This is a genomic window from Microbacterium sp. X-17 (assembly GCF_039615055.1).
The window spans coordinates 221,318-332,677 of record NZ_JBDHNI010000007.1 but is presented as its reverse complement, the minus strand read 5'-3'; the positions used below and the strand labels follow the sequence as shown (position 1 = coordinate 332,677).

Here is a 111,360-nt window from a genome sequence, read left to right as displayed (position 1 = left end):
CGCGTTGGCTTGGTCGGTGTAGGTGCGAACCCGTGCCTGGTTGTACTGAGCGCCCGTGTTAACCCCATACCAGGTTCCGTTGGCGCTGTTGGCGGAACTCGACCGCCACGTCCACCAATTCGCGGCTTCAGCGGGAGTCACCACCGAAAGCGCGACCGTCACGGCCACTGTCAGCACCGCCCCCAACCCGAACGATGTTCTCCGTCCTCCGCGGAATCGGTGATTCGCCTTGCAATTGCTCACCTTGCCTCCTTCTCGGTGGCGCCAATGCCACCGATATGCGCGGGCTGCTCGCCGCCGGTGCGCCCCTTCAGTAGATGTGCTGAGACCCGTGCGGCGATATGCCAACTGGGCAAATCGCGTACGCCACGGGGCTACATTGCGTGCTGAGGTGCCGGATTGCGTGACCAGAATGGCGATCTTGCGTGCCTTACCTGGTGCTGGCGCTGGTCCACGGCATCGTGGACGGTCGTCGTGGTGTTCGGCGCCCTGGTGGTGGCGCGCCTCTCGCCGTACGTCGCCGACGGGCACGCGGTGCTCGCCGTGCTCTCAGCGCTGCTCGTCGTGCCCACCTGCGTCCTGGCGTCGCGGATCTCGACCGCCGTCGCCTCATGTGGACCCCGGGCCGCGACCCGGAGAAGTTTCCGGTCTGCCCCCACCTGCAAGGAGATCTACGAGAAGCTGGGGACGAGTGAAGCTGGACGAGTAGGGCGCTCAGCCGAAGATCGTCGGCAGCACCGGGTCGCCCCTGCCCAGCCGGAACGCCTCGTCCGGCAGCTCCCGCATGGCGCTCGCGCGGTGCTCGCGCGCCCGGGCCGTGCCATCCGGGCCGAGGTGCTCGCGGTGCGGCTCGCCGTCCGTGACCAGCGGGACGAGGAGGTCGCGGCCGGTGTCGTCGGGGACGTCGCCGGCCTCCACGATGTGGACGACCTCCGCGACCGCGTGCCCCGACGCGTCCAGCCGGCGCACCGGGTGCTTGCGGCCGGGGATGCTCGGCTTGCCGTCCGACTTCTTGGCCACCGGCACCCAGTCGCCGTCGTCGCCGCGGTGCGCGACGAGCTTGTAGACCATCCCGGAGGCCGGCGACCCCGACCCGGTGACGACCGACGTCCCGACACCGTAGGAGTCGACGGGCGACGACGACAGCGCCGCGATGGTGAACTCGTCCAGGTCGTTCGTCACCGTGATGCGCGTGCGGGTCGCGCCGAGCCGGTCGAGCTGCTCGCGCACCTGGCGGACGAGCTTCGGGAGGTCGCCCGAGTCGAGGCGGACGGCGCCCAGCTCCGGGCCGGCGACCTTCACCGCCGTCTCGATCGCGCGCTCCACGTCGAAGGTGTCGACCAGCAGCGTCGTGCCGGGCCCCATCGCCGCGACCTGCGCGCGGAAGGCGTCCTCCTCGCTGTCGTGCAGCAGGGTGAACGCGTGCGCCGCCGTGCCCATCGTCGGCACGCCCCAGGTGCGGCCGGCCTCCAGGTTGGAGGTCGCGCCGAAGCCCGCGATGTACGCGGCCCGCGCCGCCGCGACGGCGCTGCGCTCGTTGGCGCGGCGCGAGCCCATCTCGGCGAGCGGGCGCCCGGCGGCGGCGGTGACCATCCGGGCCGCGGCGGACGCGACGGCGGAGTCGTAGTTGAAGACGCTGAGGATGAGCGTCTCCAGGATCACCCCCTCCGCGAACGGCGCGTCCACGATCAGGAACGGCGAGCCGGGGAAGTACACCTCGCCCTCGCGGTAGCCCCGGATCGTGCCGGAGAACCGGAAGTCCGCGAGCCAGTCGAGGGTCTCCTGGCGCACCACCTCGTTGTCGCGCAGGTACTCCAGCTCGGCGTCGCCGAAGCGGAAGCGCTCGATCAGCTCCAGCAGCCGCCCGGTGCCCGCGATGACGCCATAGCGGCGGCCGGCGGGCAGATGGCGGGTGAACGCCTCGAACACGCTCTCGCGGTCGTGCGTGCCCCTGAGCAGCGCGGCGTCGAGCATCGTGAGCTCGTAGCGGTCGGTCAGGAGCGCGGAGGACTCGGTCACGGCTCCACCTTAGCCACGGCGCGGACGGGTAGGCTGGACTGCTGTGACGGATGCGCCGATTGGGATCTTCGACTCGGGGGTCGGCGGGCTCACCGTCGCCCGGGCCATCCGCGACCAGCTCCCGAACGAGTCGCTGCTCTACGTCGGCGACACTGCACACTCGCCCTACGGGCCGAAGTCGATCGCGGACGTGCGCCGCTACTCGCTGGAGGTCCTCGACTTCCTGGTCGACCAGGGCGTCAAGCTGATCGTGATCGCCTGCAACACCGCGTCCTCCGCGATGCTGCGGGACGCGCGCGAGCGCTACTCCGTTCCGGTGATCGAGGTCATCCAGCCCGCCGTCCGCCGTGCGGTGTCCGCGACCAGGACCGGCCGCGTCGGCGTCATCGGCACGGTGGGCACGATCTCGTCGCGCGCCTACGAGGACGCCTTCGCCGCCGCTCCGTCGCTGCAGCTCTTCACGCAGGCCTGCCCGCGCTTCGTCGAGTTCGTGGAGGCCGGCATCACAAGCGGCGAGGAGGTGCTGCGCGTCACCGCCGAGTACCTCCAGCCGCTGCGCGAGGCCGACGTGGACACGCTGGTGCTCGGCTGCACGCACTACCCGTTCCTCAAGGGAGCCATCTCGTACGTCATGGGCGAGGGCGTCTCCCTCGTCTCCAGCGACACCGAGACCGCCAAAGACGTCTACCGCACGCTCGTCAGCCGCGGCCTGGAGCGCACGGAGACCACGCCGCCCAGCATCCGCTACGAGGCGACGGGGGACGACACCGACTACTTCCTGCGCCTCGCGCACCGGTTCATCGGCCCGGAGATCTTCCGCGTCGACCTGGTGCACACCGGCGTGATCGACCTCCCGCTCTGACCCACGACCGCCGTTTCCGACCGAGGAGAGAACTGTGACCGACATCACCCGCGCCGATGGCCGCACCCCCGACGGGCTCCGGCCCGTCACGATCGAGCGCGGCTGGAGCCGGCAGGCCGAAGGCTCAGCGCTCGTCTCGTTCGGCAACACGCGCGTGCTCTGCACGGCCTCCTTCACGAACGGCGTGCCGCGCTGGATGACCGGAAAGGGCAAGGGCTGGGTGACCGCCGAGTACGCGATGCTGCCGCGCTCCACGAACGAGCGCATGGACCGCGAGTCGGTCAAGGGCCGGATCGGCGGCCGCACCCACGAGATCAGCCGCCTGATCGGCCGCAGCCTCCGCGCGGTGGTCGACATGAAGGCGCTCGGCGAGAACACGATCGTGATCGACTGCGACGTGCTCCAGGCCGACGGCGGCACCCGCACCGCCGCGATCACCGGCGCCTACGTGGCGCTCGCCGACGCGCTGGAGTGGGGCCGCGACCACCGCTTCATCGGCCAGAAGGCCACCCCGCTGATCGACTCGGTGTCCGCTGTGTCCGTCGGCATCATCGACGGCACGCCGATGCTCGACCTGGCCTACGTGGAGGATGTCCGCGCCGAGACCGACATGAACGTCGTCGTCACCGGCCGCGGCCTGTTCGTGGAGGTGCAGGGCACGGCCGAGGGCGCGCCCTTCGACCGCGGCGAGCTCAACTCGCTCCTCGACCTCGCGCTCGGCGGCACGACCGAGCTGGCCGCCGTGCAGCGCGCGGCGCTGGAGTCGTCGGCGCTCGGCATCGAGGGCTGATGGTCCGCGTCGTCCTCGCCACCCACAACCGGCACAAGGCGCGGGAGTTCCAGCAGATCCTCGGCGACGCCGTCCCGGGGCTCGAGATCGTCGGCTATGACGGACCGGAGCCGGTGGAGGACGGCGTGACCTTCGAGGCGAACGCGCTCATCAAGGCGCGCGCCGCGGCCGCACACACCGGGCTGCCCGCGCTGGCCGACGACTCCGGCATCTGCGTGGACGCGATGGGCGGTGCGCCCGGGATCTTCTCGGCGCGCTGGGCGGGGCGGCATGGCGACGCGGAGGCCAACCTCCGGCTGCTGCTCGACCAGCTCGCCGACCTCCCGGACGGCTCGCGCGCCGCGCACTTCACCGCGACGCTGGCGCTGGTGTCGCCGGACGGAGCGGAGGCCGTGGTCGAGGGGCTCTGGCCCGGCCGCATCGCGCACGAGGCGCGCGGCGAGCACGGCCACGGCTACGACCCGATCTTCGTGCCGGACGGGCACGACGCCACCGCGGCGGAGCTCGGACCGGAGGTCAAGAACGCCGAGAGCCACCGCTCGCGGGCCTTCGCCGCCATCGTCCCAGCGCTGCGGGAGCTGGTCGCGCACGCGCGCTGAGCGCCGTGCGGTGAGAATGAGAACGGCACTCATTTCTATCTAGCCGCCGCGCTGGCACACCGCGACGACTTCGACATACCGTAGAAGAACCATGAGTCACGACCACGGCCACTCCGCCAACCGCAACCGGCTCCTGATCGCCATCGGGATCGTCGCCGCGGTGCTCGTCGTCCAGGTGGTCGGCGCGTGGCTGAGCGGTTCGCTCGCGCTGCTCGCCGACGCCGGCCACATGCTGAGCGACCTGACCGGCCTGGTCGTCGCGCTCATGGCCACCATCGTGGCGGCCCGCCCGGCGACCGACCGGCAGACGTTCGGCTACCGCAGGGCTGAGGTCTTCGGCGCCCTCATCAACGGGCTGATCCTGGTCGTGGTCGCGGTGTTCGTGACCGTCGGGGCGATCGGGCGGCTCGTGTCGGGGGAGGCGCAGGTCCAGTCCGGCCCGATGCTCGTGGTCGCCGTCATCGGCCTGGTCGCGAACCTCGGCGCGCTGCTGCTGCTGCGTCCCGCCGCCGATCACTCGATCAACATGCGCGGCGCCTACCTGGAGGTGTTCGGCGACCTGATCGGCTCGCTGACCGTCATCGTTGCGGCGCTGGTGATCATGTTCACCGGCTTCGCCCCCGCCGACGCCATCGCGTCGCTGCTGATCGCCGCGTTCATCGTGCCGCGCGCGGTGCTCCTGCTGCGCGATGTGGTGCGCGTGCTGAGCGAGGCGGCGCCCGCGGACACGGACGTCGCGGAGATCCGCGACCACATCCTGGGCACCCCCGGCGTCGTCGCGGTGCACGACGTGCACGTCTGGGCGATCACCTCGGGCGCGCCGGTGTTCACCGCGCACGTCGTGGTCGACGCCGGCGTGTTCCGCTCCGGCGCCACGGGCGAGCTGCTGGACGAGCTCTCCGGCTGCCTGGCGAAGCACTTCGACGTGGAGCACTCGACGTTCCAGCTGGAGCCGGCCGAGCACGCTGCGCACGAGGACGAGTTCCACCGCTGAGCCACCGCCGAGGGGCACGTAAACGCCCCTAAACCGCGGTTTTAGGGGCGTTTACGTGCCCCTCGGCGTCAGGCGTCAGGCGTGGGGCGCGGCTCGGTGACGTCGGCCTCGGCCTCCGCCTCCAGGCGCTTCTTCTTCGCCTTGTGCAGCGACTGGAAGTAGTGGAACAGCGTCGGGATGAGCGTGATCACCACCGCGCCGATGAGGATCAGGTCGATGTAGTGCGTGACGAAGTTCGCGATCGGCGGGATGTAGCCGATGAGGAAGCCGAAGAGGGTGAGCCCCGCGCCCCAGAGCAGTGCGCCGATCGCGTTGTAGAGGGAGTACTTCTTGTAGTTCATGTGCCCGACGCCCGCGGCGACCGGCGCGAAGGTGCGCACGATCGGGACGAACCGCGCCAGGATGACCGCGAGCGCGCCGAACCGGTCGAAGAACGCGTTGGTGCGGCGCACGTTCTCCATGCTGAACAGGCCGGTCTCCTTGCGTTCGAACACGCGCGGACCGGCCTTGTGCCCGATCAGGTAGCCGACCTCGCCGCCGAGGAACGCCGCGAACGAGATGGCCAGGCACACCCACCAGATGTCGACGCCGAAGACGCGCGAGGTGTGGGTGAGCAGGCCGGAGATCACCAGCAGGGTGTCGCCGGGCAGCAGGAAGCCGACCAGGAGGCCCGTCTCGGCGAACACGATGCCGCACACCACGAGCAGCGCCCACGGGCCGGCCGCGGCGATGATCGTGTTGGGGTCGAGCCAGGGGATGAGGCCGGCGTGATGGATCACGTGTCTCCAGGGTTTCGGGTGGCGGATTCAGCCCCGAGTTTAGTGGGCGCAACCTGCGCGAACCGTGCGAATCAGGGCACTCCCGCCGAACATCACCCTGTGGACCCACTGAATGCGGCCGGTGTTCATCCCGTGGATGGACGATGAGGTGCGGGAGAAGGGACTCGAACCCTCACGCCGTGAAGCACAGGAACCTAAATCCTGCGTGTCTGCCAGTTTCACCACTCCCGCGGTCGCGCTGCGCGCGGCTACGACAATAGCTCATCCACGCGCGGCGCGACCTCGCGGCCGAGCAGGTCGATGGCCCGCAGGAGGTGGTCGTGGCCGAGGGTGCCGTTGCTGAGCTTGACGTCGAACCGGGTGAGGCCGAGGCCGCGCGCGGCGTAGGCGATCTTCTGCGCGACCGTCTCCGGCGAGCCGACGACGAGGGCGCCGTCCTCCGCCGCCTCGTGCTCGAAGCGCGCGCGGGTCGCCGGCGGCCAGCCGCGCTCACGGCCGATCCGGTTCGTCATCGCCTCCCAGTGCGGCCAGAGCAGGTCCTTGGCCTCCTGGTCGGTCTCGGCGACGAAGCCGGGGGAGTGCACGCCGATCGGGAGGTCGGTGTCCTGGCCGAACTGCTCCAGCGCGTTGCGGTAGAGCTGGGTCAGCGGCTGGAAGCGCATCGGGCCGCCGCCGATGATCGCGACCATGAGCGGGAGGCCGTAGCGCGCGGCGCGGACCACGGACTCCGGGCTGCCTCCGACGCCGATCCAGGTCTTCAGGAGGCCGTGCTCGACCGGGGGATAGACGGACTGCTCGGTGAGCGGCGGTCGCAGTGTGCCGTTCCAGGTCACCGGCTCCTGCTGCCGGACGGCGGCGAACAGGTCGAGCTTCTCGTCGAAGAGCTCCTCGTACTGGCCGAGGTCGAAGCCGAACAGGGGGAACGACTCGATGAACGAGCCGCGGCCGAGGATGACCTCCGCTCGGCCGTTCGAGACGCCGTCGAGGGTCGCGAAGCGCTGGAACACCCGGACCGGGTCGTCCGAGCTGAGCACGGTGACCGCCGAGCCGAGGTGGATGCGCTCGGTCTGGCCCGCGATCGCCGCGAGCACCACTTCGGGCGCGGCGACGGAGAAGTCCTTGCGGTGGTGCTCGCCGATCCCGATGAAGTCGAGCCCGGCCTGGTCGGCCGCCACGCCCTCCGCGACCACGTTGCGCAGCACCTGGGCGTGCGGCACCGGATTCCCGTCGCCGTCCAGCGTGATGTCGCCGAACGTGTCGATCCCGATCTCCAGCCGTGCGGCCATGTCCGTCCTCCTGCTCGATGCGTATGCATACGAATCGAACGGTACGGGACCCGGCGCTATTCCGGCAGCCCCTCCGCGGGCCCGTCCGCGACCCGGGGCCGGCGCGGGATGTAGCGCGGGATGAACCGGGCGAGCAGCCCGGCGCCGACGAGGCCGAGCACGCCCATCACCCCGCTCGCGAACGCGATCGAGACCAGCGCGGTCAGCAGCGAGACCACGAGCGGCGCCACCGCCTGGCCCGCGTCGCCGGTGAACCGCCACGCGCCGAGGAACGCCGCGGGGCTCTCCTTCGGCGCCAGGTCGGCCCCGAGCGTCATGATGATCCCGGAGCCGATGCCGTTCGCGAACGCGAGGAACAGCGAGACGCCGATGTACCAGACCACCGCGCCGGGCAGGTCGTGGCTGACCGACAGCGCGAGGAAGCCGATCCCGAGGCCCAGCATGGAGGGCACGACGCTCCACATCCGGCCGAACCGGTCCATGAGCTGGCCGCTGGCGTAGAACAGGGCGAAGTCGACGGCGCCGGCGATGCCGATGATGAGGGCGGTGTTCGCCTCGCTCAGCCCGATCGAGACGGCCCAGAGCGGCATCAGCACGGTCCGCGCCGACCGGACGGCCGCGACGAGGGAGATGCCGGAGCCCATCCTGGCGAGCACGCCGCGGAACGCCCAGATCGTCGCGAAGAGCCCGCGTGTGCGCTCGTCCGCGTCCTCCTCGCCCTCGGTCAGCGGCTCGCCGCCGTGGCCGGGAGTGGTCGGCGCCGGGCCGAACATCCGCTCGGGGTCGGGGAGCACCAGCAGGACCACGACGGAGCCCAGGCAGCTCACGATGAAGATCCAGAACACCGACTGCGTCGATCCTGTCGCCGCGATCACGACGGAGGCGACGAGCGGGCCGATGAACCAGCCCGCGCGGAAGATGCCGCCGAGCGTGGACAGGGCGCGCGCCCGGTAGCGGACGGGGACGTACGTCGTCATGAATGCGTGCCGGGCCAGGGCGAAGACCGCCGTCGCGAGCCCGACCACGAAGATGCCGGCCATGAGCACCCAGTAGTTCGGGGAGAGCAGACAGACCACCACACCCGCCACCGCGACGGCGGCGGCGCCGATCATGGCGGTGCGCTCGCCGATCCGGGAGACCACCCAGCCGCTCGGGATGTCGCCCGCCAGCTCGCCGAGCATGAGCATCGACGCGATGAAGCCCGCCATCGCCAGGGTCGCGCCGAGGTTGCCCGCGGCGATCGGGATGATCGGGATGATCGCGCCCTCGCCGATCGAGAAGAGCAGCGTCGGCAGGAAGGCGGCGAGTGCGACGGAGCGGAAGGAGAAGGGGCGCTCGTCGGAAGTCATTTGCTTAACACAGTACAACTGCTCGGTGGGCGTCCGCCCGGTCTCCGCCGGTAGGCTGGAGGACGCCATGATCGAACTAGACCTCTCCCCGCAGATCGCGGAGCTCCGCTCGACCCTCGCCGACATCGTCGCCGTCGTGAACGTCGAGAAGCTCCGCGCCGACATCGCCGACCTCAGCGAGAAGGCCGGGGCGCCCGACCTCTGGGACGACACGGCGAACGCGCAGAAGGTCACCAGCGCGCTCAGCCACCGCCAGGCCGAGCTCGGCCGCATCACTTCGGTGGAGAGCCGCCTCGACGACCTCGAAGTGCTGATCGAGCTCGCCAACGAGGGCGACGACGAGGAGTCCGCCGCCGAGGCCAGGGCCGAGCTGGAGTCCCTCCAGAAGACGCTGGGCGACCTCGAGGTGCAGACCCTGCTGAGCGGCGAGTACGACGAGCGCTCGGCGATCGTCACCATCCGCTCGGGCGCGGGCGGCGACGACGCCACCGACTTCGCCGAGATGCTCATGCGCATGTACCTGCGCTGGGCGGAGCAGCACAAGTACCCGGTGAAGGTCATGGACACCTCCTACGCGGAGGGCGCGGGCATCAAGTCGGCGACCTTCGAGGTCGAAGCCCCGTACGCGTTCGGCACGCTCTCGGTGGAGGCCGGCACGCACCGGCTCGCCCGGATCAGCCCGTTCGGGTCGGCGGACAAGCGCCAGACCTCCTTCGCGGCGGTGGAGGTCATCCCGCTGATGGAGGAGGCCACGGCGGTCGAAGTCCCGGAGGGCGACATCCGCGTCGACGTGTTCCGCTCGTCGGGCCCCGGCGGCCAGTCGGTCAACACGACCGACTCCGCGGTGCGCATCACGCACCTCCCGACCGGCATCGTCGTCTCCATGCAGAACGAGAAGTCGCAGATCCAGAACCGCGCCGCCGCGATGCGCGTCCTCCAGACCCGCCTGCTCCTGCTCCAGAAGGAGGAGGAGGCCGCCAAGAAGAAGGAGCTCGCCGGCACCATCACCGCGAGCTGGGGCGACCAGATGCGCTCCTACTTCCTCTACGGCCAGCAGCTCGTCAAGGATCTGCGCACGGGTTACGAGTCCGGCAACCCCGCGTCGGTGTTCGACGGCGACCTGGACGGCTTCATCGCCGCGGGCATCCGCTGGCGCGCGGGCTCGAAGGACGAGGACTAGCCGGGTCACAGGGCTCCCGTCGCCTGCGCTCAGCGCGTGTGCCGGGGACTGTCAGGCTTGCGGCCCGCTGGCATGTCGCTACTGTGGAACGCGGAAGTGTTGCTTAGTCTCTAACAGTCATGATCCGGTTCGAACACGTATCCAAGCAGTATCCGGGAACCGCACGCCCGGCACTCAACGGCATCAACCTGGAAGTGCTGCGCGGCGAGTTCGTCTTCCTGGTCGGCGCGTCCGGCTCGGGCAAATCGAGCTGCCTGCGGCTGATCCTCAAGGAGGAGCGGCCCACCAAGGGCGGCATCCACGTCCTGGGGCAGGACCTCGGCACGATCTCGTCGCGCAAGGTCCCGTACTTCCGCCGCAACATCGGCGTGGTCTTCCAGGACTTCCGGCTCCTGCCGAACAAGACGGTCTTCCAGAACGTCGCGTTCACACTCCAGGTGATCGGCAAGTCGCGCGGCTTCATCCAGGAGGCCGTGCCCGACGTGCTCGCCATGGTCGGCCTCGACGGCAAGGCGCAGCGCCTGCCGCACGAGCTCTCCGGCGGTGAGCAGCAGCGCGTCGCGATCGCCAGGGCCGTCGTCAATAAGCCGCAGATCCTCCTCGCCGACGAGCCGACCGGAAACCTCGACCCGGCCACCAGCGCCGGGATCATGTCCGTGCTCGCGCAGATCAACGCCGGCGGCACCACGGTGCTGATGGCCACGCACGAGGCGGCGATCGTCGACCAGATGAAGCAGCGCGTGATCGAGCTTGTCGGCGGCCAGATCGTCCGCGACGAGCGCCACGGCGGCTACGGCGTGACCTCCGCCATCCCGCTGCCGCGGCCGACTGCGGACGGGCTCGCGGCGCCGTCCGCGCCGATCCCAACCGTGCCGGTGTCCGCCGCTGCGGCCGCGCCCGCTCCGTCGGAGCCGATGACCCGTCCGCACACGCCGGTCGCGAACCCCACCGGGCCGGTCCCGGTCTACCCGCCGGCGCCGCCCGCTCCCGTGCAGCAAACGCCGGAGCAGGCCCCGGCCGTGCCCACACCGGTCCCCGTCCCGGTCGCTGTGCCCGCCTCCGCGGGCGAGGACCTCCCGGATCACCTGAACTTCACCGCCAACCTCGACCTGAGCGGGCTGCGCGACGCGTCCGACCGCGACGGCGAACAGAATGTGGGTCCCACGAAATGAGATTCGGGCTCATCTGGTCCGAGGTCGGCAACGGCCTGCGCCGCAACCTCTCGATGGTCGTCTCCGTCGTGCTGGTCACCTTCATCTCGCTGACCTTCGTCGGCACGGCCGCCCTGCTCCAGCTGCAGATCGCGCAGATGAAGACGTACTGGTACGACCGCGCCCAGGTCGCCGTCTACATGTGCACCGAGACCGACAACTGCCCGGGCGGAGCCGCGACCCCGCAGACGGTGGAGGCCGTCAAGAAGCAGCTGCAGTCCCCGGAGATCGCGCCCTACATCCAGAAGTTCTACTTCCAGGACCAGAAGCAGGGCTACGAGCAGTTCAAGCAGCAGTTCAAGGGCAACCAGATCGCCGACTACGTCACGCCGGACATGATCCCGCAGACGTTCTGGGTGAACCTCAAGGACCCGAACCGCTCCGACGTGCTGACCGAGACGCTGTCCAGCTCGCCCGGCGTGCAGAGCGTCGTGGACCAGCGCAGCTACCTCGACCAGATCTTCAACATCCTCAACGCCGCGAGCCTGACCGCGATCGGCATCGCGATCCTCATGCTGGTGGCCGCGGTGCTGCTGATCGCGACCACGATCCGGTTGTCCGCGTTCTCCCGGCGGAGGGAGATCGGGATCATGCGGCTGGTCGGCGCCTCCAACCGCTTCATCCAGACCCCGTTCATCATCGAGGGCGTGATCGCCGCGCTGATCGGGTCGATCCTGAGCTGCGTCGTGATCTGGCTGATGGTGCAGTACTTCGTGCGCGGCTTCCTCGGCCCGAAGATCCCGTCGATCAACTTCGTCGGGATGGACCAGGGCTGGCTGGTGATCCCGCTGCTGATCGTCGTCGGCGTGGTGCTGGCGGCGGCCTCCGCGAACTTCGCGATCAAACGGTACCTGCGGGTTTGATCGTTCGGAGGGTCTGACCCGATAGACTGGTCTGCTGCCCGGCGATGTGCCGGGCAGCACCATCTTGACGTCAGGAGACGCTGTGCCCAGGGAACGTGGCCAGAAGGTCGTGGCCACCAATCGCCGAGCGCGCCACGACTACACCATCGAGGACACCTACGAGGCGGGCCTCGTGCTCACCGGCACCGAGGTGAAGTCGCTGCGCGAGGGGCGGGCGTCCCTGGTCGACGGCTACGCGTTCGTGGACGGCGGGGAGGCCTGGCTCGACGCCGTGCACATCCCCGAGTACCTGGACGGCACCTGGAACAACCACGCTCCGCGGCGCAAGCGCAAGCTCCTGCTGCACAAGGCGCAGATCGTCAAGATCGAGAACAAGGTCAAGCAGGGCGGCTACACGATCGTCCCGCTGCAGATCTACTTCAGCGACGGGCGCGCGAAGGTCGAGATCGCGGTCGCCAAGGGCAAGCGCGAGTACGACAAGCGCCAGGCCCTCCGCGAGCGCCAGGACAACCGCGAAGCCGAACGGGCGATGTCCAGCAGGCGTCATCTCGGCGAGTGACAGGCGTCGCGGGGCGCCGTGTCGGCGCGCGGTGGCAGGATGAGGGCATGAGCACGAACGACGAGGTGAGGGCGGGCGTCGTCGCCGCGCGCATCCCGGTGAACGGCACCTACAACTTCCGCGACGCGGGAGGGTATCCCGTCCCGGAGGGCGTGGTGCGCCGCGGCAAGCTGTTCCGCTCGGACGGGCTGGCGCGGCTCGGCGACGAGGGGCGCCAGGCGCTGCGCGACCTCGCCGTTCGCGTCGTGATCGACCTGCGCGACGACTTCGAGGTGTCCGTGCTGCCGGACGACGTGGCCGGCCTCGGCCTCCAGCGCCTCCACCTCCCCGTGTTCGAAGGCTCCGGCGCGTCCCAGTCCACGATCGGCATCACGCTCGTCGGGCTCTACGAGAAGATCCTGCTGCAGCACGGCGACGTCGTCGTGACCGCACTGCGGGAGATCGCGGACACCGGCGAGGAGGCCGTCGTCGTGCACTGCACGGCCGGCAAGGACCGCACCGGCATCGTGGTGGCGCTCGCGCTGCTCGCCGTCGGCGTCGACCGCGACCTGGTCGTGGCCGACTACGCCGCGACGCAGGCCAACCTCCGGGGCCCCTGGCTGGACGCGATGATCGACCTGGTGCGCAGCCACGGGGTGGAGGTCACTCCGGACCTCCGCATCATCCTCGGCGGCAGCCCGCCCGAGGCGCTGGAGGAGGCGCTCGACCTGGTCGAGCGCCGGTTCGGGAGCGTGCGCGCGTACCTGCTCGCCACCGGCCTGGACGAGTTCGAACTGGCGAAGCTGCGCTCCGTGCTGGTGGAACCCGCGTGAGTTCACATCGAAGCCATAACCGGCGTTCAGCGGTATCGCGGCTCGATCAGGTGTCCTTGTGAGTATGGACGAGAACCAGCCCACCGAGCCGCTGTATCCGCAGCAGCCGGGCACGCCGCAGGGCGTGCCGCCGCAGCAGGGCGTCCCGCCGCAGCAGGCCGGGAACGCGTACGGACAGGCGCCGCAGTACGGCGCGGCCCCGCGACCGGTGGGGGAGCCGTTCTACAAGCGCCACGGGCTGGCGTTCGCCATCTCGACGCTGGTGCTCGGCGTCATCGTGCTGTTCGGCATCGCCGGCGCCGGCGCCTTCGCGGTGGGCTCCGTCGTGTTCCACGCGGGCTCGTCCGTGTCGCGGCTGCTGCACGACGGCAACCACGGCCCGGTGCCGATGAAGCCGGGCGCTCCCGGTTTCCCCGGCCAGAACGGCAAGGGCAACGGCAACGGCTCCGGCCAGGGCGGTCGCCAGGACGAGGGACCGATCGCCAAGGGCGTCGTCAGCGGGACAGTGACTAAGATCTCCGGCTCGTCCTGGACCATCACGACGCAGCGCGGCGCGACCCTGACCGTCGAGACCTCCTCGTCCACCGCGTACGGCGCGCCCGGCCAGACCCGGACGGCCTCTGATTTCGCCGTCGGCGACGAGGTGATCGTCGTCGGCACCCGGTCGGGCACCACCGTGACGGCGGTCCGCATCCTCAACGTCGCCGACCTCCCGCTGCGGCCGGGGAAGCCGACGCCGTCGCCGACGCCGAGCAGCTGAGCCGACGGATCGAGGCTCAGGAGGCCGCGAACCGCGCGTGCACCTGCACCGCGACGGTGATGTCCTCCGGCTTGAGCGCGAGCGTCGCGCCGCCGAAGTCCGCTGACATCGCGCGCGCGAGGAGCGGTTGCGGCTGACCGTTCGCCGGCCCGTCGCAGAGCATCCCCGGGTCGCTGAGCGCGAGCGGCTTCACGGACGTGAGGCCGAGGCTGGTCGCGTAGACCGTCGCCTTGGCCACCGCGTTCTCCACCGCCCGGCGCCGCGCCTCCTGCGTGATCGACTGGCGCCGCGCCTCCGTCAGGCTCCAGGTGACGCCCTGGATCGTGACGCCGTCGAGGAGCGAGACGACGCCCACCCAGTCGGAGAGCGCGGTCAGATCGCTGAAGGTGACGTCCATCCCGACCTCCGCGTGGTAGACCGGCGCGAGCCTGCGGCCGTCCTGGTTCCACGGCCGGTCTCCCCAGACGCGGAGCTGGTCGGAGGCCCACGCGGTCACCGGCCCGGCCTGCGGTTTGTGCAGCTCGCGCAGCTCGGAGGCGAGGGAGGCGTGCCGCTGGGTGGCGAGGGCGAGAGTCTCGCCGCGGTCCTCGCCCTCGTAGGCGACGCTCAGCCGCACCGCTCCCCGCTCGGCCGGATGCGTCAGCTCGTACTCGCCCTGGACGGTGATGATGGTGTCGGCCATCCACCGATCGTGGCATAGATGTGGGAGCGGTGTTGTTGTAGGATGAGAAGCTCGCCGCCAGGAGCGGCGTGAATCTGGACAACTCAACAGCGCGCGATGACGACCCGGCCTCACGGCCGTCGCACGGGGATGATCGGTTTCGACATTGTCTGCGAGAGTGTGAGAAGCGGGTCGAGGATGCATGGTTATCTCGTAAACGATCCATGCGAAAAAATAAGTGCCAATAACAAGAGCACTGTCTCGGCCAAGGCCGACTTCGCCCTCGCGGCGTAAGTTCCCCTTCGCCATTTGAAGAGACCGTCAGACCGGGAACTGTCTTCTACCCGGATCCTGGCGTCAGCTAGAAGACTTGCTTCTGCGTTGAGCATCAGGGCGCAGAGGGACTCCAACTGATACTGAGCCCGTCGGAGCAGGTGCCAGCGACAAGTTCCGGGGCTGAGAAAGCGACTTCACTGGCTACACCCGTAGAAGGCACATGACCACAGCAGTGGACGGGGGTTCGATTCCCCCCATCTCCACCGATCGGTCGTCATCGCGCGTTGTTTGAGATCCGCGTAATCACGCGGAATTCGGGGCCTTTTCCGCTTGCGGGGAAGGCCCCGATTTTGTCGCGTGCCCACACTTTGCCCACACTTTTGTGGGCGATGGGTGATCTCATTGCACTCAACGGAGCCCATTGTGATGACTGAGGGGTTGTGGCCGCAGACTCAGTTGAGCGCCCACACGTCGGCGAGGTTGGCTCGGCGTGCACCTTCGTCGAGGCGCTCAGCCACCTCGTCGAGGTCGTCTTCAAACAGGTCCGCGTATGTGTCGAGCGTCATCGCGGCCGACTTGTGGCCGAGCATCCGCTGTACCGCCTTCACGTTCGCTCCGGAGCTGACTGCGAGGCTGGCTGCAGTGTGCCGGAGGTCGTGCGGGGTGAGCCGTTCGATATCAGACGCGATGAGAGCGTCGAGGAACCATGACGACGTACCTGCGCTGGTCTTGGGCCTGCGTAGGAATTGTCCGAACCGATCGGCGAAGACGAGGTCGTCCGGCGCCTTGCCCTCGCAGAGTTGGGCGAGCGGTTCGGAAAGGACGGCGGGGAATGGCACGGCACGCTTCTCCCACGACTTTGGTGCGCCGACGAGGATCTTGCCGTCGACTTCGGTGGCTGTTCGGCTGATCTGCAGACGGCGGCGCAGCATGTTCAGGTCGCGAACTTGTAGCCCGACGGCTTCTCCCCATCGCAGCCCACAGTAGGCGAGCAGGACGATCATTGTCCGTTGCGTCGGGGTGGAGGCGGCGGAGGCGAAACGGGCGACCTCAGCGTGGCTGAGATAGCGACGTGGCTTGTTCGACACCTTGCGGGGCGCGCCCTCGGTACGCCGGGCAACGTTCTTGGGTACTCGCCCGTCTTTGAGGGCCATGTCGAGGACGCCGGCGAGGACTCCGAGGGCGCGGAGGACTACCGTCGCTGATCGCGCTCGGGCCTGTGCGGCCGGGACAGTCTTTCCGTCGCTCTTGTGAGTAATGGCCGTTCCTTGGCCGAGCTGACGGATCCACTGCTCGACGGCGCTGGCGCGGATCGCTCCGACTGGCGTCGATGCCCATCTCGGGCCAACATAGACGCGCCAGGAGACCGCGATCGAGTGATAGCTCGAGGGTTTCATCGATTGCTGCTTATTGGCCAGCCACTCGCCAGCTAGTTCGCCGACCGTGACGCGCGCCGCAGACGCGGACACGAACGCCCCGGTTGCTTTCGAGACTTCTATGTTGGCGAGGTAGAGCTCGGCGTCGCGCTTGGTGGTGAACCCGCGCTTGTCCGTCTGAACGTGCTCCGGTGTCCGGTACCGGACACGCCAGCGCCGCCCGGATGCTGTGTCGTACGGAGTGATGCTTCCCATCGCGATCTCCTTTGAACTGCTCGCGGCGCTTCGCGCTGGAAGTGCCCTCGCTTACACGTTGTGTACTTCGGTCGAAATCGGCGCGCATTTCGAGTCTTGGGCTTACGGACGGTCGAAACCCACATGGCGCATTTCCTTTGGCGGCCCCGCTCCCTGATGTTGGCGTGTTGGGAGACCGTGTCAAGGGCGCTGCGCGTCGCTTCGCGATGCAGCGGAGCTGCACCCTTGACTCGGCCTCCCAACGCGCGAGACTGTCCGCTGCGGGGCCGCCGGAGACGTGGGCGGAGTGTGAGGTTCTCGCGTTAGGCATTTGGTGTTCGCCTGCTGAGTGCTTGACGACTCAATCCCGTCAGGGCGGCGAGTGAGTTCCAGCTTTCGCCGGCATTGCGTAAACGCGCAATCAACTCGTCGCGCTCGGAGCGAGCGGAGTGTTGTTCACGCCGCAGGCGTTCTACCGTCGCCGAGACGTCACGTAGCTGTCGGAGGGCCTGAGCACGTCCGCCCCACCTGGTTTCCAGCTCTGCGAGAGCGTTGGCAGTTCGTGCTCTCTGAGCGATGCGCTGCCTCTCGGATGAGTGTTTGACGGAGGCGGCATCGTGCTCCAGTCGCTGACGCGCGTACGAATCGGCGCGTCCCTGCGCCCGCTTTGATTTCCCCCGATTTGCCATGCACCTTGGTTTACACGCGACCCCTGTCATTCCGGTCGCTGAGAAGCGCTCCACTTAAAGTGCCTACGTGCATTCGCTCTTGCTTTCGCCTGTACTCGCCTTGCGTCGCTACTACCTCTAGCTTGGGGTCCTTTGCTATTTGCCTATCGCTTTGGTCTCCTGGGTATAGAACTTGTTGCTTGATCTACTGTCTTTGTTCAGCCCGTTCCGCCCGGCCCCACCCCATCACTCGCAGCTGCCAGGACGCCAATCGTGGTCGCTGGCGGCGATCGATTGCACTGGCTGGTTAGTCCCCGCGGAATCTCCCTGAGAAAGAAACGGTGGCGGCGAATGGTGGGTTCTCGCCTCGAGCGCGGAATTGTGCGCCGGGCTCCGGGGGCGGCGCTGAGCCTCTCAGTCGAAGGTCATCTGATGGCGTCCTCACCGCTCCGCTGCTGTTCGGCGTCCGGGTGGGTTGGCAGTAGGAGTCGGCTGCTGTCAGCGTCGTACTCGAAGAGTTCTCCGTAGCGCCCCCAGTCGATGGCGGTGTCCAGTTGACGCTGGGCGTCATCGGTTCCGTAGAAGGCGCGCAGCTCGGCGAGGATGTCGTCAGTGCCGATCGCTCCGGTTCCCGTGTGACGAAGGTCGCGGACGATGCGCCGGACCAGGGGTGCGGCTTCCATCGCGAGGGTGGCGAACTGCTCTTTGGCGCGGAGGAGGTCCGCGGCGGCGTAGCGACGGCCCTGTTCGGTGATGCGCAGCTCGGTGCCCTGGGGCCGGGCAAGCTTCAGAAGTTGGGCAGCGTCTACCACCGGCAGGAGGTCGTCCAGCTCGTACCGGAGCTCGTCGGCGATCTCGGCCAGGCCCTCCTGCCCGCCCCGCTCGGCGAGCAGCTCGACGAGACCGCCGAGCTCACCGGTGCTGACGGCGGGCAGCGGGATGTCGATCCCGTCCGGGAGGATCGCCGGCCGTGCGACGTCCCCGACGCCGGACGAGCGGGGCTCGGCCTGCTGGCCGGTGAGGATGCCGTACACCTCGTCCACGAGCGCTTCGAATTCCGGGCTGCGGCGGTCGCGCGGCTGCGGGAGGTCGACGGTCAGCTCGGCCTTGATGCGGCCGGGGTTGGAGTCGAGTACCACGACGCGGTCGGCGAGCTGGATGGCCTCTTCGATGTTGTGCGTGACGATCAGTGCCGTGCGGGTGGGGAGGGTGCCGTCGCCCCACATCCGCACGAGTTCGCCGCGCAGGTTCTCGCTGGTGAGCACGTCGAGTGCGGAGAACGGTTCGTCCATCAGCAGCACGTCGGGCTCCACGACGAGCGCGCGGGCGAATCCGACGCGCTGCCGCATCCCGCCGGAGAGTTCCTTGGGGTAGGCGGACTCGAAGCCGTCCAGGCCGATCTGGTCGATCGCGCGGAGGGCGCGCTCGCGTCGCTCCTCCGGGCGCATGCCCTTGGCCTCCAGCCCGAGCTCGACGTTCTCGAGCACGGTCAGCCACGGCAGCAGCGCGAACGATTGGAAGACCAGCGCGGTGCCCGGGTTGGCGCCGTTGAGCACGCCGCCTTTGAACGACACGGTTCCGGTGGTCGGGGCGATCAGCCCGGCGATGCAGCGCAGCAGTGTGCTCTTGCCGGAGCCGGAGCGGCCGAGGAGGGCGACGATCTCGCCCTGGTGGATGGTGAGCGTGACGCCGGAGAGCACGGTCTTCTCGCCGCCGTCGGTGGCGAACGACTTGGTGACGTCGCGGACGTCGATGAGCGCGGTGTTCGTGGTGATCATGATGAAAGCCCTCCTCACAGGCTGAAGCGCTTCTCGGCGACCGCGTACAGGCGGCGCCAGAATAGACGGTTGAGTCCGACAACGAACACGGACATGACGATGACGCCGACGAGCACGCGGGCCATGTCGCCGGACTGGGTGGCGTCGGCGATGTACGCGCCGAGGCCGGTCGCGGTGTAGGTGTGGTGGTTGTAGGTGACGACCTCGGCGACGATGGACGCGTTCCACGCGCCGCCCGCCGCGGTGATGCCGCCGGTGACGTAGGCCGGGAAGATCGCCGGGAGGATCAGCCTCTGCCAGCGCTGCACGCGGCCCACGCCGAAGCTGTCCATCGCCTGCCGCAGGTCGGTCGGGATGGCGCTCGCGCCGGCGATGACGTTGAACAGGATGTACCACTGCGAGCCGAGCGCCATCAGCAGGATGCCGCCGTAGTCGAGCGGGATGCTCGTCGCGACGAAGAACGCGATCGCGAACGGGAACAGGAAGTTCGCCGGGAAGCTCGCCAGCAGCTGCACGATCGGCTGGGCCAGCCGGCTGATCCGCGGGTTCATTCCGATCCACACGCCCACCGGCACCCAGACGATGGTCGCGAACAGCAGGATGACGACGACGCGCGCCATCGTCACCGCGCCGAGCCCGAACGCCTCCAGGAACGCGCCCATCCCCAGCGAGTGCTGGATGAAGAGGTAGGAGGCGATGGCGCCGACCACGATCGCGGCGACGACGAGCACGGTCACGACCACGTCCAGCGTGCGCTTGCGCACCTCCGGCACCCGCAGCGGATGCTCGGCCAACCCGAACGGCCGGGTCGCCCTGTCAAGACCGCGCCCGATCGGGGCGAACCCGCGCTCCACGACGCGCGGCAGCCACGACCGGCTGATCACATCGAGGACGACGCTGCGCGGCCGGTCGGTGGGTGCGGTGTCCTCCTGGCGGAACCGCTCCGCCCAGGCGACCAGCGGCCGCCAGAACAGGAAGTTCACACCCAGCACCATGATCGCCATCGTCACGATCGCCCAGCCGACCCGGTCGAGCTGGCCGGCCTCCACCGCCGAGGCGACGTAGGCGCCGACGCCGGGCAGCGCGAAGCTGTGGTTGTTGACGGTGATGGCCTCGGAGGCCGCCAGGAAGAACCAGGCGCCGCCGAAGCTCATCATCCCGTTCCAGACCAGGGGGATCATGCCGGAGGGCACGTCGAGCTTCCAGAACCGCTGCCACTTCGTCAGCCGCATCAGCCGGACGGCCTCGTCGAGGTCGCGCGGCTGGCTGGTCAGCGACGCGTAGAACGCGAAGGTCATGTTCCACACCTGCGAGGTGAAGATCGCGAACACCGCGGCGGACTCCAGCCCGAGGGTGGAGCCGGGGAAGAGCGCGATGAACCCGGTCACGGTCACCGACAGGAAGCCGAGGATCGGGACGGACTGCAGGATGTCGAGCGCCGGCAGGATCACCTTCTCAGCGCGCGGCAGCCGAGCGGCGGCCGTGGCGACGACGAAGGTGAACACCAGCGACGCTGTGAGCGCCGCGAACATCCGCAGCAGGGAGCGCAGCGCGTAGTACGGCAGCAAAGCGGGATCGGTGTCGATGGACGACGGCACCTCGGCCAGCCGCACCGGCGCGGAGGCACCGGCGGTCGCCTGGATGATCAGGTAGAAGAGGACGACGATCGCGACGGCGACCAGGACATCGATCCAGCGGAAGCGGACACGGCGGAGCGTGCCGGCGCCCGGGACAGTGCGGAGAAGGGGCATGACAAGACCTCCCTGGGCCGCGACCGGCGAGGGCCGGAGGCGGCAGAGGACGACAGGGGACGTGATGAGGGCGTCACCGTGCCGCGCGCAGGTCAGGGGCGGCTGGACGCGAAACGCGGAGGGGCCGCCGTCGCCGGGGCGCAGCAGGGACGGGACGGACTATGGTCATCGCTCACGGCGGGTCACCTCCTCGCATTCCGGGGCAGGCGTGCGCCAGGCGTCACCCGCGGCGGCAGCGGCCGCGGACGAGACTCCCACGTAAGAGCTTCGGCACTGCACGACGTATCCCTGATCCGGTGGGATCGGGGGAAGCCACTTGGGATCACCCCTTAAGCCGGGGAGACCTGTCCTGATCTTGGGCGTCTCTCGACGTCGTCAGATCAGTGGCCTGTGTTCGCGCAGAAGCCTCACCTAACGAAGTTCTGCCTTCAAGAAGGTAGCAGATCGCGGGCGCGGATTCTTGATTCCTAACGGATCGCTCACGGCTCATGCGGCCACGGCGTGCCCACACTTTGCCCACACTTTTCTGAGATCACAGTGATTCGAACGCATCTCACGTGACTCAAATCCCGCGAATTTCCGCGGATCTTGCAGCGTTTGGACCGCGCAGACGGGACCAGAATAGGGTTCGATTCCCCCCATCTCCACGGATGGTCGTCGTCGCGCGTTGTTGAGGGTTCCGTCCGACCACCCCCGCGATCACCCCTAGAACCGCCCGCACCCTCTGTCGTACCCTGTGCCCGTGCGGCCAGGGCGCGGTTGGAGACGTCTCGGGGCCGCCGCCGGCGCCGTGGCGCTGGTGGCGGCGACGTTCAGCGCCGTCGTGGGAGGCGCGCCGCAGGCGCAGGCGCAGTCGCCGAACCCCCTGCAGGTCACCTACGTGGCACGGGTGTGCGACGCGTACACGGACATCATGGCCAACAAGGCCAGGAACAACATCCAGGAGTCGCTCTTCAACCTCGGCCCCGATTCGACCTACGCGCCCAACGACATCGTCGATCCGGCCGCGGAGGCCGCCGGTTCGCCGAACTGCCGCCCGCTGACCGGGTGGACGTTCTCGACCGGGCAGGGGATCGCGTCGAAGTCGCCGGCGACGCAGAACCTCTCGACCGTGACCGGGCTGTTCCGTTCCGACATCACGACGCAGGCGAGCACCCCGCTGCTCGACGCGCAGGGCAACCCCGTGATCGGTCCGGGAGGGCAAGCCCAGACGATCGAGGGCGCGGTGACGGTGCAGCTGAACGCGGCGGAGGCGTCGTTCGCACAGAGCGGCCGCAGCGTGTGGGTGCAGGGCGGCACCCCGGCGCAGGCGCTGAACGGCCGCTCCGACATCGGGTTCGGCGCGCTCCGCTGCGCGCAGGACGCCCTCAACGGCGACAACGTCGACGCGGTGACCTTCCCGCAATCCCGCACGCACGTGTTCTGCTTCTACTACGCGGTGAGCCCGCCACCGCCTCCCGGGACGATCACGGTGGTCAAGCAGGTGAACGGCGCGCTGAGCGACACCTTCGGATTCCAGGGCAACATCTCGTACAACCCGGGAGGGACATTCGCGATCGCGGCGTCGCCCGGTTCGCCCGGCTCGATGCAGTTCATCCGGGGCGCGACGCTCGGCAGCGTCACCGAGCCGCCGTGGTCGTTCACCGAGCAGAGCAGACCGGGATGGCAGGCTCCGTCGCCGGCGGCCTGCACCTCCACGAACGGGCTCAGCGTGATCACGATCTCCGGAGCGACGACCACGGTGAACCTCGCCGCGGGCGACAGCGTCACCTGCACCTACACGAACACTCCGACGCCGCTGGGCCTCGGAGCCCTCGCGAAACGCTCGTTCGGCGCGGTCGGCAGCTTCCCGTTCGCGATCACCGGGCCGAACACCACGGAGAACTTCACCGCGACGACCACGACGCAGGGCGAGCCGACGGTGTTCGCCACGCGCGTCGGGGCTCCGTCCGGAAACTACACGGCAGCGGAGACCTACCCCACCGACTTCAGCCAGACCGGACCCGGCACGTGGAGTCTGACCGGCGCCGACTGCAACGGCAGCAGCCTCCCCATCTCCAACACACCATCCGGTGCGGGCGTCAACTTCACCGCCGCGCCCGGGACGGACGTGGCGTGCCTGTTCACGAACTCGTTCGCGCCCTCTGGAGCCATCAACATCTTCAAGACGACGAACGGAGGCGTCGGCCGCTTCGAGTACACCGTGCTCGACAGCGCCGACAACCTGACGCGGGTGGGCAACCCAGTGGCGACGACCACTACTCCCGGGGTGGAGGTGCAGGCCCAGCCGTCCGTGACCGGGCTCTCCGCCGCGGCGCCGGGCACGGACTACACGATCGTCGAAGCGATGCCCGCCCCCGACTCGGAGGGCTTCTGGGTGCTCGACAGCGTCGACTGCGGTGGCAACACCGTCTCGGTCGACCAGGCGACGGCCAGCGCGGTCGTGCAGCTGCGACCGGACGCCGCGACCGCCGACTGCCATTTCGTCAACCGCTTCCAGCTGTACGGAACCTTCTCGGTGACCAAGACGACCACGCCCGACCTGGGGCTGCGGCCGGATGACGCGGTCATCGCCGTCGACTGCGGCGCCAGCGGCATCGGCGGCACGTTCACGGTTGCGGCGGGTTCCCCCGGCAACGACAGCGGCGTCGCGGTCACCGACTCCACCCTCACCTGCACGGTCTCCGAGCCGGACACCGGGGCGGCCACCGGCGTCGATGTGACGACGACGGCGTTCCTCCAGGTGGACGGCGGCCCGCAGCAGCCCTACACACTCGGTCAGCCGTTCACTGTGGAGGTCGGCCACGCCACGGAGGTCGTGATCGCCAACACGATGCAGCTCGCGCCGCCCCCGACGCCGACGCCCACCCCGACGCCGGTCCCGGCTCCGCCGACCGGGCCGTCGTCCCTTGCGAACACGGGCTCGTCGGGACCGCAACCCTGGATCCCGTTGGCGGGCGCGCTCCTCATCGCGAGTGGAGTCGTGATGGCTGTGAGTGCGCGTGTGCGCCGGACCGGCAAGCGGTGAACGAGCGCAGCGGACGCCTCGCTCTCCTCCGTTCTGCGTAGAACTGCGAATACCGTAACCGCCCCCACCGGCGCACCATGAAGGCGGAGGCGATCACCATGAACGTCCTGAGCACGCCCGCCGAGCCCGTCGCCATCGACTGCGTCATCATCGACTGGGACCAGGTCCGGCTCCCTGCGACCGGTCCGGAGCCTCATCCCGCAGACGAGCCTGCCAGGCTGTAGAGCCCCCAGGCTGTAGAGCCCGCCAGGCTGTAGAGCGCGGGGGCGGGTGAATCGGGTCACCCGTTCCCGTCCGTCGCGCGCGTACGCTCTTCTCCGTATGCCCTTCGCGCCGCGGGCCTCCCATCATGAGGTTCGGAGGTGGAGCCCATGGCTGAACCGGAAGTCGTCGGCGTCGGCCACGTCGAGGACCGCACGCGCACCGTGCGGTGGGAGGATCCCGCCCCGGCATCGGAGGCCCTCCGAGCGATGTCGGGGCTGGACTACATCCAGGCCGTGATCGAGGGCGACGTCGCCCCCGCCCCGATGGACGTCCTCCTGGGGATCCGGCTGGTCGCGGCGGCCGACGGCCGCGTCACCGCCGCTGTGACGGTCGGCGAGGTGCACACGGATCCGCTCGGGTCCATCCACGGGGGACTGGCCTGCAGCCTGCTGGAGACCGCCATCGCGTCGGCCGTGGCGACGACGCTGCCACTCGGGCAGGGCTTCACCTCGATCGACCTGTCCACCCAGTTCCTGAGGGCGGCGCGGGCGCACACCGGTGAGCTGACCTGCGAGGCGACGGTCGGGCACCGTGGCCGCCGGATCGTCTTCGCGTCGGGGGTGGTGACGGACTCCGCGGGGACGCTGGTCGCGGTCGGCTACGGCTCGCACCTCGTGGTCCCGCACGCAGCGGTCCGTCACTGAGCGATCCTCACTGAGAGTCCTCGAAGAGTCGGTGCCGCGGGTCCGGGGACGGTCGTATCCTGTCGCGCAGGTGCGTTGGGGGCGCAGCGCGGGCGCGATCATGGACGTTCGGGCGCAGGTTCTGTCGGTCAGCTACGACGTCGACGGCGTCGCCGGGAGGGACGCGCGCATCCACGCCATCGCCGAGTCGCTCGACGCGCTCCTCCCGTCGGAGCACTCCGGCTGGGCCGACATCGGCTCGCTGCCCGGTGACGTCAGCCTGATCGCCCGCTACGGGCCGGAGCGCGCCGTCATCGTCGACGCGGTGAAGCGGACGGCCGACGCGCATCCCACGATGCTGGCCTTCCGCAGCCGCCCGCGTTCGGTGGAGCCGGTCCGCCTGAGCGACCGGATCGGGCTCCGGGAGTGGCGCAGGCACGAGGTCTACACCGAGCTGTTCAGCCTGATGGGAACCACCTATCAGCTCGCGCTCCCGGTCCAGCCACTGGCCACCGGCAGACTGCGGACGTGGGTGTTCAACCGGGCGAACCGCGACTTCAACGACGACGAGGTCGAGCTCGCCCGCCGGCTGCAGCCGCTCCTGGCCGCGGTCGACCGGGTCGCCGTCGCGTCCCGGCCGTCGGTCGCAACGCCGGCGTTCGCGGCGCGGTCCGGTCTGACCGCCCGCGAGGAGGAGATCCTCGGGATGCTCGGCTCCGGGATGACCGCGAGCTCGATCGCGTACGTGACGCGCGTCAGCCCGCGCACCGTCCAGAAGCACATCGAGCACATCTACGCGAAGCTGGGCGTCCACGACCGCGTCTCGGCCGCGCTCCTCGCCGCGGACCGGCTCGGCCGTCCGTAGTTCTACGTATGGCGCGCCCTGACGCGGATCGGCGACGATCGCAGCGATCGGGGGTACGCGATGCTCATCCGGGTGGCCGTGTGCGCGGTCGTGGCTGCTGCTCTGCTGGCGATGCCGTCAGGGCCGCGGGGTCATGTCGTCGTCCCGGCCGGCCAGACCGCGGGCGTCGTCTTCGTGGACCCGTTCGAGCACGCCGGGGCGCGTCCGATCGACTACGCGCCGCCGCGATGACGCCAGGTGCGGTGCGCCACGATCGAGCAGTTCTGGAGAAGCGCCCTCCCCTCCCGCGGCCGTAGATTGTGTCTCAGCCGATCGAACGGCGAGAACTCACACGAAGGGGACGATCATGGCCGACACCACGTTCAGCAAAGAGGAGAAGGCCGCGATCCGGGCCACCGTCGCCGAGCAGAAGGCGATGAAGGCGGGCGCCGACGCCGCCGCGGCGTGCGACGAGGCGATCGCCGCGATGACCGGGACCGACAGGGAACTCGCGGAGGCTTTCCACCGGCTCGTGCAGGACAACACCGACCTCGCCGCGAAGACCTGGTACGGGATGCCCGCCTACGCCGACGCCGACGGGAGGACGGTCGTCGCGTTCAAGCCGGGCTCCAAGTTCAAGATCCGCTACGCCACGATCGAGTTCCAGCAGGCAGCAACGCTGGACGACGGCAGCCTCTGGCCGGTCGGGTTCGCGATCACCAAGCTCGACGAAGCGGACAAGGAGCGCGTCGCGCAGATCCTCCGCACGGCCGTCGGACGCTGACACGGCGCGGCCCCGCCCGACTGTACGCGCCGGGGCCGCGGACGTGATTGGATGAGCGCGTGACCCAGACTCCCGACGGCCTTCCCGCGGCCGCGCGCTCGCGCGTCGAGCGGCAGGCCGCGAGCGGGGTGCGGTCGTCGCTCTTCTCCGCGCCGGCGGCGGCCGCGGCCCGCAGCGCCGGGCTCCTCCCGGTCGGCGAGGTCTTCGGCGGGATGGTCGTCAACCTCGGCTGGACCGGGACCGGCTGCGCCTGGTGGACCCCGACCGGGCCGACGGCCGCTCTCGGCACCTGGCAGAGCCGCACCGCCTGGCGGTCTCCGGTCACGACCTCCGGCGGCAGCACCTACGCGGGTTACGCGCCCTACGTGAAGGGGTTCGAGTCCGCCTGGTACGGGGCCGTGCGGAGGATGCTCGCCGAGGCCCGCGCGCTCGGAGCGCACGGCGTGGTCGGGGTGACCGTGCAGCGCTCCCGGCTCGACGGCTCGGCGTGGGAGTTCACTGCGCTCGGCACCGCGGTGCGCTCAGACGACCCGCTGCTCGTGCCCTACCCGAAGAACCGCGGCGACGTCTGGAGCACGAACCTGACCGTCGAGGACACGGCCTCCGCCATCCTCAGTGGGTACGCTCCCGGCGAGCTGCTGCTCGGCATCTCCATCTCCACCAAGCACGAGGACTACGAGCTGCGTACCCAACGGTCGAGCTGGGTGAACGGCGAAGTGACCGGGATGACCGAGCTCGTCCAGGCGGCGCGTGCGGAGGCCCTGCACCGGCTGGAGACGCGCGCCACCGCGACCGCGGGCGCCCAGCTCGTCGTGACCGACCTCCGCCTGGGCGAGTTCGAGACGCCGTGCGGCGAGGAGAAGGACCTCCATGCCGAGGCGACCGTGGTCGGGGCCACCCTGATCCCCGTCCCGCGCTACAGCCGTCGCGCGGAGCTGTCCGCCGTCACCACCGTGATCCCGCTCAGCGACCTGCGCGCGCGAGCCTGAGACCCACCACCACCCGAGAGGAACCGCCGTGTCCGACCCGTTCTCCAGCGTCACCCTGCCCAGCGACGCGCGGGCCCGCCTCGCCGACGGGCGTGCGCGGCTGTTCACGTCCGACCTGTCGGTGAACGAGTTCCTCCTGGTCCGGCAGGCGGGATTCCGCCCTGTCGGCCTCGTGCTCGGCTCCAGCGTCTACCATGTGGGGATCCAGGCTCGTAAGTGGAGCAAGAACATGGAACTCGAGAAGCTGAGCCAGGCTATGTACCACGCCCGCGAGCTCGCGATGACCCGCATGGAGGCCGAGGCCGACGCGCTCGGCGCGGACGGGATCGTCGGCGTGCGGCTGGAGATCGAGTTCAAGGAGTACGGCAACGACCTCGCGGAGTTCGTCGCGGTCGGCACGGCCGTCGTCGCCGACGAGAAGCCGCCGACCGGCACCTGGCGCAACAACAAGCGGATGCCGTTCACCTCCGACCTGTCCGGTCAGGACTTCTGGACGCTCATCCAGTCCGGGTACGTCCCGCAGGGCCTCGTCATGGGCACCTGCGTGTACCACATCGCCCACCAGGGCATGATGGCGACCATGAACAACCTCGGGTCGAACGTGGAGATCACGGCGTTCACCGAGGCGCTCTACGACGCGCGCGAGCTGGCGATGGGCCGCATGCAGGCCGAGGCGGAGGCGCTCGACGCGGAAGGCGTCGTCGGCGTACAGCTCCTGTCGCTGCCGCACCGCTGGGGCGGCCACACCACCGAGTTCTTCGCGATCGGCACGGCCGTCCGCCCGCTGCGCGACGACCACGTGATCGCGACGCCGAACCTCGTCCTCCCGCTCACCGACGGCGGACGATGACCGAACCGGCTGAGGCGGCGGCCGACCCGCAGACGTTCCTGACCGACCTGGTCGAGAGCGTCGGTCGCGCGCTGCCGCCGGCCCTCGCCGCCCGGGTGCTGGTCGTCGAGCGCAGACGGACGCTCGCCGACCGCGTCTCCGGGAGGCCGGGCGCGATCTCCCGGGTCAGCCTGATCGGCACGGAGGAGACGCTCACGCTCGGCTACGAGCCCGGGCCGCACTGGAAGGGGGAGGCGCACCGCGTCTACGGCGGCGTGACGATCGCGCGCCGAGCCCTCGGCCTGGGGGACTGGCTGACCGCGTTCGCGGGCCGGGTCGCCGCGCTCGCCGCGGAGGCGGCCGGGGACGCCGCGACCTCCTCGCGTGCGCTGCAGACCCTGGGGCTGGAGCCCGCCGGGTCGGAGATCCAGGTGCGGGACGCCACGATCGAGGGCGACCTCCGCACGCTGCCCGCACGTCTCGGCCACCGGGTGCCGGCCGAGGCGGTCGCCCAGGTCGGGCGGATCGGGGACCTCCTCATCGACGCCCTCCCGCGGGTCGCCGGGCAGGGCGAGCCGGAGGTCGTGGTGCGGCGGACCGCGACCGTCTACCTCCCCGACACGCTGCGCGCGTACCTGTCGCTGCCGGCGGACTGGGCGGCCGACCACGTCTTCCCGGACGGGACGACCGCGGCGGCGGCGCTGGTCGGTCAGCTCTCCGAACTGGAGCGCGCGGCGAAGCGGATGCGGGACGCCGCGGTCGAGCAGGACGCGTCGGCACTGCTGGTCAACGGGCGGTTCCTGTCGGAGCGGTTCGGGGCGTCGCGGCTCGACCTGCCCTGAGCGATATCTGCCCTGAGCGCGACCCGGCCGCGTCAGCTGCTCGTGCCCGAGTGCGACCGGTCGACGTAGCTGCGCGAGCGCGAGATCTGCTGCTCCAGGGCGTCCACCGTCTTCGCCATGCTCTCGACCGCCTTCACGCGGTAGCTGTCGATGGAGTCCATCGTCGCGAACACATTGTCGAACGCGTGCTGCAGCGTCTCCAGGCTAACGCCGGTGGAGACGGCGTCCTCGTGGACGCGCGCCGTCTGCTGCCGCAGCAGCTCGCCTGTGCGGTCGATCATGGAGTTCGTCGCGTCGTTGAGCGCGCTGATCTGGTCGAGCACCAGCTCCTGGTTGCCGAGCGCTTGCGCGACGATGATCGCGGTGCGCAGTGCGGCGACGGTGGTCGTGCGCGCGCGCTCGACGCCCTTGATCAGCTCCACGTTGTTCTTGCGGATGGCGTCGAGCGCGAGGTAGCCCTGCACGGACACCGCGATCTGCGTCGTCAGGTCCTGCCGGCGCTGGCGGATCGGGAAGAGCGCGTCGGCGACCAGGGAGTCGGCCCGGGCCGGGTCGGTGGCGCGCAGCTCGGCGGCGCGCGCCTGGATCGAGTCGTCCAGGGCTTTGGCGAGCGTCGTGTACTCGCCGAGCTTGCCCATCGTCGCCCACAGGTTGGTGCGCTCCAGGTCGATGGCGGCGTTGTCCTTGAGGAGGGCGTCCTGACCGGAGATGAGGGCGGTGATGATCGCGTCGAGCTGCTTCTGGGCCGGCTGGTAGCGCTCGAAGTACCGCATCAGGGACTTGCCGCCCGGCAGCCTCCCGAGGATGCCCTTCGAGCCGGTCAGGTTGGAGTGACCCGGGTCGAGGTCGGTGATCGTGGTGCGGAGCTGCTGGAGGGTCTGGGCGACCTGGGTCTGCGGGTCGGAGGGGCCGCCGCGACCGCGGGCGGCGGCGAGCGAGGACTCCGGCCGCTGCAGCATCCGGTTGGACACCTCGGAGGACGACCGGATCTCCTGCACGCCCATCCGCGCGATCTCGTCCACGCGGCGGGTGAACTCGGGGCTCCCCGGCTCCACCCCGGCGAGCCCCGCGACGAACTCGTCGGCCTTCGCGGCGAGCTCCGCCCGCTTGTCGGCGGGCACGGCCACCATCCCGACGGCCTGGTCGCCGCCGACCTCCGGGACCGCGGCGGGAGGCGTGAGGCTCACCCCGGCCGCCGGCTGATCCGGAGGCGTCAACGGCTGGTTGAGGTCGAGCTCGGACATCGGTACTCCTCCCCGGGGTCGGGCGCGGAACGTGCGGCGCCCGACGACAAGACACTTGAGCCAACACTAGAACGAACAGTGCGGCGCGGGCGCGCGGTTCGGGTGACTCGCAGGTGAGTCGGTACAGCGCAGGGACGATCGTGGTGGCGACGAGAGACGGATGCGCTGGGCGGTGCGAAGCGGGGAGGCTGGGGCGATGCGTTTGCGTTCCGTGCTTCAGTGGACTCCGTCTCTGCTTTTCGTCCTGCTGGCGGGCGTCGGCATCCTGCTGCTGGCTCTTGAATTCGACCGCCCGACGAGGACTCTGCTTCTGGCGGAGATCGACGGCGGCCAACTGGGCCTGATCCTGCTCCTGGTGGCTGTCGCGGTCGCGGTCGTGCTGATCGGCCAGCTCATCGTGGTCGTGGAGAGGGTCCCGTGGCGGTGGGTACGGGTGCTGACGGATGTCGCCGCGGTCGCCGGCTGGATCGCTCTCATCCCTGTGGCGTTGATGTTGTTGTTCGTCCTCGGCTTCGCCCTGAGCGTGGAGTACGTCCATCTCGACGTCCCCGGGCGAGACCTCGCCGCCTATAGCTCCTCGGCGTCGGAGTCCATCGGGCTGATGGAGCGGCGCGGGCTCTTCTACGAGTCGGTTCACTGTCCGCCGCTGGAGGCCGCCCTGGCGGATGACCGAGCGATGGGTCGCCGCGGGGTCCCCGGTTTTCCGCGCTGGGACGAGCTCGACCTCCAGCAGTGCCGTTGACCGCTACTCCGTCGGCTCCCGGTCCTTCCCGACCGCGGAGGTGAACCCTGTGACCGGCTGGTTCTCGTCGAAGGCCGCGGCCCGGCGGCGGAAGCCGCGCGTGAGCACGAGCAGGTACGCGAAGCCGATCGCCGTCCAGATCAGGCCGCCGATCAGCGCGTCCGCGTGGAGGTTCGCCCACAGGATGCCCGTCAGCGCCATGCCGATCGCCGGGAGGACGATGAAGCTCACGATGTCGCGGAAGGTCTTGCGGCGGCGCTGCCGGATCGCGAACCACGCGATTACGGAGACGTTCACGAAGGTGAAGGCGATCAGCGCGCCGAAGTTGATGAAGGCCGAGATCATCTCCAGCGTGAACGACGCCGCCAGCAGGGAGATCGCTCCCACGAGCACGATGTTCAGCGTCGGCGTGTGCGTCCGGGGATGGATGTAGCCGAAGAACCGGCGGGGGAGGACGTCGTTGCGGCCCATCACCAGCAGCATCCGGGACACCGACGCGTGCGACGCCAGGCCGGAGGCGAGCGTGGCCGCGAAGCCGGCCGAGACGAAGACCGCCTGGAAGACCGGGCCGCCGACGATGAGGCCGATCTGGGGGAGCGGGTCGTCGGTGAACTCTCCGAACGGCGCGTTCGTCGGGAACCGGAGCTGCGTGAAGAACCCCGCAATGAGGAAGATCGCCCCGCCGATGACCACCGTCAGCAGGATCGCCCGCGGCATCACCTTCGGTGTCCTGGCCTCCTCCGCGTACATGGTCACCGCGTCGAATCCGATGAAGGAGAAGCAGACCACCGTCGCGCCCGTGAGCACCGCCGACAGGGTGACGCCGTCGTGGAAGAACGGCTTCACCGAGGCGACCGTGCCGTCGCCCGCGCCGTTCGCGAGCTGCGCGATCACCATGACGACGAACACGGTCATCACGACGATGGCGAAGACGAGCAGGATCATGTTGATGTTCGACGTGCCGCGCATCGTGAAGTAGATGAGCGTCGTGACAGCCGCGCAGTAGAGCACGACCCAGATCCAGCCGGGCACGCCGGGGAAGACCTGCTCCAGGTAGAGCCGGATGATCAGGCAGTTCACCATCGGCAGCAGCACATAGTCGATGAGGGAGGTCCAGCCGACCATGAAGCCGAGGTTCGGGTGGATGGACTCCCGCACGTACGTGTACGCCGACCCGGCGCTCGGGATGGCGCCCGCCATCTTGCCGTAGCTCACGGCCGTGAACATCATCACGATGAGCGCGACCAGGTAGGCGGCGGGGACCGCACCGCTGGTCTCCTCGGAGACGATGCCGAAGGTGTCGAACACGACGGTCGGCGTCATGTAGCCGAGGCCGAGGCCGACGATGGCCCACAGCCCGAGGCTGCGGCGCAGTGTGCCGGAGCGCGCCGGCGCGGGCGCGGTGGGCGTCGTCGTCATGGGCTCTCCTTCGGGTACGGAACGTCGGCGTGCCTCGCGGTGGCCCAGCCGGTCGACTTCCCGAGACCCTAGCAGGAGAAGAGCGCTTTTCTGAAAGAACCCACAGAAACGTCCGCGTGTCGTCAGCGGACGGAGGTCGCGACCACCCAGTCCAGCGCCACGGGGAGCGCGGTCAGCACCGAGACGTGGCCCTCGCGCGGCCGCAGCCAGAGCTCGCCCCGGCGGAGCCGTTCGAGCATCCAGCCGGCGTGCGTTGCTGGGATGACGCGGTCGCGGCCGCCCTGCACGAGGAGGGTCGGGGCGCTCACCGCACCCAGCTCGACGCCCCAGGGGGCGACGTAGGCGAGGTCGTCGTCCACCTCGCCGGTGTGCCCCTCGGCCGCGCCGGCCCCGGCGTCGGCTCCGAGCGCGGCCCACGGGCCCTTCAGGGTCTCGTAGTCGCGGTCGGTGAACGACTCCGGATCGAACTCGGCGGTCTCGGCGTGCGCCGCGCGGGCGTCCCGGCCGGCGAGCGCGGCGCGGAGTCCGTCGGGGTCGGCCATCCCGGCGAACCAGTCGACGTCGCCCCAGTACGGAGCGATGCCGGCGAGGGAGACCACCGCCCTGACGCGTGAGGGGGCGAGCGCCGCGCAGGCGAGCGCGTGCGGTCCGCCGCCGGAGGCGCCGAGCGTGGCGAAGCCGTCGACGCCGAGCGCGTCGAGGACGGCGAGCACATCGGCCGCGGCGTCGGCGACGGTGCGGCCGGGCAGGGCGTCGGAGCCCGGGTAGCCGGGCCGGGCGACGGAGACGACGCGGAGCCCGCGGGCGGCGGCAGCCTCCGCGACGGGCTGGATGACGGCTCCGGTCTGCGGGGTGCCGTGGTGCCAGACGACCACGGGCGTGTCGGCGTCGTCCGGGCCTCCGGTGTCGAAGAACCGCACCGAGCGGCCGTCGGGCCGGGCGATGCTCCCGACCCGGCCTCCCGTCAGCTCCGCCACGCGTCCACCTCTGCCTGCAGCTCGGCCTTCCGTGCGGCGGTCGCGAACGAGGCGTCGACGGAGGTGCGCGCGAACCGCTCGGCCTGTTCGGCGGTGACCCCGAGCGCGTCCCGGATCGCGAGGTAGTTGTCGCCGGCGTAGCCGCCGAAGTACGCCGGGTCGTCCGAGTTCACCGTGACGCGGACCCCGGCGGCGTCGAGCCGCAGCAGCGGGTGGGCGCTCAGGTCGGGGACGGTGCGCAGGCGGACGTTGGACAGCGGGCAGACCGTCAGCGGGATGCCGTCCGCGGCCAGCCGCGCCATCAGCTCAGGGTCCTCCGCGGCCCGGATGCCGTGGTCGACGCGCTCGACGCCGAGCAAGTCGAGCGCCTGGACGATGTAGGAGGGCGGACCCTCCTCGCCGGCGTGCGCCACCGCGTGCAGCCCGGCGTCCTTCGCCCGCGCGAACACGCCGGCGAACAGCTCCGGCGGGTAGCCGACCTCGGCCGAGTCGAGCCCGACGCCGAGCAGTCGCTCGGGCCGCGTGAGCGCGGCGGTGAGGACGGCGTCGGCGGACTCCACCGGCTGGTCGCGCAGGAAGCACAGGATGAGCCCGCCCGACATCCCGAGGTCGCGCTCGGCCTCCGCCAGGGCGCCGCTGATCCCGTCCACGACCGCCTCGATCGGGACGCCGCGCGACACGTGCGCCTGCGGGTCGAAGAACAGCTCGGCGTGCCGGACGCCCTGCGCGGCGGCGGTCCGGAGGTAGCGGCGGGTGAGCTCGGCGAAGTCGTCCTCGGTGCGCAGCACGGCCATCGTCGCGTAGTAGAGGTCGAGGAACGACTGCAAGTCGGAGAAGTCGTACTGCGCGGCGAGCTCCTCGACGGAGGCATACGGCAGCTGCACCCCGTTGCGTCCGGCGAGCTCGAACGCCAGATCGGGTTCGAGGGTGCCCTCGATGTGCAGGTGGAGCTCGGCTTTCGGCAGAGCGAGCAGGGCGTCGTCGGAGGGCGGCGTGGTCATGGTTCGATCCTCCCACTGAACGGGTGGCGGCGTAGCCGAGCCCACCGGATCATCCGGCCGATGGACGCCGGGTCCGTCGCCTGCCGGACGCTCCAGCGGCAGCACCTGGATAGCCTCGACCCATGTCGACCGTCGCCCTCCGCCGTGCCCTCCTGATCGTGGCCGCGATCGCCACCGTGGTCGTGGGGCTGACCGTCCACGAGACCGTCGACAGCTGGGCCGGGGCGTTCGCGGGGGATGCGCTGTACGCGGTGCTCGTCTTCCTGCTCGTCGCCGTCGTGGCAGTGCGGGCGCCGAGCGCGGTCGTGGGCGGCATCGCCTTCGCGCTCTGCGCCGCCGTGGAGGTGTTCCAGCTCACCGGTGTCCCCGCATACCTGTCGGCGACGATCCCGGGGGTGGAGCTGGTGCTCGGGTCCACGTTCCAGTGGATCGACCTGCTCGCCTACCTGTTCGGGGCGGCGCTCGCGGCCGCGGTGGACGTGGGGGTCAGGACACGCGCAGCAGGATCTTCCCGAGGTGTGCGGACGACTCCATCCTCCGGTGCGCCTGGGCGGCGTCCGCCAGCGAGAACACCGAGTCGATGACCGGGCGGACCTCGCCGGACGCCAGCAGCGGCCAGACGTGGTCGCGTACGGCGGCGATGATCGCGACCCGCTCGGCGAGCGGGCGGGCGCGCATCGTCGTGCCCTGCAGGCGGGCGCGCTTCATCATCAGGAGGCCCATGTCGACTGCGGCCGGGGTGCGGTCGCGGACGGCGATCGACATGATGCGGCCGCCGGTCGCGAGGGCGTCGAGGTCGCGGGCGATGTACGCGCCGCCGACGATGTCGAGGACGACGTCGGCGCCGCGGCCGTCGGTGAAGGCCTGGACGGCCGCCACGAAGTCGTCGGTGCGGTAGTCGACTGCGGCGTCCGCGCCGAGGCCGCGGCAGAAGGCGGCCTTCTCGGGGCTGCCGGCGGTCGCGATCACGGGCGAGCCCAGTGCGTGGGCCAGCTGGATGGCCATGCTGCCGATCCCGCTGGAGCCGCCGTGGACCAGCAGGGTCTCGCCGGGCGCCAGCGCACCGAGGTCGAACACGTTCGACCAGACCGTGGCGGCGACCTCGGGCAGGCCGGCGGCCTCCACAGGATCGACGCCGGGCGGGATCGGAAGGACGAGCCCGGCGTCCACGGTGACGTACTCGGCGTAGCCGCCGCCGGGCAGCAGCGCGCAGACGAGGTCGCCCTCGCGCCAGCGTCCCGGCTCGACCTCCGCGCCGACCGCGTCGATGACGCCGGACACTTCCAGGCCGGGCCATTCGGGCGCGCCGGGAGGCGGCGGGTAGAAGCCGCGGCGCTGGCTGAGGTCGGCGCCGTTCAGCCCGGCGGCGATCACCCGGATGCGGACCTCGCCGGGCGCGGGCTGCGGCTCGGGGACGTCGGCGACGGTCAGGACCTCCGCGTCGCCCGGCTGTGGCACGACCACCGCGCGCATCAGCGGACCGCCGATCCCGTGGCGGTCTTGCGCCCGAGCACATCCCGGATGCGCACCTTGCTGGAATACTCGATGGACCCGTAGCGGAAGAGCCGCACGGCCAGCCGGAGCACGACGTACGAGAGAGCGAAGAGCTCGACGATGATCACGATCGCCTGCCAGAGCGGCAGCGACCCGAAAGCATTGAGGATCAAGGCGGTGATCGGCGCAGTGAAGGGGAAGAACGCCAGGATCTGCACGATCGGCGCCTCCGGCGTGCTGACCGCGTAGCTGGACGCGTAGATCGGGATGACGACGGCGAAGATCACGACGGAGAAGAACGGCGCGGCGTCCTTCGCGGTCGGCATCACCGCGCCGACGGCCACGAGCGTCCCGGTGAAGAGCGCGAAGCCGCCGATCGTGATGAGCGCGCCGACGATCATCTTCTGCGGGTCGAACACCAGCGAGCTCAGGTCGAGGTTCGGGATGGCGAGCTGGTCGCGGAAGAACAGGTAGCCGATCACGACCGGCAGGGCGAACACCGCGATCTGGATGAGGCCGACCGCGAACAGCGACACCACCTTGCCGACCAGGAGGTTGGTCGGGTTGATCGTCGTGAGGATCATCTCGGTGACCCGGTTCTCCTTCTCCTCCAGGGTCGAGTTGAGCATCTGGTTGCCGAGGAACACGATCACGACGAAGAACGCGGCCAGGAAGATCAGCGGAGGCAGGATGCCCTGGAAGCCCGGCGCCACCGCGCCGTCCTTGAAGGTGGTGGTCGAGGCGTTCGTCTCGCCGCGGAGGATCGCGACATCCACCGGGCTGTTCAGCTTCTGCTCCACGCTCGTCGCCAGCAGCGACTGCGCGACGGCGGAGTACTTGCTGTTCGCGAACACGCCGGCGTCGGCCCCGTAGACCTTGATGGTCTGCTTCGACGGGTCGGCCGGGTAGTCGAAGAAGGCCGGGGTGCCGCCGATCTGGACCTCCTCGACGCCCTCCGAGCTGCTGGCGATCTCCTTGCCGCCGTAGCTGCCCGCGACGGCAGGGTCGACCAGGCCGGACGCGTCGACGTAGAGGAAGTCGAAGCGCGAGTTTTTCTGCTGGTCGGCGGTGTTGGCGCTGGAGACGTTCGCCGAGATGACGAGAGCGCCGAGGCCGAAGACCAGGATCGGCAGGATGAGGGTGACAGCCCAGAAGCTGCGCTTCTTGATCGTGCGGGTGAACTCGAACCCGATGACAGTGGAGAGGTTGTGGCGGGCCATGTCTCAGTCCTCCTGGCGGCTCTCGGCGCCGTAGACCTCGACGAAGATGTCGTCCAGGGATTTGCGGGTGGGGGCGAAGCGGGTGATGTGCAGGCCGGCGTCCACGAGGGCGCGGAGGATCGCCGCGGTGTCGGCGTCGTTCGCGACCTCCAGCTCGGCGCGCCCGTCCTCGTCCTTCGCGACGCGGTAGGCGGCGGAGGCGGGGATCGTGCCGTCGTGGTCCACGTGCACGACGGTGCCGCCGAACTGCTCCTGCACCTCGGAGACGGTGCCGTAGGCGCGGGAGACTCCGTCCTTGAGGAGGATGACGCGGTCGCAGAGCCGCTCGACCTCCTCCATCTGGTGCGTCACCATCATCACGGTGGAGCCTGCGCGCTTCTGGTCGTCGATGATGTCCATGAGCAGGCGCCGGTTGACCGGGTCGAAGCCCTTCGTCGGCTCGTCGAGGATGAGCAGCTCCGGCTGGTTCATGATCGTGACGCCGAGCTGCACCTTCTGCTGCTGGCCGCCGGAGAGCTTGTCGAGCCGGACCTTCTCCTTGTCGCCGATGCCGACGCGCTCCAGGTATTCGCTCGACCACCGCCGCGCCCTCTCGGCGCCGAGGCCCTTCAGCCGGCCGAAGTAGACCATCACGTCGATGACGGACTCCTTCTTGTAGAGGCCGCGCTCCTCCGGCAGGTAGCCGAGCCGTTCGCCCGCCTCCGGCGAGAAGTCCTTGCCGTCGATGTGCAGGACGCCGGCGGTCGGCTGGTAGATGCCGAGCAGCGCGCGGATCGTCGTGGTCTTGCCCGAGCCGTTGCTGCCGAGGAAGCCGAACGTCTCGCCGCGGACGATGTCGAAGGAGAGGTCGCGGATGACGGTGGTGCGACCGAAGTCCATGCGGAAGCCGGCGATGTGCACGAGGGGCTCGTCGGTGTGGGTGTTCACACGATCGAGCCTATTGGGTGGAGGGCGCCGCGGTCGCGGGGTCCGGGCCCTATAAAAGTGTTGTCCCGCGTTGCCTGCTGGGTGTGCGGCCCGCTACGCGAGCGCGTCGAGCAGGGCCGCGTGCAGCAGCCCGTTCGACGCGAGCGAGGAGCCGTGCGACGGCCCGGCCTCGCCCGTCACCGAGGTGAAGGCGCCGCCGGCCTCCTCCACGATCGGGATGAGCGCGGCCAGGTCGTAGGTCTTCACGTCGAACTCGCCGACCGCATCCAGGAGGCCCTCGGCCAGCAGCATGTACGCCCACATGTCGCCGTATGCGCGGTCCCGCCACACCCGCCGGGTGAGGGCGACGAGCCGGTCGAGGTAGCCGGCCTGATCCCACTGCGCGATGCTCTGGAAACTGACCGACGCGTTCGCGAGGTCCTCGACGCCCGAGACGCGGATGCTCCGCGGCTCCGCGCCTGGCGCGTCCGTCGTCCACGCCCCTCCGCCGGCCGCCGCCCACCAGCGCTTGCCGAGCGCGGGGGAGCTGACCACGCCGACGACCGGCGTGCCGTTCTCGGCGAGCGCGATGAGCGTCCCCCACACCGGCACGCCGCGGAGGTAATTGGAGGTCCCGTCGATCGGGTCGAGGATCCACTGCCGCGCGGCGTCGCCCTCGGTGCCGTACTCCTCGCCGAGGATGCCGTCACCGGGCCGCTCGACGGCGAGCGCCTCCCTGATGGCCCGCTCGACGGCCAGGTCGGCCTCCGTCACGAAGGTGCGATCGGGCTTGGTGTCGACGTGCAGGCCGCGCTCGCGGAAATGCGCGGACGAGATGCCGTCGGCGAGGTCGGCGAGCCGCAGCGCGAGCGCCAGGTCGGCGGAGCGGAGCGGGGCGGTGTCGCGTGCGTCGGTCACGCCAGGAGCCTAGCGGCCCGGCGCAGGGACACGCCCGGGGTGCAGTGTCCACCGCCGCCGATTGGCGTCGCGCCCGGAGCGGATGCTAATGTTGAGCCTCGGTCCGGGAAACCGGAGCGAATGCGCCTCTAGCTCAATCGGCAGAGCAATTGACTCTTAATCAATGGGTTCAGGGTTCAAGTCCCTGGGGGCGCACGATTCACCGCGAGGTGGCGAGAAGCCCCCGATTCTTGGAAACACTGGGATCGGGGGCTTTCTCTCTGTCCTGGGTCCGTGCGTGATGAGGCCGTTTGCCCACATCTGATGTGGCCTTCACGCCCTCCTGCGCTGACCCCGACTGCAAACGAGGCTGTCGGGCTTTCTTCACGGTTGTTGCAGACAGAGGGAGTGCGTCCGCAGTTCGGCCTGCGTTCTACTGCGCGGTGGAACGGCGAAGAGCAACCGCTGCAGTTGACGCTGGGCTCCAACGCATTCGGCGCGCTTTCCACACGTTCGGGATCGAGGGTGAGTTGCCGCAGACATAGCGCCTAGCGAGAACGAAGAGATAGGTCCCGGGTTCAGTGCACGATGTCGGCCTCAGTGCTGCGGCACGTGCGGATCCGGCAGGTTCTCCAGGTTGTGGTAGACGACACCGTTCTGGTCGCCGACGCTGGTGATCGTCGCCGGGTCGAGGTTGATCGTGTCGCCGACGTAGACCTGTGTCACGTTCTCACGCCGCACAGCGTTGATCGCCGTGAGGTACGCCGTCCCGAGGTCGAAGCGCTTGGCGATGAACTCCCAGATGTCGCCGGGCGCGACGACGTACGCGACTGGAACGCCCTTGTCGTTGAGCCTCGTGGTCCCGGTGGCGTACTGGATGGGGCCGCAGTCGACCGGCTGCTGGGCCTCGCTGTAGTACTCGCGCTCCCAGAATCCCCAGCCGACGCACCCCGCGGCAGTCGCGACCGGAGCCGGCGTTGCGGTCGGGGTGAAGGACGCCGCGGGCGTCGGTGTCGCGGGGTGGTTGGCTTTGTGGATCAGGTCCGGGGTGCGCGATGCCGCAGTGCAGCCGGTCAGAGAGATGCCGAGTACCAGCACCGCCGTGATCGCTGCGCTGACTTTCCCCGTCGTCCGTCCACGATCACGGGTCGATCGATGGAGCGCGCCCGGCCTCGTGCGTGCGACCAGCGAGGAGTCGGCCAACGTACGTCATGACCAGCGATGCGCCGATGAGAGCGACGCCTAGGGGTGCCACGAGCTGGCCGATGATCCGGACGACAACCTCAAGCACTGTGAGAATCCCTTGGTCCACATTCACATCTGATCCCGGCTGCACAATGGCCGCGATGCCGATCTGTGGTATCAGAATGGTCAACAGGGCTCCGGCCACGGTGAGCGCGATGCCCCACCACAGCACTACCTTCGGTCGCAGGTTCGACTCATTCACGAACGTCCCCCTTCGTCGCGGTTGGTCATGATGCTAGCGGGCCGCTCGGCAACTTTCAGCGCACAGCGGCGCCTCCGGCATTATCAGTCGCCGCCGAATACCACGGCTCGGATTGACACGGCGATCGAGGAGGGATCCTCGATCGCAGCCGCAGTCGGCCGGGCGCCGCATAGAGCGTCGCCCAGAATCCCGAGGCCGCGAGAAGTCGGCTGGGCGAACCGGTGCGCTCGTGCAGGAAGATCGCTGCGCCAGGCGGTGCGGTGACCCGCCACCTGGCCTCTACGGTCATGTGCGCCATCGTAGCGAGTCGGCCTCAGACGAAGAAGAACACGAGGATCACAGATGTGACCGGTTCCCGGTCACTGACTGGCCACAGACCGGTCACGTCATCGGCAAGCTCATCGAGGCCGTCGTGAGCGCGCTCATACCCTGATGGACAGCGGTCCTCGGGTGACGGCGAAGAGTGCTGCGAGGACGCTGCGATAGAGCTCGGCGGTTCGCTGGTCGTATTCCGCTTTGCGGGCCGCGTCGGAGTAGGCGAGGTCGTTCCACGATCCCATCCCGCCGAACACCCATGATTTGACCGCCGCGGCCAGGAGCTGGCGCGACTCCCGCGGGAGGCCCTCCGGGGCCAGGTCAGGGTAGTACGGGATCACCGGCTCGGATGCGTCGAGCAGACGCAGAGCCTCCGTGAACCAGGTGGCCCAGTCAGCGATGTCGTCGTCGCCTTCCGCAAACCCTCTGATCGCATCGAGCGCGGCCCGGAGGTCTTCTTGCGCCGACGACGGTGCAGGTTGTGCGAGCCAGGACTGGCCGAGTGGTGAGCCAGTGAGCTGCACGGCCCAGATCCGCTGGTCCGTGCGGTTGCGATCGTGAACTGCCCAGTGCGACTGCCAGAGATGCGGAGTGGGGGCGTCATCGACCAGAGCCCACCGGCCACCATTCGCGAACGACGCCGCCAACGGATCCGGGAGATCAGACGGCTGCGCGCTTCCGACAACCAGCGACAGACGGCGGGCTCCCGAGTCGTTCACGAATCGGAGCCAGTCGGCGACACCGTCAGCCTCCCACTTGCGGCTCCTCAGCATCCGTCGCTGCGGACACGTTACGTGCACTCGCTCGACGTACCGGAACGCCGAGTTCGCGGTATCGAGGTCGGGTGCGCGGCCGGTCCCCGTCGCGAGCCAATCGTTGCCATGCAGACAAAGCGCGATGAGAGCCGCGAGTTCGCCATTCATAGTGAGATTCTGCCGTGCAACCCGTCGTGAATGCGGTCGCGGCGTCTCTGGAATATCTGGAAAGACAACGACCGGGCGCGGTGAGGCTGGACGAGCGTGACGATCGCAAGGCCGAGGAGCACGATGGGGAAGGTCGCGTTGAGCGGCGCCGTTGCTCGCTCGATGTTTTCCGTTGTGCGATTGTGACTGGCATTCGTGCCGTGCGTCGTTAGTCTCCGATTGTGGGTCGGCGGTCGTGGCTGGTGGGGGTGTGCCTAATAGGTGCTGTCGCTGGTGCGGCAGTGGTGGCAAACACGGTGGCGGCAGCGTCTGTCGCGCCGATACCCGCCGCGTGCCCGACTACACGACCCACAGTTCCCGGATACTCGGGGATGGTCGCCTCGCAGTTCACGTTGGTACCGTTCACGCCGGAGCACGCTTTGCTCTGCCGTTACAACGGTTTGAACGCCTCTGGGCAGACGTCAGCTTGGGGCCTTGCCGGCGCGGCGAGAATCGACGGCCGCAAAGCGGCGCAGCTCGCTGCGGCTACGAATGCAACCGCTGAACTGCCTGATCTCGGCACCGTCAATTGCCCGATGGATGACAGCTCCTCAACGGATGTGTACTACTGGGAGCACGCCCACCGCATCAGAGTGCGTTACCAGACCAGCGGGTGCGAGACGGCCAACAACGGAGGAGCAATCAGCTTCTCGATCAGCCACAGCGACATCGTCTCCTTGCTGGAGCGAGCGACGTCCGCCAATGAGTCGGCCACCATCCGAGGAACACTCCTGCAGTTCGGTGGTCCTGTAGCGGCGGACGGTAGCCGACCGATGCCCCGGCCCCTCGTCGGAATTGTTGCCCTCTACCGATCTAGCGCCAGCCAATCGACATCGGAGCCCCCGGTCCGCGAGATCCGAACAACAGCTGGCGGCACGTTTTCCACCACCGCCGAACCCGGCAGGTACTTCCTTGTCGCGGACGCGCTCGACGGCTCACCGCTCACACAGCCTCAGCCGGTCACACTCGTGCCCGGCGGGACTTCGAACGTGGAATTGCGGGTCGACGTCCCGTAGCCTCGACCATCCCGCCCGCATGCCGACGGGTCTGGGCCAGTGGTGCGGACTGGTCTCCGCCCCAGGGTTGATATTGCGCCGAATGTGCACAGGGTCGAATCATCATCGCTCTAGCGTGTTCGGTATGAGTTCGCTTTTGCAGCGCAGCCGATGGTTGTTCGAGCCTGCCCTCGCGCTGATCTTCTTCGTGCTGTGGACGATGGAAGTCGTCGGCCGGCACCAGATCGGTCCCGGGGCCATTCGAAGCACGGTGCCGTTCTGGGCAGCGCTGCTAGCACTTGCCGTCGCCATCGGGCTGTCACGCCTCCAGCCGATCGCGGCCATGTCCACTGGAACCGCTGTGCTGATCGGCCAGTTGTTTTTTCCCACCGCGATCTTCGATGAGCCGCTCGTCTACCTCGGCTACGGAATCGTCATCCTCGTTGTGGCGGCGACCGTACAGGGTCGGATGCGCGTCGTCGTTCTGATCTTCGCCGGTGGAGCCGGTGTGTCGATTGCAGGATTGCTGTCCTGGTGGCTCGGTATCGGACGTGGCGACCCGGGGGCACGCACCATGTTCTTCCTGCTGTGCCTGGCAACGGGGGTCATAGCGTGGTCGGTCGGAACATTGATCGGGGTCTGGGGGCGCAAGCGGGGCAACGAGCTCGCACTGGCGCGCGCCACAAGCAGGTTGAACGCCGCCGAAGCGGACTTGTCCGTCGCTGCCGAGCGCGAACGGATTGCGCAGGATGTGCACGACATCATGGCGCACTCCTTGTCCGTGATCCTCGCCCAAGCGGACGGTGCACGACTGCTTGCCGAGGAGCGGCCGACAGCGGTGAGCCCGTCGCTCGCCACGATCGCATCCACTGCACGCTCCTCGCTGACGGAGGTCCGCGTCTTGATCGAAACCCTCCTCGGGACGCCCGAGGGACCGACTCACCCAGGGCTGGGAGACCTGGAAGGGTTGGTGAAGGGGCTCACGGCATCCGGGTTGTCCGTGACGGTCGAGCAGTTCGGAGAGATCGGTGAATTCACCGCTGCGCAACAGCTGGCCATTTACCGGATCGTTCAGGAGGGTCTGACGAACACCCTGAAACATGCCGGGCCCGGCGCTTCCGCGCGTCTCGCGCTCGACGGGCGCCAGGACGGAATCGCTCTCTCGATCGCTTCGCGCCCCGCGGACGTTCGGCAGCCGACAGCGGTCAACGAGAGCGGGCGAGGGCTCATCGGTATGCGAGAACGTGCTCGCCTCGCTGGAGGATGGCTCGACGCAGGCGCCGATGACGATGTCCCCGGCGGTTACCTCGTCACCGCCTACATTCCCGCCGTCCAACAGGAAGGGGTGATCGCGTGATCCGGGTCGCTGTCGCCGACGACCAGCCGTTGTTCTGCGCCGGGTTGCAGATGGTGATCGAGTCACAGCACGACCTCGATTTCGTAGGGACCGCGGCCGACGGTCACCAGGCGATCGAACTCGCACGAACCGCGCGACCGGACGTCATGCTGATGGATATCCGCATGCCGGGGATGGACGGGATCGCAGCGACGCACGCGATCCGGAGCACGTCTTCATCCGACTCCCCGCGCATCGTCGTGCTCACAACGTTCGACCGCGATGAGGCGGTCGCCGCAGCGCTTCGGGCTGGAGCCGACGGCTTCCTGCTCAAGGACTCCACTCCCGATTTCATCCTCGCCGCGGTCCGGACGGTCTATGAAGGGCACTCGGTCATCGCGCCGAAAGCGACGAGCGAGCTGTTCCGAGCACTCGCACGCCGACGACCGGAAGCGATCGACCCGCTGACGATGCGAGAGAAGGAAGTGTTCCTCCTGGCGGCGCGTGGCCTCAGCAACGGCGAAATCGGCACCACCGCCTTCATCTCGGAGGCCACCGTGAAGTCGCACATCCGGAGCATCCTCGCCAAGCTCGCGTTGAGCTCGCGGGTGCAGCTGGTGGCGTTCGCGTACGAGAACGGACTCGTCCGCTGAAGGTTCGAGATCGGCACGCAGCGGCTTGGGGTACCCGTCCCCTCGCTCTCGATCGCTCGCCGTTCATCATCGACACCAGAGACCTGGGTCCCGAAATGCAAGGCGGACTCATCGGGGTGGTCGGGTCTGCGCACCCGACCACCCAGGAGAAGCAGGATTGCGTGAACGCAGTCAGCTGGTATGCGATGGACGGGTGGGCGATCAGCGCGGACCATTCACGCCTATTGGATTGCTGGCCGCGTTGATAGCCGAGGCAGCGTACCGTTCCATTCGTCTCGGCCAATAGGCTCGGTATGACCGAAACGGTCGCGCGCGTACAGCGATGAGACGTGAGGGCACCCGTGTGCTGCGGCCCCCGCCTTGGGACTGCCGGTCTGCTCTAGTCGGCTGCCAGGGTTGTCTTCATGAGTTCAGGCCCGAGCTGGGGGAGCCAGCCGACGCAGTACGTTTATGTTCAGCACGCACCCAAGCCACCCACAAATGGGCTGGCTGTGGCAGGTATGGTGCTCGGCATCGTCGGCGCAGCCTTGTCGCTCATCCCGTTCGTCGGGATCTTCCTCTGCTGGCTGCCCGCACTGCTGGGGATCATCTTCGGGTTCATCGGACTCGGCACTGCCAACCGCACTGGCGGTTTCCGGCGACGCGAATCCATCACCGCGATCGTGTGCGGGTTCTTGCCGATCCCGATCATCGTGTTCGGTGTGATGATCCTCGCCGCGATCGGGTCGTCTGCCCACGCCTCTTAGGTAGCGCCCGAGTCGGCAGAGTCCGGCGATGAAGGGGACGAATGCATGACCGGCCAAGATAGCCCGAGTACTGGGTCACCGTGCGTCTGCTGCGGCTATCTCACCGCCGGCGAACTCGGATCGTCGGAGATCTGCGCCATCTGCTTCTGGGAGGACGATCTCGTGCAGTTGCGTTTCCCCGAGATGTCAGGAGGGGCGAACAAGCCGAGCCTGATCGAGGCGCAACGCAATTACGCGGAGTTCTTAGCCTGCGAGCGGCGACTCGTGCGATACGTGAGGCCCGCGGGGGCCGCCGACGCCCGGGAGCCCGAATGGCGCCCGATCGATTCTCGAGACATCGGAACCGTTGACAACTTGGGATGGCCCACGGACCTTACAGATCTGTATTGGTGGAGGCCGAACTCCCGCGGCCTCTTGCGGGAAGGCTGAGGATCCGTTCCTGGCTGGGGATCACGAGGCGAGATTGACGACGAGATGAACCAAAGACCTTCATGGTGGCGTACGACTACGGCACTGGAGGGCATTGGGGAATGCTTGCGGCGATAGTCGCAGATCGCGGTCATGCCTGACTCCGTCGGGGCCTTGTAACCGCGTTTGACCCCATGACCTGGGTTGTCATGAGCGGTGCAATAGGTCGGCATGGGATAATTCCTGCCATGATCACCGCGGTGCCAGTCGACGTGCAGGCGATTGCTCGCGCGTGTGAAGCACATGGAGTCAAACGACTTCGCATCTTTGGATCCGTGCTCAGCGACAGGTTCGACCGCGAGACAAGCGACGTCGATTTCCTCGTCGACTTCCTGCCTGGACGCGGTGGACTTCTCCACGACTACTTCGACTTGAAGGAAGAGCTGGAACGGATAGTGGGTCGTGGGGTCGATCTGGTTGATGCCGGAGCAGTGCGCAATCCGTACTTCGCGCGGTCGGCATTCGGCAGCGCCGAGGATCTTTATGCTGCCTGATTCGCCGGCGTTCCTCTGAGATGCGCGCGACGCCGCGACGAAACCGCATCCGTCGCCCAGGGCAACGAGCTGGCGGAGTATCTGGGCGATTGGGTGCTTCAAGCCGCTGTAGAACGGCAACTCGAGATCCTGGGCGAAGCCCACAAGAATCTGCGCTCGGCCGACGCCGAGACAGCGGCTCGGATCCCGAACGTTCACGCGATGATCGGGACGCGAAACATCCTGGTGCACGCGTATGCGCAGGTGGATCAGCGGCGAGTGTGGGAGATCCTGACCGATGACCTCCCGGAGTTGATGCCGGTGCTCGAAGGTTTGCTCGCCGAAGTCGATGAGGCGGAGCCGTCGCTCCAAGACCGCGATGCCGGCCCGAACGCGTAGCGCCAAATCTGGCGGCCTGTATCCGGGTTCAAGTCCCTCGGGGCGCACCCAACATCGCAAGTGGCGAGAAGCCCCCGATCCCCTGTCAACACTGGGATCGGGGGCTTTCTTCGTTTTCGTGGGTGGGTACGGGATGAGGCCGTTTCATCACACTTGCCCACATCTCATGGGAGAGTGTGTCGAGCGGCTAAGTCCCTCGGATTGGGCCAAGTCAATCTTCACGCGCCCACCGTTGCGTCCAGCGAGCCACGACCACACGGATCGGCGCTCGCTAGAGGGAGCGGACCCGTACGGTCACCAGCCGTGGTCCCTCCTCGCCCTCGGCCGGGACGACGAGGTCTGACCGCACCCCCTCCCCACCCGCCATAATGCCCGCATGCGGCGCGTCCCGCTCTCCACCGGTGTCGACCTGGCCGTTCACGAGTCCGGCCGCGGCGAGACCGTCGTGCTCCTCCACGCGTGGGGGGAGACGCATCGCTCGTTTGACCGGGTGACGCCGTTGCTTCCGCGGTCGCTGCGGCTCGTCGTCCCCGACCAGCGCGGCGTCGGTGGGAGCGCGAAGCCGGCGGGCGGGTACTCGCTGCGCGACGCCGGGGAGGACGTGGTCGCGCTCCTGGACGCGCTGGGGATCGACGCCTGCTGGCTGCTCGGGACGTCGAGCGGCGGCTACGTGGCGCAGCAGGTCGCGGTAGCGCATCCCGGACGCGTGCGGGGGCTCGTGCTCGTCGGGGCGCCGAGCGACCTGCACGGGACGGTGCCGGAGGCGCTGGCGCGCGTGCTGGCGGCGTTCCACGAGCCGGTCACGCGGGACGACCTCCGCGCGCTCAACGGTGTGCTCCCGTTGCACACTCCGGTGCCGGAGGGCTTCCTGGACGATCAGGACAGCTCGGCGTTGAGCATCCCGCGTACGGTCTGGTTCGCGGGCATCGAGGGGCTGGTCGCCGCGGTGCCTCCACTTCGGAGGGGGACGATCGCCGCGCCGACCCTGATCCTGTGGGGCGCGGACGACGACGTCCTGCCCGCGTCGCAGGCCCGCGAGCTGGCCGGGGCGATCGACGGCAGCCGGCTGGTCGTCTACGAGGGGACGGGGCACCTGGTCCTGTGGGAGCGGCCTGAGCGGGTCGCGGCGGATGTGGCGGCGTTCATCGCGGCGAACGCGGGCGACGCCCGACAGGAGAAAGGCGGCCCAGTATGACGACCTATGCCATCGGCCCGCAGCGCGAGGGGATCGTGCCTGCGTTCTGGAGTGCCTTCTTCGAGGAGTCCGGGGTGCCCGCCGCCGTCCGCGACGGCGACACCCTCCACGTCACCGGCCACACCGGCGAGGACGAGGACCTGCGGTTCTCCCCGGACGCCGCGTACCAGATCCGGCGCACGTTCCTGAACCTGGACGCGACGCTGCGTGAGGCCGGATTCGGCTGGGCGGACGTCGTGGAGCTCCGGTCCTTCCACGTCGGGCTCCGCGATCAGGCGGACGCGCTGCTGGCGACCGCCGCCGACTTCCTCCCGCGGCCGTTCCCGGCCTGGACCGCGGTCGGGGTCGCCGAGCTGTGGGACGAGGGGTCGGTGATCGAGGTGGCGTGCACGGCCGTGCGCGCGGCGCGGGAGGTCCCGTGAACCTGAGCGTACGTTCAGTACGATTTCGCGGGCACGTCGGAGCCCGGGCGGTAATGTGTGGCCCGGCGGAGAGGCCGGTGACTGATGGGGGATCAGGTGCGGACGACGACCAGGCGCGCCCGGGGGACGGCCGCGACGATCGGGCTGCTGGCCCTGCTCGCGGCGGCGGCGCTCGCCGGGTGCACCGGAGCGCGACCCGCGTCCAGCCCGGCTCCCACCGCGGACACCGCCGCGTGGCCGACCGCGCAGCTCTTCCACACAGGCCGCACCTCCACGACCCTCACCGTCCCGCGGGGTGCCCGCGGGCTGGCTCGCCGGCGCCGGCGACCATCCGGGCGGCACCCTCCACGCGCCGCCCGGCGACTACACGGCCGCGGTGTCGCTCGTCGGCCAGATCTGCGAGGCGAACGGGACCGGGATCGTCATCCACTCGAAGTACGGCGGCTGACCGGTGAACCGTCCGCCCGGCCACCTCGTGTACCTCACAGGAGGACGGACGCCGTGACGACCCCGCGGCGCGACCCATGACCATTCGCACCGAGAGCCGGATCGTCGTCGCCGGCAGCGTCCGCGACGTCTGGGACTACCTGTGCGACGTCGGTCGCTGGGCGGAGTGGGCGCCGACCGTGCTCGAGTGCCATGTCCGGGGCGGAGGACCGCTCGTCGTCGGCGGCTGGATCGACCAGCGGGCACGGGACTTCCGGCGCGAGCACCGCCGCAGCGAGCGGATCACCGCCGTCGACGAGCCGCACGCGATGGCGTTCGCGGGCACCATCGGCTCCTCGCCGGCGCGCTGGGGGATGGAGATCCTGCCGGCGGGCGAGGACAGCACCGACGCCATCATGTGGGTGGAGGTCGACCTCGCGAACGTCATGCGCCTGATCCCGCCCGGCATCCTCCGGCGCAGGATCCAGCGCACGAGCGATATCGAGATGGCCGCGATCAAGTACGCCGTGGAGGCTGACGTCCAGGCGGGCGCGGGGTCGGCGTGACCCGGCTGGACGGCGCCGAGCGCCTGATCGAGGTCTACCGGCGGAAGGCGGCGCACTACGACCTCACCTCGCGGCTGTACCCGGTGCCCGGCTACCCGCAGCGCTCGCAGCGGCTCCGCACGGTGCGGGCGCTCGGCCTCCGGGCCGGCGCGACCGTGGTGGAGGTCGCCTGCGGCACGGGACTGAACTTCCCGCTGCTGGAGGACGCGATCGGCCCGGGCGGGAGGCTCATCGGGGTCGACCTGACGGACGCGATGCTCGACCGCGCGCGGTCGCGGGTGGCGGCGCACGGCTGGCGGAATGTGGAGCTGGTGCAGGCGGAGGCGGCGGGGTTCGCCTTCCCGCGCGGGGTGGACGCCATCCTGTCCACGTACGCGCTGACGCAGGTCCCGGGCTGCGGCGCGGTCGTCGCACACGGGGCGGCGGCGCTCGTCCGCGGCGGACGCTGGGCGGTGCTCGACCTGAAGACGCCCGACCGCACGCCGGCGTGGCTGACACGGGTCGGGGTCGCGGCGGTCGGGAGGTCGGCCTCCCTGGACGAATGGATCGGAAGGCGGCCGTGGGAGGTCATCCGCGCGGCGATGCGGGAGGGCCTGGTGGACGCGGGGTGGGAGGAGCTGTGCTTCGGGACGGCGTTCCTCGCGACGGGGACGGGTGCGGGAGCGGGGGAGTCCGGCTCCCGGTGACATCGGGGGTGCGGCCGCCCCCGCTACCAGGGCAGCACGCCGTAGCCGCCCTCCCCCTCCCGCAGCCACAGGTGCCCCCAGAGCACACCGGACGGCCCGTCGTCGGGCAGCGTCGCGAGGTGGACGCTCGGCTCCGCGCCGTCCTCGACCGAGCGGATGCCGCGGTGGTCGTTGAAGTCGGTGTCGGTGAAGCCGGGGTTGGCGGCGTTCACCTTGATCGGGGTGTCCTTCAGTTCCTTCGCGTACATCGCGGTGAGCATGTTGACCGCCGCCTTGGAGGACGGGTACTGCGCGGACGCGGGCATGTCGTACAGCGGGCTGGCCGGGTCGGATTGCGACCCGATCGAGCCGACCTCGCTCGACACGTTGACGATGCGCCCGGCCTCCGAGCGACGGAGCAGCGGAAGCATCGCGTTCGTGACGGCGACCAGGCCGAAGACGTTGATGTCGTAGATCGCGCGCATGTCCGACAGCGAGGTCGCGCTGGCGAGGGCGCGCTGCCGGGAGACGGTGGCGCTGCCGGCGTTGTTGACCAGGACGTCGAGACGGCCGAACTCGCGGTCGATCCACTCGGCGGCGCGGGCGATCGAATCGGCGTCGGTCACGTCGAGCTGGAGGAAGCGCGCGTCGGCGCCGCCGTCGCGCAGTGCGGCCTCCGCGGCCAGTCCGCGCTGCTCGTCGCGGGCGCCGACCAGCACGGTCATCCCGAGCTCGCCGAGGCGCCGTGCCGTCTCGAATCCGATTCCCTTGTTTGCCCCGGTGATGAGGGCGATCGTCGTGGTCACGTCGATTCACTCTACGCTCGCTGCACGGGGAGGCCGCCTGTCCCGCGTTCGCGGGCGTGTGCGCGCTCTCAGCCGCCGATAGCCTGTATCCGGCGCCGCGGGGCGCGGTGGCGTCGAAGGGACTGTATGCGCGGGATGAAGCGTCGGACGATCGTGGCGATGACGGCCGCGGTGCTGGTGACGGCGGGAGGCGCGTTCGCGACCTCGGCGCAGGCGGCGGGGCCGCGGCCGGCCGACGTCGCGGTGAGCGGAACGGCGACGGCAGCGCTCGACTGTCCGCTGCGGTATCTGACCCCGGCAGGGGAGGGCAGCACCGGCGTCCGGCTGCAGGCCGACGTCCAGGGCCTCGTGCCGGGCCAGGCGTACACGGTGTCGATCGTGAACTCCACCGACGTGCTCGGGGCGACGGGGTCCGCCTCCGCGGCCGCAGACGGGTCGCTGCACTACCAGGCAACCGTGCAGCCGTCGGCGCTCACGACCACCGGCAGCTACACCTGGAGCGTCAAGGCGACGGGTCAGACGACGGCCGTGGTCGGCGGGACCATCCCCACCACGAATCCCTGCACGCCGATCGTGAAGGCCCCGAAGCGGGCCGCGCTCTTCCACGACTCGGACATCACCGGCGACGGCTACGGCGACCTGCTGGCGATGGACCTCAACGGTCGCCTGCTCCTCTACGCGAACGGCATCCGGTCGAACCCGGGTGGGGTGCCGTTCAGCTCGGGACGCGTCATCGGCACCGGCTGGGGCTACGGCTGGGGGATGCGGCTGGTCGCGATGGGCGACCTGTCCGGCGACGGTGTGGCCGAGGTGGTCGCCCTCCGCTCGGACGGCACGCTGGTGGCCTACTACAACAACATCGGCAGCTCGCCCGCCGGGCTTCCGTTCTCGTCGGCGACCCTGATCGGCTCGGGCTGGCAGTCGTTCACGTCGTTCTCGCTCGGCGATGTCGACGGCGACGGCTACGCCGACATCGTCGCTGACAGGTCGGACGGGACCCGCTGGTTCTACAAGAACCGCTTCGCCTCCGACCCGCTGCACCGGCCGTTCAGCACCGGGGTGCGCATCCCCACCGACGGGATGACGACCGACGCGAGCGGCAACGGCGTCGGCCTCGCAGACTTCAACGGGGACGGCTACGCCGATCTGACGCCCGCCGACGCGTCGGTCGACCTCAACCGCCTGCCCGCGGGGAACGCCAACGCGTTCCCTGCGCCGGTGCGGTTCGACGCGCCGACGCTCGTGTCGGCGCAGCTCGGCGAATGGTCGGTCGGCGACTACGAGGGGCGCGGCTCCTCCGGTTTCGTCATGGCCAACACGCGGTCGGACGGCCAGCTGATCTACGTGAAGGAGCCGTTGTCGGCCAACTGGCAGTCCCGCGTCATCGGATCGGGCTGGACCTGGGGGATGACGCTCATCCAGTGACCTGCGCCGCCCGCTAGGTCCGATCCTTCCTGGGCATCACGACCTCCTTGATGATGAGGATGATGCCGGCGGAGATCGGGATGGCGACAAGCGCTCCGGGGAGGCCGAACAGCGTCGACCCCGCGAGCGCGGAGATGAGCACGACCGAGCCGGGGACCTGCACGGCCTTGCCCATCACCTTCGGCGTCAGGATGTATGCCTCCACCTGCATATAGATCAGCATGAAGACCAGCACGACGATGGCGCTCACCGGCGAGTGGATCAGCGCCAGGATCGTCATCAGGATCGTGGTGAGCACCGTTCCGATCAGCGGGATGAGCGTGATGAAGAACGCCGCGAGCGCGATCAGGAACGCTCCGGGGACCCCGGTGACCAGCAGCAGGATGAGGCTGTAGGTCGCGTTGAAGAACGCGAGGATCACCATCCCGCTCAGGTACTTGCCGAAGTTCTGCAGGATGCGCTCGGTGTAGCCCTCGAACCGATCGCGGTGCGAGCGGCGCACCAGGTGGTACAGCGAGGCTTTGGTGGAGTCGTACGAGGCGATGAAGTAGATGGTCAGGATCGCGATGAAGAAGCCGGTGGTGAAGCCGTTCAGCACGGAGAGGCCGAAGCCGACCAGGCCGTTGCCGATGTTCGCCCACGTCTTCGGGTCCTTCACCTGGTCGGAGATCCAGGTGAGCGCCTGCCCGAGGACGCCGTTGCTGGCGTCGTTGGTGCTGTCGAACCAGCCTTCCGCCCGCAGCTTCGCGACCTCGGCGGGGATGGCCGTCGCGAGGTTCGTGATCTGCTGCACGATCAGCGGGACGACCACCCAGATGATCGCGACGAGCACGCCGACGATGAGCAGGATGACCGTGACGATCGCCCAGGCCCGCTTCATCCCGTGCCGCTGGAACCAGCGGATCAGCGGATCGAGGCCGACCGTCGCGAAGGCCGCCAGGAAGACCGAGAAGATGATGGAGCGGAGGCCGTAGAGCATATAGCCCGTGGCGACCGCGCCCAGCGCGCCGAGGGTGACGACGAAGCCGAACAGCAGCGGGCTGCGCTTCAGGAGCGGCGCGCTCCCGGCGTCGGGAGCGTGCAGTTGCCTGCGCTGCTCCGGCGACTGGATGAAACGCATGGCCCCCGCCTCTCGTCGTCGGCGTATTTCACGCCTTCCGCCGAGCGTATTGGGGCGCGGTTGGGGAGGACAAGACCGACGCGCGCCGACGGCCGGACCGGGCCGTGACAGCCGGGAATATGCAAATTGATTTGTTTGTAGAAAACTCGCTCTTGACCTTCTCCTGCGGGGCATGCTCTACTGTCCGAAAGCAATTACAAAAGCCATTTTCTTTGTAACGGATGGAGAGTCCTGCGATGGTCCCGGGCGACAACGGTGCGACGCACGACGTGCGACTGACGAACGCGAGCGGCGCTCGCGTCGCCGTCGCGCTGCGCGACGGGGGCCGCGCGACCGTCGCCCAGCTCGCCGAGCGCATCGGCCTCTCGCGTCCCACGGTGGAGGCCACCCTCCCGCTGCTGCGCGAGCGCGGCCTCGTCGGCATGATCGACGAGCACACCCACGGCGGCCGCGGAGCAGGCCGTCCCGCCCGCATCTTCGAGTTCGTCGCCGACGCCGGCTTCCTGGTCGGGGTGGACGTCGGCATCCACCGCATCCGGGTGGTCGTCGCGGACCTCACCGGCCGCGTCGTCGCCTGGCACCAGCGCGACATCGACGGCACGTTCGTCGGGGCCGGCCGCCTCGACAGCGTCAAGGAGGCCGTGCACGCCTGCTTCGAGCGGGCCGGCATCGAGCTCGGCCGGCTGTCCCGCCTCTCCGGCATGGCGGTGGCCGTCTCCGGCATGGTCGGCTCCGACGGCCGGCTCACCGTCTCGCACAACTTCCCCGACTGGGAGGGCGTCGACATCGCCGGCCGGCTGAGCGAGGAGTTCGGCTGCCCGGTCACGATCGAGAACGACATGCGGCTCGCCGCCCTGGCCGAGCACCGGATGGGCGCCGCCCGGCTGGTCGACGACGTCGCCTACTTCTTCGCCGGCCACCGCATCTCGATGGGGCTGATCATCGACGGCAGGCTGCGGCGCGGTCGCCACGGGGCCGCGGGCGAGATCGGCGGCAGCGTCTTCTCGATGCACGTGGACGACTCCGGTCAGCTCCGCTGGGAGTCCGCCGGAACGGGCGAGGAGGTCTTCCGCGCGGCGGGCGAGGGCGACCCGGCCGCGATCGCGGAGATCGAGGCGTTCGTGCGCGGGGTCGCGACCGGCATCGCGACGGTGACGATGGCGGTCGACCCGGACGTGGTGGTCGTCGGCGGCGGTCTGTCGCGCGCGGGCGAGGAGCTGCTCCGGCCGCTGCGCGCGGCGGTCATGTCCGAGATCGGCGTGCCGGTGCGGCCGTCCATCATCCAGTCCGAGCTCGGCGCCGAGTCGGTGGTGCTCGGCGCGCTCGCGCTGGCCTCCGGGCAGGCGATGGAGCGGCTGTACCTGGCTCCCGGGATGCCGGAGCCCGAGATCGACGTCGCGGGGGCGCAGGCCCTGGCGGCGCAGGAGAGCGTGGAGGGAGCGCGGAGATGACCGTTCAGGAGACGATCGGCGTGGACGCCGCCGCGAAGCGGGTGCTGCGCCTGGCCGTGATCGGCGCCGGCGCGCGCTCCGGCATCGCCCGCCATGCCGTCGAGAGCGGCGACGGCCGCATCGTCGCCGTCGTGGACCCGTCGCCGGCGGCGCGGGAGCGCGCGGCCGGATCGTTCGGCGCCGACGCGACCTACGCCGGCCACCGCGAGCTGATCGCGGGAGGCGACGCGGTCGACGCCGCGTTCGTCACCTCTCCCGACCACACGCACGCGGAGATCGCGGTCGACCTGCTGCGCGCGGGGATCGCCGTCTACCTGGAGAAGCCGCTCGCCATCGACGTGGCCGACGCCGACGCCATCCTCGCGGCCGCCGCCGAGACCGGAACCCGGCTCTACGTCGGGCACAACATGCGACACATGAGCGTGGTGCGCACCATGCGCGACATCATCCGGCGCGGCGAGATCGGCGAGGTCAAGGCGGTCTGGTGCCGGCACTTCGTGGGCAACGGTGGCGACTACTACTTCAAGGACTGGCACGCCGAGCGGGCGAAGTCCAACGGCCTGCTGCTGCAGAAGGGCGCGCACGACATCGACATCATCCACTGGCTGGCCGGCGGGTACTCCGAGCTGGTCACCGGGATGGGCGGCCTGACCGTCTACGGCGGCATCGACGACCGCAGGGACAACTCCGACCGGGCGATGCCGGACTGGTTCTCGCTCGACTCCTGGCCTCCGCTGACGCAGAGGGAGCTCAACCCGGTGATCGACGTGGAGGACATCTCCATGGTCACCATGCGGCTCGACAACGGGGTCTACGCCTCGTACCAGCAGTGCCACTACACCCCCGACTACTGGCGTAACTACACCGTGATCGGCACGGAGGGGCGCCTGGAAAACTTCGGCGACACCGAGGGCGCGGTCGTCCGCGTCTGGAACCGCCGGACCACCTACCACCCCGCCGGCGACGTCGAGTACCCCGTGCTCGGCGACGAGGGCGGGCACGGAGACGCGGATCGGCTCACCATCGCCGAGTTCGTGGGCTTCGTGCGCGACGGCACCGCGACGACGACGTCAGCGGTGGCAGCGCGCAACGCCGTGGCCACCGCTGTGGCGGCCACCGAATCGCTTCGCGACGGGTCCCGGCCTCGCGCCGTTCCCGCCGCGGACGAGAGGGTCGTCGCGCTGCTGTAGCGACGTCCCGCGCTCCGCGGACGCGGAGCACCCCGCACCGAAGGAAGAACCGGGCCGGCGAGGTCAAGTCGCCGACCCGGGAAGGCACCGACACCACATTTCGAAGGAGAAACCAATGCGAAAAGCCCTGCTCGCGGTCGCGGCCGCGGTCGCGTCCGCAGTCGTGCTCGCCGGATGCTCGTCCAACACTGGCAGCGGCTCCGATGCCCCTGCCGATCATAATCTCTCGGCCAGCATCTCCTACGCGTTCTGGGACGTGAACCAGAAGCCCGCGATGGAGGCCCTGATCAAGGACTTCAACAAGACCTATCCGAACATCAAGGTGACCCCGCAGATCACGCCGTACCAGAACTACTTCACCAAGCTGCAGACGCAGGGCTCGTCCAAGACGCTGCCCGACGTTTTCTGGATGAACGGGCCGAACTTCCAGCTCTACGCGTCCAACGGCCTGCTGGAGCCGGTCGGCTCGGCGATCGACCCGGCCAACTACCCGAAGGCGCTGGACTCGCTCTACTCGTACAGCGGCAAGCAGTACGGCGTCCCGAAGGACTTCGACACGATCGCGGTCTATTACAACAAGGCGATCTTCGACAAGGCGGGCGTGGCGTACCCGACCGCGGGCTGGACCTGGGACGACTTCCACCACAAGGCCAAGGCGATCTCCGACAAGCTCAAGGGCGAGGGGATCTACGGCGAGGCCAGCGGCCTCAGCGGCGGCCAGGAGATGTACTACAACACCATCTTGCAGGCCGGCGGCTCGATCATCTCCTCCGACGGCAAGAAGTCGGGCTACGACGACCCGAAGTCGATCAAGGGCCTCCAGTTCGTGCGCGACCTGATCGCGGACGGCTCCTCGCCCACGCTCGCGCAGCTGTCCGACACCCCGCAGGACCAGTGGTTCATCAACGGCAAGTCCGCGATGTTCTGGTCGGGCACGTGGTCGAACGCCGAGCTGCTGAGCTCGCCGATCAAGGCCCAGATCGCGGTCGCGCCGCTGCCGACCGGGGAGCGCCAGGCCACCGTCATCCACGGTCTCGCCAACGTCGTTGCGAAGGACTCCAAGAACAAGTCGGCCGCCATCGCTTTCCAGAACTACCTCGGAGGCAAGGAGGCCGCGCAGACCCAGGCGAAGATGGGCGCGGCGAACCCGGCCTACAACGGCACCCAGCAGGCGTTCGTCGACTCGGCGCCGTGGGACCTGAGCGTGTTCGAGAAGGCGGCGACGGACTACGCCTACCCGTACCCGATCTCCAAGAACACCGCGGCCTGGAACAAGGCGGAGGGCGACCTGCTGCCCGACGCGTTCAGCGGCAAGAAGCCGGTGGACGAGGTCGCCAAGGAGCTCGCCAAGCAGATGAACGCGGACCTCGCCAAAGAGTGACGATGTCCACTCAGACGATCACGAAGGGAGCGGGCGCCGCCCAGGCGGCGCCCGCCACCCCGGGCGACCGCGCACCGCGCGCCGCGAACCGGGGCAGGAGCCGCGGCCTCCGCAAAGACGGCTGGTGGGCGCTGCTGTTCGTCGGGCCGCTGCTCGTCGGCGTGCTGGTGTTCTACATCTGGCCGATCTTCCGCAACGCCTACTTCAGCTTCACGACGTGGGGCGCGTTCGGCGGCGCGACCTGGAGCGGGATCACGAACTACCAGCAGATGCTGGCGGACCCCGACTTCTGGCGCGCGATCCTCAACACGCTCATCTACGTCGTCATCCTCCTGCTCGGCATCCCGCTGGCGGTCTGGTTCGCGGCGCTGATCAACCGGCCGGGGCTGCGGTTCGCCGCCGCGTACCGCACGGCGTTCTTCCTGCCGTACGTGGCGATGCCCGCCGCCATCTCGATGGTGTGGCGGATCATCTTCAACGGCGACTTCGGCGTGATCAACTACTCGCTCTCGCTGATCGGGATCAAGGGCCCGAACTGGCTGAGCACCGAGTGGTTCGCGCTCTTCGCCGTCGGCGTCGTCGGGGTCTGGATCTCGCTCGGGTTCAACTTGATCGTGCTCTCGGCCGGCATGCGCAGCATCCCGCCGGAGATGTACGAGGCGTCCTCGATCGACGGCGCGAGCCGGGCGCGGCAGTTCTTCTCGATCACCGTGCCGCTGCTGACCCCGTCGATCTTCTTCGTCTCGGTCATCACGGTCATCACCGGGTTCCAGCTGTTCGACCTGCTCTACGCGCTGATGGGCACGCAGAACCCGGCGATCAACCAGACGCAGTCGCTCGTCTACCTGTTCTTCGCCCACCAGCAGACCGGCGACAACGGCTACGCCGCGGCGGTCGGCGTCGCGATCCTGGTGCTCGTCGGCGCGTTCACGATGCTCCAGTTCCGCATGCAGAAGAGGTGGGTGAACTATGTCTAGCTCGGTGATCGCACGGCCGCGGCCTCTTGCCGGTCGCGCTCGCGGGAACGGCCTGACCCACGCAGTGCTCATCGTGGCGTCGCTGCTGATGATCTTCCCGTTCGTCTGGCAGATCCTGATGTCGCTGGCGACCAACGCGCAGGTCACCTCGGTGCCGCCGACGGTCTGGCCGGGGACGCTGCACGTCGAGAACTTCGCGCACGTGTTCGACCAGCTCCCGTTCCTCAACCAGCTCTGGGTGTCGGTGGCCGTCACCGTCATCCGCACGGTCGGCCAGCTCCTGCTGTGCTCGATGGCCGGCTACGCCTTCGCGCGGATGGAGTTCCCGTTCCGGCGGACGATCTTCGCCCTGGTGCTCGCCATCCTGATGGTGCCGCCGCAGGTCTACCTGCTGCCGCAGTACCAGATCGTGCAGGGCCTCGGCTGGCTCAACACCATCGCGGGCATCGCGGCGCCCGGCATCTTCAGCGCGTTCGGCACCTTCCTGATGCGGCAGTTCTTCCTCGGGCTGCCCGACGAGCTGGCCGAGGCGGCGCGGCTCGACGGGGCGAACCACTTCCAGGTGTTCTGGAAGGTGATGCTGCCGCTGGCCAAGCCCGGGCTGTCCGCGCTCGCGATCATCACCGTGCTGGCCTCGTGGAACGACCTGCTCTGGCCGCTCATCGTGGCGACGGACTCCACGCAGATGCCGCTCGCGCCCGGCATCGCGACGCTCACCAGCCAGCGCTCCATCCCGGACTACCCGCTGCTGCTCGCGGCGAGCCTGCTGGCGATGGCGCCGGTCCTCATCCTCTTCCTCCTCATGCAACGACGCGTCATCGACGGCATCGCGTTCTCCGGTCTGAAATGACGCGGGCGACCGAGGCGACGACGACAGAAAGGCACACCGTGAACACCCTTCGAGTCGGCCTGATCGGGGCCGGCGGCATCTCGCGCGTCCACGCGGACGGCTGGCGGGCGCTCGGCGCCGCGGTCACCGTGTACTCGCACGAGGGCGCCGAGGCGCTCGCCGCGCAGTACGGCTTCGCCGTCGCCGGCGACCTCGACGTGCTGCTCGCCGCGAGCGACGTCGTGGACATCGTGACCCCGACCACCAGCCACGCGCCGCTTGCCCTCGCGGCGATCCGCGCCGGGAAGCACGTCATCTGCGAGAAGCCGCTCGGGGGCTCCGTCGAGGAGGCTAAGGAGGTCGTCGAAGCGGCTCGGGAGGCCGGGGTCCGGCTGTTCCCCGCGCATGTCGTGCGGTACTTCCCGGAGTACGCGGCGGTGCAGCGCGAGATCGCGGGAGGCCGCATCGGCGAGCCCGCCGTGCTGCGGTTCGTGCGCGGCGGCGAGGCGCCGAAGGCGGGCACCTGGTTCCACGACGAAGCGCGCGGCGGCGGGATCGTGCGCGACCAGATGATCCACGACCTCGACCAGGCGCTCTGGCTCGCCGGCGACGTGGACCGCGTGTACGCGGTCCAGAGCGCGCCGGGCGGTGACGCCGCCGAGCCGCACACGGTCACCGCGCACGTCGTGCTGACGCACGCGACCGGCGCGATCAGCCACCTCCAGGGCACCTGGGGAGCGCGCGGGCTGCCGTTCCGGACCAGCGCCGACTTCGCGGGGTCAGCGGGCACGCTCGCGATCGACTCCTCGCAGACGCCCAGCCGGGTCGACATCCCGTCGGCGCACGAGGCGGACGGCTACCTGCCGCCGCCGGTCCACGCCGAAAGCCCGTACACCGCGCAGCTCCGCGACTACGTGGCGGCGATCGCGGAGGACCGTGCGGCCCGGGTGACCCCGGAGGACGGCGTCCGCGCCGTCGCGCTGGCCGAGGCGGCGATGGAGTCGTTGCGCAGCGGCCTGCCGGTCGAACTGGACCCGGCGTCGGCCGAGGCGATCGCCGAGGTGGTGGGCGCATGACCGCCGCGACCGCGGGCCGACCGCTGAAGGTGGCGGTGCTGTCCTTCGCCCACACGCACGCGATCGGCTACTGCCGCGCGCTCTCGGGCCGAGCGGACATCGAGCTCGTCGTCACCGACCCGGACGGCGCGACGGCGCCGGACGCCGCCCTCCGCGGCAGCGCGCTGGCCGAGCAGCTCGGTGTGCGCTACCTGCCGACCTACGCGGACGCACTCGCCTGGGGTCCTGATGCTGTGATCATCACGGCCGAGAACGTCCGCCACCGCGCGCTCGTGGAGGCGGCCGCGGCGGCGGGGGCGCACATCCTGTGCGAGAAGCCGCTGGCCACGACGTTGGAGGATGCCGAGGCCATGCTGGCGGCGGCCGAGCGCGCCGGCGTGACCCTGATGACGGCGTACCCGGTCCGCTTCGCGCCCGCGTTCGCCGACCTCCTGCACCGGGTGCGCGGCGGGGCCCTCGGGACGCTGCTGGCGGTGAAGGGGACGAACAACGGCAAGGTGCCCTCCGACCGCGCCTGGTTCACCGATCCCGCGCTGGCGGGCGGCGGCGCGCTGGTCGACCACGTCGTGCACTGCGCCGACCTGCTGGACGAGCTCCTCGGGGAGCAGCCGGCGACGGTGCACGCGGTCGCCAACCGCATCCTCCACCCGGAGGCGTCCGTCGAGACCGGCGGCCTGGTGACCGCGGTCTACCCGAGCGGTGTGGTGGCGACGATCGACTGCTCGTGGAGTGTCCCGGACGCCGCACCGACGTGGGGCGGCCTGACCTTCCAGGTGACGGGCACGCGCGGCTCGGTGACGATCGCGCCGTTCGCGGGGCACGTCGGCGGCCAGACCGGGGACGGGGAGGTGTGGGTCCCGACCGGCGACGACCTGGACGCGGCCATGCTGGAGGAGTTCGTCAGCGCGGTGCGGGCGGGCCGGCCGGCCGTGCCGGACGGCGGTGTGGGGCTGCGGACGCTGCAGGTCGTGGACGCCGCGCGGCGGTCGGCGGCGGGCGGCGGGGTGGTGACGGCGGTCGGGTGACAGCCCCGCTCACCGATCCCGCGCGATGACCGAGAAGTCCATCCCGCCCTGTCCCGCGTCGATCGCGCGCTGCAGCTCGGCCGCGACGAGCGCGACGGCCGGCAGCGGGACGTCGGCGGTCGCGAGCATGAGGCGGGTGTCCTTGGCGAGGGCGTCGGCGGTGAACTGGGCGTCCTCGTAGTCGCCGGCGGTCACGAGCGGGCCCTTCATCGCAGCGAGCGGGGCGATCGCGGTCAGGGAGAGCGTGGCGAGCACCTCGTCGTCCGTGAGTCCCGCGGCGCGGCCGAGGCGCAGCGACTCCGACAGGGCCTCCATCGAGATGGCGAGGGCGAGGTTGGCCACCAGCTTCGCCGCGGTCGCCGCCGCGGGCGTGTCGAAGGTGCGCAGCTTCTCCTGGTCCGCCCACAGACCGACGACCCGCTTCGCCTCGCGCGCTGCGTCGTGCTCGCCGCCGACCAGCACCGCGAGCGCTCCGGCGCGGGCGGGGGCGAGCGAGCCGACGACGGGGGAGGCCACGTAGCGGATGCCGAGGGTGGCGGCGCGGGCGGCGAACTCGATCGCGTCGGCCGGGGAGACCGTCGTCACGTCGATCCAGAGCGTGCCGGGGCGCCACGGGAGGTCCGCGTCCAGCAGCGTCTCGCGCACGGCCTCCGGTCCGAACAGCACGGTCACGACCGTGTCCGCGGCGGCGACGGCGTCCGCCGCCGAGTCGGCGACGTGGGCGCCGCGGCGGCCGATGGTCTGCGCCGGCTCCGGTGAGCGGTTCCAGACGGTCACGGTGTGGCCGGCGTCGATCAGGTGGGGGACGAGCTCGCGGCCCATCCGGCCGAGCCCGAGGAATGCGATGTCCATAGCGCCACTCTCCACCGCCGGGCGCACGGGGGGAACCCGGAAGTCCGATCATGCCTCCGGCAGCAGCGCCCGCTGCCGCGCGAGGAACTCCCGCTCGCTGTCGTTCGCGCACAGCCGCACGGCCTCGTCGTACTCGGCCGCGGCCTCCCCGGGCCGTCCGGACCGGCGCAGCAGTCCGGCGCGGATGCCGTGGAGCAGGTAGAACGACGCCAGCTCCTCGCGCAGCGGCTCGATCGCCGCCAGCGCGGGCTCGGGACCGACGGCCTCCGCCACCGCGACCGCCCGGTTGAGGGCGACGACGGGGGAGGGCTGCACCCGCAGCAGCTGGTCGTAGAGGGCGACGATCTGCCGCCAGTCGGTGTCCTCGGCGCGCGCGGCGTCGTCGTGCACGGCCTGGATCGCCGCCTGCAGCTGGTACGGTCCCGGCCGCCCGGCGACGAGGCAGCGGCGCGCGATCGCGTGGCCCTCGGCGATCAGGGCGGCATCCCAGCGGCCGCGGTCCTGGTCGGGGAGGGCGACCATCGACCCGTCGCGATCCATCCGGGCCGGCCGGCGGGCGTCGACGAGCAGCAGCAGGGCGAGCAGCCCCTGCGACTCCGGTTCGTTGGGCAGCAGCGCGGTCAGGAGGCGCGCGAGCCGGATCGCCTCCCCGCACAGCTCCTCGCGCACCAGCCGGTCGCCCGCGGTCGCCGTGTAGCCTTCGCTGAAGATCAGGTAGACCACCGCCAGCACGGAGCCGAGCCGTTCCGGCAGGTCGGCGGCGGCCGGGACCCGGTAGGGGATCCTGGCGTCCCTGATCTTCGCCTTCGCGCGCGAGATGCGCTGGGCGAGCGTGGCCTCGGGGACCAGGAACGCCCGCGCGATCTCGGCGGTGCTGAGCCCGCCGAGCAGCCGCAGCGTCAGCGCGACCCGGGCGTTCGGCGCGAGCGCGGGGTGGCAGCAGGTGAAGATGAGCCGGAGGCGGTCGTCGGGGATCGCGCCGGTGTCGGCGGCCTCCACGCTGGAGGCCAGCGCGAGCAGTGCCGTCGCCTCCGCCTCCCGCTCCCGGCCGACCGCCTCCCGGCGCAGCCGGTCGATCGCGCGGCGGCGGGCGGTGGTGATGAGCCACCCGGCCGGCGCGGGCGGGAGGCCGTCGACCGGCCAGCGGGCGACGGCGACGGCGAAGGCCTCCTGCACGGCGTCCTCCGCGCGGTCGAGGTCGCCGAGGGAGCGGTAGAGCACGGAGACGGCGCGGCCGTACTCCTCGCGGAAGATCGAGTCGATCGCTCCGGAGGAGACGGCCGCGCCCTCCGTGTCGCGGCTCACGCGAACGGCCGCACCTCGATCGGCAGCGTCGTCGCGACGGCGAGACGCCGGCCCCACTCCAGGGCGGCGTCCAGGTCCGGGACGTCGACGATGGTGAAGCCGCCGAGGTGCTCCTTGCCCTCCGCGAACGGGCCGTCGGTGACCATCACCTCCGCGCCGGCAGGCCGCAGCACGGTCGCCGACTGCGGCGGCAGGAGGCCGTTGGAGAACACCCAGGCGCCGGCCGCGCGCATCTCGGTGTTGAGCGCGTCGAGGTCCTCGCCGATCGCGGCGAGGACCTCCGGCTCCGGGACGGGCCCGTCGGGCTGGTAGACGCTGAGCAGGTACTGGGACATGGTCGTGATTCCTTCCTCTCACCGTCCATACGAACGGGAGGACGTCATCTCGACATCATGTCGCGGAAGTCGCCACCCGCTCCAGCTTCGCGACGCCGATCTTGGAGTCCGCCATCCCGTAGAACACCCAGTGGGCGTCCCCGACCTGCTCGATCGCGGTGGGGAAGACGACGTTCGGCACGATGCCGCTGCGCTCCTCCTCGGTCTCGGCGCTCAGCAGCGGCTCCTCCGTCCGCCGGATCACCCGCCACGGCTCGTCGGCGTCGAGGATCATCGCGCCGGCGGCGTAGTTGACATGCTTCTGCTGGTCGACACCGCGCTCCAGGCGCCCGGTGACGCCGTGGTGGAGCAGCAGCCAGCCCTCCGGCACGCGCACCGGGGCGGGGCCCGCGCCGATCTTCAGCTCCTCGAACGGGAACTCCGGGCCGGCGAGGAAGCGGTTGTGCCGCCACCGCGCCAGCTCGCCGAGGTCCTCGCGCACGGCCGCCAGCGGGATGAACGCGATCCAGATGCTGGGACGCTTCTCCTCCAGCCCGGTCGGCGGATGCGCGCCCTCGCCGTCCCTGACCTCGCCGAGGTCCCAGACGGGCCGGTGCAGCACGGCCAGGCTCTCCACGCCGTCCGGCCCGGTGACCGGCTCGGGGAAGAACACGGTGTCCTTGTTGTGGAACAGCGCCAGGTCGACGCCGAGCTCGTCGTCGTACTCGAAGCTCACCGGGCCGAGCCGCTGCCACGACCGCAGGTCGGACGAGACGGCGACCGCGGTGCGCGGGCCGAGCGGGCCGTAGGCGACGTAGGTCATCACGTGGAGGCCGAGGGCGGGCACGAACGTCGTGCGCGGGTCCTCCACGCCGGAGTTGCGCCGGCCGCGCTCGAAGTCGCGGTCGGGCGCCAGCACGACACCCTCCCGCTCGACGCCGACCGGCACGCCGTCCTCGACGACCACGCGGGCGAGGCCCACCCGCGACACGTTGCCGTCGGCGACCAGCCGCGGAAGAAGGTACAGCTCGCCGTCGGCGTCGCGGCCGGACGCGGGGTTCAGCACGCCTTCGGACTCCAGCGGCTCGCCGGGATCGGGAGTCATCACCACGCCGGAGCGGGTGAGTGCGTACGGGAAGGGCTCAGTCACTTCGTGACCTCCTTGTAGACATAGAGTTCGCGCTCTCCGCGGGGAGCGTCCCAGCCTTGCGCGAACGACCAGCGGCCGTCCAGCTTCTGCAGGCCGCCCCAGGCGAGGGAGCCGCCGCGGTGGAGGCCGAGCTGGGTGAACGGGGCATCGACGGAGTAGTGCGCCTGGGCCGCCGCGAAGTCGCCGTTCTCGTCGGCGTAGAAGAAGTCCAGCACGAGGTCGTCCCCGCGCACGACGGCGCAGGCGACCTCGAACAGGCTGCCGGGCAGCGGCGCCAGGTCGAGGTAGGGCTGCTCGGCGAAGGTCCAGGAGACCAGGTCGTCGGAGTGGCCGACCATCGGCCGGCCTCCGCAGCCCTCGGAGAGGAACATCAGGTACTCGCCACCGATCCGCACCGCGCGGCCGTGCTCGTCGCGGGGGATCACCGCCCCCTTGGCCCAGCCCAGCGACACGTCGAGCGGGACGACCAGGCCGATCTTCTCCCACGACTCCAGGTCGTCGGAGACCATCCCCATGATGTCGACCGCGGTCTCGCCCTCGTCGGTGCGGCGGATCGCGTTGTAGAACAGCACATACCGGCCGTCCGCCTCGTAGACCTTGGGGTCCTCGCAGCCGAGCGTCTCGTTGGGCAGCGTCGGGTAGACGACAGGGTTGGCCGGGTCGTCCGTCCAGTCCCCGTCGCGGCGCACGGCGTGGCCGACGCGGCTGGCGGTCGACTCCATCCGCGGCGAGGCCCGGTAGAAGAGGTGCAGCGCCCCGTCGCGCTCGATCATCGTCGGGTTGAAGATCGCGCTGCTCGTCCAGCCGACGCCGGTGGGGTCGTCCCACTGGCCGTCGAGGCGGAAGGTCAGCGCCGGGTCCCGCTGGAACGGGCCGATCGCCCAGTCCGGCGGGTCGACGTAGTTCGCCGAGAAGTGGTCGGTCGAGATGTGGTCGGTGAGGGCGTTGGAGTGACCCAGCGCCTCCTCGTAGCTCAGGCGGAGGGCGTCGGTGTAGGCGGCGTCCACGGTTCTCCTTGCGTTCGGTGCGGTGGCTCAGCCCTTGACGGACGAGCCGATGTCGGTGGAGGTGAAGTAGCGCTGGAACACGATGAACAGCACCACGACGGGCGCGGCCAGGACGACCGCCCCGGCGAGGATCGCCCCGTACGGGTTGGCCGTGGAGGCCGCGACCGTGCTGATGTAGTTCGCCAGCGAGACGGCCAGCGGCTGCAGGCTCGCCTCCTTCGTGATCAGGAACGGCCAGAGGAACTCGTTCCACGGGCCGATGAAGGTCAGCAGCAGCACCGTGACCAGCGCAGGCCGCACCAGCGGGAGGGCGACCCGCCAGAGCAGGGTGAACTCCCCGGCGCCGTCCACCCGGGCGGCGTCGAACAGCTCGCGCGGCAACTGCAGGAAGTACTGCCGGAAGATCAGCACCGCCGCCGAGTTGATGGCGAACGGCAGGATCATCCCCAGGTAGTTGTCGCCGAGCCCGTAGTTGCGCGCGATGAGCACGTACAGCGGGATCATCAGGAGCTGGAACGGGATGGTCTGCACCAGCAGCGCCAGCGCGAAGGTCACCCCGCGCCCACGCCACTGCAGGATCGAGAGCGCGTACCCGGCGAGCACGCCGAACACGACCGTGCACAGCAGCACGCCGCCGGTGAAGATGCCCGAGTTCACGAGTCCCTGCCACAGGTCGATCCGGGAGTCGATAGCCGCGTAGTTGTGCAGCGTGAGGTTGGCCGGATTGGGGAACGCGCCGGCGACGGTCGTGTCGGGCGACGCCTGGAGCGATCCGATCAGCATGTAGTAGAAGGGGAACAGGAAGGCGACGGCGCCGATCGTCAGGACGATCCCCTGCAGGATCGCCTGCGGACGGCTCAGCCGCGTGGAGGCGGCCAGGTCGCGGCGACCACGCTTCCGCGGGGCGCGCGGAGTCTCCGGCACCGGGTCGGCGCCTGCGTTCTGGAGAGTGGTCATCAGTCGCGTCCTCCCGCGAATCGGTTCTGCAGCCAGGCGATGATCAGCACCAGGATCACGAGCACGACGCCGATCGCCGAGGCGTAGCCCGGGTGACCCTGCTGGATGCCCTGCTGGTAGATCAGGAGCACCGGGGAGGTCGAGTGGCCGTCCGGGCCGCCGCCCCCGGTCAGGAGGTACGGCTCGGTGAACATGTTGGCGCCGGTGATGGTGGCGAGCAGCAGCACGAGCACGGTCGCCGGCCGCACGCCGGGCACGGTGACGGAGAAGAACTGCCGCACCCTCCCCGCGCCGTCGGTCGCAGCCGACTCGTACAGCTCGCGCGGCACGTTCTGCAGCGCGGCGAGGTACAGCAGGATGTAGAGGCCGAGCTGCTTCCAGGTCACGTAGATCGCGATGGTCGGCATGGCCAGCACCGGGTTGATGAACCACGACGGGTTCGGGGCGAGCGGGCCGAGGATCTGGTTGACCAGCCCCGTACTGTTGAACAGGAAGAGCCAGACGCCGATGATCGCGACGCTCGCCGTGACGTAGGGCACGTAGTAGCTCACGCGCAGGAAGGTGCGGAACCGGGTGATGCTGTTGAGCCCGTTCGCCAGCACCAGTGACAGCACCACGGTCAACGGCACGTTGATGATCAGGAAGATCCCGACGTTGGCGAACGACTGCAGCACGGCCGGGTCGGTGAAGGCCTGGATGTAGTTCTGGAACCCGACGAAGGGCTGGGTGACCTGTGCTCCCGGGGCTGCGAAGAAGTAGTCGAAGAACGACATGTAGACCGCGAAGATCAGCGGGTAGGCGAAGATCACCAGGACGAAGATCAGGTACGGCGCCGCGAACAGCCAGCCCAGCGGGTTGGTGCCGAGGACGCGCTGCAGCAGCGGCTTGCGGCGACGCGGGGGCGCCCCGGCGGCGGGCGTGGTGCCCGCCGCCGGAGGTGCGGAGAGGGTGCTCATGATTACTTCTGAGCCTGGAGCTGGTCGATCTTCTGCGAGGCGGCCTTGAAGGCGTCCTCGACCGTCCCGGTCCCGTTGATCACCGACTTGGTGTAGGCGTCGCGCAGGGCCTGCAGCTGGGCGATGGTGTTGACGCCCGTCGGGTCGTCAGCGGTCCGCTCGCTCTGGGAGCCGAACTCCTTGTAGGCCGGGTGCGAGTCGAAGTAGCTCGAGTACACGCTCGACACGTTGGAGCGGATCGGCATCTGGCCGGTGACGTTCAGCAGCTTGCCGTCCTGGTCCTTCGAGGTGGCGTACTTGATGACGTCCCAGGCCGTGCCCTGGTTCTTGCAGGACGTGTACATGCCGATGTTCTTGGCGTCCGGGAAGGTGTAGGTCTGGTCGGCGGACTTGCCGTCCTTGGTCGGGACGGGGACGGAGCCCCACTGGACCTTGTTGTAGACCGCGATCGCCCACGGTCCGACGATGGCCATCGCGGACTTGCCGTCGGCGAAGGCGTCGCCCTGGTACTGCTCCTTGCCGGCGAGACCGTCGGCGTAGATGGTCTTCCAGAAGTTGGCCACGTCCATCGAGTCCTGGCTCGTGATGTTCGACTTGCCGTTCTCGATGAAGGTCTTGCCGCCGGTCTGCGCGGCCAGCAGGGGCAGGTAGTCGAAGTTCGGCTGGAAGAACTCGCTGGTCGGCGCCGGGTAGATCGCGTACGGCGCGGCTCCCGACGACTTGATCTTCTGCGCCGCGGCGATGAACTTGTCGTAGGTCGACAGGTCGGGGCTGTTCGGGTCGATGCCGGCCTTCTGGAAGATCGCCTTGTTGTAGAAGATCATCACGGGGTTCTGCTTCCAGGGCATCTGGTAGAAGTCGCCGTTCGGGGACTTGTACTGGTCGGCCGTCTTACCACTGCGGCCCTGGATGTACGAGTTGCCGTCGGAGAACTTGGACAGGTCGACCAGGCCGCCCTGCTTCTCCCACTGTCCGGTCGCGGCGGGGAGGTTGTTGAACACCAGGCACGGCGTGGTGCCGGCCGTGATGGCGGCGCCGATGACCTCCTCGGTGCTCTTCCCGGCCGGGACCTCCTGGGCCTTGATCTGCTCCTTGGGGTGCGAGGAGTTCCAGGAGGAGACCATGGCCTTACCCCACTGCACCTCCTGGGCGTTGTTGGAGTACCAGATGGTGATCGGGCCGTGCGCCTTCATGGCGTCGGTCTGACCGCCTCCGCCGCTGGAGCCGCACGCGGCCAGGGTGCCGGCGACGACGCCGGCGCTGATGACGGCGACCGCGAGTCTGCGGTAGCCGGTGATGCGTTTGCGCATGATGAGTGCTCTTTCTGTGATTTCAGTGACGCGATGGCGCGGCCGTGGAGGCGCGCACCACCAGTCGGGCAGGGGGCAGGGCGACGTCGGCAGGCTCGCCGTCCTCCACCAGCCGCAGCAGTGCGGTGGCGGCGGCGATGCCCCAGCCGGCCGGGTCGTTGTCCAGGGTCGTCAGGCTCGGATAGATGTAGGTCCCGATCTGGGAGCCGTCGAGCCCTGTGATGGACAGGTCCTGGGGGAGGCGGAGGCCGCGCTCGTGCGCGACCCCCATGCCCGCGATCGCCATCGGGTCGTTGCCGTAGACGATGGCGGTGGGCGGCTCCGCCGAGTCGAGGAGCGTCTTGGTGGCCTCCGCGCCCTGTTCGGGCGAGAAGTCGGTGGGGACGATGACGGGGTGGAGGCCGGCTTCGAGCATGGCCTGCTCGAAGCGCTCGCGGCGGCGGAGGCCGTGCAGCATCCGCTCGTCGCCGGACACGTGCGCGATGCGCGTGTGGCCGAGCCCGAGCAGGTGCGCCACGAGCTCGTCGATGCCGGAGTCGTAGTCGCGCGTGATGACCGGGAACGGGCTGCCGCCGGCCGGCTCGCCGAGCGAGACGGCCTGCGAGCCGAACTCCTGCACCAGCCCGATGCGGTGGTCGTCGGCGAGGATGTCGGTGAGCAGGAAGCCGTCGACGCGCTTGTCGAGCGCGAGCCGCTCGTAGGCGCGGGCCTCCGCTTCGTGGTCGGGGACGACCGTCAGCACGAGCACCTGGCCGCGCTCCGAGAGCACCGTCTCGACGCCCGCGATGAACGCCGCGAAGAACGGGTCCACCTCGATGGTGCGGGCGGCGCGGCGCAGGATCAGCCCGAGGGCGTAGGCGCGGCGGGTGGTGAGCCCGCGGGCGCTCGGGTTCGGGGTGAACCCGAGCTCCCGCGCGGTCGCGAGGATGCGCTCGCGGGTCTCCAGCGCCACGCCGGGCTTGCCGTTGAGGGCGAGGGAGACGAGTCCCTTGCTCACGCCCGCCGCCCGTGCGACGTCGTTGATCGTGATGTCGGCCGGCGTCACCGCGGCACCACCGTGGTGAAGCCGCCCGGTACGACCGTGACGGTGCCGTTCCCGTTCAGCGGGATCGGCGCGCCGACCTGGCGGCCGGAGGCGTCGTAGCGGGTCGCGAGCACGGGGCCGGAGGAGCCGAGGTGCTGCGTGGCCGTGCCGGAGGTGGCGTTGACGTAGACGTCGAGCCGGCTCGAGCCGGTCAGGCCGAGGTGCGAGACCTCCGGCTGCACCAGCACGGCGTCGAGCCGGGCCTGACCGCTCACCGTCGCGGTGACCGTGGTCGCGCCGACGGGGGCGGAGACCGGGAGGGTCTGCGGCAGCAGGAACACCGTGGTGGGGGCGATGCCCTGCGCTCCGGGGCGCACGTTCTGGCTGCTGCCGAGCTGCGCGGTGCGGTTGCTGGCGCTCGCCGTCCACGCCGTCGTGCCCGACCCGCTCGTGGCGGTGCCGTCCGGGCCGAGGTCCTCGATCGGGAGGATGCGCGCGGCCGGGTGGCCGGCGGGAAGCGACATCGTGACGGTCGCGCCGGTGGAGGCGGAGACGTACGCGCCGCCCGACCAGTTCGCCGAGCCGGTCCACGCGGACGGCGGGGTGACCACGGTGGCGGGGCCGGCGAGCGTTCCCTTCTCGGCCTCGACGACCTGGAGGCCGTCGGCGGCGGAGCGGTGCGTCAGGGCCAGGGCCTCGCGCTTGATCGCCGGGTGCGCGTCGAGCGCGAGCATGCTCAGCTCCGTGTGGATGACCGACTCCGCGCCGCAGTTGTGGTTGATGCCGCCGTCGCCGCCGATGCCGTCGACGCAGACTCCCGTGGCCGGGTCGTACACCGGCACGCCGGCCGGGTTCGCGCCGAAGTACCACGCGGCCTGCGCACCGGCGAGGGTGGCGAGGCCGGTCGAGCCGGTGGCGTCGGAGGCCGCGACCAGGCCCTCCACCCGGGAGTCGACGCCGTACGCGATCTGGGACTGGTCGGCCGGGGTGGGCGTCCAGCCGTTGTCCGGGCCGCCGCTGGCGAGCAGCTGCGGGGTGAAGCTCGCGAGGTCGGTGTTCGCAGCGCTCTGCAGGGCGCCGTCGTGGAGCTGTGTCGCCGCGGCGGTCAGCGCCGCCGGCTGCATGCCGCCCCAGGCGTGCCAGAACGTGGGGGAGTTGGCCTCGGGCAGCAGTGCGCCGAACGGCCACTGGCCGGTGCCGCCGGAGGACAGCCCGGCGATCCCTTTCGCGTAGCGCTGGAGGTCGGTGCGCGCCTGGGCGTCGCCGGGCGCCGCCGCGGTGTACGCGCTCAGGCCGAGCACGGCCTCCGCCGTCGGGGCCGCGCTGTTCGTGATGAGCCAGCCGGGGACGGTCACGCCGTTCGCCGTGTCCGTGGTGCCGTACTTCGCGAGCGACTGGCGCTCCAGCGAGCGCAGCCCGAGGTCCATCCGCTGCTGGAGGAAGGACGCGAACGCCGGGTCGGACTTCTGGAAGCCCGCGTAGCCCTCGCCGAGCGCCCAGACCGTGCGCGCCAGCCAGTACGACTCGCCCGAGTCGCTCGGGTTGGGGTTGTCGGCCGGGATGGCGGATGGGTTCAGTGTGCCGTCGTGCTGCTGCCAGAGCACCACGTTTCCGGCGTTCGGGCCGGAGTCGACCTGCAGGTAGGTGAGCTCGCGCAGCAGTTCGTACGCGGAGGCGCGGCTGGCGGCCGTGCCGTTCTGCTTCCAGTCGCGGAGGTAGACCACGGCCGAACGGGAGATGTCGTCGGCGTCGAAGGAGCCCTGCGCGTACCAGCCCTTGGCGGCGTTCGTGATGGGGCCGCCGCCGACGCGGGTGAAGCTGCCGTCGGCGTTGCGGTTGGCGTACACCCACGGTGCGCGCGCGGAAGGCTCCTGGCTCTGCTGGTACGTGGAGTGTCCCGCGACCCCGGGAAGCAACGGCACGTCGTCCAGGAGGAAATTCAGATGGGCGAGGTTCGTCAGAGTGGGGGCGGCCGGGGCCGCGGGAGTGGGGGAGGCGTTCGCCGGGGCGGCGATCACCGGTACGAGCGCGGCGGCGGCGAGGGCTGCGCCCGTCGCCGCGGCGAGGAGTCGATTCCGCTTCATTGCGTTTCCTGTCTCTGTGCTCTGAAAGGGGGTTGAGAGCGAGCTGCCCGGTGCCACCCCCAGAACGGGTGACGTCTAAACCGGTTTAAAGGACGGTAGCCGCGCTTTTCGGATCTGTCAACGGGATGACCCCACGGTTCACCCCCGGGGTCTTGTGCCGCTCTGCACCCGCGACGAGACTGGGGCGACCGGCCGCCGACGTCCGGCCGGGTCACGACCGAGGAGGAAAAGTGGAGTACAAGGACATTCCGACCAAGGCCGACATCGAGAGGATCGCGGCGCTGCGCGAACCGGGCTGCGTCAGCATCTACCTGCCGACCGGCACGACGCCGCCGGAGGCGGACAAAGCGCGGATCGACCTCAAGAACCACCTCGCCCTCGCGGTGAAATCGCTGGAGTCGATGGGCGTCGATCGCCACCGCATCGCCGCCGTCCGGGCCGAGGGCGAGGGCATCCTGGAGGACCGCGACTTCTGGCGCTACCAGTCGCGCTCGCTCGCCGTGTTCCTCGACGGGGAGGTCGCCGAGACCTTCCGCCTGCCCAACCGGCTGACCTCCGCGTGCGAGGTCGCCGACCGGTTCTACATCAAGCCGCTGCTGCGCGCCGTGACCTTCCCGCAGTCGGCGCTCATCCTCGCGCTCGCCCAGAACTCGGTGCGCCTGATCCGCATCGACCCCGAGCTCCCGCCGGCGCTGGTCGAGGTCGAGGGGATGCCGAAGGACGTCGCCGCCGCGGTCGGCAAGACCTCCATCAGCGGGCGCGCCGCCGAGGGCCGCATCCAGGGCTCCGAGGGCCAGAAGGTGCGCATGCTGGAGTACGTCCAGGCGATCGAACGCGCGCTGCACCCGCTGCTGGCGAGCTCCACCGAGCCGCTCATCCTGGCCGCGGCCGAGCCGCTGACCGGGATCTTCCGCGGCGCGACGGACTATCCGCGGCTCGTGGACGACGTGATCGCGGGCAACCCGGAGGAGAAGACCGAGGACGAGCTGGCGACGGCCGCGCGCGGCGTGCTCGACCGGCTCTACGCCGGGAAGATCGACGCGCTGAAGGAGGACTTCTCCACCCGCATCGCCGGCGGCACGGCCTTGGTCGACCTGAGCGACATCGCTCGTGCCGCGACCTACGGAGCGGTGGAGACGCTGGTGTTCGACATCGACCGGCGGGTGCCGGGCTCGCTGGACGACGAGACCGGCAAGATCGCGTATCTGGACGATGACACGGCGGGCAACTACGGCGTGGTGGACGAGATCATCCGCCGCTCGCTGGCCTCCAAGGCGAAGGTCTACGCGCTGCGGGCGGAGGACGTCCCCGGCGGCGGAGCCGTCGCCGCGGCCGTCCGCTTCCCGGTCTGACCTCAGCGGCGGGAGGCGCGGGGGAGGGCGAGGATCAGGAACTCCTGGACGGCGGCGAGCCAGTCGTAGACGGCCCGGCGCGTCGCCGACTCCAGGTCGTGGATGTCGCCCTCGTCCCCGTCGTGCTCGATGCCGAGGTCGGCGGCGAGCGCCAGCCGGATGTCGGTGAGCGCACGCAGCCAGGCTTGCGCCTGCGCGCCGTCCAGGCGCACCTCGACGGCCCCGTCCGGCCGCGCCTCCTTCGCCGGGCCGCTGAGCGAGTCGATCACCGCGCGCGCGTTCTGCGCCTTGGACTCCGCCAGCCGCTCGGCCGTGAATCGGCGGAACTCGGCGGACGCCTCCGGGTCGTCCGGATACGCGTCCGGGAGCAGCCGCGTCAGCGCGGGGTCGGCCGGCAGCCCGTCCCGCGTGTCCGAGCCCGCACGCTCCGCACGCTCGGCCGCAGCCGCGGCGAATCGCCGGAGCACCTCGGCCTCGCCCGCCTCGAACCGCGCGTGGACGCCGCCGCCGTGCCGGTCGGCGCGGAACGGCCTCACGCGTCCGCCTTGGTCAGGGTGGCCCACAGCCCGTACCCGTGCATGGCCTCCACGTGCCGCTCCATCTCCTCGCGCGTGCCGGTCGCGACGACCGCGCGGCCCTCGTTGTGCACGAGCAGCATCAGCCGCTTCGCCTCTGCCTTGGAGAAGCCGAAGTAGGTCTGGAAGACGTAGGTGACGTACGACATCAGGTTCACCGGGTCGTTCCAGACGATCGTCACCCACGGCACGCCGAGCTCCAGCCGCTCGCCGAGGTCGACCTCCTCCTCGGTGGCGGGCTCCGTGATCGCGGGCGTCACCCGGCCTGCACCTCGGCGATGGCGTCGGCGGCGCGCACGAGTGCCAGGTGGGTGAGGGCCTGCGGCGTGTTGCCCACCTGCGACCGGCCCTCGACGTCGTACTCCTCCGACAGCATCCCGACGTCGTTGGCCAGCGAGACGAGGCGGTCCATCAGCCGCGTCGCGTCGTCCAGCCGGTGCGAGCGCGCGTACTGCTCGACCAGCCAGAACGAGCAGGCGAGGAACGGATGCTCGCCAGGAGGCAGGCCGTCCACACCCTTCTCGGTGCGGTAGCGCAGGGCGAGGCCGTCGCGCAGCAGGTCCTCCTCGATCGCCTTCACCGTCCCGAGCATCCGCGGGTCGTCGAAGCCGCAGTAGCCGACCTGCGCGAGCAGCAGCAGCGAGGCGTCCACCTCGGTGGTGCCGAAGTACTGCACGTAGCTGCCGCGGTGCTCGTCGTAGCCGTTGGCCTCCACATCGGCGCGGATCTGGTCCCGCAGCCGGCGCCAGCGCTCCACCGGGCCGTCAAGCCCGTACTGCTCGACGCCGCGGATCGCGCAGTCGAACGCGGCCCACACCAGCGCGCGGGAGTGCGTGAACATCCGCTCCTCGCCGCGGATCTCCCAGATGCCGTGGTCCGCCTTGCGCCAGTTCTCCTCCAGGAAGCCCATCAGCGCGCGCTGCAGCGCCCACGAGAACCGCGTCTCCTGCACCCCGGCGGCGCGGCCGCGGTCGAGCGCGAGCATCACCTCGCCGATCACGTCGGCCTGGAACTGGGTGGACGCGTCGTTGCCGATCCGCACCGGATGGGCGCCCTGGTAGCCGGGGAGGCTGTCGAGCTCGCGTTCGGCGAGGTCGCGCTCGCCGGCGAGGCCGTACATGATCTGGACGTCGCCGGGGTCGCCCGCGATGGCCCGCAGCAGCCAGTCTCGCCAGTGGTCGACCGAGTCGTCGTAGCCGTGGGCGAGCAGCACGCCGATGGTCAGCGAGGCGTCGCGCAGCCACACGTAGCGGTAGTCCCAGTTGCGCTCGCCCCCGAACTGCTCGGGCAGGGAGGTCGTCGCCGCGGCCACGATGCCGCCGGTCTCCAGGTGAGTCAGGGCGCGCAAGAGGAGGAGCGAGCGCACCACCTCCTCGCGGTACGGCCCCTCGTGGTCGCAGCTCTCCGCCCACTTCGTCCACCACTGCCGAGTGTTCTGCAGGGAGGTCTCGACGTCGAGCGCGGGCGGCGCCGCGCGGTGCGACGGGAACCACGTCATCGAGAGGTCGACGGTCTGGCCGGCGTGGACCGTGAACCGTCCTTCGTGCGCGTGGTTCGACGCGTGCAGCGCCGACCCGCGGAACACGAGCCCGTCCGGGCCGGCGACGGCGACGAGCGCGGCCGGCTTCTCGTCGGTCGTCTTGCGCACCCACGGGATGGCGCTGGCGTAGCCGAAGCGGATCCGCAGCTCCTCGCGCAGCTCCACGTGCCCGCTGACCCCGCGCACGCGCCGCACCAGGTCGGCGCGGTGGTCGCCCATCGGCATCGCGTCCACGACCTCCACCTCGCCGGTCGCGGTGCGCCAGCGGGTGACCAGGATCATCGTGTCCCGCTCGTACTCGCGCGTGCTGGTGGCCTCGGGATCGGCGGGCGCGAGCAGCCAGCGGCCGTGGTCCTCGGTGCCCAGGAGGGCGCCGAAGGTGGACTGCGAGTCGTACCTCGGCAGGCACAGCCAGTCGATGCTGCCGTCTCGTCCGACGAGGGCCCCGGTGAAGCAATCACTGATCAGGGCGTAATCCTCGATGGGGAGCGACATATCCCCAGTATGGCCGTACTGTGAAGCGCATGACGCAGTCCGTGGGCACTCTGGTGATTCTCGGAGCGAGTGGCGATCTGTCGTCCAGGCTCCTCCTCCCTGCCATCGGGCAATTGCTCACCCACCACCCGGAACGGCGTTTCCACCTGGTCGGCTCCGGGGCCGAGGACTGGTCGGACGCGCACTGGCGCTCGGTCGTGAAGAAGTCGTTCAGGACCGTGAAGGCCGCCGGCCCGGCGGTGGAGGAGCTGCTCAAGCGCACCGTGTACCTCCCGGCGGACGTGACGAAGCCCGCCGACCTGCAGACGATCTTCGACGCCTGCGAGGGCGTGCCGGCGCTGTACTTCGCCCTGCCGCCGGCGATCACCGCGAAGGCGTGCGAGGCGCTCGGCAAGCTCTCACTGCCGGCCGGCCTGACGCTCGCGCTGGAGAAGCCGTTCGGCACCGACAAGCGCTCGGCCGTCGCGCTCAACAAGCGGCTCGCGACGCTCGTGCCGGAGGACCAGATCCACCGTGTGGACCACTTCCTCGGCAACTCGACGGTGCTCAACCTGATCGGCCTGCGTTTCGCGAACAGCATCCTGGAGCCGGTGTGGAACGGCGACCACATCCAGAGCGTCGACATCGTCTACGACGAGTCGCTCGGGCTGGAGGACCGCGCCCGCTACTACGACCACGCCGGCGCGCTCATGGACATGATCCAGAGCCACCTGCTCCAGGTGCTGGCGGTGTTCGCGATGGAGCCGCCCAGCGCGCTCGACGCCACCGACCTGCGCGACGCGAAGGCGACGGTGCTGCGCGCGACCCGGGTGTGGAAGGACGACCCGGTGGCCGCGAGCCGCCGTGCCCGCTACACCGCGGGAACGGTCGATGGGAAGAAGCTCCCCGCGTACACGAACGAGCCGGGCGTCGACCCCGCGAACGACACGGAGACGCTCGCCGAGATGACCGTGCAGATCGACACCTGGCGCTGGGCCGGGGTTCCGTTCACCCTGCGCTCGGGCAAGGCGCTCGGCTCACGCCGGCGCGAGATCCTGGTCACGTTCAAGCCGGCGCGGCACATCCCGCGCGGGCTGCGCGGCCACCGCGATCCGACCATGCTGCGCATCATGCTCGCGCCGGACGCGATGTCGCTGGAGCTCAACATCAACGGCCCGGACGACCCGCACGAGATCGAGCGCGTGGCGCTCAGCGCGAACTTCGGGCCCGGGCTGCTGCTGGCCTACGCCGAAGTGCTCGAGGGGATCCTCGACGGCGACCCGTCGCTCTCGGTGCGCGGCGACACCGCCGTCGAGATGTGGCGAATCGTCGCCCCCGTGATCGCCGCGTGGAAGAAGGAGGAGGTCCCGCTCGACACCTACCGCGCCGGCTCCGGAGGCCCCGCCTCCTGGAAGCACATCGGCTGACCGTCGAGACGGCGCACTCTCCGTCGTCTTGCGCGGTTCAGGCGCACTTTGCGCCGCCTCGCGGGCGGGTCAGGCTGCGGAGCGCTCGGGGATCGCGGGGAGCTCGCCGGTGACGGGCTTGCGGAGGTCGGTCCAGACGGTGATCGGGGCGGGCTCCCAGCCGAACGCGGCGGGCTCCGCGTGCTCCTGCACCTCGTGCTGCTGCACCTCGGCGACCGGGGCGGCCTCCTCGATGGCGACGACCTCGGCGGGAGCGCGGTGCTGCGGCTCGGACGCGACCACGACGGCGGCCTCGCCGGCCTCCAGACGGCGGCGCGCCTCCACCAGGGCGGCGGTGATGCCGACAGAGACGGACTGCGAGAGGACGGAGTGGAAGATGGAGTCGGTGTCGTCGGTGGAACGGCGCGACACGGTCCATTCGCCGCGTTCGCCGATCAGCTCGGCGATCTTGGCGTGGACGACCTCGAGGATCTGAGCATCCGTGAGTTGAGGAACCGGCGCCGCCTGCACCTCGGCGGCGGCATGCCGCCTACGACCAAACATCGCGATACCCCTTCCAGGTTCTCCGTCAAGAACCAGTGTCGGGGCGCAGGGGCCTCACGACGCGCGGACACGCCGGAAGAATCGCGGAAATCGTGCGGTCAGCGCCCGATTTCGCGCTCGTCGGCCTCCCGGGACTCCTCCAGGACGGTCCCGACCGCGATCACGATGCCGATCGCCGCGCTGATCCACATGAGCACCACCCGCCAGTCGCGCCGGCCCTCCTTGGTCTCCTGGATCGTGGACCACAGTCCGATGACCGCGCTGATGATCGCTCCGTTGAAGATGAACTTGCGCATCCGCGTCCTTTCGCTCGTCCCGCCAGGGTACGCTTCCGAAGGCGCTCGGTTGAAGGCGGCGCGTGGAGAGGAGTGGGATGCGGACGGCGATCGTCGGCGCTGTGCTGCTCCTCCTCGGTGCTGTCGCAGTGCTCACCGGCCTGCTGCCCGGCGCGGACGCGCTGGCCCTCTGGGACCGTGTCTGGCCGATCCTGCTCTTCGTGGTCGCGGTGACGGTGGTGACCGAGCTGGCCGCGGAGGCCGGCGTGTTCACCGTGGTCGCCCAGCAGACCGCGCGCTGGGGCCGAGGGCGGGCGTGGCTGCTCTGGCTGCTGGTGGCCGTCGTCGCGACGCTGAGCACCATCTTCCTGTCGCTCGACACCACCGCTGTGCTCCTCACGCCGGTGGTGATCGTGCTGGCCAGGCACTCCGGACTGGACCCGCTCCCGTTCGCGCTGACCACGGTCTGGATCGCCAACACCGGCTCGCTGCTGCTCCCGGTCTCCAATCTCACCAACCTGCTCGCCCAGCACGCGATGGGGAACCCGACCCCGTTCGCCTTCGCCGCCCTGATGTGGGCGCCAGCGCTCGTGGCGATCGTCGTGCCCCTGGTGGTCGTGTTCCTGATCTCGCGGAGGCAGCTGCTGGTCCGCTACGAGACGGGGCCGGAGGACGGCATCGAGGACCCCGCGCTGTTCTGGATCGCCGCCGCGGTGGTGGTCGCGCTGATGCCGCTGCTGGTCTCCGGCATCCCGGTGTGGATGCCGGCCTCCGGCGCGGCGGTCGTGCTGCTGGCGGTCTTCGCGGTGCGCCGGCGCTCGGTGCTGCGGTTCGGGCTGCTGCCGTGGCAGCTCGTGCTGCTGGCGTCGGGGCTGTTCCTGTTCATCGAGGCGCTGCACGCGAACGGCCTCGGGACGCTGCTGGCGCGGGTGTCCGGCTCGGGGGAGTCGCCGCTCGCGCTGCTGCGGCTGTCGCTGACCGGGCTGGTCGGCGCCAACGCCATCGACAACCTCCCGGCCTACCTCGCTCTGGAGCCGGCGGCCGGCAGCCCTGTGCGGCTGGCGGCGCTGCTGATCGGCGTCAACGCCGGTCCGCTGATCACGCCGTGGGCGTCGCTGGCGACCCTGCTGTGGCACCAGCGGCTGACGTCGTTCGACGTCCGCATCCGCTGGGGCCGCTACATGCTCCTCGGCCTGATCGTCGCGCCGGTCACCGTGGTGCTCGCCACCCTCGCGCTGGCCGCCGCCGCCTGATCCCTGCCGTAGCGGGGTCCCGACACGCCGTTACGCGGCGCGCGACGCGGCGTGTTGCGACCCCGCTACGGAGTGGCGGGCGTCACTCGGCCGGCAGGAGTTGCGCGGCCGTGACGATGCGCCGCCGCGCGACCGCCGCGAGCGCCAGCGCGAAGCCGATCGCGGTCCAGATCAGCAGGCCGCCGAGCCCCCGCCAGACCCCCGTCGACCCGTCCACCACTCCCTGCAGGGCCGTGATCGCGGGCGACGTCGGCAACCACGCCGTCACGCTGTCGAAGAAGCCGGGAGCGGTCGACACGATCCCGGAGGCGAGTGTGATCACGACCACCAACATCGACAGGAACCGCCCGAGGCCGCCGAGCAACGCCACGAGCCCATGGTTGACCGCCGCGAAGCAGACCGCGGCCGCCGCCGCCACCCCAGCGAAGCCGAACCACGCGCCGACACTCAGCTGCATGGCCGGCTGCATGATCGCCGCTACGAGCACGCCCTGGACGACGCCGATCGCGGCCGCCGGCAGGAGCCCGTCCGAGGCGATCAGCCCGGCCGCGCGCGAGGTCAGCAGCGCGCGGCGCGAGATCGCCTGCAGCACCAGGAACGACGCGAACGCACCGAGCCACAGCGCGACCGACGCGAACAGCGGGACGCTGGAGGTCCCGAACTCCGTGGTCCCGGACTGCTTCTGACCGACCGGCTGCGAGGCGACCGACGCCAGGTTGGTGCGCTGGCCCGCGTCGTAGCTCGGGAGCTGCGCGACGGCCTGGTTCAGGCCGGAAGCGAGGGAGGCCGCTCCCGCCGCGGACTGGTCGGCGCCGGACGCGAGCGCGGGGACGCCCGCCGCGAACTGGTGCACGCCGGCCGCGTACTGGGACGCGCCGTCCGCCGACTGCTGGACGCCGGAGGCGAGCTGCTGCGCGCCGGAGGCCGACTGGGACGCTCCGGACGCGAGCTGCTGCGCAGCCGACGCCGACTGGGCGAGCTGGCCCGGCAGCGGCGCGACGCTGCTCGAGAAGGTCTGTGCGCCGGCGGCGACCTGGGTCGCGGCGGCCTGGAGTCCCTTCGTAGGGTCCGGGTTCGTGATCCCGTCGATGGTCGCCTGGATGCCGGCACAGATCGGGTCCGGAGTGGCGCCGACACCCGGGTGCACCAGCGTGCAGTTCGCTTCGAGTTTCTGCAGGCCGGCTACCGTCGCGGCGACGCCGTCCCGCACCCCGGCCGTGCCGGTCGCGAGCTGGGCCGCTCCCGCCGGGAGCTGCTGCGCCGCGGTCGCCCCCTGCGCGACGCCGTTCGCATACTGGGTCATCCCGTCGGACAGCGTCCCGAGCCCGCTCGCCAGCCCCGACGCGCCGCCGGAGAGCTGACCGAGCCCGCTCGCGAGCGAGTCCGCTCCCGTGGCGAGCTGGTTCGCCCCGTCGGCGAGCTGGTGGGTGCCGCTCGCGAGCTGCGTCAGCCCGGTCGAGAGCGATCCCGCGCCGGAGGCCGCCTTGGCGAGCTGGTCGTGCAGCGAGTTGAACCCGACGTACACGTTCTCCAGGTAGGTCGTCGTCAGCTGCTTGTTGAGCACGCCCGTGGCGGTCGTGGTCACGGCCTGGCTGATCGCCGGGTCCACGAGCTTCGACTTCTGGCTCGTGCGCACGTCGATGGTCGCCTGAGTGGCGGCGCCGGAGGTCCCCGCGGTGGAGGTCGCCGCCTTCGAGAAGTTCTTCGGGATGGTCACCACGGCCACGTAGCCGCCGTCGGCGATGCCCGCGCTCGCGTCCTTCTGGTCGGTGAGCACCCACGTGAAGTTCTGGTTCTTCCCGCCGAGCAGCCCCGCCGCCATCTGCCGGCCGAGCGGCACGACTTGGCCGTTCACGGTGACCGGCTGGTCGAGGTTGACCACGGCGGCCTTCACCTCGCCGAGGCGGTCGGTCGGGTTCCAGAGCGCCCACACCAGCAGGCCGCCGATGACGAGCGGCACCAGGACGATGCCCACGATGGTCAGCCAGGTCACCCGCTTGTCGGAGCGCATCCGCTCCAGCGAGAACAGCGAGCGCGGGCGGCGCAGGAGCGAGGTCGGGGTGGTCATCGGGCGTCGGCCTTCTCGAGGTGGGCGGCAGGGTGGTGGTCGGCGTCCGCGGGCGCGGTCGCGGTCGCCGGGGGAGCGGAGGCGGTGCCGTGCGCCGCCCCGTCGGAGTCGACGGCGAGCTGCACCGCGGTGGGCTCTGCGGTGTCGGGGAGCAGGTCGTCCAGCCCGGCCGGGTCCACGCAGCTCACGACCAGCGCGAACGGCCGGCCGGCGGCCGAGGCGTCGGCGAACGCGCGGCCGAGCTCGACCCGCACCCTCCGCCGCTCGACGGGGTCCGTGAGGCTGTCGGCCTCGTCGAGCGCGAGGATGACCGGGGAGCTCGCGAGCGCACGGCGCACGTCCTCCACCGGCGTCTCGGCGTGGTCGAGCCGGACCACGGAGGTCCGCGAGCGCACAGCCGAGCCGCGGGTCGGGAGGACGAAGCCGGCGACCTTGACCGTCCCGCCGTCGACGCGCGTGCGGCCGGTGACGGCCATCAGCAGCGCGAGGGCGGCCGTGCGGTCCGGCCCGTGCACGACCAGGGCCTCCCCGTCGGCAAGCCGGAAGCTCACGTCGCGCAGGATCGGGGTCCGCCGCGCGCTGACCGACAGGCCGTCCGCCGCGGCGATGCTCCGGGAGCCCGGCGCCGGCCAGTCGGCCAGCTCCAGCTCCTTCTGCAGCCCGTCGCCCTCCACGTCGAACGACGGGAGCACGCGGTCGAGCCAGCGCGGCATCCACCACGCCTTGTCGCCGAGGAGCTGCAGCACGGCAGGCACGAGCGTCATCCGGACGATGAACGCGTCCACGAAGACGCCGACGGCGAGGCCGAGCGCGATCGGCTTGATCGACGCGTCGCCCTCCGGCACGAACGCCGCGAACACCGAGATCATGATGATGGCCGCCGCCGTGACGACCTTGGCCGAGCCGACGAAGCCGCTCTGGATGGCGCGGCGCGCGTCGCCGCCGTGCACGTAGTCCTCGCGGATGCGGCTGACCAGGAAGACCTCGTAGTCCATCGCCAGCCCGAACAGCACGCCCATCAGGATGATCGGCATGAAGCTGATCACCGGCCCGGTCTTGTCCAGGTGGACCGCGTCCCCGAACCAGCCCCACTCGAACACCGCCGTGACCGCGCCGAAGGCGACGCCGACCGACAGCAGGTAGCCGAGCGCGGCCTTGATCGGCACGGCGATCGAGCGGAAGACCATCGTCAGCAGCACGAGGGAGAGCCCGACGACGAGGATGCCGAACGGGAGCAGCGCGCCGCCGAGCCGGCTGGAGACGTCGATCTGGGCCGCGGTCGTCCCGGTCACCTTGAGGTCGACGCCGTACTCGTCGAGGAAGTGCTGGTGCTTCGACCGCAGCTCGGAGACGAGCTGGGCGGTGCGCGGGTCGTCCGGCGCCGTGGTCGGGACGACCTGCACGATGCCGGTGTCGGCGTTCTGGTTCGGCGTGGAGAGCGGCACAGCGGCGACGCCGGGGAGGTCGGCGATCTCCGCGCCGAGCTTCTTCATCAGGCCGAGCGGGTCGTGGCTGGAGATGATCGAGCCCGTCACGATCAGCGGGCCGTTGTAACCCGGCCCGAAGTGCTCCGACACCAGGTCGTAGGCGATGCGCGCCGGGTCGTCCTTGGGGTGCGATCCGGCGTCCGGGAGGGCGAGGCGGAGCTGGAGCGCGGGCACGGCCGCGATGCCGAGGGCCACCACGACGGCGACGACGGTCACGATCGGGAAGCGCGTGACGGCGCGCACCCAGGTGCGGAAGGGTCCCTTGGGGATGTCGGCCTTCGCGGCGTGCGCGAGCGACGGGTTGGCGCGCGTCGCGGGCTCCGGAGCGGGCGTGGCGGCCTCCGCGCCGGCCGGTTCGGCCGCCGCCGCACGCTTCGCCGCCCGCTCGGCCCGCCTGGCCGCGCGGTGTCCCGGCGTGATCCGCGACCCGGCGAAGCCGAGGAACGCCGGCGTCAGGGTGAGCGCGACGAGCACCGCGATGCCGACGGCCACCGAGGCCGCCAGCCCCATCGTGGTCAGGAACGGGATGCCCGCCACGGCGAGCCCGGCCAGCGCGATGATCACCGTGATCCCCGCGAAGAGCACCGCGGACCCCGCCGTCGCCACCGCGCGGGCGGCGGACTCCTCCGGATCGACGCCCGCCTTCAGCTGGCTCTGATGCCGCGAGATGATGAACAGCGAGTAGTCGATCCCGACCGCCAGCCCGAGCATCAGGGCCAGCAGGGGCGTGGTCGACGAGATCGGACCGAACAGCGTCGCGATGAAGATCAGCGCCATCGACAGCCCCACGCCGAGCAGGGCGGTGGCGAGCGGCATCCCGGCCGCGAGGATCGACCCGAACGTGATGATCAGGACGACGATCGCGATCAGCAGCCCGACGCCCTCCGTCGGCGAGATGGTGGGCAGGTTCTGCGAGAAGAGCTGGCCGCCGACCGCGGTCTGCGAGCCGGACGGCAGCTCCTTCTGCAGCGCGGCGCCCGCGTCCTTGATGGCGGTCTTGGTCTCCGCCGGGACGGTCGTCTGCTGACCGTGGAGCTGGACGGTGATGATCGCGGCCGTGCGGTCGTCCGAGATGAGGTTCTTGACCGTCGTGCTGTACGGGGAGGTCGTGCCGGCGACCCCGTCGGTCTTCGCCAGGTCGGCGACGGTGCTCTCCACCGGGTCCTGGATCGCGGCCTGGTCGACCGTCTCGCCCTTCGGCGCCACGACGACGATCTGCGCGCTGGTTCCGCTGACCTGCGGGAAGGTCCGGCTCAGCGTGTCGAGCGCCTCCTGCGACTCCGTGCCCGGGATGCTGAACGTGTTGTCCGTGCCCTGGTTGAAGGCGACGGCGCCGCCGGCGAGGAGGACGAGCAGCAGCAGCCACATCGCCAGGACCAGCTTGCGGGCACGGAAGGCCCAGCGGCCGATCGAATACAGGAGCGAGGACACGCGTTCTCCAGCAGTGGAAGTGAAAAGGGACGACGGCGGGGGACCGACCGTCGAAGGGTTTCGATACACCGTCGTATCCGATGCCCGACTGTATCGGATACACTCGTGTATCGGGAACTCGGCACAGGAAGGTTTCAGCTTGAACAGCACGGCTCTCAGAGACGACGCGCCTGTCGAGTCCGCACGCCGGCAGCGCACCCGCACCCGCCTCCTCGACGCGGCCTTCGACGTCTTCGCCGAGCAGGGCGTCAAGGCCGCGAGCGTCGAAACGATCGCGGAGGCGGCGGGCTTCACGCGCGGGGCGTTCTACTCCAACTTCTCCAGCAAGGAGGAGCTCTTCTTCGCCCTGATGGAGCGCGAGAAGACCATGCGCCTTGAGCAGCTCGACGCCGGCGTCGAGCAGTTCCTGCGGCCGTTGGTCGGCTCCGGGGGCGTCGAGCTGGACGACGCGGATGTCCTCCGCACGATCACCCGCATCCTGGAGCTACAGTCCGACGACCGCCGCTGGTGGCTGGTGCAGTCGGAGTTCCTGCTGCTCGCCCTGCGCGACCCGGCGATCTCCGCGGACTTCCTGCGCTACCAGGACGGCTTCTTCCAGGAGCTCACCGAGACGGTCGTCGCCGCGCTCGCCAGTGCCCGGCGCCGGTTCACCATCGACCCGGAGGAGGCGGTGCGCGTCATCGCCGAGCTGTGCGCCAACGGGGAGGCCAGGGCCCTGCTCTCCGGCGACGAGCGGAAGTTCGCCGAGCGGCTCTCCGAGTCCGTCCCCGCGATCCTGCTGGCCCTCACCGAACGGATCTGACCGCGCAGGTCTGATCGAACGCCGAGCCTCAGCGGGTAACGTGTGCTCGATGCGTTACCGACTGCTCCGTCCGGCTCTCACGACTGCGCTGTGCGCGGCCGTGCTGCTGGTCGTCGCCGCGTGCGCAGCCCCCGCGGATCCGGAGGCGACGCCCGGCGCGGCCGCGAGCGCCACGCCGTCCCCGAAATCGACGCACGACCCGTTCCCGAAGCAGCCGCTCACCGCGCAGACCCGGTACGTCGCCCTCGGCGACTCGTTCGCCGCCGGGATGGGCGGGGGAGACGAGACCGGCAAGTGCCGCTCCAGCCCGTTCAGCTACCCGAGCGTGTTCACCCGCGACTCCGGGGTCGACCTGGTGGTCAACGCCTCGTGCGCTGGAGCGACGACCTCCGACCTCCTCAAGCACCAGCTCATCGCGCTGGACGACCGCACGGAGTTGGTCACCGTGAGCATCGGCGGCAACGACCTCGGCGTGGCCGCCATCGCGGCCGAGTGCTCGTCGGGCAAGGCGGTCGCCTGCCGCAACGGCGTCTCCTCGGCGCTGTCGCTGCTCAACGTCCTCCCGGAGCGGCTGGCGGCGGTCTACGCGGCCATCCACCTCGCCGCCCCGAACGCCCGCATCGTCGTCACGGGCTATGCGGTGGTGTTCGACAACTACGACCCGAAGTCGCCCAGCTTCGGCACGGACACCGCGATCAACGCGGCGACGCTCGGCCTCAACCAGACCATCTCGGACGTCGTGGACTCCCAGCGGGCGCAGGGCGTGCCGATGACCTACGTCGGCGTCGACTTCGCCGGGCACGGCATCGGCTCGAAGAAGCCGTGGCTGAACCTCAGCGGGACCGACGCCTTCCACCCGACCGCAGCGGGCTACGCGCAGTACGCGAACGCGCTGGTGCGGCTGCTGGGCCGAGCGAAGTAGCGCGCTCGTCCTCGGCCGCCCCGCCGGCGATGCCGGCGCGCGCGAACTCCAGCGTCTCGCGGAGCATGGCCGCCCGCTCACCGGCGTCGCGGGCCTTGCGCGTGTTCACCTCCGCGACGATCGAGCCGTCCCAGCCCGAGGCCGAGAGCGAGCGCAGCACTTCTGCGACCGGCTGGCTGCCGCGCCCGGGGATGAGGTGCTCGTCGAACACGCGCGAGTCGTCCAGCGGGCCGGAGCCGTCGCACAGGTGGACGTGGCGCAGCCTCCCGCCGAGCTGGTTCGCGAGGTCCAGCCCGTCCACCCCGCTCAGCGCTGCGTGCGAGAAGTCGAGGGTGACCGCGTCGCAGTCCATCCCGACCGGGTTCCAATGCGGGACGTAGCCGGCCATCGACCGGCCGGCGACCTTCCACGGGAACATGTTCTCGACGGCGACGGTCACGCCGGTCCGCGCGGCAGTGGACCGGACGAGGCCGAGGAAGTCCTCCGCGTAGCCGGACTGCCAGCGGAACGGCGGATGCACGACGACCGTGTCGGCGCCCAGCTCTGCGGCGAGCTCGGCCGACCGCTCCAGCTTCACGCCGGGGTCGCGTCCCCAGACGAAGTGTGTCAGCAGCAGGACGGGTGCGTGCACGCTCAGGATGCGCGTGCCGTAGCGCTCGGCAAGCCTGCGGAGGGGCTCGGCCGACTGCGTCCGCTCGTCGCGGGTGACCATGACCTCCACGCCGTCGTAGCCCAGCTCCGCGGCCGTGCGGAAGGCCGTCTCGACCCCGAGCGGGTAGACGCAGGTCGTGCCCATGCCGATGCGCATCACGACCGCAACTCTAACCACGGCGCCTGAACGGGCAGTGTCCTGGGAGGGAACGCGCACCGGTGGCGGCCGGACCCCGCGCTGGTACTGTGGCAGGCAGACCATCGCATCAACTGGGGGAGTTGACCCACCATCAGCCAGACGTCCGAAACCGCAACGACAGATACGTACGACCTGGTGATCGTGTCCAACCGACTGCCCGTGGACCGCGTGGTCGACGAGGCGGGGCAGGCGACCTGGCGGCCGTCGCCCGGCGGGCTGGTCACGGCCCTGCAGCCGGTCATGCGCGCGGAGGACGGCGTCTGGGTCGGCTGGGCCGGCGTCGCGGGCGAGGAGATCGAGCCCTTCGAGGCCGACGGCATCAGCATCCTCCCGGTCGCGCTCAGCGAGCAGGAGCTGCAGGAGTATTACGAGGGCTTCTCCAACGACACGCTCTGGCCGCTCTACCACGACGTCATCGCGCAGCCGAGCTACCACCGCGAGTGGTGGGAGAGCTACGTGCGCGTCAACCGGCGGTTCGCCGACGCGGCCGCGGGCGTCGCCTCGCACGGCGCGGTGGTCTGGGTGCACGACTACCAGCTGCAGCTCGTCCCGGCGATGCTGCGGGAGGTGCGGCCGGACCTCGTCATCGGCTTCTTCAACCACATCCCGTTCCCGCCGTACGGCATCTACTCGCAGCTCCCGTGGCGGCGGCAGATCATCGACGGCCTCCTCGGCGCCGACGTCATCGGTTTCCAGCGGGTGGCCGACGCGGGCAACTTCTCCCGTGCGATCCGGCGATTGAAGGGCTACGAGACGCGCGGCCCCATCATCGAGGTGCCGATCGACAGCGACGACCCCGAGGCGGGCTCGCACCGGCACGTGACCACCAACCGGCACGGCGGCCTGGTCCGCACCGTGCTGGCGCGGGCCTTCCCGATCTCCATCGACGCCGACGCCTACCAGGAGCTCGCCCGACGGCCGGCCATCCAGGAGCGCGCCAGGGAGATCCGCGAGGAGCTCGGCAACCCCGAGACGATCATGCTCGGCGTCGACCGGCTCGACTACACCAAGGGCATCGGCCACCGGCTCAAGGCCTTCGGCGAGCTGCTGCGCGAGGAGCGCCTGAGCGTGGAGGACGTCACCCTCGTGCAGGTGGCGAGCCCCAGCCGCGAGCGCGTGGAGACATACCGCCAGCTCCGCGACGAGATCGAGCTCACCGTCGGCCGCATCAACGGCGACTACGCCACCCTCGGCCACACGGCCGTCGCCTACCTCCACCACGGCTACCCCAAGGAGGAGATGGTCGCGCTCTACCTCGCCGCCGACGTCATGCTGGTGACCGCTCTGCGCGACGGCATGAACCTGGTAGCCAAGGAGTACGTGGCGACGCGCGTGGACGAGGACGGCGTGCTGGTGCTCAGCGAGTTCGCGGGCGCCTCCGACGAGCTGCGCCAGGCCCTCCTGATCAACCCGCACGACATCGAGGGCCTGAAGGACACCATCCTGCAGGCGGTCGCGATGCCGAAGCGCGACCGCGTGCGCCGGATGCGCGCCCTGCGCAAGAAGGTCCTCACCAACGACGTCGCGCGCTGGTCCGCCAGCTTCCTGGAGGCGCTCACCCGCAGCGCCCACGGCGATCACCCCCTGCAGAACCCGCCGGTCAACCGGCGCTGACCCGAGAGCCCGATGACAGACACCGCACCCTCCGCCCAGCCCGCCGCCATCGCCCTCGCCACCGCCGTCGCGCGGCTCGCCGGCGCCGAGCGGCTCCTGCTCGCGCTCGACTTCGACGGGACGCTCGCGCCGTTCGTCGACAAGCCGAAGTCGGCGCGCGCCCTGCCGGAGGCCAAGGCCGCCCTCGACCGCCTCGAAGCACTGCCGGACACCTGGGTCGCATACGTCTCCGGCCGGCCGCTGTCCAGCCTGGAGATCGTCACCGAGGCCGACGAGGACGCCCTGCTCATCGGCTCGCACGGCGTGGAGATCCGCTTCGGCCGCGACGGGGTCTCCCTCGACCTGACCGACGAGGAGCGCGCGACGCTGGAGAAGCTGGGCGAGACGCTCGGCGCGCTGGTCGACAGCGTCCCCGGGACGCGCCTGGAGGTCAAGCCGGTCGGCTTCGGCGTCCACTACCGGCTGCTGGAGGGCGAGGAGGGCGCGGCCGTCGTGGCCCGCGCCTACGAGGCCACGGCCGCGGTCAGCGACGCGCTGACGATCCGCGACGGCAAGGACATCATCGAGTTCTCGGTCCGCGGCGCGAACAAGGGCGACGGCATCGAGCGCCTCCGCGAGTACACTCACGCGACCGCCGTCCTGTTCGCTGGCGACGACGTCACCGACGAGGACGGCTTCGCCGTGCTGCGGCCGGCTGAGGGCGACCTCGGGATCAAGGTCGGGGACGGCGAGACGGCGGCGCAGTTCCGCGTGGCCGACGAGCGGGCGGTCGCGGTGCTGCTGGGGCTGCTGGCGGACGCGCGGTCCTCCTCCACAGCCTGACCCGATCGGGGGCTTGTCCACCGCTTCCGACTCATGGCCGGACCGGCATCCAAACGGTCCTAGAGTTGTCACATGCCAGAGATCGATTGGAAGCCGCGCTCTCGCGTGGTCACGGACGGAATCGAAGCCACCACGAGCCGCGGGATGCTGCGGGCCGTCGGCATGGGCGACGCGGACTGGGAGAAGCCGCAGATCGGCATCGCCAGCTCGTGGAACGAGATCACGCCCTGCAACCTCTCGCTCGACCGCCTCGCGCAGGGCGCGAAGGAGGGCGTGCACTCGGGAGGCGGCTACCCACTCCAGTTCGGCACCATCTCGGTCTCCGACGGCATCTCGATGGGCCACGAGGGCATGCACTTCTCGCTGGTCTCCCGCGAGGTCATCGCCGACTCCGTCGAGACGGTGATGATGGCCGAGCGGCTGGACGGCACCGTCCTCCTCGCGGGCTGTGACAAGTCGCTGCCCGGCATGCTCATGGCGGCCGCCCGGCTCGACCTGTCCGCGGTCTTCCTCTACGCGGGCTCCATCGCGCCCGGCTGGGTCAAGCTCAGCGACGGCACCGAGAAGGACGTCACGATCATCGACTCGTTCGAGGCGGTCGGCGCGTGCAAGGCCGGCAAGATGAGCGAGGAGGACCTCAAGCGCATCGAGTGCGCCATCGCCCCGGGCGAGGGCGCCTGCGGCGGCATGTACACCGCCAACACGATGGCCTCCGTCGCTGAGGCGCTCGGCATGAGCCTCCCGGGCTCCGCCGCGCCGCCCTCGGCCGACCGCCGCCGCGACTACTTCGCCCACCGCTCGGGCGAGGCCGTGGTCAACCTGCTCAAGCAGGGGATCACCGCGCGGGACATCCTCACCAAGAAGGCGTTCGAGAACGCGATCGCGGTTGCGATGGCCTTCGGCGGCTCGACCAACGTCGTGCTCCACCTGCTGGCCATCGCGAACGAGGCCGAGGTCGAGCTCACCATCGACGACTTCAACCGGATCGGCGACAAGGTGCCGCACATCGGCGACCTCAAGCCGTTCGGCAAGTACGTCATGAACGACGTCGACCGGCACGGCGGCGTCCCCGTCGTCATGAAGGCCCTGCTCGACGCGGGCCTGCTGCACGGCGACTGCCTCACCGTGACGGGCAAGACCGTCGCCGAGAACCTGGCGGAAATCAACCCGCCCGCGCCGGACGGCAACGTCATGCGCTCGCTCGACAACCCCATCCACCCCACCGGCGGCCTCACCATCCTCAAGGGCTCGCTCGCCCCGGAGGGCGCGGTCGTCAAGACGGCCGGCTTCGACGCCGACGTGTTCGAGGGGCCCGCACGCGTCTTCGAGCGCGAGCGCGGCGCGATGGACGCCCTGACCGAGGGCCGCATCAACGCGGGCGATGTCGTCATCATCCGCTACGAGGGCCCCAAGGGCGGCCCGGGGATGCGCGAGATGCTCGCGATCACCGCCGCCATCAAGGGCGCAGGGCTCGGCAAGGATGTACTACTATTGACGGACGGACGATTCTCAGGCGGCACAACCGGCCTGTGCATCGGCCACATAGCACCCGAAGCGGTGGACGCAGGTCCCATCGCCTTCGTGCGCGATGGTGATCTGATACGGGTCGATATCGCGGCTCGCTCCCTCGACCTACTTGTCGACGAGTCAGAGTTGACCGCCCGCCGTGACGGCTGGGCGCCTCTTCCTCCGCGCTATACCCGTGGCGTACTCGCGAAATACTCCAAGCTCGTGCACTCCGCTGCGGAGGGCGCGGTCACGGGGTAGCCCTTCGCCCCACCTCAGATTCATCAACCGCTTCGCACGTTAGGGATCGATAAGGCATGACGCCGGATGCAACCCCCAGTTCAGTGTTGCCCCCCGCGGCGCCCGGAAAGGCGTCGCCCGAAATCCTGACCGGCTCCCAGTCGGTCGTCCGCACCCTCGAGCTCCTCGGCGTCACCGACGCCTTCGGGCTGCCGGGCGGTGCGATCCTCCCCATCTACGACGCGATCATGGACTCGTCCGTGATCCGCCACATCCTGGTCCGGCACGAGCAGGGCGGCGGCCACGCGGCCGAAGGCTACGCCGTCGCCGCCAACAAGGTCGGCGTCGCCCTGGCGACCTCCGGCCCCGGCGCGACCAACCTCGTGACCGCGATCATGGACGCGCACATGGACTCCGTCCCCGTCGTGTTCATCACCGGCCAGGTGTTCTCCACGCTGATGGGCACGGACGCGTTCCAGGAGGCCGACATCGTCGGCATCACCATGCCGATCACGAAGCACTCCTTCCTGGTCAAGAAGGCCGAGGACATCCCGGCCACCATCGCCGCGGCGTACCACATCGCCGGGACGGGGCGACCGGGCCCCGTGCTGGTGGACATCACCAAGGACGCCCAGCAGAACGCGGTGCCGTTCGTCTGGCCGCCCAAGATCGACCTGCCCGGCTACCGCCCGATCACCAAGGCGCACGGCAAGCAGATCCTCGCCGCGGCCCAGCTGATGGTCGAGTCCAAGAAGCCGGTGCTGTACGTCGGTGGCGGCGTGATCCGCTCGCGCGCCTCGCAGGAGCTCCTGGAGCTCGCCGAGGCGACCGGCATCCCCGTGGTCACCACGCTGATGGCGCGCGGGGCGTTCCCCGACACGCACACGCAGCACCTCGGCATGCCCGGCATGCACGGCACGGTGCCCGCAGTGCTCGCCCTGCAGGAGTCCGACCTCATCGTGTCGCTCGGAGCCCGCTTCGACGACCGGGTGACCGGAAACACCTCCCTCTTCGCGCCGGACGCGAAGATCGTGCACGTCGACGTCGACCCCGCCGAGATCTCCAAGATCCGGGTCGCCGACGTCCCCATCGTCGGCGATGCCAAGGACGTCATCGTCGATCTGACCGCGGCCTACCAGGACGCCACCCGGGCCGGCGCGCCCGACCTGGTGGAGTGGTGGACGTACCTCAACGGCCTCCGCGAGGAGTTCCCGCTCGGTTACACGCCCACCAGCGACGGCCTCCTCGCGCCGCAGTACGTCATCCAGCGGATCGGCGAGCTGACCGGGCCGGAGGGCGTCTACACCGCCGGCGTCGGCCAGCACCAGATGTGGGCGGCGCAGTTCATCAAGTACGAGCGCCCCAACTCGTGGCTGAACTCCGGCGGGGCCGGCACGATGGGCTACTCGGTGCCGGCGGCGATGGGCGCGAAGGTCGCCCAGCCCGACCGGGTCGTGTGGGCGATCGACGGCGACGGCTGCTTCCAGATGACCAACCAGGAGCTGGCCACCTGCACGATCAACGACATCCCGATCAAGGTGGCGATCATCAACAACTCGTCGCTCGGGATGGTGCGGCAGTGGCAGACGCTGTTCTACGACGGCCGCTACTCGAACACCGACCTCAACACCGGCCACGACACCGTGCGGGTGCCCGACTTCGTGAAGCTCGCCGAGGCGTACGGCGCCCTCGGCATCCGCGTCACGAAGGAGGAGGAGGTGGACGCCGCCATCAAGCTGGCGCTGGAGACGAACGACCGTCCGGTCGTCATCGACTTCGTCGTCAGCGCGGACGCGATGGTGTGGCCGATGGTGCCGCAGGGCGTCAGCAACAGCTACGTGCAGTACGCACGCGACCACAGCCCGTCCTTCGGAGAGGAGTGACCCCCATGAGCACACACGTTCTGAGCCTCCTCGTCGAGGACAAGCCCGGTCTGCTGACCCGGGTCGCCGGCCTGTTCGCGCGGCGCGGCTTCAACATCCACTCGCTCGCGGTGGGCACGAGCGAGGTCGACGGCCTCTCGCGCATCACGGTCGTCGTGGACGTCGAGGAGCTGCCGCTGGAGCAGGTCACCAAGCAGCTCAACAAGCTGATCAACGTCATCAAGATCGTGGAGCTGGACCCGGCGCAGTCGGTCCAGCGCGAGCACCTGCTCATCAAGGTGCGGGTCGACAACTCGACCCGCAGCCAGGTGCTGGAGGCGGTCAACCTCTTCCGCGCCCGCGTCGTCGACGTGGCCACCGACGCCCTCGTCATCGAGGTCACCGGCGACAGCGGCAAGACCCAGGCGCTGCTCAAGGTGCTGGAGCCGTACGGGATCAAGGAGATGGCGCAGTCCGGCCTCCTCGCGATCGGCCGCGGCGGCAAGTCCATCACCGAGCGCGTCTTCAAGAATTGAACCCGCCCTTCGGGCGGCGAAAGAACTAAGGCCCGACCCCGGGCGTCAGAACCACATCAAGAAGGAGAACCCACACAGTGGCTGAGATCTACTACGACAACGACGCGGACCTCTCGATCATCCAGGGCAAGAAGGTCGCGGTCATCGGCTACGGCTCGCAGGGCCACGCGCACGCGCAGAACCTCCGCGACTCGGGCGTCGAGGTCGTCATCGGCCTCAAGGCAGGCTCGAAGTCCACCCCGAAGGCCGAGGAGGCGGGCTTCCGCGTCCTCTCCGCCGCCGACGCGGCCAAGTGGGCCGACGTCGTCGTCATCCTCGCGCCCGACCAGGTGCAGCGGAACCTCTACAAGGACGACATCCAGGCCAACCTGGAGGAGGGCAACGCCCTCGTCTTCGGCCACGGCTTCAACATCCGCTTCGGCTACATCGAGGCCCCCGAGGGCGTCGACGTGATCATGGTCGCCCCCAAGGGCCCGGGCCACACCGTGCGCCGCGAGTACGAGGCAGGCCGCGGCGTCCCCGTCATCGTGGCCGTCGAGAAGGACGCGACCGGCAACGCCTGGCCGCTCGTCCTCTCCTACGCGAAGGCCATCGGCGGCCTCCGCGCCGGCGGCATCAAGACCACCTTCACCGAGGAGACCGAGACCGACCTGTTCGGCGAGCAGGCCGTGCTGTGCGGCGGCGTCTCGCAGCTCGTCCAGTACGGCTTCGAGACCCTCACCGAGGCCGGCTACCAGCCGCAGGTCGCCTACTTCGAGGTCCTGCACGAGCTCAAGCTCATCGTGGACCTGATGTGGGAGGGCGGCATCGCCAAGCAGCGCTGGAGCGTCTCCGACACGGCCGAGTACGGCGACTACGTCTCCGGCCCGCGCGTGATCGACCCGCACGTGAAGGAGAACATGAAGGCGGTGCTCTCCGACATCCAGGACGGCACCTTCGCCAAGCGCTTCATCGCCGACCAGGACGCGGGCGCGCCCGAGTTCCTGGAGCTCCGCAAGAAGGGCGAGCAGCACCCCATCGAGGCCACCGGCCGCGAGCTGCGCAAGCTCTTCGCGTGGAACGCCTCGAACGACGACGACTACGTCGACGGAGAGGTCGCGCGCTGATCGCGACGCGCTGAGCTACGGCATCCCGGACGGGGCCGCACCGGAGGATCGGTGCGGCCCCGTCCGCTGTCTGCACGCCGCTACGCGGCGCTATGCTCGATGACCGCGTCCGTCCCCGGGTAGACGAGCGTCTCGTGCCCGTCGTCGAACCGCACCAGGTAGGGCGGTGCGCCGTCCGCGCCGCGTACCTCGACCACCTCGCCCCAGCGGTCCGCCGACTCGACATGCGTGCCCCGGATGCAGATCCGGTCTCCGGTCGTCGCCTGCATGACGGCCTCCTCCCTGAACCCTCGCTTCCGACGTTACGCCGGGGCCGCCGTGGCGGGAATGCCGCTATCGTGGCCGCATGCCCGAACCCCGTCGCACCGCCGTCGAGATCGCCGTCCAGGATGTCGCGGGGGTGCGCGTCGCGCTCGCGGAGGGCGCCGACCGGGTCGAGCTGTGCGTCGCGCTGGGGCTCGGCGGGCTGACCCCCTCGGCCGGTCTCGTGCGCGCTGCGGTCGAGGAGGCGCGGGAGGAGGGCCGGACGGGCTTCGTCCACGTCCTGGTCCGCCCGCGCGGCGGCGGCTTCGTCTACGACTCCGACGAGCTCGACACGATCGCCGCCGACATTCGGTTCGCCCGCGAGGCCGGCGCGGATGGGGTGGTCATCGGCGCCCTGGACGAGGCGGGCCGCGTCGACCGGGAGGCCGTCGCCCGGTTCGTGGCGGAGGCCGGCGGGCTCGATGTGACGTTCCACCGCGCCTTCGACACCCTTCCCGACCCGCTCGGCGCGGCCGACGATCTCGCGGAGCTCGGCGTCGCGCGCGTCCTCACCTCCGGCGGGGCGGCACGCAGCATCAACGGCCTCGACGGGCTGCGGGCGCTGGCCCAGCGGGCGGGCGGCCGGCTGCAGGTGATGGCGGGCGGGGGAGTGCGCGTGCAGGACATCCACGCGCTCATCGCCGCGGGCGTCGACGCGGTGCACCTCTCCGCGCGCGAGACGGTGTCCGGTGCGCCCAGCGGGCCGGGCGGCGGGGATGCCGCGTACGACATCACCGACCCGATCACCGTGCGCGAGGCGGTCGCGGCCGTCCGTGACGCCCGGTCGTAACGCGGCGAAAGGCGGCGTTGCGCTCCCGCTAGAGTTAAGCAACCCGCGCACCGACGACTGCTGCGCGCCTTCTCCCAAGCCAGCCTCCCTGTAAGGAACTGCCACGTGACAAAGCCGGTCGTGCTGATCGCCGAAGAACTTTCGCCCGCCACCGTCGACGCCCTCGGGCCGGACTTCGAGATCCGCAGCGTCGACGGAACCGATCGGCCCGCCCTGCTCTCCGCCGTCTCCGACGCGGACGCCATCCTGGTGCGCTCCGCCACCAAGGTCGACGCCGAGGTGATCGCCGCTGCGAACAAGCTGCGCGTCATCGCCCGCGCCGGCGTGGGCCTCGACAACGTGGACATCAAGACCGCCACCAACGCCGGCGTCATGGTCGTCAACGCGCCGACCTCCAACATCATCTCGGCCGCCGAGCTCACCGTCGGCCACATCCTGAGCCTCGCCCGGCACATCCCGGCCGCGCACAGCGCGCTCGCGCAGGGGCAGTGGAAGCGCTCCAAGTACACCGGAGTCGAGCTGTACGAGAAGACGGTCGGCATCATCGGCCTCGGCCGCATCGGAGCGCTCATCACCGCCCGCCTGCAGGCGTTCGGCACCAAGGTGATCGCGTACGACCCCTACGTCACGAGCGCGCGCGCCCAGCAGCTCGGCGTCCAGCTCGTGAGCCTGGACGAACTGCTCACCGAGGCCGACTTCGTCACCATCCACATGCCGAAGACGCCCGAGACCACCGGGATGATCTCCGACGACCAGCTCGCGCAGATGAAGCCGACCGCGTTCGTCGTCAACGTCGCCCGCGGCGGCCTGATCGACGAGGACGCCCTGTACCGCGCGCTCAGCACCAAGAGCATCGCCGGCGCCGGCCTCGACGTGTTCGTGACCGAGCCGCCGACCGAGTCGCCGCTGCTGGAGCTGGAGAACGTCATCGTCACGCCGCACCTCGGCGCCTCCACGGACGAGGCGCAGGAGAAGGCCGGCGTCTCCGTCGCCAAGTCGGTGCGCCTCGCGCTCTCCGGCGAGCTCGTCCCCGACGCGGTCAACGTCGCCGGCGGCGTCATCGACCCGTACGTGCGCCCCGGCATCCCGCTGGTGGAGAAGCTCGGCCAGGTGTTCTCCGGCCTCGCCCACAGCCCGCTGACCAGCATCGACGTGGAGGTGCGCGGCGAGCTGGTCGACTACGACGTCAGCGTGCTGAAGCTCGCGGCGCTCAAGGGCCTCTTCACCAACATCGTCTCGGAGACCGTCTCCTACGTGAACGCGCCGCTCCTCGCCGACCAGCGCGGCATCGAGGTGCGGCTCATCACCGACTCGGTGAGCGAGGAGTACCGCAACCTGATCACCCTGCGCGGCGCGCTCAGCGACGGCTCGCAGGTGTCGGTCTCCGGCACGCTCACCGGCACCAAGCAGATCGAGAAGGTCGTGGAGATCAACGGCTACGACGTGGAGGTGCCGATCGCAGAGCACCTGATCGTCATGGTCTACGACGACCGCCCCGGCATCGTCGCGGTCTACGGCCACGAGTTCGGCGAGGCGCGGATCAACATCGCCGGCATGCAGATCGCGCGGACCTCCGCCGGCGGCAAGGCGCTCAGCGTCCTGACCGTCGACTCGCGCGTCCCGGAGGGACTCCTGGAGAAGGTCCGCGTCGCGATCGACGCCGACCTCCTGCAGGAGATCGACATCACCGAGTCCTGACCCCTCAGGACCCTGCCGAGGGGCACGTTGTTGTCACTTTTCACCGCGAAAAGTGACAACAACGTGCCCCTCGAAAAGTTCTTGTCGCGCACTGTCGATTTCGACGGTTGACTTGCGTCGTAGGGATGTCGCCCGAGTGGGGCGGCGTTCCGACGAAGTGAGGAGACCACGATGTCCGACGAGTACGTTCTGCTCATCCGCGAGCCGAACTGGGACCCCGAGGCGATGACGGCGGAGGAGTGGCAGGCGGGCATGGCCGGCCACAAGGCGTTCCAGGACGCGGTCGTCGCGGCCGGTGAGCGGATCGTCGCCACCGGCGCCCTGCAGCCCGTCACCAAGGCGACCAAGATCACGCCGCGCGAGGGCGGCGCCCCGCTGATCACCGACGGGCCGTTCAGCGAGACCCGGGAGGTCGTCACCGGCTTCTACAGCTACACGGCCTCGACGCCCGAGCAGGCCAGGGAGCTGGCCGCGATGGTGCCGACCGGCGGCTGGGTCGAGCTGTACCCGGTGCTGGTGCTCGACACGGTGCGCTGAGCCGCCGGCCGCGCGAACGGCGGACGGTGGATGGCGTACTGCGGAAGGGCGGGGCCGTGACGGCGGCCTCCCGGATCGAGCGCGCCTACCGGGAGGACGCCGCCCGCATCCTCGGCGCGGTCGCGCGCACGACGGGCGACCTCCTGCTCGCCGAGGACGCGGTGCAGGAGGCGTTCGCGCGCGCCGTCGCCGAGGCGGCGCACGGCCGCGAGCCGCGGAACCCCGCGGCCTGGATCACGACGGTCGCGCGCCGGGTCGCGCTCGACGCGCTGCGGCGCGAGCGGTCCGCCCGGCGCGTCGCTCCGATGCTGGCCGCGGAGGCCGACCGCGCCGAGAGCGCCGCCGCGGCCGAGGCCGAGGAGAGGGGTGAGGAGGCGGTGTTCATCGGCGATGAGCGGCTGGACCTCATCCTGCTCGTCGCGCATCCCGACCTCGCGCCGGAGACGCGCGTCGCGCTGGCGCTGCGGCACGTCTGCGGTGTGCCGACCGCGCGGATCGCGGACGCCTTCCTGGTCTCCGAGACCACCATGGCCGCCCGGCTCACCCGCGCCAAGAAGCGCGTCCACGACTCCGGCCTCCGGTTCGCCCTCGACGACGCGGCGGCGGTCGCGCAGCGGATGCCGGACGCGCTGACCACGATCTACCTGCTCTACACGGTCGGGCACGCGACCGCGGACGACCGGCTGCGGGCCGACGCGATCGCTCTCGCCCGCGACGCGCACCGGGTGGCGGGTGACGCCGAGAGCGCCGGGCTGCTCGGCCTGCTGCTGCTCACCGAGGCGCGCCAGGCGACGCGGCTGACCGCGGACGACGAGTTCGCGACGCTGCGGGAGGCCGACCGGACGCGCTGGAACGTGGCGATGATGGTGGAGGGGGAGCGGCTGGCGACCACCGCGCTCGCGGGCAGCGGCGACGGTGACGGCCGCTACGGCCTCCAGGCGGGTATCGCCGGACTGCACGCCATCGCGCCGACCTGGGAGGCCACCGACTGGCCCGCGATCGTCCGCCTCTACGACGGGCTGGTGCGGGTCTGGCCGAGCACCTCTGCGCGGCTCGGCCGGCTGGTCGCGCTCGGCCACAGCCCGGACGCCGGGCCGGAGGTCGCCCTCGCCGCCCTCGACGCCGAGCCCGACCTGTTCGTCGGTCCGCTGGCCTCCCGGGCGCACGCGGCGCGCGCCGAGCTGCTGCGGCTCGCGGGGGACCGTGCCGGGTCCGAGGTCGAGCTGCGGCGCGCGATCGGGACGACGGACGACGACCGCACGCGCCGGTCGCTGCTGCGGCTGCTCGCCGCGGGCGGCGTCTGAGCCGGGCTCAGTCCCGCGCGCTCAGCCGCTCGACCAGCCCGATCAGCTCCTGGACGTCGGTCTCGTCGCGCAGGACGGTGTTCGCCGCCGGCAGCAGCGCGGTGTTGTAGTACATCCCGTCGCCGATCAGCATGATGGTGCGCGCCACCATCCGGTCGCCGACGACGGCCTCCAGCTCGCTGAGCCACTGCCGCTGCGCGTCGGCGAGGGCGTCGCTGGCGCGGGCGTCGGAGGCCTGGGCGAGCCGGGCGATGGCGACGATGACCCGCTCCAGGCGGTTGTCGGAGGGGATGGACGTCCGCAGGAAGTAGGCCACCGGCCCGTCCGGCGCGGCGCGCATGTGCTCGATGTCCTCGGCGAGGTCGGCCGCGAACCGGTCCAGGACGCCGTCGACCAGGGCGTCCTTCGAGGCGAAGTGGTAGAGCAGGCCGCCCTTGGAGACGCCGGCCCGCGCGGCCACGGCCTCCAGCGTCGCCGCGCGCTCGCTCTGCTCGGCGAGCAGGTCCTCGAAGGCGTCGAGGATGCGGTCGCGGGCGGAGCGCGAAGCGGGAGCGGGCGAGGTGGACGCCGGGGAGGCGGGGGAGGACATGGGGCCATGCTAGCCGCGCGGCCCCGCCCTCCCGCGTCATTGACTACTGTACCGTCCGGACGGTACAGTAAGGCATGACCTCGACAACCCGCTCCGACCGCACCCCGGCCGCCGCCGAGCCGACGGCGCAGCCCCCTGCGCCCACGCCCGGCCGCGCCGGCGCGCGCGCCTGGGTGGCCCTGGTCGTCCTCATGCTCCCCGTCCTCCTCGTGTCGGTCGACAACACCGTGCTCGGCTTCGCCCTCCCGGCCATCACCGAGGCGCTGCGGCCGTCCTCGACGCAGATGCTCTGGATCGTGGACGTCTACCCGCTCGTGCTCGCCGGCCTGCTCGTCGCGATGGGCAGCCTCGGCGACCGCATCGGCCGCCGCACGGTGCTGCTGATCGGCGCGACCGGATTCGCCGCCGTCTCGGCTGCGGCGGCGTTCGCCCCGACCGCCGAGCTGCTGATCGGCGCGCGGGCCCTGCTCGGCGTGTTCGGCGCGATGCTCATGCCCTCCACGCTGTCACTGCTGCGCAGCGTGTTCCAGGACCGCGAGCAGCGCCGCGTCGCCATCGCGATCTGGGCGGCGGGCTTCGCGGCGGGCTCCGCGCTCGGTCCGATCGTCGGAGGACTGCTGATCGAGCACTTCTGGTGGGGCTCGGTGTTCCTGCTCGCGGTGCCCGTGCTGATCCCGCTGCTGGTGCTCACTCCGCTGCTCGTGCGCGAGTCGCGCGACCCCGCTCCGGGTCCGGTGGACGTCGTGTCCATCCTGCTGTCGCTCGTGACGATGGCGCCGATCGTGTACGGGATCAAGGAGTTCGCGGTGCACGGGCTCGCGCTCGTGCCGGTGCTGGCCGTGCTTATCGGGGTGAGCGCCGGGGTGCTGTTCGTCCGGCGTCAGCTGCGGAGGCCGGTGCCGATGCTCGACATGCGCCTGTTCCGGCGGGCGGCGTTCAGCGGCGCGGTGCTGATCAACCTGCTCAGCGTGATCGCGCTGGTCGGCTTCCTGTTCTTCGTGTCGCAGCACCTCCAGCTGGTGCTCGGGATGCCGCCGATGCGTGCCGGGATGGTGCTGCTGCCCGGGCTCGCGACGATGATCGTGTCCGGCCTCCTCGTCGTGCCCGTCGCGCGGCGGCTTCGGCCCGGGCTGGTGATCGCGGGCGGGCTGTGCGTCTCGGCGGCCGGGTACATCGTCGTCGCCGTGAGCGGGGGAGACGCGTCGTGGGGCGTCCTCCTCGCCGCGTTCGTGCTGCTCGGCCTGGGGATCGGCGCGGCCGAGACCGTGTCGAACGAGCTCATCGTCTCGACCGCGCCGGCGGACAAGGCGGGCGCGGCGTCCGCGGTGTCCGAGACCGCGTACGAGCTGGGCGCGGTGCTCGGCACGGCGACGCTCGGGAGCATCATCATCGCGTCGTACCGCGCCGCGATCGTGCTGCCCGCGGGGCTGAGCCCGGCCGACGCGACCGCCGCCGGGGACACGCTGGGCGGGGCGGTGACCGTCGCCGGCGGCCTCCCGCGAGGGGTGGCGGCCGAGCTGCTGGCGTCCGCGCGGCAGGCGTTCGACAGCGGCATCGCGCTCACCGCCTCCATCGGCGCGGGTCTCATGCTCACCGCGGCCGTCCTCGCCCTCGTCACCCTCCGCCGCGTCCGCTCCTGACCCGTCGCCGAGACGGCGCGAAGTGCGCCCGGATCGCGCGAGGCGGCGGAGAATCAGCCGCTTCGCGCGCGGGATAGTGTGTACGTGAACCGTGTGTCCGTCGATCAGTGCAGGAGCGTCATGAGCACAACCGTCCAACTCGCCGTCATCCCCGGGGACGGAATCGGTCCGGAGGTGATCGCGGAGGCGGTCAAGGTGCTCGACGCGGTGACGGCGGGCAGCGACCTCGCGTTCGAGAAGACCCACTTCTCGCTCGGCGCCGACCGCTACCTGGCGACCGGCGACGTGCTCACCGACGACGACCTGGCCGCGATCGCCGGCCACGACGCCATCCTGCTCGGCGCGGTCGGCGGCAAACCGGGCGACCCGCGGCTGGCGGGCGCGAACATCGAGCGCGGGCTGCTCCTGAAGCTGCGCTTCTCGCTCGACCACTACGTCAACCTGCGGCCGACCACGCTGTTCCCCGGCATCGCGAGCCCGCTGGCGAACCCGGGGGAGGTCGACTTCGTCGTCGTCCGCGAGGGCACCGAAGGCCCGTACGTCGGCAACGGCGGCGCGATCCGGCAGGGCACGCCGCACGAGATCGCCAACGAGGTCTCGGTCAACACCGCCTACGGCGTGGAGCGCGTCGTGCGCTACGCGTTCGAGCAGGCCGAGGCCCGCCGCAAGAAGCTCACGCTGGTGCACAAGACCAACGTGCTCACCTTCGCGGGCGGCCTGTGGAAGCGGATCGTGGACGCCGTCGCTGCCGAGCACCCGGAGGTCGCGGTCGACTACCTCCACGTGGACGCGGCGACCATCTTCCTGGTCACGGATCCTGCTAGATTCGATGTGATCGTCACGGACAACCTCTTCGGCGACATCCTCACCGACCTCGCGGCCGCGATCAGCGGCGGCATCGGACTGGCCGCCTCGGGCAACATCAACCCCGCGGGCGAATTCCCGAGCATGTTCGAACCGGTTCACGGATCGGCCCCCGACATCGCCGGCCAGCAGAAGGCCGACCCCACCGCCGCGATCCTCTCCGTCGCGCTCCTCCTCCGCCACCTCGGCGCCGGGGAGCTCGCCCAGCGGGTCGAGCAGGCGGTGACGTCCGACCTCGCCGCCCGCAGGGGCGCCGCGCGCACGACCTCCGAAGTGGGCGACGCGATCGCGGCCCGCGTGGCGCAGAATTGACGCATCGCAGCAAAGGACACTCAATGACCTCCACCAGCATCAACCTCACCTCCGGACCCAGCGAGACGGCCGGCCTCCTCTGGAACGTCACGCGCAACGAGTCGTCGCGCAGCGCGGCGGAGCGCGAGGAGATCCTCGCGAACCCCGGCTTCGGCAACTACTTCACCGACCACATGGTCGACCTGTGCTGGTCGGCCAAGGGTGGCTGGCACCGCCCGCGGGTCTCCCCGTACGGCCCCATCCAGCTCGACCCGTCGGCGGCCGTGCTGCACTACGCGCAGGAGATCTTCGAGGGCCTCAAGGCGTACCGGCACGAGGACGGCTCGATCTGGAGCTTCCGCCCGGAGGCCAACGCGGCCCGCATGCAGCGCTCCGCCTACCGCCTGGCGCTGCCCGAGCTGCCGGTCGAGCACTTCCTCGACGCGCTCAAGCAGCTCGTCGCCGTGGACGGCGACTGGGTGCCGGGCCGTGAGGAGACCAGCCTCTATCTGCGCCCGTTCATGTTCGCCAAGGAGGCCTTCCTCGGTGTGCGCCCGGCCAACAAGGTGGCGTTCTACCTGATCGCGAGCCCGGCCGGCGCGTACTTCCCGAGCGGCGTCGCCCCGGTCTCCATCTGGCTGTCCGATCACTGGTCGCGCGCGGGCAAGGGCGGCACGGGAGCGGCGAAGACCGGCGGCAACTACGCCTCCAGCCTCCTGCCGCAGGCCGAGGCCTACGAGCACGGCTGCGCGCAGGTGCTCTTCCTCGACTCGGTCGAGGGGAAGTACATCGAGGAGCTCGGCGGCATGAACGTCGTGCTCGTCTACAAGGACGGCACGCTCGTGACGCCCGAGTCGGACAGCATCCTCGAAGGCATCACCCTCGACTCGGTGCTCCAGCTCGCCCGCGACCGCGGCCACACGGTGGAGCGCCGCCGGGTGACCCTCGACGAGTGGCGCGACGGCGTGGAGTCCGGCGACATCGTCGAGGTCTTCGCCTGCGGCACCGCCGCGGTCATCACGCCGATCGGCGAGCTGAAGTCCGACACCTTCACCGTCGGCGACATCACCGCCCCTCCCGGCGAGCTGACCATGTCCCTGCGCAAGGAGCTCACCGACATCCAGTACGGCCGCGCCCACGACCGCCACAACTGGATGCTCCGCCTGGACGCGTAACCTGCTCCCGCCGAGGGGCACGTTGTTGTCGCTTTTCACGTCGAAAAGCGACAACAACGTGCCCTTCGGTGCTTAAGGGTCAGCGCGTGAGGGCGGCGAGGGTGCGCGTCAGGTCGTCGGGGGTGTTCCAGAGGTGGAAGGCGACGCGGGCGCGGCCGGCGCGGCCGGAGGCGCGGAGGCCCGCGGCGGTCAGCGCGGCGAGGTCGGCGCCGTCGAGGTCCGGCCACGTGAGGATGGCGCGGCCGCGCACGGGGGCGCCGGAGGCGTCTACCAGCCCCAGCGCGTCGGCGAGCCGGTCGCCGAGTCCTGTTGCGTGCGCGTGAACGACCGCCGCGTCCAGTGACGCGAAGAACTCCAGCGAGGCCGCGGTGCCCGGCCACACCGGCCAGGCGGGGGAGACGTCGAAGCGCCGGGCGGAGGCCGCGGGCGCGACGAGCGGGCCGTAGCACGAGCTCCACGGGTCCTCGCCGGAGTACCAGCCCGCGTGCACCGGCCGCAGCCGGTCCCGGACGCCGGGCCGCACCGTGAGGAACGCGCTCCCGCGCGGAGCGCACAGCCACTTGTACGCGTGCGTGACCGTGATGTCGAACCGCGACGCGTCCACCGGCAGCCAGCCGAGCGCCTGGGTCAGGTCGGCGAAGCTCAGCGTCCCCGTCCGCGCGCAGGCGGCGAGGACGGCGTCGGCGTCCGCGTGCTCGCCCGTCGCCGACTGCACCAAGGAGAAGGCGACGAGCCAGGTGCCCTCCTCGACCGCCGCGGGGAGGTCGGCCAGCGCGACCTCCCGCACCCGCACGCCGCGGTGCGCCTGCGCGTGGAAGGGCGCGACCATCGACGCGAAGTCGCCCTCGGCGCACACGACCTCGGCGCCGTCCGGCGCGGAGGCCGCGATCAGCGAGGCGAGCACCGACACCTGCGAACCGATCGCGATGTCGTCCACGTCCACCCCCGCGATCCGGGCGAACGCGCGCCGGGAGCGGGCGATCGCCTCGTCGTAGTCGCCGGGAGCGGCCTCCCCGCGTGCCCAGCGCTCCAGGTCCGCGCGGCCGGCGTCGACCGTCGCGCGCGTCGGCAGCCCTTGCGTGCAGGCGGCGAGGTAGCCGGCGCCGGCGGTGAAGGCGTCCGCGAACGAGACGACGGGAACGGTGAGGGATTCGGGCATGCGTCCAGCCTGAGGGACCCTCACACATCACACCAGAGCAGCTGTCCAATCGATTCCATCACACGGCGTTATGATTCGTGCATGCTGCTCGACGACCTCGACTCCCACAGCCTCCGCGTGGTGCGCGCGATCGCCGACCACGGCTCGATCACCCGCGCCGCCGAGTCCCTCGGCTACAGCCAGCCCGCGATCAGTCAGCACCTGCGCCGCCTGGAGGGCCGCATCGGCATGCCGCTCGTGGCGCGCGCCGGGCGCGGCGTGCGGCTCACCGAGGCCGGCCGCGTGCTCGCCAGGCACGCGCGTGCGGTGACCACCGCGCTCGACGCCGCCGCGGGCGAGCTCGCCGACCTCCGCGGGCTCCGCACAGGGCGGGTGCGGCTGGCCGGCTTCCCGTCCGCGTCGTCCTCCCTCGTCCCTCGGCTGCTCAACACCATGGAGGCCGAGCACCCGGGCGTGCGGATCACCTACCTGGAGGCCGAGCCTCCCGAGGCCGTCGCCGCCGTCCGCGGCCAGACCGCCGACCTGGCGATCACCTTCAGCTACCCGGGCGACCGGGTCGATCCGCACCGCGAGAGCGCACGCGGCCTCGCGGTCGTGCCGCTCTGGAAGGACGAGATGCTGGTCGCCCTGCGCTCCGACCATCCCCTCGCCGCCGGGAGGAGCGTCGACCTCGCCGAGCTGGCATCGGCCTCCTGGATCGGCGGCTGCCCGCGCTGCCGCGGCCACCTGCTTGAGCTGACCGACGCCTGCGGCTACGCGCCGCGGATCGCCTACGAGACCGACAACTTCATCGCCGTCCTGCGGATGGTCGCCGAGGGCGTCGGCGTCGCGCTGCTCCCCGCGCTCGCGGTCGGCTCGGCAGGCGCGGTGGAGGGCGTGGTGCTGCGGCCGACCGCGAACCGCGACCACCGCACCATCAACCTCGTCGCCGCGACCGGCTCCGACGCGGTCCCGGCGATCGCCGCGACGGCGGACGCGCTGCTCGCCCTCGACGGCGCGCCCTGGGGGCTGTCCTCGCTCTGATCGCTGGCTACGATCGAGCTGAGGGCGAGGGAGGGCAGATGAGCGCGTCGGGCTTTCAGACCTTCCGCTCGGCCGATGTCGACGAAGCGGTGGAGCTCGCCTCCCGGCTCCTGTCGTACGAGCACCGGGTGACGCCGGTCCGCGCCGGCGCCCCGTTCGCCTGGGAGGTCTCCGGCTTCCGGGTCGGCAGCGTCCGCCTGGCGCGGATGTCGTACGGCGGCCGCGTCGACGTCGAGATGCGCTCGCACAGCGACGCGTACGGGATCAGCGCTCCGAGCACCGGCCTCCTGAGCCTGAGGACCGGCCGGCGGGAGATCACCGCCACCCCGGAGTTCGCCGCCGTCGCCGGCCCCAACCTGGAGTCGACCATCTCCGGTTTCGAGCAGCCGGACGACCGGCTAACGATGGTCCGCATCGACCGGCGGACCCTGGAGCGGGAGCTCGGGCGCATCATCAACGACGAGGTGACCGGCCCGATCGACTTCTCCCCGCTGCTGGACCTCCGGACCGGCCGGGCCGCCGAGTGGTGGCAGCTGGTGCGGGTGCTCTACGGATCGGCCGGCGGTCCGGACGGGCTGGCCGGCAATCCGCTGCTCTCGGCGCACGTCGCCGGCCTCCTCATGACCGGCCTGCTCCTGGCGACCGAGCACCGCTTCCGGGAGGCGCTCGAACGCGACTCGGCCCCGGTGGTGCCCGCCGTGATCCGGCGGGCGATGGACTTCATCGACGAGAACGCTGGGATGCCGATCACCGTCTCGGATGTGGCCGCGGCCGTCGGCGCCAGTGCCCGCACCCTGCAGCGCGGATTCCGGGAGCACTCCGGGTCGAGCACCCTCGCGTACCTCGCCCGCGTGCGCCTGGAGAACGCGCACAGGGAGCTGCAGCGTTCCAGCCCGGAGACCGCGACGGTCGCCGCGATCGCGTCACGCTGGGGGTTCTCCAACCTCGGCCGCTTCGCCGCCCGCTACCGGACTGTCTACGGGGTCCTCCCGGGCGAGGCGCTCCGGCAGTCGTAGCTCGCTACGATCGAGCCATGAGCGCCTCCGAACCCGTCTTCGCCGTCGTCGGTCCCGGAGCGGTCGGCGGCCTGTTCGCCTGGCTGCTGTCCCGCGCCGGTCACGATGTCGTGGCGGTGGGCCGCCCGGCGACCGTGGCCGCCATCCGCGCCGACGGCATCGAGGTGCGCAGCGCCACCTTCGGCGACGGCGTCGAGCGCGTCTCCGCCACCACCGAGGTGCCGGAGGGCGCGAGCGTCATCGTGGCGACCAAGGCGTACGGGCTGGAGGACGTCCTCCCCGGCATCGCGGCGGCGCGGCCGAGCGAGGTGGTGTCGTTCCTCAACGGCGTCGAGCACATGGGACCGCTGCGCCAGGCGCTGCCCGGCGTCCCGGTCGCCGGAGCGTCCGTCGCGGTGTCGGCGCTGCGCGCCTCCACGACCGTGATCGACCACCGCAGCCCGTTCGTGAACATCGAGGCGCCGGAGGCCGCGGGCGGCTTCGCGTCCATCCGCGCGCTGACGGACGCCGGCCCGCGGGTGAAGGTCGGCGGCACGGAGGCCGAGGTGCTGTGGGCGAAGTTCCGGCTGCTGTCGGCGCTGGCGCTGCTGACCTCCTACTGGCGGCAGTCGGCCGGTCCCGCGCTCAGCGAGGACCCGGAGCTGACCGAGGCGGTCGTCTCCGAGATCGTCGCGTGCTCGACCGCGGAGGGCGTGCCGACCTCGGCGCTCGACCTCGTCCGCGTGCTGCACAGCGTCCCGGGCGGGATGCGCACCTCCCTGCAGGAGGACCTCGCCGACGGCCACGCGAACGAGCTGGACGCGATCGGCGGCGCCCTGTTGCGTGTCGGCGCCCGCGACGGCATCCTCACCCCGGCCATCGCCCGCATCGTCGCGGCGCTAGGCTCGAACGCGTGAAGATCGCACGGTTCAGCCACACGCGTCCCTCCGACCAGACTCCGGTCATCGACTACGGCATCGTCGACGACGACGCCCTGGTCGTCCTCGCCGGCGACCCGATGTTCGCCGGCCTCGACACGACGGGGGAGCGCGTGCCGCTCGGCCAGGTCGGCTCGCTGCTGGCGCCGGTCATCCCGCGCTCGAAGGTCGTCGCTGTCGGGAAGAACTACCGCGAGCACGCCGCCGAGATGGGCGGCGAGGCGCCGGGCGAGCCGCTGCTCTTCCTGAAGCCCAACACCGCCGTGATCGGCCTCGGCGACGCCATCCTGCTGCCGCCGCAGTCGCAGCAGGTCGAGTACGAGGGCGAGCTGGCGGTCGTGATCGGCAAGATCGCCCGCCACGTCCCCGCGGAGAAGGCGGCCGAGCACATCTTCGGCTACACGGTGGCGAACGACGTCACGGCGCGCGACCTCCAGAAGGCGGACGGCCAGTGGACGCGCGCGAAGGGCTTCGACACCTTCTGCCCGCTCGGGCCGGTGATCGAGACCGAGCTGAACCCGGAGGCCTTCCTGCGCACGCGGGTCAACGGCGAGCTCAAGCAGGAGGCGCGCATCTCGGAGATGGTGCACGATATCCCGTCGATCGTCGCGTACGCGTCGAGCGTGTTCACGCTGCTGCCGGGCGACGTCATCCTCACCGGGACCCCGGCGGGCGTCGGGCCGATCGTCGCGGGCGACACCGTCGAGGTGGAGGTCGAAGGCGTCGGCTCGCTGGTGAATCCGGTGCGCACTCCCAAGTAGGATTTCAAGCGATGTCTGACAACGATCCGCACCCCTTCTCCACCGCGACCGGAGCGGACGTCCGCGTCCGGTTCTGCCCGTCGCCCACCGGCACCCCGCACGTCGGCCTGATCCGCACCGCGCTGTTCAACTGGGCGTACGCCCGGCACACCGGCGGCAAGCTGATCTTCCGCATCGAGGACACCGACGCCGCGCGCGACAGCGAGGAGTCGTACGCGATGATCATCGACGCGCTGCGCTGGCTGCGCATCGACTGGGACGAGGGGATCGACGCCGGCGGCCCGAACGAGCCGTACCGGCAGTCGCAGCGGTACGACATCTACCGCGACCTGATCGAGAGGCTGAAGGCCTCCGGCCACATCTACGAGAGCTTCGCCACCGGCGAGGAGATCGAGGCGCGCAACGTCTCGCTCGGCCGCGACCCGAAGCTCGGCTACGACAACTTCGAGCGCGACCTCACCGCCGACCAGAAGGCCGCCTACCGTGCGGAGGGCCGCGAGCCCGCGCTGCGCCTGCGCGTGCCGGACGACGACCTCAGCTTCGACGACCTGGTGCGCGGCGAGATCACCTTCCCGGCCGGCTCGTTCAGCGACTTCGTCGTCGTGCGGCCGAACGGCCACCCGCTCTACACGTTCGTGAACCCGGTGGACGACGCGCTCATGGGCGTGACGCACGTGCTCCGCGGCGAGGACCTGCTGTCCTCCACCCCGCGGCAGATCGCGCTGTACCACGCGCTCATCGACGCCGGCGTGACGACCTTCGTGCCGCGGTTCGGCCACCTCCCGTACGTGATGGGCGAGGGCAACAAGAAGCTCTCCAAGCGCGACCCGGAGTCGAACCTGTTCCACCACCGCGACCGCGGCTTCATCCCGGAGGGCCTGGTCAACTACCTGGCGCTCCTCGGCTGGTCACTGACCCACGACCGCGACGTGTTCTCCATCGACGAGCTGGTCGCCGCGTTCGACGTCGCCGACGTGAACCCGAACCCGGCCCGCTTCGACCAGAAGAAGGCCGAGTCGATCAACGGCGACCACATCCGGCTGCTGGAGGTCGGCGACTTCGCCGAGCGGACCATCCCGTACCTGGTCGCCGCTGGCCTGGTCACCGAGCCGCTGACGGACGCCCAGCTCGCGGTGCTGGCCGAGGCCGCGCCGCTCGTGCAGGAGCGCGTGCAGCTGCTCGGCGAGACGCCCGGGATGCTGGGCTTCCTGTTCACGGACGCCGCGTCGCTGACCGTCGAGGCCGACGCCCGCGCGTCGCTGCCCGACAACGCCGGCGAGGTGCTGGCCGCGTCCCTCGGCGCGCTGGAGGCCGTGCCGGAGGCGGAGTGGACGCACGACGTGATCGAGGCCGCCCTGCGTGACGCCCTGGTGGAGGCCCTCGGGCTCAAGCCGCGCGTGGCGTTCGGGCCGCTGCGGGTCGCCGTCTCCGGTCGCCGGGTGTCGCCTCCGCTGTTCGAGTCGATGGAGATCCTCGGCAAGGCCGAGTCGCTCGCCCGGCTGGACGCGCTGTCGGCGAGCCTGAGCTAGGCGGGACCGTGGGGGCGAGCGTCGAAGTCATCGTCGTCGGGGGCGGCCCGGCCGGCCTCAGCGCCGCGCTCAACCTGGCGCGTGCACGGCGGCGGGTGCTCGTCGTGGACGGCAACCGGCCGCGCCACGCGGCGACGCTGCAGGCGCACGGCTTCCTCAGCCGCGACGGCGTGCCGCCCGCGGAGCTGCGCCGGCTCGGCCGCGAGGAGGTCTCCGGGTACGACGACGCCGACGTGGTGTTCGCCCAGGTGGAGTCCGTGACCGTGGACGCGGACGGCTTCCGCGTGCGCGGCACGGGCGTGCGGGGCGGCGCGGATGTCGACGCCGTGGCGGACACGGTCGTCATCGCGACCGGCGTGGCCGAGACGATGCCCGCCCTCCCGAGCCTGCGCGCCTTCTACGGCACCCAGCTGCACAGCTGCCTGGAGTGCGACGGCTTCGAGAAGGCCGGGGAGCCGCTCGCGTTGATCGGCGAGACGGCCGACCTGGCCGAGCGCGCGCTGCTGCTCACCCAGTGGACGGACGACCTGATCGTCTTCACCAACGGCGTCGCGCCGATCGGGGACGACGAGGAGCGCGCCCTTGCGCGGCTCGGCGTCGGCGTCGAGCGCCGGCCGATCGACGACGTCGTGGGGGAGAAGGGCGCCATGACCGGCGTCCGCCTGGTGGACGGGACCGTGGTGCCCCGGGCGGGCGGATTCGTGAGGCCGGTGTGGACTCCCGCCCTCTCGTTCGCCGACGCGCTCGACCTCGACAGGGACACCGACGGCTACCTGGTGACGGACGCGCACGGCCGCACGTCGCTGCCCGGCGTGTACGCCGCGGGGGAGACCACCGCGCCGGGGCCGCAGCAGCTCATCGT

108 protein-coding genes, 2 tRNA genes, 1 other RNA gene, 1 pseudogene and 1 riboswitch (1 of these 113 running past the window's edge) are annotated in these 111,360 nt (G+C 70.5%); of the genes and pseudogenes, 68 read left to right on the top strand and 44 right to left on the bottom strand.

Features of this window, described 5'->3' with window-relative positions; translation table 11 throughout:
• Positions 1-614 precede the first annotated feature (614 nt).
• Positions 615-684, top strand: a pseudogene (locus tag ABCS02_RS30635) (DUF3039 domain-containing protein); the annotation flags it as partial.
• A gap of 30 nt (positions 685-714) precedes the next feature.
• On the opposite strand, the gene ABCS02_RS30630 reads toward ABCS02_RS30635, so the two are convergent.
• Complete coding sequence (locus tag ABCS02_RS30630; protein WP_345839489.1) at positions 715-2,019, bottom strand: nicotinate phosphoribosyltransferase; 1,305 nt, start codon at positions 2,017-2,019, stop codon at positions 715-717.
• A gap of 43 nt (positions 2,020-2,062) precedes the next feature.
• On the opposite strand from ABCS02_RS30630, the gene murI reads away from it, so the two are divergent.
• The 4 genes from murI (at position 2,063) to ABCS02_RS30610 (ending at position 5,264) form a co-directional block, all read left to right on the top strand.
• Positions 2,063-2,881, top strand: a complete 819-nt coding sequence (gene murI, locus ABCS02_RS30625; protein ID WP_345839488.1) for a glutamate racemase — start codon at positions 2,063-2,065, stop codon at positions 2,879-2,881.
• Positions 2,882-2,915: 34 nt separating this feature from the next.
• Entirely contained in the window at positions 2,916-3,671 is a 756-nt protein-coding gene (gene rph / locus ABCS02_RS30620) for a ribonuclease PH (protein WP_345839487.1), read from the top strand.
• A complete protein-coding gene (rdgB, locus tag ABCS02_RS30615) occupies positions 3,671-4,270 on the top strand; it encodes an RdgB/HAM1 family non-canonical purine NTP pyrophosphatase (RefSeq protein ID WP_345839486.1) in 600 nt (199 codons plus the stop codon). Before rph ends, rdgB begins: the two co-directional genes overlap by 1 nt.
• Before the next feature lie 91 nt (positions 4,271-4,361).
• Positions 4,362-5,264: a cation diffusion facilitator family transporter gene (locus tag ABCS02_RS30610; protein WP_345839485.1), complete on the top strand. Its 903-nt coding sequence runs from the start codon at positions 4,362-4,364 to the stop codon at positions 5,262-5,264.
• Positions 5,265-5,332: 68 nt separating this feature from the next.
• On the opposite strand, the gene ABCS02_RS30605 is transcribed toward ABCS02_RS30610, so the two are convergent.
• The 4 genes from ABCS02_RS30605 to ABCS02_RS30590 all read right to left on the bottom strand — a co-directional run bounded on the left by ABCS02_RS30605 (position 5,333) and on the right by ABCS02_RS30590 (position 8,678).
• A complete protein-coding gene (locus tag ABCS02_RS30605; protein ID WP_345839484.1) occupies positions 5,333-6,043 on the bottom strand; it encodes a VTT domain-containing protein in 711 nt (236 codons plus the stop codon).
• Positions 6,044-6,192: 149 nt separating this feature from the next.
• A tRNA-Leu gene (locus ABCS02_RS30600) sits at positions 6,193-6,274 on the bottom strand.
• 17 nt (positions 6,275-6,291) lie between these two features.
• A complete protein-coding gene (locus ABCS02_RS30595; protein ID WP_345839483.1) occupies positions 6,292-7,329 on the bottom strand; it encodes an LLM class flavin-dependent oxidoreductase in 1,038 nt (345 codons plus the stop codon).
• 56 nt (positions 7,330-7,385) lie between these two features.
• The gene (locus ABCS02_RS30590; protein ID WP_345839482.1) at positions 7,386-8,678 is read right to left on the bottom strand and encodes an MFS transporter; all 1,293 of its coding nucleotides are present in this window, start codon (positions 8,676-8,678) and stop codon (positions 7,386-7,388) included.
• Positions 8,679-8,745: 67 nt separating this feature from the next.
• Here ABCS02_RS30590 and prfB point away from each other — a divergent pair, with 67 nt between their 5' ends.
• The 6 genes from prfB (at position 8,746) to ABCS02_RS30560 (ending at position 14,063) form a co-directional block, all read left to right on the top strand.
• Positions 8,746-9,858 carry a peptide chain release factor 2 gene (prfB, locus tag ABCS02_RS30585; protein ID WP_345839481.1) on the top strand — a complete coding sequence of 371 codons (1,113 nt, stop codon included), beginning with the start codon at positions 8,746-8,748 and terminating at the stop codon, positions 9,856-9,858.
• Positions 9,859-9,977: 119 nt separating this feature from the next.
• Positions 9,978-11,030: a cell division ATP-binding protein FtsE gene (ftsE, locus tag ABCS02_RS30580; protein WP_345839480.1), complete on the top strand. Its 1,053-nt coding sequence runs from the start codon at positions 9,978-9,980 to the stop codon at positions 11,028-11,030.
• Complete coding sequence (ftsX, locus tag ABCS02_RS30575; protein ID WP_345839479.1) at positions 11,027-11,932, top strand: permease-like cell division protein FtsX; 906 nt, start codon at positions 11,027-11,029, stop codon at positions 11,930-11,932. The genes ftsE and ftsX overlap by 4 nt, the downstream gene beginning before the upstream one ends.
• Positions 11,933-12,014: 82 nt before the next feature.
• Positions 12,015-12,491, top strand: coding sequence for an SsrA-binding protein SmpB (smpB, locus tag ABCS02_RS30570; protein ID WP_179606746.1), 477 nt, complete (start codon positions 12,015-12,017; stop codon positions 12,489-12,491).
• 47 nt (positions 12,492-12,538) lie between these two features.
• Positions 12,539-13,303 carry a tyrosine-protein phosphatase gene (locus tag ABCS02_RS30565; protein WP_345839478.1) on the top strand — a complete coding sequence of 255 codons (765 nt, stop codon included), beginning with the start codon at positions 12,539-12,541 and terminating at the stop codon, positions 13,301-13,303.
• 64 nt (positions 13,304-13,367) lie between these two features.
• On the top strand, positions 13,368-14,063 hold the full coding sequence (locus ABCS02_RS30560; RefSeq protein ID WP_345839477.1) for a hypothetical protein: 696 nt from the start codon (positions 13,368-13,370) through the stop codon (positions 14,061-14,063).
• Positions 14,064-14,079: 16 nt separating this feature from the next.
• Here ABCS02_RS30560 and ABCS02_RS30555 read toward each other — a convergent pair whose 3' ends face one another.
• On the bottom strand, positions 14,080-14,745 hold the full coding sequence (locus ABCS02_RS30555; RefSeq protein WP_345839476.1) for an SIMPL domain-containing protein: 666 nt from the start codon (positions 14,743-14,745) through the stop codon (positions 14,080-14,082).
• 125 nt (positions 14,746-14,870) lie between these two features.
• Between ABCS02_RS30555 and ssrA the strand changes: the two genes are divergently transcribed.
• Positions 14,871-15,266, top strand: a transfer-messenger RNA (tmRNA) gene (gene ssrA, locus ABCS02_RS30550).
• 186 nt (positions 15,267-15,452) lie between these two features.
• Here the strand turns inward: ssrA and ABCS02_RS30545 are convergent.
• From ABCS02_RS30545 to ABCS02_RS30535, 3 genes are all read right to left on the bottom strand, one after another.
• Positions 15,453-16,631: a tyrosine-type recombinase/integrase gene (locus ABCS02_RS30545; protein ID WP_345839475.1), complete on the bottom strand. Its 1,179-nt coding sequence runs from the start codon at positions 16,629-16,631 to the stop codon at positions 15,453-15,455.
• A 1,072-nt stretch (positions 16,632-17,703) separates the two neighbouring features.
• Positions 17,704-19,056 carry a nitrate/sulfonate/bicarbonate ABC transporter ATP-binding protein gene (locus ABCS02_RS30540; RefSeq protein WP_345839474.1) on the bottom strand — a complete coding sequence of 451 codons (1,353 nt, stop codon included), beginning with the start codon at positions 19,054-19,056 and terminating at the stop codon, positions 17,704-17,706.
• 14 nt (positions 19,057-19,070) lie between these two features.
• On the bottom strand, positions 19,071-20,588 hold the full coding sequence (locus ABCS02_RS30535) for an ABC transporter permease subunit (protein WP_345839544.1): 1,518 nt from the start codon (positions 20,586-20,588) through the stop codon (positions 19,071-19,073).
• Positions 20,589-21,052: 464 nt separating this feature from the next.
• A riboswitch (M-box (ykoK) riboswitch) is annotated at positions 21,053-21,233 on the bottom strand.
• A gap of 316 nt (positions 21,234-21,549) precedes the next feature.
• On the opposite strand from ABCS02_RS30535, the gene ABCS02_RS30530 reads away from it, so the two are divergent.
• The 9 genes from ABCS02_RS30530 (at position 21,550) to ABCS02_RS30490 (ending at position 29,010) form a co-directional block, all read left to right on the top strand.
• On the top strand, positions 21,550-23,835 hold the full coding sequence (locus ABCS02_RS30530) for a hypothetical protein (RefSeq protein WP_345839473.1): 2,286 nt from the start codon (positions 21,550-21,552) through the stop codon (positions 23,833-23,835).
• Between the two features lie 98 nt (positions 23,836-23,933).
• Complete coding sequence (locus ABCS02_RS30525; protein ID WP_345839472.1) at positions 23,934-24,059, top strand: hypothetical protein; 126 nt, start codon at positions 23,934-23,936, stop codon at positions 24,057-24,059.
• Positions 24,060-24,206: 147 nt separating this feature from the next.
• Positions 24,207-24,743, top strand: a complete 537-nt coding sequence (locus ABCS02_RS30520) for a PaaI family thioesterase (RefSeq protein WP_345839471.1) — start codon at positions 24,207-24,209, stop codon at positions 24,741-24,743.
• 70 nt (positions 24,744-24,813) lie between these two features.
• A complete protein-coding gene (locus tag ABCS02_RS30515; protein WP_345839470.1) occupies positions 24,814-25,587 on the top strand; it encodes a helix-turn-helix transcriptional regulator in 774 nt (257 codons plus the stop codon).
• Positions 25,588-25,647: 60 nt separating this feature from the next.
• Positions 25,648-25,818, top strand: coding sequence for a hypothetical protein (locus ABCS02_RS30510; protein WP_345839469.1), 171 nt, complete (start codon positions 25,648-25,650; stop codon positions 25,816-25,818).
• A 115-nt stretch (positions 25,819-25,933) separates the two neighbouring features.
• On the top strand, positions 25,934-26,350 hold the full coding sequence (locus ABCS02_RS30505; RefSeq protein WP_345839468.1) for a hypothetical protein: 417 nt from the start codon (positions 25,934-25,936) through the stop codon (positions 26,348-26,350).
• Between the two features lie 59 nt (positions 26,351-26,409).
• On the top strand, positions 26,410-27,339 hold the full coding sequence (locus ABCS02_RS30500) for a heavy metal-binding domain-containing protein (protein ID WP_345839467.1): 930 nt from the start codon (positions 26,410-26,412) through the stop codon (positions 27,337-27,339).
• Between the two features lie 28 nt (positions 27,340-27,367).
• The gene (locus ABCS02_RS30495) at positions 27,368-28,189 is read left to right on the top strand and encodes a heavy metal-binding domain-containing protein (RefSeq protein WP_345839466.1); all 822 of its coding nucleotides are present in this window, start codon (positions 27,368-27,370) and stop codon (positions 28,187-28,189) included.
• On the top strand, positions 28,186-29,010 hold the full coding sequence (locus tag ABCS02_RS30490) for a hypothetical protein (RefSeq protein WP_345839465.1): 825 nt from the start codon (positions 28,186-28,188) through the stop codon (positions 29,008-29,010). Before ABCS02_RS30495 ends, ABCS02_RS30490 begins: the two co-directional genes overlap by 4 nt.
• 32 nt (positions 29,011-29,042) lie before the next feature.
• Here the strand turns inward: ABCS02_RS30490 and ABCS02_RS30485 are convergent, their stop codons facing one another.
• A complete protein-coding gene (locus ABCS02_RS30485) occupies positions 29,043-30,254 on the bottom strand; it encodes a toxic anion resistance protein (RefSeq protein ID WP_345839464.1) in 1,212 nt (403 codons plus the stop codon).
• A gap of 196 nt (positions 30,255-30,450) precedes the next feature.
• Between ABCS02_RS30485 and ABCS02_RS30480 the strand changes: the two genes are divergently transcribed.
• Positions 30,451-30,996, top strand: coding sequence for a hypothetical protein (locus ABCS02_RS30480; protein ID WP_345839463.1), 546 nt, complete (start codon positions 30,451-30,453; stop codon positions 30,994-30,996).
• 3 nt (positions 30,997-30,999) lie between these two features.
• Here the strand turns inward: ABCS02_RS30480 and ABCS02_RS30475 are convergent, their stop codons facing one another.
• The 3 genes from ABCS02_RS30475 to ABCS02_RS30465 form a co-directional block, all read right to left on the bottom strand.
• Entirely contained in the window at positions 31,000-32,415 is a 1,416-nt protein-coding gene (locus tag ABCS02_RS30475) for an APC family permease (RefSeq protein WP_345839462.1), read from the bottom strand.
• A gap of 122 nt (positions 32,416-32,537) precedes the next feature.
• Positions 32,538-33,392 carry an alpha/beta hydrolase gene (locus ABCS02_RS30470; RefSeq protein ID WP_345839461.1) on the bottom strand — a complete coding sequence of 285 codons (855 nt, stop codon included), beginning with the start codon at positions 33,390-33,392 and terminating at the stop codon, positions 32,538-32,540.
• Positions 33,380-34,393 carry an adenosine deaminase gene (locus ABCS02_RS30465; protein WP_345839460.1) on the bottom strand — a complete coding sequence of 338 codons (1,014 nt, stop codon included), beginning with the start codon at positions 34,391-34,393 and terminating at the stop codon, positions 33,380-33,382. The genes ABCS02_RS30470 and ABCS02_RS30465 overlap by 13 nt, the downstream gene beginning before the upstream one ends.
• A gap of 122 nt (positions 34,394-34,515) precedes the next feature.
• Here ABCS02_RS30465 and ABCS02_RS30460 point away from each other — a divergent pair, with 122 nt between their 5' ends.
• A complete protein-coding gene (locus ABCS02_RS30460) occupies positions 34,516-34,977 on the top strand; it encodes a DUF2809 domain-containing protein (RefSeq protein ID WP_345839459.1) in 462 nt (153 codons plus the stop codon).
• Here ABCS02_RS30460 and ABCS02_RS30455 read toward each other — a convergent pair.
• The 4 genes from ABCS02_RS30455 to ABCS02_RS30440 form a co-directional block, all read right to left on the bottom strand.
• Positions 34,880-35,866, bottom strand: a complete 987-nt coding sequence (locus ABCS02_RS30455; RefSeq protein ID WP_345839458.1) for an NAD(P)H-quinone oxidoreductase — start codon at positions 35,864-35,866, stop codon at positions 34,880-34,882. The genes ABCS02_RS30460 and ABCS02_RS30455 overlap by 98 nt on opposite strands.
• Positions 35,866-37,107: an ABC transporter permease gene (locus ABCS02_RS30450; RefSeq protein WP_345839457.1), complete on the bottom strand. Its 1,242-nt coding sequence runs from the start codon at positions 37,105-37,107 to the stop codon at positions 35,866-35,868. The genes ABCS02_RS30455 and ABCS02_RS30450 overlap by 1 nt, the downstream gene beginning before the upstream one ends.
• 3 nt (positions 37,108-37,110) lie before the next feature.
• Positions 37,111-37,986, bottom strand: coding sequence for an ATP-binding cassette domain-containing protein (locus ABCS02_RS30445; RefSeq protein WP_345839543.1), 876 nt, complete (start codon positions 37,984-37,986; stop codon positions 37,111-37,113).
• A 141-nt stretch (positions 37,987-38,127) separates the two neighbouring features.
• Positions 38,128-38,931, bottom strand: coding sequence for an inositol monophosphatase family protein (locus ABCS02_RS30440; RefSeq protein WP_345839456.1), 804 nt, complete (start codon positions 38,929-38,931; stop codon positions 38,128-38,130).
• Positions 38,932-39,053: 122 nt separating this feature from the next.
• On the opposite strand from ABCS02_RS30440, the gene ABCS02_RS30435 reads away from it, so the two are divergent.
• A tRNA-Lys gene (locus ABCS02_RS30435) sits at positions 39,054-39,126 on the top strand.
• Between the two features lie 381 nt (positions 39,127-39,507).
• On the opposite strand, the gene ABCS02_RS30430 is transcribed toward ABCS02_RS30435, so the two are convergent.
• From ABCS02_RS30430 to ABCS02_RS30420, 3 genes are all read right to left on the bottom strand, one after another.
• Positions 39,508-40,008, bottom strand: coding sequence for a LysM peptidoglycan-binding domain-containing protein (locus ABCS02_RS30430; RefSeq protein ID WP_345839455.1), 501 nt, complete (start codon positions 40,006-40,008; stop codon positions 39,508-39,510).
• A 43-nt stretch (positions 40,009-40,051) separates the two neighbouring features.
• Positions 40,052-40,357, bottom strand: coding sequence for a hypothetical protein (locus ABCS02_RS30425; RefSeq protein ID WP_345839454.1), 306 nt, complete (start codon positions 40,355-40,357; stop codon positions 40,052-40,054).
• A gap of 422 nt (positions 40,358-40,779) precedes the next feature.
• Positions 40,780-41,595, bottom strand: coding sequence for a hypothetical protein (locus ABCS02_RS30420; protein WP_345839453.1), 816 nt, complete (start codon positions 41,593-41,595; stop codon positions 40,780-40,782).
• A gap of 371 nt (positions 41,596-41,966) precedes the next feature.
• Here ABCS02_RS30420 and ABCS02_RS30415 point away from each other — a divergent pair, with 371 nt between their 5' ends.
• The 9 genes from ABCS02_RS30415 (at position 41,967) to ABCS02_RS30375 (ending at position 48,321) form a co-directional block, all read left to right on the top strand.
• A complete protein-coding gene (locus ABCS02_RS30415) occupies positions 41,967-42,650 on the top strand; it encodes a hypothetical protein (protein ID WP_345839452.1) in 684 nt (227 codons plus the stop codon).
• A 124-nt stretch (positions 42,651-42,774) separates the two neighbouring features.
• A complete protein-coding gene (locus tag ABCS02_RS30410) occupies positions 42,775-43,986 on the top strand; it encodes a histidine kinase (RefSeq protein ID WP_345839451.1) in 1,212 nt (403 codons plus the stop codon).
• Positions 43,983-44,618 carry a response regulator transcription factor gene (locus ABCS02_RS30405; protein ID WP_345839450.1) on the top strand — a complete coding sequence of 212 codons (636 nt, stop codon included), beginning with the start codon at positions 43,983-43,985 and terminating at the stop codon, positions 44,616-44,618. The genes ABCS02_RS30410 and ABCS02_RS30405 overlap by 4 nt, the downstream gene beginning before the upstream one ends.
• 500 nt (positions 44,619-45,118) lie before the next feature.
• Positions 45,119-45,364 (top strand): hypothetical protein, encoded by a 246-nt coding sequence (locus ABCS02_RS30400; RefSeq protein ID WP_345839449.1) that lies wholly within the window; start codon positions 45,119-45,121, stop codon positions 45,362-45,364.
• A gap of 45 nt (positions 45,365-45,409) precedes the next feature.
• Entirely contained in the window at positions 45,410-45,793 is a 384-nt protein-coding gene (locus tag ABCS02_RS30395) for a CPCC family cysteine-rich protein (protein WP_345839448.1), read from the top strand.
• Positions 45,794-46,020: 227 nt separating this feature from the next.
• Positions 46,021-46,326: a nucleotidyltransferase domain-containing protein gene (locus ABCS02_RS30390; RefSeq protein ID WP_345839447.1), complete on the top strand. Its 306-nt coding sequence runs from the start codon at positions 46,021-46,023 to the stop codon at positions 46,324-46,326.
• Positions 46,327-46,341: 15 nt separating this feature from the next.
• On the top strand, positions 46,342-46,704 hold the full coding sequence (locus tag ABCS02_RS30385) for a HepT-like ribonuclease domain-containing protein (RefSeq protein ID WP_345839542.1): 363 nt from the start codon (positions 46,342-46,344) through the stop codon (positions 46,702-46,704).
• A gap of 376 nt (positions 46,705-47,080) precedes the next feature.
• On the top strand, positions 47,081-47,899 hold the full coding sequence (locus ABCS02_RS30380) for an alpha/beta hydrolase (protein ID WP_345839446.1): 819 nt from the start codon (positions 47,081-47,083) through the stop codon (positions 47,897-47,899).
• A complete protein-coding gene (locus ABCS02_RS30375; RefSeq protein ID WP_345839445.1) occupies positions 47,896-48,321 on the top strand; it encodes a Rid family hydrolase in 426 nt (141 codons plus the stop codon). The genes ABCS02_RS30380 and ABCS02_RS30375 overlap by 4 nt, the downstream gene beginning before the upstream one ends.
• Positions 48,322-48,413: 92 nt before the next feature.
• Here ABCS02_RS30375 and ABCS02_RS30370 read toward each other — a convergent pair whose 3' ends face one another.
• Positions 48,414-48,590 (bottom strand): hypothetical protein, encoded by a 177-nt coding sequence (locus tag ABCS02_RS30370; protein WP_345839444.1) that lies wholly within the window; start codon positions 48,588-48,590, stop codon positions 48,414-48,416.
• Positions 48,591-48,616: 26 nt separating this feature from the next.
• On the opposite strand from ABCS02_RS30370, the gene ABCS02_RS30365 reads away from it, so the two are divergent.
• From ABCS02_RS30365 to ABCS02_RS30355, 3 genes are all read left to right on the top strand, one after another.
• Positions 48,617-48,769: a hypothetical protein gene (locus ABCS02_RS30365; RefSeq protein ID WP_345839443.1), complete on the top strand. Its 153-nt coding sequence runs from the start codon at positions 48,617-48,619 to the stop codon at positions 48,767-48,769.
• 76 nt (positions 48,770-48,845) lie between these two features.
• Positions 48,846-49,313, top strand: a complete 468-nt coding sequence (locus ABCS02_RS30360; RefSeq protein ID WP_345839442.1) for an SRPBCC family protein — start codon at positions 48,846-48,848, stop codon at positions 49,311-49,313.
• A complete protein-coding gene (locus tag ABCS02_RS30355) occupies positions 49,310-49,999 on the top strand; it encodes a methyltransferase domain-containing protein (RefSeq protein WP_345839441.1) in 690 nt (229 codons plus the stop codon). Before ABCS02_RS30360 ends, ABCS02_RS30355 begins: the two co-directional genes overlap by 4 nt.
• Positions 50,000-50,022: 23 nt before the next feature.
• Here the strand turns inward: ABCS02_RS30355 and ABCS02_RS30350 are convergent, their stop codons facing one another.
• On the bottom strand, positions 50,023-50,784 hold the full coding sequence (locus ABCS02_RS30350; RefSeq protein ID WP_345839440.1) for an SDR family oxidoreductase: 762 nt from the start codon (positions 50,782-50,784) through the stop codon (positions 50,023-50,025).
• Between the two features lie 135 nt (positions 50,785-50,919).
• Between ABCS02_RS30350 and ABCS02_RS30345 the strand changes: the two genes are divergently transcribed.
• Positions 50,920-52,209 carry a VCBS repeat-containing protein gene (locus tag ABCS02_RS30345; protein ID WP_345839439.1) on the top strand — a complete coding sequence of 430 codons (1,290 nt, stop codon included), beginning with the start codon at positions 50,920-50,922 and terminating at the stop codon, positions 52,207-52,209.
• Positions 52,210-52,222: 13 nt separating this feature from the next.
• On the opposite strand, the gene ABCS02_RS30340 is transcribed toward ABCS02_RS30345, so the two are convergent.
• The gene (locus ABCS02_RS30340) at positions 52,223-53,329 is read right to left on the bottom strand and encodes an AI-2E family transporter (protein ID WP_345839438.1); all 1,107 of its coding nucleotides are present in this window, start codon (positions 53,327-53,329) and stop codon (positions 52,223-52,225) included.
• Between the two features lie 236 nt (positions 53,330-53,565).
• Here ABCS02_RS30340 and ABCS02_RS30335 point away from each other — a divergent pair, with 236 nt between their 5' ends.
• From ABCS02_RS30335 to ABCS02_RS30305, 7 genes are all read left to right on the top strand, one after another.
• Positions 53,566-54,780, top strand: a complete 1,215-nt coding sequence (locus tag ABCS02_RS30335; protein ID WP_345839437.1) for an ROK family transcriptional regulator — start codon at positions 53,566-53,568, stop codon at positions 54,778-54,780.
• Positions 54,777-55,970 carry a Gfo/Idh/MocA family oxidoreductase gene (locus ABCS02_RS30330; protein ID WP_345839436.1) on the top strand — a complete coding sequence of 398 codons (1,194 nt, stop codon included), beginning with the start codon at positions 54,777-54,779 and terminating at the stop codon, positions 55,968-55,970. The genes ABCS02_RS30335 and ABCS02_RS30330 overlap by 4 nt, the downstream gene beginning before the upstream one ends.
• Positions 55,971-56,085: 115 nt before the next feature.
• Positions 56,086-57,351: a sugar ABC transporter substrate-binding protein gene (locus ABCS02_RS30325; protein WP_345839435.1), complete on the top strand. Its 1,266-nt coding sequence runs from the start codon at positions 56,086-56,088 to the stop codon at positions 57,349-57,351.
• A 2-nt stretch (positions 57,352-57,353) separates the two neighbouring features.
• Positions 57,354-58,328 (top strand): sugar ABC transporter permease, encoded by a 975-nt coding sequence (locus tag ABCS02_RS30320; RefSeq protein ID WP_345839434.1) that lies wholly within the window; start codon positions 57,354-57,356, stop codon positions 58,326-58,328.
• A complete protein-coding gene (locus ABCS02_RS30315) occupies positions 58,321-59,178 on the top strand; it encodes a carbohydrate ABC transporter permease (protein ID WP_345839433.1) in 858 nt (285 codons plus the stop codon). The genes ABCS02_RS30320 and ABCS02_RS30315 overlap by 8 nt, the downstream gene beginning before the upstream one ends.
• Complete coding sequence (locus ABCS02_RS30310) at positions 59,175-60,233, top strand: Gfo/Idh/MocA family oxidoreductase (protein ID WP_345839432.1); 1,059 nt, start codon at positions 59,175-59,177, stop codon at positions 60,231-60,233. The genes ABCS02_RS30315 and ABCS02_RS30310 overlap by 4 nt, the downstream gene beginning before the upstream one ends.
• Positions 60,230-61,258, top strand: a complete 1,029-nt coding sequence (locus ABCS02_RS30305; protein ID WP_345839431.1) for a Gfo/Idh/MocA family oxidoreductase — start codon at positions 60,230-60,232, stop codon at positions 61,256-61,258. Before ABCS02_RS30310 ends, ABCS02_RS30305 begins: the two co-directional genes overlap by 4 nt.
• Positions 61,259-61,267: 9 nt before the next feature.
• Here ABCS02_RS30305 and ABCS02_RS30300 read toward each other — a convergent pair whose 3' ends face one another.
• Genes ABCS02_RS30300 through ABCS02_RS30255 form a run of 10 tightly spaced genes read right to left on the bottom strand, consistent with a single transcriptional unit; the run spans position 61,268 to position 72,217 of the window.
• Positions 61,268-62,110, bottom strand: coding sequence for an NAD(P)-dependent oxidoreductase (locus ABCS02_RS30300; RefSeq protein WP_345839430.1), 843 nt, complete (start codon positions 62,108-62,110; stop codon positions 61,268-61,270).
• A gap of 48 nt (positions 62,111-62,158) precedes the next feature.
• On the bottom strand, positions 62,159-63,415 hold the full coding sequence (locus ABCS02_RS30295; RefSeq protein WP_345839429.1) for a sigma-70 family RNA polymerase sigma factor: 1,257 nt from the start codon (positions 63,413-63,415) through the stop codon (positions 62,159-62,161).
• Positions 63,412-63,750, bottom strand: a complete 339-nt coding sequence (locus tag ABCS02_RS30290) for a YciI family protein (RefSeq protein WP_345839428.1) — start codon at positions 63,748-63,750, stop codon at positions 63,412-63,414. The genes ABCS02_RS30295 and ABCS02_RS30290 overlap by 4 nt, the downstream gene beginning before the upstream one ends.
• 55 nt (positions 63,751-63,805) lie before the next feature.
• Positions 63,806-64,834 (bottom strand): glycosidase, encoded by a 1,029-nt coding sequence (locus ABCS02_RS30285; RefSeq protein WP_345839541.1) that lies wholly within the window; start codon positions 64,832-64,834, stop codon positions 63,806-63,808.
• Between the two features lie 41 nt (positions 64,835-64,875).
• Positions 64,876-65,886 carry a hypothetical protein gene (locus ABCS02_RS30280; RefSeq protein WP_345839427.1) on the bottom strand — a complete coding sequence of 337 codons (1,011 nt, stop codon included), beginning with the start codon at positions 65,884-65,886 and terminating at the stop codon, positions 64,876-64,878.
• A 27-nt stretch (positions 65,887-65,913) separates the two neighbouring features.
• Complete coding sequence (locus ABCS02_RS30275; RefSeq protein WP_345839426.1) at positions 65,914-66,843, bottom strand: carbohydrate ABC transporter permease; 930 nt, start codon at positions 66,841-66,843, stop codon at positions 65,914-65,916.
• Entirely contained in the window at positions 66,843-67,799 is a 957-nt protein-coding gene (locus tag ABCS02_RS30270) for a sugar ABC transporter permease (RefSeq protein ID WP_345839425.1), read from the bottom strand. The genes ABCS02_RS30275 and ABCS02_RS30270 overlap by 1 nt, the downstream gene beginning before the upstream one ends.
• A gap of 2 nt (positions 67,800-67,801) precedes the next feature.
• The gene (locus ABCS02_RS30265) at positions 67,802-69,109 is read right to left on the bottom strand and encodes an extracellular solute-binding protein (protein WP_345839424.1); all 1,308 of its coding nucleotides are present in this window, start codon (positions 69,107-69,109) and stop codon (positions 67,802-67,804) included.
• A gap of 22 nt (positions 69,110-69,131) precedes the next feature.
• Positions 69,132-70,154, bottom strand: coding sequence for a LacI family DNA-binding transcriptional regulator (locus ABCS02_RS30260; RefSeq protein ID WP_345839423.1), 1,023 nt, complete (start codon positions 70,152-70,154; stop codon positions 69,132-69,134).
• Positions 70,151-72,217: a hypothetical protein gene (locus ABCS02_RS30255; RefSeq protein ID WP_345839422.1), complete on the bottom strand. Its 2,067-nt coding sequence runs from the start codon at positions 72,215-72,217 to the stop codon at positions 70,151-70,153. Before ABCS02_RS30255 ends, ABCS02_RS30260 begins: the two co-directional genes overlap by 4 nt.
• A gap of 230 nt (positions 72,218-72,447) precedes the next feature.
• On the opposite strand from ABCS02_RS30255, the gene ABCS02_RS30250 reads away from it, so the two are divergent.
• A complete protein-coding gene (locus ABCS02_RS30250; RefSeq protein ID WP_345839421.1) occupies positions 72,448-73,569 on the top strand; it encodes a hypothetical protein in 1,122 nt (373 codons plus the stop codon).
• Positions 73,570-73,571: 2 nt separating this feature from the next.
• Here ABCS02_RS30250 and ABCS02_RS30245 read toward each other — a convergent pair whose 3' ends face one another.
• From ABCS02_RS30245 to ABCS02_RS30235, 3 genes are read right to left on the bottom strand one after another with little or no spacing between them, the layout of a single operon-like run.
• The gene (locus ABCS02_RS30245) at positions 73,572-74,105 is read right to left on the bottom strand and encodes a DUF2017 family protein (RefSeq protein ID WP_345839420.1); all 534 of its coding nucleotides are present in this window, start codon (positions 74,103-74,105) and stop codon (positions 73,572-73,574) included.
• Complete coding sequence (gene clpS / locus ABCS02_RS30240; RefSeq protein WP_345839540.1) at positions 74,102-74,392, bottom strand: ATP-dependent Clp protease adapter ClpS; 291 nt, start codon at positions 74,390-74,392, stop codon at positions 74,102-74,104. Before clpS ends, ABCS02_RS30245 begins: the two co-directional genes overlap by 4 nt.
• An 8-nt stretch (positions 74,393-74,400) precedes the next feature.
• Positions 74,401-76,179, bottom strand: a complete 1,779-nt coding sequence (locus tag ABCS02_RS30235) for a glycoside hydrolase family 15 protein (protein WP_345839419.1) — start codon at positions 76,177-76,179, stop codon at positions 74,401-74,403.
• Between the two features lie 29 nt (positions 76,180-76,208).
• Between ABCS02_RS30235 and ABCS02_RS30230 the strand changes: the two genes are divergently transcribed.
• A complete protein-coding gene (locus tag ABCS02_RS30230) occupies positions 76,209-77,585 on the top strand; it encodes a glucose-6-phosphate dehydrogenase (protein ID WP_345839418.1) in 1,377 nt (458 codons plus the stop codon).
• Between the two features lie 69 nt (positions 77,586-77,654).
• On the opposite strand, the gene ABCS02_RS30225 is transcribed toward ABCS02_RS30230, so the two are convergent.
• On the bottom strand, positions 77,655-78,128 hold the full coding sequence (locus tag ABCS02_RS30225) for a hypothetical protein (protein ID WP_345839417.1): 474 nt from the start codon (positions 78,126-78,128) through the stop codon (positions 77,655-77,657).
• Positions 78,129-78,226: 98 nt separating this feature from the next.
• Positions 78,227-78,424 (bottom strand): hypothetical protein, encoded by a 198-nt coding sequence (locus ABCS02_RS30220; protein WP_345839416.1) that lies wholly within the window; start codon positions 78,422-78,424, stop codon positions 78,227-78,229.
• A gap of 77 nt (positions 78,425-78,501) precedes the next feature.
• Between ABCS02_RS30220 and ABCS02_RS30215 the strand changes: the two genes are divergently transcribed.
• Positions 78,502-79,656, top strand: coding sequence for an SLC13 family permease (locus ABCS02_RS30215; RefSeq protein ID WP_345839415.1), 1,155 nt, complete (start codon positions 78,502-78,504; stop codon positions 79,654-79,656).
• An 82-nt stretch (positions 79,657-79,738) separates the two neighbouring features.
• Here ABCS02_RS30215 and ABCS02_RS30210 read toward each other — a convergent pair whose 3' ends face one another.
• On the bottom strand, positions 79,739-81,724 hold the full coding sequence (locus tag ABCS02_RS30210) for a YhgE/Pip domain-containing protein (RefSeq protein WP_345839414.1): 1,986 nt from the start codon (positions 81,722-81,724) through the stop codon (positions 79,739-79,741).
• A complete protein-coding gene (locus ABCS02_RS30205) occupies positions 81,721-84,642 on the bottom strand; it encodes an MMPL family transporter (protein ID WP_345839413.1) in 2,922 nt (973 codons plus the stop codon). The genes ABCS02_RS30210 and ABCS02_RS30205 overlap by 4 nt, the downstream gene beginning before the upstream one ends.
• A 139-nt stretch (positions 84,643-84,781) precedes the next feature.
• Between ABCS02_RS30205 and ABCS02_RS30200 the strand changes: the two genes are divergently transcribed.
• Positions 84,782-85,444 carry a helix-turn-helix domain-containing protein gene (locus ABCS02_RS30200; RefSeq protein WP_345839412.1) on the top strand — a complete coding sequence of 221 codons (663 nt, stop codon included), beginning with the start codon at positions 84,782-84,784 and terminating at the stop codon, positions 85,442-85,444.
• A gap of 49 nt (positions 85,445-85,493) precedes the next feature.
• Positions 85,494-86,366: an SGNH/GDSL hydrolase family protein gene (locus tag ABCS02_RS30195; protein ID WP_345839411.1), complete on the top strand. Its 873-nt coding sequence runs from the start codon at positions 85,494-85,496 to the stop codon at positions 86,364-86,366.
• Here the strand turns inward: ABCS02_RS30195 and ABCS02_RS30190 are convergent.
• Positions 86,278-87,174 carry a sugar phosphate isomerase/epimerase gene (locus tag ABCS02_RS30190; protein WP_345839539.1) on the bottom strand — a complete coding sequence of 299 codons (897 nt, stop codon included), beginning with the start codon at positions 87,172-87,174 and terminating at the stop codon, positions 86,278-86,280. The genes ABCS02_RS30195 and ABCS02_RS30190 overlap by 89 nt on opposite strands.
• Positions 87,175-87,357: 183 nt before the next feature.
• On the opposite strand from ABCS02_RS30190, the gene otsA reads away from it, so the two are divergent.
• The 6 genes from otsA (at position 87,358) to ilvC (ending at position 94,902) form a co-directional block, all read left to right on the top strand.
• Entirely contained in the window at positions 87,358-88,830 is a 1,473-nt protein-coding gene (gene otsA, locus ABCS02_RS30185) for an alpha,alpha-trehalose-phosphate synthase (UDP-forming) (protein ID WP_345839410.1), read from the top strand.
• Between the two features lie 12 nt (positions 88,831-88,842).
• Entirely contained in the window at positions 88,843-89,652 is an 810-nt protein-coding gene (otsB, locus tag ABCS02_RS30180) for a trehalose-phosphatase (RefSeq protein ID WP_345839409.1), read from the top strand.
• 72 nt (positions 89,653-89,724) lie between these two features.
• On the top strand, positions 89,725-91,419 hold the full coding sequence (ilvD, locus tag ABCS02_RS30175; protein WP_345839408.1) for a dihydroxy-acid dehydratase: 1,695 nt from the start codon (positions 89,725-89,727) through the stop codon (positions 91,417-91,419).
• Between the two features lie 56 nt (positions 91,420-91,475).
• A complete protein-coding gene (locus ABCS02_RS30170) occupies positions 91,476-93,281 on the top strand; it encodes an acetolactate synthase large subunit (protein WP_345839407.1) in 1,806 nt (601 codons plus the stop codon).
• A 5-nt stretch (positions 93,282-93,286) separates the two neighbouring features.
• On the top strand, positions 93,287-93,796 hold the full coding sequence (gene ilvN / locus ABCS02_RS30165) for an acetolactate synthase small subunit (RefSeq protein ID WP_185277752.1): 510 nt from the start codon (positions 93,287-93,289) through the stop codon (positions 93,794-93,796).
• A gap of 77 nt (positions 93,797-93,873) precedes the next feature.
• Positions 93,874-94,902 (top strand): ketol-acid reductoisomerase, encoded by a 1,029-nt coding sequence (gene ilvC / locus ABCS02_RS30160; RefSeq protein WP_345839406.1) that lies wholly within the window; start codon positions 93,874-93,876, stop codon positions 94,900-94,902.
• Positions 94,903-94,982: 80 nt separating this feature from the next.
• On the opposite strand, the gene ABCS02_RS30155 is transcribed toward ilvC, so the two are convergent.
• Positions 94,983-95,171 carry a DUF1918 domain-containing protein gene (locus tag ABCS02_RS30155; protein WP_345839405.1) on the bottom strand — a complete coding sequence of 63 codons (189 nt, stop codon included), beginning with the start codon at positions 95,169-95,171 and terminating at the stop codon, positions 94,983-94,985.
• Between the two features lie 77 nt (positions 95,172-95,248).
• Between ABCS02_RS30155 and ABCS02_RS30150 the strand changes: the two genes are divergently transcribed.
• The 4 genes from ABCS02_RS30150 to ABCS02_RS30135 all read left to right on the top strand — a co-directional run bounded on the left by ABCS02_RS30150 (position 95,249) and on the right by ABCS02_RS30135 (position 99,534).
• Entirely contained in the window at positions 95,249-95,995 is a 747-nt protein-coding gene (locus tag ABCS02_RS30150) for a copper homeostasis protein CutC (protein ID WP_345839404.1), read from the top strand.
• Between the two features lie 105 nt (positions 95,996-96,100).
• Entirely contained in the window at positions 96,101-97,693 is a 1,593-nt protein-coding gene (serA, locus tag ABCS02_RS30145; RefSeq protein WP_345839403.1) for a phosphoglycerate dehydrogenase, read from the top strand.
• A 171-nt stretch (positions 97,694-97,864) separates the two neighbouring features.
• Positions 97,865-98,230: a YciI family protein gene (locus tag ABCS02_RS30140; RefSeq protein ID WP_345839402.1), complete on the top strand. Its 366-nt coding sequence runs from the start codon at positions 97,865-97,867 to the stop codon at positions 98,228-98,230.
• Between the two features lie 56 nt (positions 98,231-98,286).
• Positions 98,287-99,534, top strand: coding sequence for a sigma-70 family RNA polymerase sigma factor (locus ABCS02_RS30135; protein ID WP_345839401.1), 1,248 nt, complete (start codon positions 98,287-98,289; stop codon positions 99,532-99,534).
• A 7-nt stretch (positions 99,535-99,541) separates the two neighbouring features.
• On the opposite strand, the gene ABCS02_RS30130 is transcribed toward ABCS02_RS30135, so the two are convergent.
• Complete coding sequence (locus ABCS02_RS30130; protein WP_345839400.1) at positions 99,542-100,123, bottom strand: helix-turn-helix domain-containing protein; 582 nt, start codon at positions 100,121-100,123, stop codon at positions 99,542-99,544.
• A 74-nt stretch (positions 100,124-100,197) separates the two neighbouring features.
• On the opposite strand from ABCS02_RS30130, the gene ABCS02_RS30125 reads away from it, so the two are divergent.
• The 3 genes from ABCS02_RS30125 (at position 100,198) to ABCS02_RS30115 (ending at position 104,093) form a co-directional block, all read left to right on the top strand.
• Entirely contained in the window at positions 100,198-101,763 is a 1,566-nt protein-coding gene (locus tag ABCS02_RS30125) for an MFS transporter (protein WP_345839399.1), read from the top strand.
• Positions 101,764-101,883: 120 nt separating this feature from the next.
• Positions 101,884-102,939 carry a 3-isopropylmalate dehydrogenase gene (locus ABCS02_RS30120; protein WP_345839398.1) on the top strand — a complete coding sequence of 352 codons (1,056 nt, stop codon included), beginning with the start codon at positions 101,884-101,886 and terminating at the stop codon, positions 102,937-102,939.
• Positions 102,940-102,962: 23 nt separating this feature from the next.
• Positions 102,963-104,093 carry a branched-chain amino acid aminotransferase gene (locus ABCS02_RS30115; RefSeq protein ID WP_345839397.1) on the top strand — a complete coding sequence of 377 codons (1,131 nt, stop codon included), beginning with the start codon at positions 102,963-102,965 and terminating at the stop codon, positions 104,091-104,093.
• A 79-nt stretch (positions 104,094-104,172) separates the two neighbouring features.
• Here ABCS02_RS30115 and ABCS02_RS30110 read toward each other — a convergent pair whose 3' ends face one another.
• Entirely contained in the window at positions 104,173-105,252 is a 1,080-nt protein-coding gene (locus ABCS02_RS30110; protein ID WP_345839396.1) for an aminotransferase class V-fold PLP-dependent enzyme, read from the bottom strand.
• Positions 105,253-105,333: 81 nt separating this feature from the next.
• Between ABCS02_RS30110 and ABCS02_RS30105 the strand changes: the two genes are divergently transcribed.
• The 6 genes in view from ABCS02_RS30105 to ABCS02_RS30080 are tightly spaced (at most 38 nt apart) and all read left to right on the top strand, a layout consistent with a single transcriptional unit that may run on beyond the window.
• The gene (locus ABCS02_RS30105; protein WP_345839395.1) at positions 105,334-106,275 is read left to right on the top strand and encodes a LysR family transcriptional regulator; all 942 of its coding nucleotides are present in this window, start codon (positions 105,334-105,336) and stop codon (positions 106,273-106,275) included.
• Between the two features lie 38 nt (positions 106,276-106,313).
• The gene (locus tag ABCS02_RS30100) at positions 106,314-107,291 is read left to right on the top strand and encodes an AraC family transcriptional regulator (protein WP_345839394.1); all 978 of its coding nucleotides are present in this window, start codon (positions 106,314-106,316) and stop codon (positions 107,289-107,291) included.
• Between the two features lie 17 nt (positions 107,292-107,308).
• Positions 107,309-108,187 carry a 2-dehydropantoate 2-reductase N-terminal domain-containing protein gene (locus ABCS02_RS30095; protein ID WP_345839393.1) on the top strand — a complete coding sequence of 293 codons (879 nt, stop codon included), beginning with the start codon at positions 107,309-107,311 and terminating at the stop codon, positions 108,185-108,187.
• Complete coding sequence (locus ABCS02_RS30090) at positions 108,184-108,969, top strand: fumarylacetoacetate hydrolase family protein (protein WP_345839392.1); 786 nt, start codon at positions 108,184-108,186, stop codon at positions 108,967-108,969. The genes ABCS02_RS30095 and ABCS02_RS30090 overlap by 4 nt, the downstream gene beginning before the upstream one ends.
• An 11-nt stretch (positions 108,970-108,980) precedes the next feature.
• On the top strand, positions 108,981-110,498 hold the full coding sequence (gltX, locus tag ABCS02_RS30085) for a glutamate--tRNA ligase (RefSeq protein ID WP_345839391.1): 1,518 nt from the start codon (positions 108,981-108,983) through the stop codon (positions 110,496-110,498).
• Positions 110,499-110,506: 8 nt separating this feature from the next.
• Positions 110,507-111,360 carry the 5' portion of an NAD(P)/FAD-dependent oxidoreductase gene (locus ABCS02_RS30080; RefSeq protein ID WP_345839390.1) on the top strand. It continues 85 nt past the right edge of the window, so 854 of the gene's 939 nt are visible here — the first part of the coding sequence; its start codon is at positions 110,507-110,509; its stop codon lies beyond the right edge, outside the window.

What these genes read in the sequence shown, in the direction of transcription:
- ABCS02_RS30130 (WP_345839400.1), bottom strand. Translation starts at nt 100,123, where the DNA reads ATGTCCTCCCCCGCCTCCCCGGCGTCCACCTCGCCCGCTCCCGCTTCG.
- ABCS02_RS30420 (WP_345839453.1), bottom strand. Translation starts at nt 41,595, where the DNA reads ATGAATGGCGAACTCGCGGCTCTCATCGCGCTTTGTCTGCATGGCAAC.
- ABCS02_RS30505 (WP_345839468.1), top strand. Translation starts at nt 25,934, where the DNA reads ATGGCCGACACCACGTTCAGCAAAGAGGAGAAGGCCGCGATCCGGGCC.
- ABCS02_RS30465 (WP_345839460.1), bottom strand. Translation starts at nt 34,393, where the DNA reads ATGACCACGCCGCCCTCCGACGACGCCCTGCTCGCTCTGCCGAAAGCC.
- ABCS02_RS30390 (WP_345839447.1), top strand. Translation starts at nt 46,021, where the DNA reads ATGATCACCGCGGTGCCAGTCGACGTGCAGGCGATTGCTCGCGCGTGT.
- ABCS02_RS30450 (WP_345839457.1), bottom strand. Translation starts at nt 37,107, where the DNA reads ATGGCCCGCCACAACCTCTCCACTGTCATCGGGTTCGAGTTCACCCGC.
- ABCS02_RS30105 (WP_345839395.1), top strand. Translation starts at nt 105,334, where the DNA reads ATGCTGCTCGACGACCTCGACTCCCACAGCCTCCGCGTGGTGCGCGCG.
- ABCS02_RS30325 (WP_345839435.1), top strand. Translation starts at nt 56,086, where the DNA reads ATGCGAAAAGCCCTGCTCGCGGTCGCGGCCGCGGTCGCGTCCGCAGTC.
- ABCS02_RS30320 (WP_345839434.1), top strand. Translation starts at nt 57,354, where the DNA reads ATGTCCACTCAGACGATCACGAAGGGAGCGGGCGCCGCCCAGGCGGCG.
- ABCS02_RS30380 (WP_345839446.1), top strand. Translation starts at nt 47,081, where the DNA reads ATGCGGCGCGTCCCGCTCTCCACCGGTGTCGACCTGGCCGTTCACGAG.
- ftsX (WP_345839479.1), top strand. Translation starts at nt 11,027, where the DNA reads ATGAGATTCGGGCTCATCTGGTCCGAGGTCGGCAACGGCCTGCGCCGC.
- ABCS02_RS30490 (WP_345839465.1), top strand. Translation starts at nt 28,186, where the DNA reads ATGACCGAACCGGCTGAGGCGGCGGCCGACCCGCAGACGTTCCTGACC.
- ABCS02_RS30590 (WP_345839482.1), bottom strand. Translation starts at nt 8,678, where the DNA reads ATGACTTCCGACGAGCGCCCCTTCTCCTTCCGCTCCGTCGCACTCGCC.
- ABCS02_RS30150 (WP_345839404.1), top strand. Translation starts at nt 95,249, where the DNA reads ATGCCCGAACCCCGTCGCACCGCCGTCGAGATCGCCGTCCAGGATGTC.
- ABCS02_RS30120 (WP_345839398.1), top strand. Translation starts at nt 101,884, where the DNA reads ATGAGCACAACCGTCCAACTCGCCGTCATCCCCGGGGACGGAATCGGT.
- ABCS02_RS30520 (WP_345839471.1), top strand. Translation starts at nt 24,207, where the DNA reads ATGGCTGAACCGGAAGTCGTCGGCGTCGGCCACGTCGAGGACCGCACG.
- ABCS02_RS30610 (WP_345839485.1), top strand. Translation starts at nt 4,362, where the DNA reads ATGAGTCACGACCACGGCCACTCCGCCAACCGCAACCGGCTCCTGATC.
- ABCS02_RS30345 (WP_345839439.1), top strand. Translation starts at nt 50,920, where the DNA reads ATGAAGCGTCGGACGATCGTGGCGATGACGGCCGCGGTGCTGGTGACG.
- ABCS02_RS30170 (WP_345839407.1), top strand. Translation starts at nt 91,476, where the DNA reads ATGACGCCGGATGCAACCCCCAGTTCAGTGTTGCCCCCCGCGGCGCCC.
- ABCS02_RS30315 (WP_345839433.1), top strand. Translation starts at nt 58,321, where the DNA reads ATGTCTAGCTCGGTGATCGCACGGCCGCGGCCTCTTGCCGGTCGCGCT.
- ABCS02_RS30480 (WP_345839463.1), top strand. Translation starts at nt 30,451, where the DNA reads ATGCGTTTGCGTTCCGTGCTTCAGTGGACTCCGTCTCTGCTTTTCGTC.
- ABCS02_RS30555 (WP_345839476.1), bottom strand. Translation starts at nt 14,745, where the DNA reads ATGGCCGACACCATCATCACCGTCCAGGGCGAGTACGAGCTGACGCAT.
- rdgB (WP_345839486.1), top strand. Translation starts at nt 3,671, where the DNA reads ATGGTCCGCGTCGTCCTCGCCACCCACAACCGGCACAAGGCGCGGGAG.
- ilvD (WP_345839408.1), top strand. Translation starts at nt 89,725, where the DNA reads ATGCCAGAGATCGATTGGAAGCCGCGCTCTCGCGTGGTCACGGACGGA.
- ABCS02_RS30415 (WP_345839452.1), top strand. Translation starts at nt 41,967, where the DNA reads ATGGTCGCCTCGCAGTTCACGTTGGTACCGTTCACGCCGGAGCACGCT.
- ABCS02_RS30290 (WP_345839428.1), bottom strand. Translation starts at nt 63,750, where the DNA reads ATGTCCCAGTACCTGCTCAGCGTCTACCAGCCCGACGGGCCCGTCCCG.
- ABCS02_RS30410 (WP_345839451.1), top strand. Translation starts at nt 42,775, where the DNA reads ATGAGTTCGCTTTTGCAGCGCAGCCGATGGTTGTTCGAGCCTGCCCTC.
- ABCS02_RS30190 (WP_345839539.1), bottom strand. Translation starts at nt 87,174, where the DNA reads ATGCGCATCGGCATGGGCACGACCTGCGTCTACCCGCTCGGGGTCGAG.
- ABCS02_RS30510 (WP_345839469.1), top strand. Translation starts at nt 25,648, where the DNA reads ATGCTCATCCGGGTGGCCGTGTGCGCGGTCGTGGCTGCTGCTCTGCTG.
- ABCS02_RS30235 (WP_345839419.1), bottom strand. Translation starts at nt 76,179, where the DNA reads ATGTCGCTCCCCATCGAGGATTACGCCCTGATCAGTGATTGCTTCACC.
- ABCS02_RS30595 (WP_345839483.1), bottom strand. Translation starts at nt 7,329, where the DNA reads ATGGCCGCACGGCTGGAGATCGGGATCGACACGTTCGGCGACATCACG.
- ABCS02_RS30540 (WP_345839474.1), bottom strand. Translation starts at nt 19,056, where the DNA reads ATGATCACCACGAACACCGCGCTCATCGACGTCCGCGACGTCACCAAG.
- ABCS02_RS30125 (WP_345839399.1), top strand. Translation starts at nt 100,198, where the DNA reads ATGACCTCGACAACCCGCTCCGACCGCACCCCGGCCGCCGCCGAGCCG.
- ABCS02_RS30100 (WP_345839394.1), top strand. Translation starts at nt 106,314, where the DNA reads ATGAGCGCGTCGGGCTTTCAGACCTTCCGCTCGGCCGATGTCGACGAA.
- ABCS02_RS30335 (WP_345839437.1), top strand. Translation starts at nt 53,566, where the DNA reads ATGGTCCCGGGCGACAACGGTGCGACGCACGACGTGCGACTGACGAAC.
- ABCS02_RS30265 (WP_345839424.1), bottom strand. Translation starts at nt 69,109, where the DNA reads ATGCGCAAACGCATCACCGGCTACCGCAGACTCGCGGTCGCCGTCATC.
- ABCS02_RS30285 (WP_345839541.1), bottom strand. Translation starts at nt 64,834, where the DNA reads ATGACTCCCGATCCCGGCGAGCCGCTGGAGTCCGAAGGCGTGCTGAAC.
- ABCS02_RS30255 (WP_345839422.1), bottom strand. Translation starts at nt 72,217, where the DNA reads ATGAAGCGGAATCGACTCCTCGCCGCGGCGACGGGCGCAGCCCTCGCC.
- ABCS02_RS30340 (WP_345839438.1), bottom strand. Translation starts at nt 53,329, where the DNA reads ATGCGTTTCATCCAGTCGCCGGAGCAGCGCAGGCAACTGCACGCTCCC.
- ABCS02_RS30455 (WP_345839458.1), bottom strand. Translation starts at nt 35,866, where the DNA reads ATGCGCGCGGTGGTCGTGCCACAGCCGGGCGACGCGGAGGTCCTGACC.
- ABCS02_RS30195 (WP_345839411.1), top strand. Translation starts at nt 85,494, where the DNA reads ATGCGTTACCGACTGCTCCGTCCGGCTCTCACGACTGCGCTGTGCGCG.
- ABCS02_RS30375 (WP_345839445.1), top strand. Translation starts at nt 47,896, where the DNA reads ATGACGACCTATGCCATCGGCCCGCAGCGCGAGGGGATCGTGCCTGCG.
- ABCS02_RS30485 (WP_345839464.1), bottom strand. Translation starts at nt 30,254, where the DNA reads ATGTCCGAGCTCGACCTCAACCAGCCGTTGACGCCTCCGGATCAGCCG.
- ABCS02_RS30395 (WP_345839448.1), top strand. Translation starts at nt 45,410, where the DNA reads ATGACCGGCCAAGATAGCCCGAGTACTGGGTCACCGTGCGTCTGCTGC.
- ABCS02_RS30330 (WP_345839436.1), top strand. Translation starts at nt 54,777, where the DNA reads ATGACCGTTCAGGAGACGATCGGCGTGGACGCCGCCGCGAAGCGGGTG.
- ABCS02_RS30400 (WP_345839449.1), top strand. Translation starts at nt 45,119, where the DNA reads ATGGTGCTCGGCATCGTCGGCGCAGCCTTGTCGCTCATCCCGTTCGTC.
- ABCS02_RS30460 (WP_345839459.1), top strand. Translation starts at nt 34,516, where the DNA reads ATGTCGACCGTCGCCCTCCGCCGTGCCCTCCTGATCGTGGCCGCGATC.
- ABCS02_RS30445 (WP_345839543.1), bottom strand. Translation starts at nt 37,986, where the DNA reads ATGGACTTCGGTCGCACCACCGTCATCCGCGACCTCTCCTTCGACATC.
- ABCS02_RS30525 (WP_345839472.1), top strand. Translation starts at nt 23,934, where the DNA reads ATGAACGTCCTGAGCACGCCCGCCGAGCCCGTCGCCATCGACTGCGTC.
- ABCS02_RS30310 (WP_345839432.1), top strand. Translation starts at nt 59,175, where the DNA reads ATGACGCGGGCGACCGAGGCGACGACGACAGAAAGGCACACCGTGAAC.
- ABCS02_RS30230 (WP_345839418.1), top strand. Translation starts at nt 76,209, where the DNA reads ATGACGCAGTCCGTGGGCACTCTGGTGATTCTCGGAGCGAGTGGCGAT.
- ABCS02_RS30215 (WP_345839415.1), top strand. Translation starts at nt 78,502, where the DNA reads ATGCGGACGGCGATCGTCGGCGCTGTGCTGCTCCTCCTCGGTGCTGTC.
- ABCS02_RS30535 (WP_345839544.1), bottom strand. Translation starts at nt 20,588, where the DNA reads ATGTTCGCGGCGCTCACAGCGTCGCTGGTGTTCACCTTCGTCGTCGCC.
- ABCS02_RS30140 (WP_345839402.1), top strand. Translation starts at nt 97,865, where the DNA reads ATGTCCGACGAGTACGTTCTGCTCATCCGCGAGCCGAACTGGGACCCC.
- ABCS02_RS30225 (WP_345839417.1), bottom strand. Translation starts at nt 78,128, where the DNA reads ATGTTTGGTCGTAGGCGGCATGCCGCCGCCGAGGTGCAGGCGGCGCCG.
- ABCS02_RS30220 (WP_345839416.1), bottom strand. Translation starts at nt 78,424, where the DNA reads ATGCGCAAGTTCATCTTCAACGGAGCGATCATCAGCGCGGTCATCGGA.
- ABCS02_RS30110 (WP_345839396.1), bottom strand. Translation starts at nt 105,252, where the DNA reads ATGCCCGAATCCCTCACCGTTCCCGTCGTCTCGTTCGCGGACGCCTTC.
- ABCS02_RS30095 (WP_345839393.1), top strand. Translation starts at nt 107,309, where the DNA reads ATGAGCGCCTCCGAACCCGTCTTCGCCGTCGTCGGTCCCGGAGCGGTC.
- ABCS02_RS30560 (WP_345839477.1), top strand. Translation starts at nt 13,368, where the DNA reads ATGGACGAGAACCAGCCCACCGAGCCGCTGTATCCGCAGCAGCCGGGC.
- ABCS02_RS30565 (WP_345839478.1), top strand. Translation starts at nt 12,539, where the DNA reads ATGAGCACGAACGACGAGGTGAGGGCGGGCGTCGTCGCCGCGCGCATC.
- ABCS02_RS30300 (WP_345839430.1), bottom strand. Translation starts at nt 62,110, where the DNA reads ATGGACATCGCATTCCTCGGGCTCGGCCGGATGGGCCGCGAGCTCGTC.
- gltX (WP_345839391.1), top strand. Translation starts at nt 108,981, where the DNA reads ATGTCTGACAACGATCCGCACCCCTTCTCCACCGCGACCGGAGCGGAC.
- ABCS02_RS30210 (WP_345839414.1), bottom strand. Translation starts at nt 81,724, where the DNA reads ATGACCACCCCGACCTCGCTCCTGCGCCGCCCGCGCTCGCTGTTCTCG.
- ABCS02_RS30545 (WP_345839475.1), bottom strand. Translation starts at nt 16,631, where the DNA reads ATGGGAAGCATCACTCCGTACGACACAGCATCCGGGCGGCGCTGGCGT.
- ABCS02_RS30155 (WP_345839405.1), bottom strand. Translation starts at nt 95,171, where the DNA reads ATGCAGGCGACGACCGGAGACCGGATCTGCATCCGGGGCACGCATGTC.
- ftsE (WP_345839480.1), top strand. Translation starts at nt 9,978, where the DNA reads ATGATCCGGTTCGAACACGTATCCAAGCAGTATCCGGGAACCGCACGC.
- ABCS02_RS30270 (WP_345839425.1), bottom strand. Translation starts at nt 67,799, where the DNA reads ATGAGCACCCTCTCCGCACCTCCGGCGGCGGGCACCACGCCCGCCGCC.
- ABCS02_RS30360 (WP_345839442.1), top strand. Translation starts at nt 48,846, where the DNA reads ATGACCATTCGCACCGAGAGCCGGATCGTCGTCGCCGGCAGCGTCCGC.
- ABCS02_RS30275 (WP_345839426.1), bottom strand. Translation starts at nt 66,843, where the DNA reads ATGACCACTCTCCAGAACGCAGGCGCCGACCCGGTGCCGGAGACTCCG.
- prfB (WP_345839481.1), top strand. Translation starts at nt 8,746, where the DNA reads ATGATCGAACTAGACCTCTCCCCGCAGATCGCGGAGCTCCGCTCGACC.
- ABCS02_RS30475 (WP_345839462.1), bottom strand. Translation starts at nt 32,415, where the DNA reads ATGACGACGACGCCCACCGCGCCCGCGCCGGCGCGCTCCGGCACACTG.
- otsB (WP_345839409.1), top strand. Translation starts at nt 88,843, where the DNA reads ATGACAGACACCGCACCCTCCGCCCAGCCCGCCGCCATCGCCCTCGCC.
- ABCS02_RS30305 (WP_345839431.1), top strand. Translation starts at nt 60,230, where the DNA reads ATGACCGCCGCGACCGCGGGCCGACCGCTGAAGGTGGCGGTGCTGTCC.
- ABCS02_RS30115 (WP_345839397.1), top strand. Translation starts at nt 102,963, where the DNA reads ATGACCTCCACCAGCATCAACCTCACCTCCGGACCCAGCGAGACGGCC.
- ilvN (WP_185277752.1), top strand. Translation starts at nt 93,287, where the DNA reads ATGAGCACACACGTTCTGAGCCTCCTCGTCGAGGACAAGCCCGGTCTG.